Annotated in this window: 85 protein-coding genes, 2 rRNA genes and 4 pseudogenes (2 of these 91 only partly in view); 18 read left to right on the top strand and 73 right to left on the bottom strand. The window is 52.2% G+C overall.

The window, feature by feature from the left end; translation table 11 throughout:
• From yqeH to L1F29_RS09500, 21 genes are all read right to left on the bottom strand, one after another.
• On the bottom strand, positions 1-774 hold the 5' portion of the coding sequence (gene yqeH / locus L1F29_RS09600; RefSeq protein ID WP_258388097.1) for a ribosome biogenesis GTPase YqeH. It extends 369 nt beyond the left edge of the window; the window shows 774 of its 1,143 coding nt (coding positions 1-774); its start codon is at positions 772-774; the stop codon falls past the left edge of the window.
• Positions 750-1,274, bottom strand: coding sequence for a YqeG family HAD IIIA-type phosphatase (locus tag L1F29_RS09595; RefSeq protein WP_258388096.1), 525 nt, complete (start codon positions 1,272-1,274; stop codon positions 750-752). The genes yqeH and L1F29_RS09595 overlap by 25 nt, the downstream gene beginning before the upstream one ends.
• 197 nt (positions 1,275-1,471) lie before the next feature.
• Entirely contained in the window at positions 1,472-3,697 is a 2,226-nt protein-coding gene (locus tag L1F29_RS09590; protein WP_258388095.1) for a transglutaminase domain-containing protein, read from the bottom strand.
• The gene (locus L1F29_RS09585) at positions 3,694-4,947 is read right to left on the bottom strand and encodes a DUF58 domain-containing protein (protein ID WP_258388094.1); all 1,254 of its coding nucleotides are present in this window, start codon (positions 4,945-4,947) and stop codon (positions 3,694-3,696) included. Before L1F29_RS09585 ends, L1F29_RS09590 begins: the two co-directional genes overlap by 4 nt.
• A 4-nt stretch (positions 4,948-4,951) precedes the next feature.
• Positions 4,952-5,908 (bottom strand): AAA family ATPase, encoded by a 957-nt coding sequence (locus tag L1F29_RS09580; RefSeq protein WP_258388093.1) that lies wholly within the window; start codon positions 5,906-5,908, stop codon positions 4,952-4,954.
• Positions 5,909-6,071: 163 nt separating this feature from the next.
• Complete coding sequence (spoVAE, locus tag L1F29_RS09575) at positions 6,072-6,422, bottom strand: stage V sporulation protein AE (RefSeq protein WP_258388092.1); 351 nt, start codon at positions 6,420-6,422, stop codon at positions 6,072-6,074.
• A 23-nt stretch (positions 6,423-6,445) separates the two neighbouring features.
• The gene (spoVAD, locus tag L1F29_RS09570; RefSeq protein ID WP_258388091.1) at positions 6,446-7,456 is read right to left on the bottom strand and encodes a stage V sporulation protein AD; all 1,011 of its coding nucleotides are present in this window, start codon (positions 7,454-7,456) and stop codon (positions 6,446-6,448) included.
• Between the two features lie 2 nt (positions 7,457-7,458).
• The gene (gene spoVAC, locus L1F29_RS09565; protein ID WP_258388090.1) at positions 7,459-7,944 is read right to left on the bottom strand and encodes a stage V sporulation protein AC; all 486 of its coding nucleotides are present in this window, start codon (positions 7,942-7,944) and stop codon (positions 7,459-7,461) included.
• 392 nt (positions 7,945-8,336) lie between these two features.
• A complete protein-coding gene (locus tag L1F29_RS09560) occupies positions 8,337-8,906 on the bottom strand; it encodes a nitroreductase family protein (protein ID WP_258388089.1) in 570 nt (189 codons plus the stop codon).
• A gap of 170 nt (positions 8,907-9,076) precedes the next feature.
• Positions 9,077-10,966, bottom strand: coding sequence for an ABC transporter ATP-binding protein (locus L1F29_RS09555; RefSeq protein WP_258388088.1), 1,890 nt, complete (start codon positions 10,964-10,966; stop codon positions 9,077-9,079).
• A 352-nt stretch (positions 10,967-11,318) separates the two neighbouring features.
• Positions 11,319-12,428 carry a DUF4179 domain-containing protein gene (locus L1F29_RS09550; protein ID WP_258388087.1) on the bottom strand — a complete coding sequence of 370 codons (1,110 nt, stop codon included), beginning with the start codon at positions 12,426-12,428 and terminating at the stop codon, positions 11,319-11,321.
• Positions 12,425-12,943, bottom strand: a complete 519-nt coding sequence (locus tag L1F29_RS09545) for an RNA polymerase sigma factor (RefSeq protein WP_258389650.1) — start codon at positions 12,941-12,943, stop codon at positions 12,425-12,427. Before L1F29_RS09545 ends, L1F29_RS09550 begins: the two co-directional genes overlap by 4 nt.
• 626 nt (positions 12,944-13,569) lie before the next feature.
• Positions 13,570-14,454 carry a carbohydrate ABC transporter permease gene (locus L1F29_RS09540; protein WP_258388086.1) on the bottom strand — a complete coding sequence of 295 codons (885 nt, stop codon included), beginning with the start codon at positions 14,452-14,454 and terminating at the stop codon, positions 13,570-13,572.
• A gap of 22 nt (positions 14,455-14,476) precedes the next feature.
• Positions 14,477-15,379: an ABC transporter permease gene (locus tag L1F29_RS09535; protein ID WP_258388085.1), complete on the bottom strand. Its 903-nt coding sequence runs from the start codon at positions 15,377-15,379 to the stop codon at positions 14,477-14,479.
• Positions 15,380-15,579: 200 nt separating this feature from the next.
• Positions 15,580-17,307, bottom strand: coding sequence for an extracellular solute-binding protein (locus L1F29_RS09530; protein ID WP_258388084.1), 1,728 nt, complete (start codon positions 17,305-17,307; stop codon positions 15,580-15,582).
• Positions 17,308-17,718: 411 nt separating this feature from the next.
• The gene (locus L1F29_RS09525; RefSeq protein ID WP_258388083.1) at positions 17,719-19,371 is read right to left on the bottom strand and encodes a response regulator; all 1,653 of its coding nucleotides are present in this window, start codon (positions 19,369-19,371) and stop codon (positions 17,719-17,721) included.
• A complete protein-coding gene (locus tag L1F29_RS09520; protein WP_258388082.1) occupies positions 19,340-21,157 on the bottom strand; it encodes a sensor histidine kinase in 1,818 nt (605 codons plus the stop codon). Before L1F29_RS09520 ends, L1F29_RS09525 begins: the two co-directional genes overlap by 32 nt.
• Positions 21,158-21,253: 96 nt before the next feature.
• Positions 21,254-22,087: a sugar phosphate isomerase/epimerase family protein gene (locus tag L1F29_RS09515; protein WP_258388081.1), complete on the bottom strand. Its 834-nt coding sequence runs from the start codon at positions 22,085-22,087 to the stop codon at positions 21,254-21,256.
• 560 nt (positions 22,088-22,647) lie between these two features.
• The gene (locus L1F29_RS09510) at positions 22,648-23,445 is read right to left on the bottom strand and encodes a creatininase family protein (protein WP_258388080.1); all 798 of its coding nucleotides are present in this window, start codon (positions 23,443-23,445) and stop codon (positions 22,648-22,650) included.
• Between the two features lie 6 nt (positions 23,446-23,451).
• Positions 23,452-24,453, bottom strand: a complete 1,002-nt coding sequence (locus L1F29_RS09505; RefSeq protein WP_258388079.1) for an aldo/keto reductase — start codon at positions 24,451-24,453, stop codon at positions 23,452-23,454.
• A gap of 18 nt (positions 24,454-24,471) precedes the next feature.
• A complete protein-coding gene (locus tag L1F29_RS09500; RefSeq protein ID WP_258388078.1) occupies positions 24,472-25,254 on the bottom strand; it encodes a phytanoyl-CoA dioxygenase family protein in 783 nt (260 codons plus the stop codon).
• Positions 25,255-25,526: 272 nt separating this feature from the next.
• Here L1F29_RS09500 and L1F29_RS09495 point away from each other — a divergent pair, with 272 nt between their 5' ends.
• From L1F29_RS09495 to L1F29_RS09485, 3 genes are all read left to right on the top strand, one after another.
• Positions 25,527-26,159, top strand: a complete 633-nt coding sequence (locus tag L1F29_RS09495) for a DedA family protein (protein ID WP_258388077.1) — start codon at positions 25,527-25,529, stop codon at positions 26,157-26,159.
• 100 nt (positions 26,160-26,259) lie between these two features.
• Positions 26,260-26,913 carry a DedA family protein gene (locus L1F29_RS09490; RefSeq protein ID WP_258388076.1) on the top strand — a complete coding sequence of 218 codons (654 nt, stop codon included), beginning with the start codon at positions 26,260-26,262 and terminating at the stop codon, positions 26,911-26,913.
• A 477-nt stretch (positions 26,914-27,390) separates the two neighbouring features.
• Positions 27,391-27,615, top strand: coding sequence for a hypothetical protein (locus L1F29_RS09485; protein ID WP_258388075.1), 225 nt, complete (start codon positions 27,391-27,393; stop codon positions 27,613-27,615).
• Positions 27,616-27,813: 198 nt separating this feature from the next.
• Here the strand turns inward: L1F29_RS09485 and L1F29_RS09480 are convergent, their stop codons facing one another.
• Positions 27,814-31,824 carry a DUF5722 domain-containing protein gene (locus tag L1F29_RS09480; protein ID WP_258388074.1) on the bottom strand — a complete coding sequence of 1,337 codons (4,011 nt, stop codon included), beginning with the start codon at positions 31,822-31,824 and terminating at the stop codon, positions 27,814-27,816.
• Between the two features lie 399 nt (positions 31,825-32,223).
• On the bottom strand, positions 32,224-33,072 hold the full coding sequence (locus L1F29_RS09475; RefSeq protein WP_258388073.1) for a cation diffusion facilitator family transporter: 849 nt from the start codon (positions 33,070-33,072) through the stop codon (positions 32,224-32,226).
• 27 nt (positions 33,073-33,099) lie between these two features.
• On the opposite strand from L1F29_RS09475, the gene L1F29_RS09470 reads away from it, so the two are divergent.
• Positions 33,100-33,474: a hypothetical protein gene (locus L1F29_RS09470; protein ID WP_258388072.1), complete on the top strand. Its 375-nt coding sequence runs from the start codon at positions 33,100-33,102 to the stop codon at positions 33,472-33,474.
• Between the two features lie 149 nt (positions 33,475-33,623).
• Here the strand turns inward: L1F29_RS09470 and L1F29_RS09465 are convergent, their stop codons facing one another.
• Together L1F29_RS09465 and L1F29_RS09460 are read right to left on the bottom strand one after the other, a co-directional pair.
• Complete coding sequence (locus L1F29_RS09465; protein ID WP_258388071.1) at positions 33,624-34,928, bottom strand: ATP-binding protein; 1,305 nt, start codon at positions 34,926-34,928, stop codon at positions 33,624-33,626.
• A 162-nt stretch (positions 34,929-35,090) separates the two neighbouring features.
• Positions 35,091-35,975 carry an AraC family transcriptional regulator gene (locus tag L1F29_RS09460; protein WP_258388070.1) on the bottom strand — a complete coding sequence of 295 codons (885 nt, stop codon included), beginning with the start codon at positions 35,973-35,975 and terminating at the stop codon, positions 35,091-35,093.
• Between the two features lie 178 nt (positions 35,976-36,153).
• Here L1F29_RS09460 and L1F29_RS09455 point away from each other — a divergent pair, with 178 nt between their 5' ends.
• Both L1F29_RS09455 and L1F29_RS09450 read left to right on the top strand, forming a co-directional pair.
• Positions 36,154-36,912 (top strand): phytanoyl-CoA dioxygenase family protein, encoded by a 759-nt coding sequence (locus tag L1F29_RS09455; RefSeq protein ID WP_258388069.1) that lies wholly within the window; start codon positions 36,154-36,156, stop codon positions 36,910-36,912.
• Positions 36,913-36,937: 25 nt separating this feature from the next.
• Positions 36,938-37,924 (top strand): glycoside hydrolase family protein, encoded by a 987-nt coding sequence (locus L1F29_RS09450; RefSeq protein ID WP_258388068.1) that lies wholly within the window; start codon positions 36,938-36,940, stop codon positions 37,922-37,924.
• A 70-nt stretch (positions 37,925-37,994) separates the two neighbouring features.
• On the opposite strand, the gene L1F29_RS09445 is transcribed toward L1F29_RS09450, so the two are convergent.
• Positions 37,995-38,336, bottom strand: a complete 342-nt coding sequence (locus L1F29_RS09445; RefSeq protein ID WP_258388067.1) for a hypothetical protein — start codon at positions 38,334-38,336, stop codon at positions 37,995-37,997.
• 118 nt (positions 38,337-38,454) lie between these two features.
• On the opposite strand from L1F29_RS09445, the gene L1F29_RS09440 reads away from it, so the two are divergent.
• A complete protein-coding gene (locus tag L1F29_RS09440) occupies positions 38,455-39,351 on the top strand; it encodes an AraC family transcriptional regulator (protein ID WP_258388066.1) in 897 nt (298 codons plus the stop codon).
• A 115-nt stretch (positions 39,352-39,466) separates the two neighbouring features.
• On the opposite strand, the pseudogene L1F29_RS34630 reads toward L1F29_RS09440, so the two are convergent.
• The 3 genes and pseudogenes from L1F29_RS34630 to L1F29_RS09430 all read right to left on the bottom strand — a co-directional run.
• Positions 39,467-39,991 (bottom strand): annotated as a pseudogene (locus L1F29_RS34630) (hypothetical protein); the annotation flags it as partial.
• A gap of 9 nt (positions 39,992-40,000) precedes the next feature.
• Positions 40,001-40,714 (bottom strand): annotated as a pseudogene (locus tag L1F29_RS34355) (Gfo/Idh/MocA family protein); the annotation flags it as partial.
• Positions 40,711-41,943: a Gfo/Idh/MocA family protein gene (locus L1F29_RS09430; protein ID WP_258389649.1), complete on the bottom strand. Its 1,233-nt coding sequence runs from the start codon at positions 41,941-41,943 to the stop codon at positions 40,711-40,713. The pseudogene L1F29_RS34355 and the gene L1F29_RS09430, both read right to left, overlap by 4 nt.
• A gap of 287 nt (positions 41,944-42,230) precedes the next feature.
• Between L1F29_RS09430 and L1F29_RS09425 the strand changes: the two genes are divergently transcribed.
• Entirely contained in the window at positions 42,231-42,968 is a 738-nt protein-coding gene (locus L1F29_RS09425; RefSeq protein WP_258388064.1) for a hypothetical protein, read from the top strand.
• A gap of 187 nt (positions 42,969-43,155) precedes the next feature.
• Here L1F29_RS09425 and L1F29_RS09420 read toward each other — a convergent pair whose 3' ends face one another.
• From L1F29_RS09420 to L1F29_RS09365, 12 genes and pseudogenes are all read right to left on the bottom strand, one after another.
• Entirely contained in the window at positions 43,156-43,263 is a 108-nt protein-coding gene (locus L1F29_RS09420; RefSeq protein ID WP_258388063.1) for a putative holin-like toxin, read from the bottom strand.
• Positions 43,264-43,443: 180 nt separating this feature from the next.
• Positions 43,444-44,175 carry a phytanoyl-CoA dioxygenase family protein gene (locus L1F29_RS09415; protein ID WP_258388062.1) on the bottom strand — a complete coding sequence of 244 codons (732 nt, stop codon included), beginning with the start codon at positions 44,173-44,175 and terminating at the stop codon, positions 43,444-43,446.
• Positions 44,176-44,393: 218 nt separating this feature from the next.
• Positions 44,394-45,632 (bottom strand): Gfo/Idh/MocA family protein, encoded by a 1,239-nt coding sequence (locus L1F29_RS09410; protein ID WP_258388061.1) that lies wholly within the window; start codon positions 45,630-45,632, stop codon positions 44,394-44,396.
• A 476-nt stretch (positions 45,633-46,108) separates the two neighbouring features.
• A complete protein-coding gene (locus L1F29_RS09405; RefSeq protein ID WP_258388060.1) occupies positions 46,109-49,876 on the bottom strand; it encodes a discoidin domain-containing protein in 3,768 nt (1,255 codons plus the stop codon).
• Positions 49,877-50,176: 300 nt separating this feature from the next.
• Positions 50,177-51,946, bottom strand: a complete 1,770-nt coding sequence (locus tag L1F29_RS09400; RefSeq protein ID WP_258388059.1) for a hypothetical protein — start codon at positions 51,944-51,946, stop codon at positions 50,177-50,179.
• Positions 51,947-51,961: 15 nt separating this feature from the next.
• Complete coding sequence (gene bglB / locus L1F29_RS09395; RefSeq protein WP_258388058.1) at positions 51,962-53,035, bottom strand: beta-galactosidase BglB; 1,074 nt, start codon at positions 53,033-53,035, stop codon at positions 51,962-51,964.
• Positions 53,036-53,207: 172 nt separating this feature from the next.
• Positions 53,208-54,842 carry an extracellular solute-binding protein gene (locus tag L1F29_RS09390; RefSeq protein WP_258388057.1) on the bottom strand — a complete coding sequence of 545 codons (1,635 nt, stop codon included), beginning with the start codon at positions 54,840-54,842 and terminating at the stop codon, positions 53,208-53,210.
• 67 nt (positions 54,843-54,909) lie between these two features.
• Positions 54,910-55,785 (bottom strand): carbohydrate ABC transporter permease, encoded by an 876-nt coding sequence (locus tag L1F29_RS09385; RefSeq protein ID WP_258388056.1) that lies wholly within the window; start codon positions 55,783-55,785, stop codon positions 54,910-54,912.
• Positions 55,786-55,799: 14 nt separating this feature from the next.
• Entirely contained in the window at positions 55,800-56,750 is a 951-nt protein-coding gene (locus tag L1F29_RS09380) for an ABC transporter permease (protein WP_258388055.1), read from the bottom strand.
• Positions 56,751-57,013: 263 nt separating this feature from the next.
• The gene (locus L1F29_RS09375) at positions 57,014-59,287 is read right to left on the bottom strand and encodes a helix-turn-helix domain-containing protein (RefSeq protein ID WP_258388054.1); all 2,274 of its coding nucleotides are present in this window, start codon (positions 59,285-59,287) and stop codon (positions 57,014-57,016) included.
• 155 nt (positions 59,288-59,442) lie between these two features.
• Positions 59,443-59,622, bottom strand: coding sequence for a hypothetical protein (locus L1F29_RS09370; protein WP_309252411.1), 180 nt, complete (start codon positions 59,620-59,622; stop codon positions 59,443-59,445).
• A 346-nt stretch (positions 59,623-59,968) separates the two neighbouring features.
• Positions 59,969-60,379, bottom strand: a pseudogene (locus tag L1F29_RS09365) (sigma-70 family RNA polymerase sigma factor); the annotation flags it as partial.
• A gap of 165 nt (positions 60,380-60,544) precedes the next feature.
• Here L1F29_RS09365 and L1F29_RS09360 point away from each other — a divergent pair.
• Positions 60,545-60,640 (top strand): annotated as a pseudogene (locus L1F29_RS09360) (IS3 family transposase); the annotation flags it as partial.
• A 64-nt stretch (positions 60,641-60,704) separates the two neighbouring features.
• Here L1F29_RS09360 and sigK read toward each other — a convergent pair.
• The 16 genes from sigK to L1F29_RS09280 form a co-directional block, all read right to left on the bottom strand.
• Entirely contained in the window at positions 60,705-61,406 is a 702-nt protein-coding gene (sigK, locus tag L1F29_RS09355) for an RNA polymerase sporulation sigma factor SigK (protein ID WP_258388053.1), read from the bottom strand.
• Between the two features lie 148 nt (positions 61,407-61,554).
• Positions 61,555-62,421: a sugar phosphate isomerase/epimerase family protein gene (locus L1F29_RS09350; RefSeq protein WP_258388052.1), complete on the bottom strand. Its 867-nt coding sequence runs from the start codon at positions 62,419-62,421 to the stop codon at positions 61,555-61,557.
• A gap of 48 nt (positions 62,422-62,469) precedes the next feature.
• Positions 62,470-63,762: a neutral/alkaline non-lysosomal ceramidase N-terminal domain-containing protein gene (locus L1F29_RS09345; protein ID WP_258388051.1), complete on the bottom strand. Its 1,293-nt coding sequence runs from the start codon at positions 63,760-63,762 to the stop codon at positions 62,470-62,472.
• A complete protein-coding gene (locus tag L1F29_RS09340) occupies positions 63,762-65,024 on the bottom strand; it encodes a DegT/DnrJ/EryC1/StrS family aminotransferase (RefSeq protein ID WP_258388050.1) in 1,263 nt (420 codons plus the stop codon). Before L1F29_RS09340 ends, L1F29_RS09345 begins: the two co-directional genes overlap by 1 nt.
• Before the next feature lie 189 nt (positions 65,025-65,213).
• On the bottom strand, positions 65,214-66,320 hold the full coding sequence (locus L1F29_RS09335) for a cellulase family glycosylhydrolase (RefSeq protein WP_258388049.1): 1,107 nt from the start codon (positions 66,318-66,320) through the stop codon (positions 65,214-65,216).
• 377 nt (positions 66,321-66,697) lie between these two features.
• Positions 66,698-67,741: a LacI family DNA-binding transcriptional regulator gene (locus L1F29_RS09330; protein ID WP_258388048.1), complete on the bottom strand. Its 1,044-nt coding sequence runs from the start codon at positions 67,739-67,741 to the stop codon at positions 66,698-66,700.
• 114 nt (positions 67,742-67,855) lie between these two features.
• Positions 67,856-68,887: a cellulase family glycosylhydrolase gene (locus tag L1F29_RS09325; protein ID WP_258388047.1), complete on the bottom strand. Its 1,032-nt coding sequence runs from the start codon at positions 68,885-68,887 to the stop codon at positions 67,856-67,858.
• 83 nt (positions 68,888-68,970) lie between these two features.
• On the bottom strand, positions 68,971-69,918 hold the full coding sequence (locus L1F29_RS09320) for a carbohydrate ABC transporter permease (protein WP_373876534.1): 948 nt from the start codon (positions 69,916-69,918) through the stop codon (positions 68,971-68,973).
• 89 nt (positions 69,919-70,007) lie between these two features.
• The gene (locus L1F29_RS09315) at positions 70,008-70,919 is read right to left on the bottom strand and encodes a carbohydrate ABC transporter permease (protein ID WP_258388045.1); all 912 of its coding nucleotides are present in this window, start codon (positions 70,917-70,919) and stop codon (positions 70,008-70,010) included.
• A 3-nt stretch (positions 70,920-70,922) separates the two neighbouring features.
• Positions 70,923-73,511, bottom strand: a complete 2,589-nt coding sequence (locus L1F29_RS09310) for a DUF5696 domain-containing protein (protein WP_258388044.1) — start codon at positions 73,509-73,511, stop codon at positions 70,923-70,925.
• Positions 73,512-73,524: 13 nt separating this feature from the next.
• Complete coding sequence (locus L1F29_RS09305) at positions 73,525-74,145, bottom strand: Yip1 family protein (RefSeq protein ID WP_258388043.1); 621 nt, start codon at positions 74,143-74,145, stop codon at positions 73,525-73,527.
• On the bottom strand, positions 74,135-75,595 hold the full coding sequence (locus L1F29_RS09300) for an NHL repeat-containing protein (protein WP_258388042.1): 1,461 nt from the start codon (positions 75,593-75,595) through the stop codon (positions 74,135-74,137). The genes L1F29_RS09305 and L1F29_RS09300 overlap by 11 nt, the downstream gene beginning before the upstream one ends.
• Positions 75,596-75,606: 11 nt before the next feature.
• Positions 75,607-76,476, bottom strand: a complete 870-nt coding sequence (locus L1F29_RS09295) for a carbohydrate ABC transporter permease (RefSeq protein WP_258388041.1) — start codon at positions 76,474-76,476, stop codon at positions 75,607-75,609.
• Positions 76,477-76,480: 4 nt separating this feature from the next.
• Entirely contained in the window at positions 76,481-77,374 is an 894-nt protein-coding gene (locus tag L1F29_RS09290; protein ID WP_258389648.1) for a carbohydrate ABC transporter permease, read from the bottom strand.
• Between the two features lie 102 nt (positions 77,375-77,476).
• A complete protein-coding gene (locus L1F29_RS09285; protein WP_258388040.1) occupies positions 77,477-80,461 on the bottom strand; it encodes an extracellular solute-binding protein in 2,985 nt (994 codons plus the stop codon).
• Positions 80,462-80,613: 152 nt separating this feature from the next.
• Positions 80,614-81,987 (bottom strand): ABC transporter substrate-binding protein, encoded by a 1,374-nt coding sequence (locus L1F29_RS09280; RefSeq protein ID WP_258388039.1) that lies wholly within the window; start codon positions 81,985-81,987, stop codon positions 80,614-80,616.
• Positions 81,988-82,473: 486 nt separating this feature from the next.
• On the opposite strand from L1F29_RS09280, the gene L1F29_RS09275 reads away from it, so the two are divergent.
• Positions 82,474-83,505: a glycosyl hydrolase gene (locus tag L1F29_RS09275; protein ID WP_258388038.1), complete on the top strand. Its 1,032-nt coding sequence runs from the start codon at positions 82,474-82,476 to the stop codon at positions 83,503-83,505.
• Between the two features lie 85 nt (positions 83,506-83,590).
• Here the strand turns inward: L1F29_RS09275 and L1F29_RS09270 are convergent, their stop codons facing one another.
• From L1F29_RS09270 to L1F29_RS09255, 4 genes are all read right to left on the bottom strand, one after another.
• The gene (locus tag L1F29_RS09270) at positions 83,591-84,715 is read right to left on the bottom strand and encodes a glycoside hydrolase family 172 protein (protein WP_258388037.1); all 1,125 of its coding nucleotides are present in this window, start codon (positions 84,713-84,715) and stop codon (positions 83,591-83,593) included.
• 5 nt (positions 84,716-84,720) lie between these two features.
• Complete coding sequence (locus L1F29_RS09265) at positions 84,721-86,082, bottom strand: hypothetical protein (RefSeq protein WP_258388036.1); 1,362 nt, start codon at positions 86,080-86,082, stop codon at positions 84,721-84,723.
• An 84-nt stretch (positions 86,083-86,166) separates the two neighbouring features.
• Complete coding sequence (locus tag L1F29_RS09260; RefSeq protein WP_258388035.1) at positions 86,167-87,258, bottom strand: alpha/beta hydrolase family protein; 1,092 nt, start codon at positions 87,256-87,258, stop codon at positions 86,167-86,169.
• Positions 87,259-87,275: 17 nt separating this feature from the next.
• Positions 87,276-88,106: a phytanoyl-CoA dioxygenase family protein gene (locus tag L1F29_RS09255; protein ID WP_258388034.1), complete on the bottom strand. Its 831-nt coding sequence runs from the start codon at positions 88,104-88,106 to the stop codon at positions 87,276-87,278.
• A 225-nt stretch (positions 88,107-88,331) separates the two neighbouring features.
• On the opposite strand from L1F29_RS09255, the gene L1F29_RS09250 reads away from it, so the two are divergent.
• Positions 88,332-89,165, top strand: a complete 834-nt coding sequence (locus L1F29_RS09250) for an AraC family transcriptional regulator (protein ID WP_258388033.1) — start codon at positions 88,332-88,334, stop codon at positions 89,163-89,165.
• A gap of 133 nt (positions 89,166-89,298) precedes the next feature.
• On the opposite strand, the gene L1F29_RS09245 is transcribed toward L1F29_RS09250, so the two are convergent.
• The gene (locus L1F29_RS09245; RefSeq protein ID WP_258388032.1) at positions 89,299-90,042 is read right to left on the bottom strand and encodes a phytanoyl-CoA dioxygenase family protein; all 744 of its coding nucleotides are present in this window, start codon (positions 90,040-90,042) and stop codon (positions 89,299-89,301) included.
• 139 nt (positions 90,043-90,181) lie between these two features.
• Between L1F29_RS09245 and L1F29_RS09240 the strand changes: the two genes are divergently transcribed.
• Positions 90,182-90,997 (top strand): AraC family transcriptional regulator, encoded by an 816-nt coding sequence (locus L1F29_RS09240; RefSeq protein WP_258388031.1) that lies wholly within the window; start codon positions 90,182-90,184, stop codon positions 90,995-90,997.
• 212 nt (positions 90,998-91,209) lie between these two features.
• On the opposite strand, the gene L1F29_RS09235 is transcribed toward L1F29_RS09240, so the two are convergent.
• From L1F29_RS09235 to L1F29_RS09225, 3 genes are all read right to left on the bottom strand, one after another.
• Positions 91,210-92,112 (bottom strand): dihydrodipicolinate synthase family protein, encoded by a 903-nt coding sequence (locus L1F29_RS09235; RefSeq protein ID WP_258388030.1) that lies wholly within the window; start codon positions 92,110-92,112, stop codon positions 91,210-91,212.
• A gap of 254 nt (positions 92,113-92,366) precedes the next feature.
• Complete coding sequence (locus tag L1F29_RS09230) at positions 92,367-93,092, bottom strand: NAD-dependent protein deacylase (RefSeq protein ID WP_258388029.1); 726 nt, start codon at positions 93,090-93,092, stop codon at positions 92,367-92,369.
• A 223-nt stretch (positions 93,093-93,315) separates the two neighbouring features.
• Entirely contained in the window at positions 93,316-94,551 is a 1,236-nt protein-coding gene (locus tag L1F29_RS09225) for a sugar phosphate nucleotidyltransferase (RefSeq protein WP_258388028.1), read from the bottom strand.
• A gap of 506 nt (positions 94,552-95,057) precedes the next feature.
• Here L1F29_RS09225 and L1F29_RS09220 point away from each other — a divergent pair.
• On the top strand, positions 95,058-96,203 hold the full coding sequence (locus L1F29_RS09220; protein WP_258388027.1) for a GntR family transcriptional regulator: 1,146 nt from the start codon (positions 95,058-95,060) through the stop codon (positions 96,201-96,203).
• Between the two features lie 202 nt (positions 96,204-96,405).
• Here the strand turns inward: L1F29_RS09220 and L1F29_RS09215 are convergent, their stop codons facing one another.
• The 6 genes from L1F29_RS09215 to L1F29_RS09190 all read right to left on the bottom strand — a co-directional run bounded on the left by L1F29_RS09215 (position 96,406) and on the right by L1F29_RS09190 (position 105,941).
• Positions 96,406-96,798, bottom strand: a complete 393-nt coding sequence (locus L1F29_RS09215; protein WP_258388026.1) for a hypothetical protein — start codon at positions 96,796-96,798, stop codon at positions 96,406-96,408.
• Entirely contained in the window at positions 96,776-97,384 is a 609-nt protein-coding gene (locus tag L1F29_RS09210) for an HNH endonuclease signature motif containing protein (protein WP_258388025.1), read from the bottom strand. The genes L1F29_RS09215 and L1F29_RS09210 overlap by 23 nt, the downstream gene beginning before the upstream one ends.
• Positions 97,381-100,521 carry an ATP-binding protein gene (locus L1F29_RS09205; RefSeq protein ID WP_258388024.1) on the bottom strand — a complete coding sequence of 1,047 codons (3,141 nt, stop codon included), beginning with the start codon at positions 100,519-100,521 and terminating at the stop codon, positions 97,381-97,383. Before L1F29_RS09205 ends, L1F29_RS09210 begins: the two co-directional genes overlap by 4 nt.
• 81 nt (positions 100,522-100,602) lie before the next feature.
• Complete coding sequence (locus L1F29_RS09200; protein ID WP_258388023.1) at positions 100,603-101,223, bottom strand: hypothetical protein; 621 nt, start codon at positions 101,221-101,223, stop codon at positions 100,603-100,605.
• Between the two features lie 13 nt (positions 101,224-101,236).
• Positions 101,237-103,498, bottom strand: coding sequence for a dynamin family protein (locus L1F29_RS09195; protein WP_258388022.1), 2,262 nt, complete (start codon positions 103,496-103,498; stop codon positions 101,237-101,239).
• A complete protein-coding gene (locus L1F29_RS09190) occupies positions 103,491-105,941 on the bottom strand; it encodes a dynamin family protein (protein ID WP_258388021.1) in 2,451 nt (816 codons plus the stop codon). Before L1F29_RS09190 ends, L1F29_RS09195 begins: the two co-directional genes overlap by 8 nt.
• Before the next feature lie 643 nt (positions 105,942-106,584).
• On the opposite strand from L1F29_RS09190, the gene L1F29_RS09185 reads away from it, so the two are divergent.
• From L1F29_RS09185 to L1F29_RS09165, 5 genes are all read left to right on the top strand, one after another.
• Entirely contained in the window at positions 106,585-108,399 is a 1,815-nt protein-coding gene (locus tag L1F29_RS09185; RefSeq protein ID WP_258388020.1) for a sensor histidine kinase, read from the top strand.
• Entirely contained in the window at positions 108,396-109,979 is a 1,584-nt protein-coding gene (locus tag L1F29_RS09180) for a response regulator transcription factor (protein ID WP_258388019.1), read from the top strand. Before L1F29_RS09185 ends, L1F29_RS09180 begins: the two co-directional genes overlap by 4 nt.
• A 125-nt stretch (positions 109,980-110,104) precedes the next feature.
• Complete coding sequence (locus tag L1F29_RS09175) at positions 110,105-111,451, top strand: ABC transporter substrate-binding protein (RefSeq protein ID WP_258388018.1); 1,347 nt, start codon at positions 110,105-110,107, stop codon at positions 111,449-111,451.
• A gap of 121 nt (positions 111,452-111,572) precedes the next feature.
• A complete protein-coding gene (locus L1F29_RS09170) occupies positions 111,573-112,454 on the top strand; it encodes a carbohydrate ABC transporter permease (RefSeq protein ID WP_258388017.1) in 882 nt (293 codons plus the stop codon).
• Between the two features lie 25 nt (positions 112,455-112,479).
• Positions 112,480-113,310, top strand: a complete 831-nt coding sequence (locus L1F29_RS09165; RefSeq protein ID WP_258388016.1) for a carbohydrate ABC transporter permease — start codon at positions 112,480-112,482, stop codon at positions 113,308-113,310.
• A gap of 1,051 nt (positions 113,311-114,361) precedes the next feature.
• Here L1F29_RS09165 and rrf read toward each other — a convergent pair.
• Both rrf and L1F29_RS09155 read right to left on the bottom strand, forming a co-directional pair.
• Positions 114,362-114,478 (bottom strand): 5S ribosomal RNA (rrf, locus tag L1F29_RS09160).
• 105 nt (positions 114,479-114,583) lie between these two features.
• Positions 114,584-115,343 (bottom strand): 23S ribosomal RNA (locus L1F29_RS09155); it runs 2,170 nt beyond the window's last position.

Below are 115,343 nucleotides of genomic sequence, written 5' to 3'. Positions count from 1 at the left end.
GAGCGGTTTGATCTCTTTCTCCGGCAATAGAGCCTGAAGAACGCCGCGGGGAACGATTTCGGTCATCCGGTGCGGATAGACGATCCCCGGCGTATCGATAATCGCATTCCCGTCATCGAGCGGGATATGAACCGCATCCAGCGTCGTTCCCGGATATCGCGAGGTAGTCAGCTCCCGCTCCAAATCGCTGTAATCGCGGATTAACCGGTTAATTAACGTCGATTTGCCCACATTCGTTGCGCCTACGACGTATACGTCCCGATTGCCTCTGTGTACTTCGATCGCTTCAATGACGCGATCGAAGCCGATGTTCTTCTTCGCGCTGCACAGCACGACGTCAACGGTACGCAGCCCTTGCGATTTGGCCTGCTTCTGCACCCAATTGCGCAGTCTGTTCTGGTTCGCGCCTTTAGGCAGCAAGTCGACCTTGTTGACGACAAGCAGCACCGGATTGTTGCCGACAAACCGCTGCAAGCCGGAGATGAGGCTGCCTTCGAAATCGAATAAATCGACGATATGCACAACAAGGCTGTCCGTAGCGGCAATACCGCCGAGCAGCCTCAAGAAATCGTCATGATCGATTGCGACCGAAGCCGCTTCATTATAGTTCTTAATGCGGAAGCAGCGCTGGCATATTGCGGGTTCCTTATTGATCGCGGCCGCCGGGATAAAACCCGGCTTATCCGTCGATTCCGACTGCAGCCGAATGCCGCAGCCGGCGCATGCGCCTTGCTCTTGTTGCTGTTTCGTCACTTGCGATCCTCCTCGGGCCATAGCCCTTTTTTGCGAAGGCGGGATAGGGCGATTTTTTCCAGTCTGCGGTTGAAACGGGTCATGATGCCTTCATCGCCTGGCGAGATCGGACTGACCAGAATCGTATGAAGCCCCATTCTCCGTCCGCCCAACACATCCGTCATCATCTGATCTCCGATGACAGCCGTCTGTTCAGCCGGCAAATCGAGTACGGCAATCGCTCCCTTGAACGCTTTGTTAGCCGGCTTGCGGGCCGCGTGAATATAAGGAATGTTGAGCGGCTCCGCAAACGCGGACACGCGCGTCCGGTTATTGTTCGAGACAATGACGACCTTGAATCCCAAATCCCTGACAACATTAAGCCATTCGACAAGCTCCGGCGTGGCAAGCTTTACCTTGGCGCCGACGAGCGTATTATCCAGATCCGTAATGATGCCTCTCATGCCGCGTTCTTTGAGGGCATTCAAATCAATATCGTATATGGTATTGACGCGCATATGCGGCAACAGCCGTTCAAACATGGTTTCGACTCCCCTGCTATCGCTATCATCGAAACTATACCATACAAAGGGAATTCCATGCAAAGGCTAGTCTCGCCGCACCAATTCGTATCCAAGCCGGATGTTATGCTGCGCCGCGCCTTGCATCAAAACTTCATTCCCGACTCGTAAAAAAAGAAACCGGAAGGGCGTTATTACCCCCTTCCAGGTTTCTTGCGCTAAGTCAGCTTCTCGCGAACCGAGCGGACATGAGCTTCGAATGCGGCAATTTCATCCTCCGTGATGATCTGGCTGCTGTACATCGCCTTCTCGAACGTCTGCTGGATCGCGCGAAAATCAGTCTGAAGAAACGTTAATCTGCCTGACCAGCGGGACATCGTTTCGCGAACGGTTTCATGCTCGTCGCGGTCAAGCCCTTTACGCCGGCAGTGTCTGATCAGCCGCTCCGTGTCTTTCACGACACGCTCGTTGGCCGTTCTCGCGCGGTCCCGGTATTGTTTCCAGGCAGCACGTATGGAACGGTAGCGCAGCGCTGCGATTGCGCCGAGCAGGAGAACGATGGCGGCAGCGATCGACCAGCCCGGTACCTTGAAGCCTTCCTCCTCGACTTTCGTCTGCGCAGGAGCCGTTTCGGTATCGACTTCCGGGAGATCGGCCGGCTCGTTGCTTGGCAAAGCATAAGGGAAGGTAAATCCTGCGGTAGGCTCGAAAGGCAGCCATCCGTAGCCTTCAAAATACACCTCTACCCAGGAATGCGCATCCGCATTGCGGACGGTATACGTCCCGGAACCGTCAGGGTTCATGTTCATCATGCCGTCCGGTCCTTGCGGGCGCGCAAATTCGGAATCCATCGGCAGCGATCCCGGCGCATACCCTTTCACCCACCGGGACGGAATGCCGATCGAGCGCGTGAGAACGGCCATCGCGGTCGAGTAGTAATCGCAATACCCTTCCTGCATTTCGAAAAGAAAAGCATCCACGAAATCGGTGCTCGCCCGGACGGATAGATCCGGCTTATTATTGTACGTGAAATTCGTCTGCAGATAGCGTTCGATCGCCCTAACCTTATCGTACGGCGTGCTTGCCTCCGACGTAATATCTGCGGCAAGCTCGCGCACGCGTTCCGGCAGTTCGTCCGGAAGCTGCAAGTAAATCGAATCCAGGCTATCGCCGAGACCGGCAATCGGAATCTTGCGGAGCGCCTCTTCATCTAGAACCGCTGTATCCGATACGATGGAATAGGTCTCCGGATAGCCGGCCGATTCGCTCTTGGGCAGCCGCAGCTCCCAGGATTGCGGCAGCCATCTCATCGGCGGGAACGGCTTGTCGATCTCTCCCATGTAGACGATCGATGAAATGGGTCCTGCACCGAATAGAACCGGATAACGGTCTTTGCGCAGCATCGTGAAGGTCTGTTCCACCTTCACGGTCCCGGCAGCGGACCGGTCCGCGCCGTGAGGCAGCGCTTGCCCAGGGGAAATGGACGTAACCGCCTGTTCCCGCAGCTCGGCTCTGCTATCTTCCCAGCCGGCACCGTTATACAGCGCCTTCGTCTCTCCCCGCCAGTAGCTTCGCCTGTTCGTCGTCACCGTCATGACCGGCGAGTAATCGAAGGTGAAGCCATTGCCCAGCGTCTCGTCGTTGCGGCTGTAACCGGAGCGGCTGTCGCCCGCATTCTTCGGGGCAACGGTTTCGGTGCCGATCTTGCTGCCGATATACGAAGGAACCGTCTCTCCGCGCGATTCCTTCCATACGGTATAAGGATCCTTCAGAATCGGATCGATGGACGGTACGAACAAGCCCGCCCCCATAACAAGAGCTATGATGAGCAGCACAGGAAGGAATAAGCTGAGCGGATATTCAAGCAGATGACGCCAGCTCTCCGGATGCTTCTGCTTGAAGCCGGCGAAGTGGCTGGCCACCAGCCAGCCCAGTCCTACAAATACGATACCCGCGATTTCTTCCCACAAATAGATCGGCGTCAGCAGCGAGTCCGCCACCGCAAGGGACAGCAGCGCCGCGGAGACGAACATAATAATAGCCGCTCTTTTGCTGCGAAGAAGGACTGCCGCCTGAATGACTAGCCATACGCCCAAGCTGATCCAGATATATGGAGTCAGCTGTTCCATCTGGATGCTGCCCCACTCCCGCCATTCTTCGAATGTATTCCGGTCGGTAACGGGGGGGACCCAGCTAAAGTCCGTATAGATAATATTAATTGTAATAAGAGCGATAAGCTGCAGTGCAGCGGAAATCTTCTTCCAAGGCATGGCGACCATCAGCAATGTGGTCGAGATCAGAACGGCATGAACGATAGTAAACGTCGATTCCCACCAGTAATCGTACAAACAACGAATCCAGATCAAGATAAGGAGTGATGCGAATACGGCCGATATTTTGTGGTACCAGTCGCCAAGTAAGCCCAAGCGGGAACCTTCCATCATGAGCCCCCTCCTTCCAGCGCCGCAGGAAGCTCCTGCAAGCTTCCGATCGAGTATACCGTGAACCCTCCGCGGCGCAGCAGCCTTAGCCACTCTGATCCGGAGCGGTCCGTGCCGAACATCAGATCCCCGGATCCCTTCATATGAATAAGAAGCGGAACAACGCCTCTGCGGGACAGCCATTCCATCGAGCGTACGGCTTCTTCGCCTCCTTGCGGGCTGAGAATCACAACGAACGAACCATAGGGAAGCATCGCCTCCGACTGTCTCAGCATGCGGTAAAGCGGCATGCTGCCATCAGACTGGACGCGAACCAGATGGTTCATCATCAGCTCCAGCTGGTCCTGTGCCGCCTGAGGCGCGAAGCCTTCCTTCTTGTCTCCGACCGACAAGAGTCCGATCGAGGTGGACCGCCGGAAGGCAAACTGCGCCAGCGATGCTGCGGAAGAGACGGCCAGCTCGAACTGCTCCTGACGCTCATAGGCGCCGCTGTAGCGGTCCAGCACGAAGATCGTTCGCGGCAGCGATTCCCGTTCGAATTCCTTGGATTTCCATTGACCGGTTCTCGCTGTGGCATTCCAATGAATGCGGGACAGCCGGTCGCCGTAAATATATTCTCTTACGCCATTGATTTGGGTCGTTTCCTTCGCCGCCCGCTGCGTGGCGGAGGTCGAATAAGGGCCCTTGACGCCCAGCCTCAGCTGGCTCCACTGCCGGATCGGAATCGTCTGCGGATAGACGCTGAATGGCTCCTGATGCTCGAACGTGCCCGAATGCTCAAACAGCCCGAAGATATCGCGAGTCGAGCAGGATGTCGGCGCGAACCGATATACGCCCCGCTCCAGCGGCGGTGTCGTATATGAGATTTCGCCGTTTCTCCGGTAGCTCGGAACGAACGAGGCCTCGAACGGAAGCTCGCTGCCGTTCTGACGAATAATGCGGTCGCGGACAAGAACATAGGGAATCGGCCACATTCCCGGTATATGAACCGCTACCTTCACGTCGAGCCGCGCTCCCGCCGTAAGCGATTTCTCCAATGAAGCCGGTCCCGCTCCGTAGGACAACCGCCTTGTTCCTTCCACTCTGCCGATACCGCTCCACCGGCCGAGGACAAGATAGATCAGCAGCACATTAAATATGCAGAAGAGCATCAAGGACGTCTTCCCGCCTTGAAACAACAGGAACAGCAGGGAAATGGCATACACCATGCCGATGACCCTCCAGCGCATCATCGTTCTGTCTGCCGTAAACATCGCGCTAACGCTCCAACCGGACTGGAACGTTCGTCTGCCGGACGATCGTATCGATAACATCCTCTGCCGTCGAGCCGTTCATCCGCGCTTCGGTATGCAGCACCATCCGATGCGACAAGACCGCTTGGATCAATCCCTTGATATCGTCCGGGATGACATAATCCCGTTCATGGAGAAAGGCATTCGCTTTGGCGGCGGCCATGAGCGATATAGCCGCGCGCGGGCTTGCGCCCAGCAGAACGCTGCTGTGTTCCCGTGTTGCGCGGACTAGCCGGATTAAATAATCGCCGACCGCCTCGTCGACATGCACGCTTCGAACCGCCTGCATCAGCTTCGCCACCTGTTCAATATCGGCAACCGGCAGCAGCTTGTCTGCCGGCGAGGAGGAATCCGGCGCAAGAACCATCTGGCGCTCTGTCGCGGCATCGGGATAGCCGAGCGTGAGCTTCATCATAAACCGGTCGAGCTGCGCTTCCGGAAGCGTATACGTTCCCTCGAACTCTATCGGATTCTGGGTGGCGATTAATATAAAAGGCTGCGGAAGCTCATAGGAGTCTCCATCCACCGTAACATGCCGTTCCTCCATCGCTTCGAGCAGCGCGGATTGCGTCTTGGTCGTGGCGCGGTTGATCTCGTCGACGAGAAGCAGATTGGTCATAACCGGACCCGGGCGATAGACGAACGTCTCATCCTTCGGATGATAGATTGCGACACCCGTTATATCCGTCGGCAGCAGATCCGGGTTGCACTGTACCCGGCGGAACTGTCCGCCGATTGTTCTGGCCAGCGCCTTCACGAGCTGCGTTTTGCCCGTGCCGGGCACATCTTCGAGCAGGACATGTCCACCCGCCAGAAGGGCGGTTAACAAACGTTCTATTTCGATCCTTTTTCCGAGGATACATCGTTCCAAATTGCTGCGAATTGCGCTGCATAGCGTATAATCGACATTACGATTTTCCATGGTACAACCTCCCGGAAGATAGATATATGACAGCATACTAGTATTTTACAGAAAATACTCCCTACCGTATAGCAGACAACAGAATAAAAAAAATTGGAAAATCCTACAGTGGATTTCCCAATTTTGTTCATTTCGATCGATTCCATTCCTGATCAGGCCTCCGCTACCCTTTTGGCCTGACCACGAGAGCGGCCAGAAACGAGAATATGATCGCTGCCGAGATGCCCGCGCTCGTCAGATCGAAGATGCCCGTAATGACACCGATCCACCCGTCGCGATAATATTCGGTGAGCGCCCCGTGCACCAGTGCGTTCCCGAAGCTTGTAATTGGCACCGTCGCCCCCGCGCCGGCAAAATCGACGAGCGGCTCATACAATCCGACGCCGTCCACGATCGCCCCCGTCACGACTAGAGCCGCCATCGTATGAGCAGGCGTCAGCTTCACGACGTCAAACATGAGTTGGCCGATCACACATATGGCCCCTCCGATAATAAAAGCCCAAACAAAATGCATACGGCGCGCCCTCCTTCTTCCATTTAATGTTGGCTCTCAATCGACACGGCATGCGCGATGCAGGGAATGCTCTCGCCCTGCTGATAAGAGAGCGGAGAGAGCAGCGCGCCGGTGGCGACGACAAGAATCCGTTTAAGCTCACCCTGCCTCAGCCGTTTGAGCAGATGACCGTATGTAACGACCGCAGAGCAGCCGCAGCCGCTGCCTCCCGCCTGCACCTTCTGACGGTCGACATCGTAAACCATTAAGCCGCAATCGTTGAATACGGTATGCTCCATCGGTACGCCGTCACGCGTGAGCAGATCCTTGGCAATATCGTGTCCGACGCTCGCGAGGTCGCCCGTTACGATGAGATCGTAATCCTTCGGCTCCCGGCCCGTATCGTTGAAATGGGCTTGGATGGTGTCCACAGCAGCCGGGGCCATCGCAGCTCCCATATTGAACGGATCCTTGATGCCAAGATCGACGATCTTGCCGATCGTAGCGCTGGTTACGACGGGACCGACGCCTTCGGCTGCCACGACTGCGGCTCCCGCCCCCGTAACGGTATACTGCGCTGTCGGAGGCTTCTGCGAACCGTATTCCGTCGGGTAGCGAAACTGCTTCTCCGCCGTGCAGTTATGGCTGCACGTACCGGCCAGCACATACTGCCCGGAGCCGGAATTGACGATGAGCGAAGCGATTGCGAGCGATTCCATGGACGTGGAGCATGCCCCGAATACGCCGAGATAGGGCGCTCCGATCGTTCTGGCGGCGAAGGTATTGCTAATGATCTGGTTCATGAGGTCCCCGCCGACATAGAATTGAAGCTGCTGCTTGCTAACTTTCGCATGCTTCAGCGCGAAATCGGACGCTTGTTCCAGCAGCAGGCGCTCCGCCTTCTCCCAGCTCTTCTGCTGGATATCCAGCTCGGGATGTACGAGATCGAAATCCGCAGCAAGCGGGCCCTCCCCTTCATCCGGCCCGACGACCGTCGCCGATCCGATGATGACCGGCCTCCTATCAAACCACCATGTTTGATTACCCCGCAGCATCGTTAATGTCCCTCCAGGCCCAGCGCCATGTAGACAATGCCGACGAAGAATGCCGCCACGGCGCCGAATACGATAACGGAGCCGGCCAGCTTGAACATGTTCCCGCCTACACCGAGCACAAGCCCTTCGCTGCGGTGCTCCAGGGCTGCGGAGCACATCGAATTGGCGAAGCCCGTAACGGGAACGGCTGTCCCTGCCCCGGCCCATTGGGCGATTTTGTCATACACTCCCAAGCAAGTAAGCACGATCGAAATAAGAATCAGGACCGCGACCGTCGGATTTCCTGCCTCCGTCTTGCTCATATGGAAGGCATAGACAAAAAAATCGGTGATGACTTGTCCTAACAAGCAAATGATGCCGCCTACCAAGAAAGCGCGGACACAGTTTCTAAAGATCGAACGGGACGGTTCCCGGTTTTTGGCGTACGTTTGATATTCTTTCGGAGACATGGTCATTTTTTTGTACTTGTCGCCTGATTTCGTTGCCACGGGCTGTTCATCTCCTGTCTTGTAGGTTTGAAAAGTGTGGAGCTTCTTCAAAGTATTCGTCAAATAGGGAATCCTTATGCTGCAATTAACGGCCGCTCTCTCCTAACGGATGACAAGCGTTCCTTCTATAATAAGGCTTCACAAAAAAAACACCCTCCCGATCGGAATGAACGGTGAGGGTGTCAGTGATTCTAAAAGAGAATGTTACAGCATGGCGGCAAGCAGCAGAACGACCAGCAGCACATAGATGACGAGTACCAGCAGAAGTAAAGTTCGCCGCGTCAAACCAAGCAGCTCCTCTCGCATGGAATAGGCTTATGTTCCATCCTATGCGGGCGGAAGCGGATTCGGAGCTTGCCCCTTTATATTATGTAACGACCAGCGTCTCGCAGCTAGTCGATCCATACCGTCTTGGAAGCAGCGCTTTCCCTGCGTCCCGCTGGCGCCGGACCTTCCGGATTGCCCAAATAGATAAGCCCCAATACGCGGTCCTGCAGCCTTAAGCCGAAGGCCTCGTTCATGATCGGATGATAGCACGGCTCGCCCGTACGCCAAATCGCGCCGAGCCCAAGAGCATGGCTTGCAAGCAGCATGTTCTGGACGGCCGCGTATACAGCCCCGTATTCTTCGATCTCGATGACCATTTTACGGTCGCTTGGGACAGCCGCCACGGCTATAATAACGGGAGCGCGCAGCGCCTTCTTCTTGGCCGCTTCCGCAGCGGCCACGCTCTCTTCCGAGCCAGGAGAGGCAGCGCCCTCCATCGCGATCCTGTAATAGGCATCGCCCAGCTTGCCGCGTCCTTCCCCTGACATGACGAAGAAGCGCCACGGCTCGGTCAGCCGATGGTTGGGAGCCCAAGTGCCGGCCTCCAATATTTGTTCGATCGTTTCTTTTGGGATGCTGTCTTCCTTGACTTTACCGACTGATCTTCTTGTCGCAATCGCTTCGAATAATTCCATGATCGACTCCTGACTCTCGTGAAAGTTTTGGTCTTTACTCTATACTACCATAACGGCAGCACAGCTAGTAGAGTCATATGCTGCCGGTCATGCGGAAGCTGCCCATGCCAGGCATATGCCATAGCAAAGGGCAGCTTATTCCACGCTATTCGCTTAGCGGCAGAGGCGGATCATGTACCGTATTTCAGCTCCGCCATTTCCTCCGGCTTCATCGCCTTCAGCTGCTGCTCATACAGCTTCCGGTACATCCCGTCCTCCCGGAGCAGCTGCTTATGGGTTCCCCGCTGGACGATGCGTCCGTTGTCGATGACGAGAATCTGATCGGCGCGCACTACCGTTGCAAGCCTATGGGCAATGACAAAGGTTGTGCGGCCTTCCATTAACCGCTCCAACGCTTCGGTTACAAGCGCTTCGGATTCCGAATCGAGTGCCGAGGTCGCTTCGTCCAGAATGAGAATTTGCGGGTCCTTCAGTAGCGCCCTTGCAATCGCGAGCCGCTGCTTCTGGCCTCCCGAAAGCCTCATTCCCCGCTCTCCGATGATGGATTCGTAGCCGTCCTTGAAGCTTTCGATGAACTCGTGAGCGTTAGCGGAACGGGAGGCCGCGACGATCTCGGCCATTGTGGCATCGGGACGCCCGTAGACGAGATTATCGCGAATCGAGCCGGAGAACAGAATGTTGTCCTGCAGGACGATCGCGATATGCCTCCGCAGATCCTCCAGCTTGTAGTCCCGGACATCCATGCCGTCAATGAATACCCGGCCCTTATCGGCATCGTAGAACCGCGGAATAAAGTTGATCAGCGTCGATTTGCCGGCTCCGCTCGGCCCTACCAGAGCAATGACCTGACCGGGCTTAGCCTCGAAGGAGATGTCGTGCATCGCCTCTCGCTCCTCCAATTCGATGACGGGCTTAGGCGGACTCACATTGGCCGGCAGCCAGAAGAATCGCTTGGGCGTCGGCTCCTTCTCGACCAGATCGGGATCCTTCGAATTGTTCATATGCTGCGGCACCGGCGTTCGTATCACATATTTGAACGAAACATCCTGAAAGCGGATCTGCCCCCTGCACACCGGCATCGGTCGTGCATCCGGAGAATCCTTCACGTCGGGATGCTCGTCGAACAGCTCGAAAATCCGTTCAATGTTCGTGATTGAATTTTGAATCGTGACGTTGACGTCGGCGAAGCGTTGAATCGGACCATAGAGATTGCCCAGCAGCATCTGAAATGCGATAATTTCGCCTGCGGTCATTTTTCCATTCAAGGCAAGCGTGCCTCCGACGAGCCAGATCACGATGCCGCCGGCATTAGCCAATGTTTCGCTCATTCGCCCGAGAAGATTGGAAACCAGATGAGCAGACATCGTATGCTTGAAGTGCTGATGCGTTTGTTTGTTGAACCGCTTCTTCTCGATCTTCTCCCCGTTAAACGCCTGGACGACGCGAATCCCCGACATCCGTTCCACTAGCGTGCCCGAGATGCGCTCCATCTGCCGATGTACCGAACGCCAGGCAAGCCGGATCCGGACATTCATGTTCGTGAACGACAGATAGTAAAGCGGTAGAATGGCCAGTGCAATGAACGCCAGCATTGTGTTCATCTTAAACAGCATCGCCCCGGCAAACAGAACAAGAAACAAATCCATGACCAAGTTGATGACGCCGCCGCCAATCAGGTTCTGCGCGCCCCCGATGTCATGCAATATCCGCGATGACAGACCTCCGACATGCCGCTGTTCGTAAAACCCGACCGACATCCGCTGCAGATGATCATACAGCTGATCCCGTAAATCCCGCATCATCCGGTTGCCAAGGCCTGCCGTCAAATAACCGCGGATGAAATTAATCGCGATCCCGCAGACGGTAATCACTGCCATCACCATGACGACTTCGTGCAACCCCCAGCTGCCTTTTCCCTGCAGGACTTCGTCGACGATGATTTTCGTCAGCCACGGGTTAGCAAGCGGCTGCACGAACTGAATGACGCCCAGCGTAATGATGACGCCGATCATTGGCCAGTATGGCCTTGCCCAAAGCAAATAGCGTTGTACCGGACTCATCGGATCCTTTTCCCTCCCCCTTATTAACAGAAAATCCATTTGGAAACAAAATGAATATAACCGTTTCCAGAAGCGCTGTCATATGGGGATCAGACCGCTATACCCGGGTATCGGGGCATTACCGGCGCCTCATGCCAGCCTCGCTCCCCTCTTCTTATAAATCCACCATTTTTCTCCATAAATCATCCATCGCACAGCAAAAAAGGCACCAAAAACGGCGCCTTGAAGCTCTTCCCATATCTTACATGACATGTAATAGTTATTTAAAAATCCGCTCTCCCCCGCTGCCCGCACACTGCGTTCCTTCCCTGAAGAAGCCGGAGCTCCAAGTCCCGCTTGCTTGCTTCTTCGCTTATGAAAGGGGAATCTTCACCGCCAATTGCTGCAGCGGCTTCTCCGAATATTCCCCCGCCTTGTCCGTCTTCGGATAGACCATTAGGACAGGGACGACCGTTACCGCTTTGACCCCTTCGGGTACCGGCTCCGTGAACAAGCGGATATCCCGGATTTCGGTCCACTTCTCCTCGGGCAGGCTTCGACCCTCGACCTTGCTTGCGCTCGATGAGGTTATTGTGCCCAGCATCAGACCGTCGCCGTAAGTAACTTCGTATTTCATTCCATAGTTGAAATCCGGGTCTTCCCTATACAGATTCCTCGGCAGTTCCATATGAAGGCTCCATATGACCGCGCTAGCTGCCATTCTCGACTTGACCACTCCGAATTGGACGTCATCCTTCTTGACTGTATATGAACCGTCATACGTTCTCTCCGTTACGTCACCGGACTTGTCCTCCTTGATCTCGAAGCTCCAATTGCCAGTTACCATCTGCTTCACAACGGCGTCGGATCCGCTGACTGCAATCTGGGGTACGTTAATTTTGAGCGGGAACGGGTCCGGTACATCGCGGTCAAAAAAATAATTGACGATCCCGATCTTGTTCTCGCCCCACAACGCCCCCGAATCGGAGTTCAGTACCCCGGGCGCGATCTTCTTCACGGAGCTGTCAAGCTGAAATACAGGCTTCACGTAATCCTGCTGCGGTATTCCGTCTTTATGAGCAAGCGAGTAGCTGAAGGAAAGGCGCATCCCGTCATATTGAACCTCATGAATCTGTAACGTGTACCCCTTGTCTTCCTTGCTGAGCAGTACAGGCAGCTCCTTCTGATTCGGCCGGTCGGATACGCCCTTGTCTCCCATCGAGGCGAAGATCGATTGCAGGAACGGCTTGACCGTATCTGCGAAGGTGTTCCCGTTCACAGCCAGCACCGATCCCGCCACGAGTACGATTCCGGCCACCCATGCCCATTTGTACGAGGAGGAGCGTGAACGCTTCCTGCGCCTCTTTCCGTGAGGCAGCCCTTCCAGTGTCTGGTCAATTCGGGCTTTCACTTCGCCCGGCACCACGCTTCCATGGACGTGCAGCCTCTCTTTAATGCGGATATCCAGCAATGAACGTTTCATTGCAGTCCCACCTCCGGTTCCGTCTCTTTAAGCAGCACAGCCAGCCTCATTCTCGCCCGGTACAGCCGCGATTTGACAGTGCCTTCCGAAATGTCGAGCAGCTGCGCAATCTCCTTGACCGACATATCCTCCATATAGTAGAGGACGACAACCTCCTTATGCTCCAGGTCCAGCTCGCCGAGCAGCTCGTCGAATTCAACCGTCGATTCAAAGCCATGCGCGTCTTCCCGCTCGACGAGGCCGATCATCGGAATGAACTTGCTGTTGTGTCTGGCGATTTGCCTGCATTCATTAATGAGAATTCGAATAAGCCACGTGCGAAAATAAGCCGGCTCCCGCAGTCCGCCGATTCCGTTATACGCCTTGAGAATCGCCTCCTGGATGGCATCTGCCGCATCCGAATCCGACTTCAATATGCCGCGGGCAACCGCGTACATGGATTGCTCGTTTGCGCGTATTAATTGTATGAAAGCTTCCCGCGTTCCTTTGATCGCTTCCTGTACCGTTGTCGACACGTCCAAAATCGTGCAGCTCCTTTCCCTTTGCCTATTAGATGGACGAGTAAGGCGTTTGGTTCCCGCTCTATGAATTTTTTTTGCGCATTTCTCCAACCAGCTGCTGTTGCCGGATTGCCTTGTTTTTTCTATCATTCGATCGATGCCGATCTATGCGATGTTGTTATTGTTGTATAACGTACAACATTATTCCATCATTAAGCCCCCAATGGCCGAATTGTTGTACTTTATACAGGAATGTGGTTATGAAATCATGGATTAGCCGCTATTTAAGGGAAATTCTTGTAGAATATGCAACAATATCCGCATCGTCAGAGCTATTGCCTGTCCATTGTTGTATTAAATACATGATTACAATGTTATAACCATATCCATTTCTATTTCCAAAGCGATACTCATAGCCCTATCCAATCAGGGGAGCGCCCGCTAGCACTTCTCCTGAACTGTTCTTCCGGCTCTGCTCGCTCTTATATGTATATCGGTTGAATGAAAGATTGGATCCATCGCCGCTTCACAGATCGAATTTCCCTTAAGATCAATGAAAAACAGCCACACAGGTCGGATACCTGTATGGCTGTATGATAGAAACAGCTGTTTATTTAATAGCTATCCAAACCGGAAACCATCTATTCCTTAACGCTGCCAAGCACGATGCCCTTCATGAAGAATCGCTGCAGGAACGGATACACGAGCAGAATCGGCAGCGCGCCCATAAAGATTTGTGCCGCTTTCGCCGTTCTGTCGTTCACCTCCGCCAATGATTTCATGTCCGTCGAAGAGACGAGGCTGAGATCCCGGTTGATGACAACGGTCTGCAGATAGCTCTGAAGCGGATAATGGTCGGGGGAGTCCATGAAGATCAGACCGTCAAACCAGGCATTCCAATGCCCGACGGCCGCAAACAGCGTTATCGTCGCCAAGGCGGGGGCAGACAGCGGAACCATAATGCGCCACAGCGTCGTCCAGTGTCCCGCGCCGTCGATGAAAGCGGCTTCCTCCAGCTCTTTGGGCAGCCCCCGGAAAAAGTTAAGCAGGAGGACGACGTTGAACACCGGCACGGCTCCCGGCAGGACAAGCGCCCAAATCGTATCCATGATCCCTGTGTAATTAACGGTCATATACAGCGGAATCAAGCCGCCTTGAAACAGCATCGTGATGACGAAAAACCATACGTAGATGGATCGGAATTTAAATTTGCGGACTTCCTTCGATAACGGGTAAGCGACTAGGATCGTCAGCACCATATTGATCGTCAAGCCGAGGGCGACCCTCTGGAGCGTGACGCCGATCGACGTCAGGAAAGCCGGCTTGGCCAGCACGAATTCATAGGAGCTGGTGGTAAACTCTACGGGCCACAGCTTGACGAGTCCCGCCGTTGCCGCCCCGCTCGAGCTGAACGAAACGGCCAGTACATGAATCAAGGGTACCAGACAAAGAATGGATAGCAAGGCCAACACGAAATAGTTCGCGCTAACAAACAATCTTCTTCCCAAGGTGAGCTGCTCGACCAAGCTTCTCCCTCCTTCAACGTTACTAGAAAATGCGATAATTAGCGAAGCGGTATGCCAAGTAATAGGAAACGGAAATAAAGGTGAAGGAGACGATCGACTTGAACAAGCCAACGGCCGTCGCTACGCCGTACTGCGCATCAACGAGTCCGATCCGGTAGACGAACGTATCAATGATATCTCCGGATTCATACACCTGCGGGCTGTATAAATTAAAGACTTGATCGAAACCGGCGTTCAGAACGTTGCCCATCGCCAGCGTCATCGTCAGGACGATAATGGGCATCATGCCGGGCAGCGTAATATGCAGCGTCTGTTTCCAGCGCCCAGCTCCGTCGACGATTGCAGCCTCATACAGAGCCGGATTAATGCCGGTCAAGGCAGCCAAATATACGATCGTGTTAAAACCGAACTCTTTCCATACATCCGTTATAACAAGCACCGGCCGGAACCAGGAATTGTCCCCTAGAAAATAAATCGGTTCGAAACCAAACAAGCTTAAGAATTGATTCACAATACCGCTGGAGGGCGACAGCACATCGATCAGAATGCCCCCGAGAATAATCCAGGAAAGGAAATGCGGCAAATAAATGAGCGTTTGAATGCCGCGTTTGAAAAACTCTTTGCGAACCTCATTCAATAAAAGCGATACGATAATGGGTACAACAAAGCCTACGATTATTTTGAATACGGCGATAATAACCGTGTTTTTGAGAATCCTCATGGAGTCCGGCATATCCAGCACATATCGGAAATTGTCCAGTCCGATCCAAGGCGAATCAAACAAGCCGCCCCTGGCCGGCATGAATTTCTGGAATGCGATCACGATGCCAAGCATGGGCCCGTAGCTGTAGATAAGTACCAGAATAACGCCCGGCAGCAGCATGAGATGCAGCGGCCAATTCGGCGATTTCAGTTTTTGAAGCATCCTGCCGCCTCCCTCGCGATTCATTGTCGATTGATCATTCATGAAATGAAGAAACGGCTTTCGCCGTCCTCTTCGTTGAAACAAGCTTCTTCCCCCTAAAGCAAGATCAGCGAACTGCCAGCGTTATTCCTGGCCTTTCGCGATCCTGCAAGAGAGGGAAGATTCCGCTTGCCGCTTCCCTCTTGCTTGCCTGCAGCCAATTACTTATTGGCGTACCATTCGTTGACTTCCTCGGTAATCTTATCGCCGCCGAGCTTCTTCCAGTCGGCCACGAACTTGTCGAAATTATCGATCGAGTCGCCCATGATGATCTTCGAGAATACTTCCAGCTCCATCTTCTGCAGCGTAGCATCCTTCTCTACCATCGTTTCGGTCGGTGCGCCGTAGAACTCACTGGCCAAAATACTGTTGCTCGAAACGTACTGGTTGATCACTTTGAACGATCCGTCAACGCCGAAGATCCGCTCATAGCCCCAGCCAAGCTCAGTACCCTCTTTGCCCGACAGATAAGCTTCAATTTGGGAGAGATTATCGGTCTCCTCCGGATTCAGCTTCGACTTGTCTCCGGACTTGATCGCTTCGCTTACATGCAGGTGAATGTCCAGATTTTTGCGGGCCGGCCAAGCTTGGAACGGGCTGTATTTAAACCGTTCGATGCCGCCCTTCGTGAAGTGCTCGGCGTAGTTTTCCGGCGTCGTCGTCTCGCCCCAGCCTGTCTCGACGAACAGGTTAATGACTTTGAGGAGCGCTTCCGGATTCTCCGTGTCCTTCAATACGGCATAGTACTGGCCGACCGCAAGACCGGTCCGAGGTTGTGCCGGTTTATCGTCTACCGATACGATCGGATACGATTGCCATTCCGCATTCTTGTCGTTCTTCTTGTTGTCTACGAGCGGCCAGAGCGGATTGGACATAGATCCAAAGTGAAGCCCGACTCTTCCTGCTGCAGCGAATTCCGCCGCTTTTCCGCCGTCTTTAACACCGAACTCGCGATCGATCTCGCCTTTCTTGTAAAGCTCCTGCAGCTTGGCCAGCGCCTGTTTCATTTCCGGTTGAATACTTCCGAACACAAGCTTGCCGGAACTATCTTTGATCCATTGCCGCGGATAAGCATGGTAGCCGTTCAAGAAGCCGTCAAGAGCGGCATATCCGCCATACAGATCCTTGTTCAAGGAAATGCCGATCGTGTCCGGCTTGCCGTTGCCGTCCGGATCCTGGGTCGTGAACGCTTCGGAGATCTTAAATACGTCCTCCATCGTCTTCGGCTCAGGCAGATTCAGCTTCTTCAGCCAGTCGGTGCGGACCCAGATCATCGCTGCCCCGTCCATCGAAGATCCCGTATTCGGTATCGCCATCAGCTTGCCGTCGAAGGTAGCCGACGCCAAGGCGTTCGGGCCATCCTGATTCATGATTTCTTTCGTGAACGGCGAAGCCCATTTCTCATAGACGTCGGTCAGATCCATCAGAAGATCAGCTTCAACCAACTGCTTCAGCTGCTTGGAATTGACCGGAATGAAATCCGGCAGTTCGCCGGAAGCAATGGAGACGTTCATCTTCTGCTCGCCTTGTCCACCAGGCCCGTCTCCGCTTACGACCCATTTGTTCTTCACGGTAATGCCCAGCTTGTCTTGGAGCGTACGAGTCCATACGTTGTTGTCAATACTGTCGCCATCCGCGTACTTGAACGTATCGTTCACGATCCGGACAGTTGTGATTTCAATCGGCGGGTCATATTTGCCCAGCGGGTCGGCTGGCCCCGTATCCGTCTTCCCTTCACTGCCTGCGCCGCCGGAATTATTCGCTGCTGCTTGGCTATTCCCGGACTTGTCGCCGCCCTCTTCCTTCTTCGGGCTCGAGCATGCACTTACAACAATCAACATCATAATAAGCAATAACGCGACCCATGTTCTGCCTCTCGTCTTTTTCATGGAGACCCTCCTAAAAGTTTTGTGAAGCATGACTACCTTGAGACTCTTCGCAACAAAACTTGCTTCGTAAGCGTAAGCCTCGCGTTGTGAAGCATGACTTCCCTGAGTCCTTCGCAACAAACTTGCTCGTTAGCGCAAGACTGTCTTGTGGAGCTCTGTTACTGCCGAATCTTTAAGCACAGACCTCGCGTGGAACGCGGCTGCGATCCACTTCGCCAAGAGCGCAGCTTCATTTTCTAGGATGTAACCGTTACCATGTTTGCCAGAAAGCATTCTTAGGCAGGTCAACTTGCTTGGTTTTAGTATAGTTGGAGTCATTCGAGCATGATATGGAACATCTTTTAGATTCATTCTCTTTTGTTTGGTTATGTCGAATTTTGGGTTTAAAAGGCGTTCGCCTGCCCTGCTGGCCTATAGACTAGCTTGTTCCCGGTATTCCTGGGGGCCGATACCGGCATGCTTCCGGAAGAAGCGGGTGAAGTAGCCCGGGTTATCGAAGCCGACCGCTGCCGCCACTTCATGGATCTTGCAGGGTGAGCGCTGCAGCAGGTCTTTGGCTTTCTCCAGCCGGGTGGCGACGATAAACTCGGATATATTTTGACCAGTCGTCTGCTTATACAGAACCGAGAGGTAGGCCGGGTTAAGATAGACGACTTCCGCCAGAACGGTCAGCGACAAATCGCCTCCGATTTGTTCGCGGATGTAGCGGTTTATTTTCTCGACGATCCGCTCGGTCCGTTCATCCTTGACTCCCTGCTTATAGGAGATCAGACGATTGGCCGCGAAGCGAAGATAATCGACTGCCTGCTCGCGCGAGGAATGCCCCTGCACGTTCATCAGCTGCTCCAGGCGAATTTCGCCATCCCGCTCAAGCTGTTCCGCCCATCCCCACCGGTTGATCAGTCCGATCAATTGGTTGGCCACCGTATAATAAGCCTCCAAATAACGGGCGTATTCGCTTGTATTGGCGAAGCAAGCGTCAATGGCGCTGCTTGCCTCTTCGGATCTTCCGCTCTCCAAAGCCACATCGAGCTGTTCCCGCAGACGGGATGGCATCGCAGCCGCCCCGCCGCCGCCCTGCTTCTCGGATATGCATCCCGTTTTGGCGAGAAGCATCATATTCTCCCCTTGACCGACGCCGAGCACTAGCTTCTTGCGCATTCGGAAGTACGTATCGGCGATCTGCTCCCACGGAACAAAGGCTCTGCCGCATATAATCGACACCGGCAGCTGAAGCAGCTGCGTACACGTAGACTGTACCGTCTCCAGCATTCCCTGCACGAACCGGACTGCGCCCGCCCGATCTCCATCACCGGCGATTCGTTCATCCGATATCGGCTGCTTGGTTTGGATCATGAGCATCAGATAGTAGTCGTCAATAATGACGGACTGGACGTTCATCTCGGCTAAAGTCTCCACGGCAATGTTCTCAATCGCAAAGAGGAGCAGCGGACGATCCGTGTCCGATATGCGTTCCGGCCACCGGTCCACCCTTGCCAGAACGGGCAGCAGCGGAGAATCCGAATCGAGGGGACTCTCCATCTCGGCAAGCCTGGCTTGGGACAGCCTTGCTTGGCCGATGCCGTACTGCAGCAGCTGCATGAACCAGCCGTTGCGCAGCCCCGGGAGCGCCTGTTGTATGCGTAATTTGGCATGCTGCAAATAACGGTCATTCTTCAATTCCTCCTCCAAGGCTTCGATTGTGCCCCGGACGCTCCGTAGAATAGGTTCGTCGCCTTCCGTCTTCAGAATATAATCCACACTGCCGTCCCGAAGCGCTTGTTGAATATATTTCATCTCGTTCATGCCTGTTAGAAAAATAACTTTGCAGCGAGGCCACGTTGCCTTGATATGCCGGTGCAGCTGAAGTCCATCCATACCCGGCATACGGATATCGCTAAGCACAATGTCGATCTTAACCCGATTGAGCCACTCGATCGCTTCGTTCGCCGAGTAAGCCTTGTATAGATCGAGCTCCGCCCAATCCATTTCCTGCAGCATTTCATATAAGCCATCTACCGTATACGGCTCGTCATCCACGATCAACAACCGGTACATTTGCATCTCCATTCTCCTCCCGATGGAGCAGCAGCCGAAGCTCTGCTCGTAGTCCGCCGCTCTCTCCCGCCAATAGGGTTAGACCGCATCCTTGCCCATACTTGATTTGAACCCGCCGGTGAACGTTGAACAGCCCTGTGCTTTCTGCTGATTCTTCCGCTGCCAGCAGCCGCATGCGAAGGGAATAGAGCGTGCTCTCATCCAATTCGTCGCCATTATCTTCCACGGCAATCACCAGCGTGTCGCCCTGAAGCTCGAACGAAACGCGGATCCAGCCATCCTTCAGCTTGTTCTCGAGCCCATGGTTGTACGCATTTTCAATTAACGGCTGCAAGATCAAACGCGGTACATGAAGCTGCTCCGTTCCTTTTGGCAGCTCGCCAAACTCCGTGTGAATCCGGCTACCAAAGCGGAATGCCTGAATGTCCGTATAGGTTCGCGCATACTTCACCTCCATCTCCAGCGCCATCTCTTCCATGCCGTCTCGTGTAATGAACTGAAAGTACTCTCCTAAGTATTTCGTGAATCGGATAATGTTCTCGTTATCGTGAAGCTTTGCCATCCGGTGCAAGATAAAGAAGCTGTTATATAGAAAATGCGGATTGATCTGCGACTGCAGCTGTCTTAGTTCCGCCAGCCGAACGCGATACTTATGCTCATACACCTCGTGAACGAGCACGTTAAGCTCTCTGACCATAGCGTTGAAGCGATCGAACAGAAACCCGAACTCATCCTTGAGCGGATACTGCACGACCAGATTCAGATTGCCCTGCTCCACCTTGTTGAAGGAACGAACCAGCGTGCGCATGGGCCGCTGGATAATGCGGTATATGCTTAATGCGAAGAAGACGATAATGACGACCGACGACAAGGTCAGCATAAGCATCAGCCACCTGTAACGGTTGATCGGTCCGAATATTTTGTCCTCGGGCATAAAGATGGATAACGTCGAATCCAGCATGCTGGAAGACTTGGCGATCACAAGATGCTGTTCTCCGTTCATCGTGACCGATTTCTGTATTTGCCGGTCAGATGCGGCATTTTGTCCACCCGGATCAGATGAATCCGACGATTCCATCAGCTTGGACACCGCCAGTTCCGCCTCCTCCGATCCGTTATTGCTCGTAATGAAATATCGCGGGCGGTTGCCCGAGAGAACAGCCGTCTCCCCATTATTCGTAAACTGGCGCATCGCGCTGCGAAGAGCGGGCTTCGAGATCTCAACCGTCAGCAGGAACACGGGCTTGCGCCCTCCGTACGCAGAAGGGTCGGGATAAGGGACGCTGATGAATAAACGGTCGTGCCACATTATGAAAGGCGACTCGTACCGGTTCGTTATGACGGACAGCGCATTGAATTGCTCCTCGTCGAAATAATTGATGGCGTCGTCGTTGGAGGTGACGGTCCGGTCCAGTTCGGGAATAAATGCGATGACATTATGCACAAAGCTGCTGGATGTTTTAACCAAATTCAATTTATTCTTCAATGCCAATATCGCGTCCGTTCTTTCAATATCCGACATAATGGCCGACGCGGTGCTTAATTTCATCAGGTCCTCATCATTCACGTAGGGGACGATGAGCTTAATGACCCTTTGAATATCGGATTCGATCAAGTTGACATACAGCTCGACCTTGGTGTTCATGGATTGAACAATTTCTTCGCGGACCGTATTTTGCCCATATTCATTCATGTACAGATTGAGCGCATACAGCGGTGCAAGCACACCCAGAAAAGTTAGAACGATTTTCATAAAGATGGAACTGAAGGGCGACTTCCTAAAAAACTTCATCCTAAATTCCCCTCTCGTGCAAAAGGACTCTTCCGCCCATGGGGCAAAAGAGTCCTCTTGTTCATATCTTCTCTCGCGCATCTCATGGTGTGTATTCTACAAGCCTGCTGCGCTAAATACTTGGTTAAAGCCTGTTCTGGAACGCTGCAATAGAGCATCGGGCGATTCCGAAGGCGGTTCAGCGGTTAAGATTTCCTGGGCCACGGCTCCCTTGTAGCCAATCTTGTGAAGGGCTCTTAAGAAACCGGCCAGATCGATAACGCCTTCACCCGGATAGATTCGGCCGTTATCCTTTGCTTCCTCTACCGGAACATCCGGCGCGTCGTTGATGTGCACGTGAACGATTTGTTCCGGGCGGAGACGCTCGATATCCGCAGTCGTCAGCTCATTCGTGTACCAATGATACGCGTCGAGCAGCAGTCCTACGTTGTTCTCCCCGATGGCGTCAATCCAATCCAGCGTTTCCTCCATCGTCCAGATGAACGGATACTTCCAGTGAGTCCGAAGATGATGCGGACCAACGAACTCGAGGCCAAGCCGGATGCCGTAAGCGCCAAGGATTTGGGCGCACATGCGCAATCTCTTCGTCGCCAAGGCCATGAAATGCGCCGGCTTCATGTCCGTGGATGGCAGAATATAGGTGCAGCAGCTCGTACAGCCCAGCGCAGCCGCTGCGGCAGCCGATTTGGCCAGCTTCTCCAACCCTTGAAGGAACGCTTCTTCCGTCGTCCGCCATTCAACAGGGAGACCGATCGTACCGATCACGATCCCATGCTTGCGGAGCAGCTCGCGCGCCGGCTCCAGGCCAAGACGCTCCACCAGTGAAAGCGCATCCAAATCAACCGCTTGAAATCCATGTTCCGCAGCGGCCGCTATAAAACGCTCATCGCCATTCATTCCAATTCCAGCTTGCGTTAAACCTCTAAGCATAACTTTACCTCCATTTAAACGTATAGTGACATGATTACAGAACATATATGTATGCAGCCTGTATGCATGGACACGTTGCGCATTGGCAGACCCGACTGCCTCAGCTTGTTCAACGCGCACGCTACCTTGAATATACATTCCACTCTCGATACCGTCAAGGAAAGATGATGTAAAGTTAGCCCTCCGATTCGGAGCACGCTGTTCAAGTCCCGCAGGCGATAGAAGCTAGCCGGCGGCTGACGTAAATAGCGGCGAAGCGGTTGGCGGCTTCGCGCAGTGATGCCCGCCGGGAGGCGGATTGATGGCTTGCTTCAATCCGCTCGTAGCTGGCGCTGTAAGACCCTAAAAGGGACTTACAGACTCTCTCTCCGGCTGGCCCGATGCTGTAACGCCGTTTTTCGGTCTTGCGGCTGCATTCTTGCGCCCGCGCTTCCCCGCCCCTTGCTTTGAGGCGTGATGGCCATTACGTCACGCGCATAAGCGCAGCAAGGGCTCCTCTTCGAAGCTTAGCAGCAAGTGCAGCACGCAGCCTGAAGGAGCCCCAATCGCTGCCGCTTCTATTATGGAACCAGCTGCTGCAGCCTTACCCGCAGGTCTTCGACCATTAGCTGCAGCGCCGTTTCCCCGTATTCGCGGTTAGCATGGGTGCGCGGATCGGGGCCCAGAGCTACCCCCGCCAGCGGCTTCGTCAGATCGGGGTCCAGCCTGCCGAGATCTACGGTCTCCGGCTGGATGGCCATGAGCAGCGAGGTCTCGTAGGCAGCGGCATGATCGCCTTTCCCGTCACGGGCATACCGCTCATCGTTCAGCGTCAATATGCCGCACCGGCCACCGTCTTGCTTATACTTCTCTATGGCCCGGGCTAACGGATCCATGAGGGGGTAATGCCCGGGAATAGCGACGATCGTAGTCAAGCCGTAGCTCTCGATTTGGAAGAAGGCATGGACCGCCAATTCTTCCCACAGTCTCCAACCGCCGTTGCGGACCGATCTGGCCGCATTACGCTCATACGAGTCACGCGGGACCTCCAACGCGCCGCACATCGTATCGCCCGGATTCCAGAGCGTTCCATCCTGCTCCGATACCGGCATCAGTCCGTCCAGATGCCGCTCGCAAATTTCTCCGCGATGGTCTCCCCAGTACATCGGCGGCATCGCCAGCCCGCCCAGCTCCTCGGCCAGCCTCATCGCTATTCCGTGCGCCTTCAGCCCGTCAAGGCCATAAGGATTATGCAGCCCGTGCCACTCCAAGATACCGAATGCCAAATAGGCAACCGGCCGCTCCCGCTTTCGTTCTGCGATCTGCTCTGGCCGCAGCTCGTGAAAAGCCACGCCAGGACGGATATTCCCTTGTTTCACAAAGGCTCATTCCTCTCCGGCAGTATGATAATTTCTCGGCCATTGATAGGCCCGGAACGCTTCTAACAAATCCGCTGGCAGCGGCTCGCCGTCCGATACCGCCACATTCAGATCAACCTCCGCCGGCGATTTCATCCCGGGGATGACGACACTGACTGCAGGATCGGACAAGCAGAACCTGAGCGCAGCTTCCGCCAGCGTGGAATACCGGTCGCCTGCCGTCTGACGCAGCGTTTCCTTCAGCTGTTCGACCTTGCGGAACGTCTTCATGAACCGCTCGCCGCGGAAATACCGCTTACGCACGTCTCCCTCTTCCCACTCGTCATATGTCCCAGGCGTCCAATTGCCGATCAGGGCGCCTTCGTCGAAAGGCACGCGCGCAATAACGGCTGCGCCGTTCTCCCGGCAAGCGGGAAGCAAGCGCTCCGCAGGGCGCTGTTCGAATATATTGAACACCACCTGCTGCGAGGCGACCCATCCGGTCTCGGCAAGCTCGATTCCGTCTTCCGGACGATAGTCGCGGATCGAAACGCCAATCTCGCGGATCTTCCCTTCCTGCTGCAGCTGAAGCAGCGTATCATACCACTCCGTATGCTGGATCCCGCTTGGAAACCATCCATGCAGCTGGTACAAATCGATGGCTTCCACGCCAAGGCGAAGCAAGCTGGCTTCACATTGCTCGCGCAGATGAGCTGCGGGATATCGCCCCTCCATGGCCGGCGTTCCGTCCGACGCATCCGGCCAAGCGATCGGCTGCACTTTAGTCGCGATATAGACCGGACCGCTTCCCTTCCATTCCCGCAGCGCCTTGCCGATGACTTCCTCCGACCGGCCCCGGCCGTACATCTGCGCGGTATCGACAAAATTAATCCCGCGATCCCATGCATGATGAAGCGTTCGGATAGATTCGTTCTCATCCACCTTTCCGAAATCGCCGCCCAGCTGCCAGCCGCCAAAACCGATTTCGGATACGCTCCAACCGGTTTTGCCGAATGTTCTGTACTTCATCGGGTTATCCTCCCCTTCTTAGGCCAGCTTAGGGAACATCCCGCCGCGAAGCACATCGTTCTTCTCAAAGTTCAGGCCGTCCGTACACGCATGGCCAGCGCCGCTGAAGGTCGTCCCGTCCGCCATATAGATGATGGCCAGCGCCCGGCGGGGGTTATCGGTCTGATTCGCATGCGCGTAGTGGAAGGTGAGCCCGTCATGGAAGGTGCAGCTGCCAGCCTTCATCCGGACAATGGCGGCTTTATTGCGATCAAGCCCGGAAGCGCCTTCCTCCGAGAAAATATCATGCGGCTCAACGAGATCGACATGCTTCAAATTTTTAATTTTTTGCGATTTCGGCACAAACATCATGCAGCCGTTATTCTCGTCCACATCGTCCAATGCGATCCAGATGGAAAGCGCGCCGGTCTCGTTCATCGGCCAGTAAGGCCAATCCTGATGCCAAGGCGTCGGCTTCGAATCCTGAGGCATCTTGAATAGAGCGTGGTCGTGGAACAGGCGGATCCCTTGAGCGCCGGACAATTGCTTCGCCGCATCGGCAAACCGGTTAGACAAGACGAACCGGGCCATGCCGCCGTGATCGCGCCATGTATTCACCCGTTGATTCAAGACGTTGAAATATGCATTCCCTTTCTGGGACGTCTGTACGGAACGGCCGCCTTGCGCGCCCATTACTTCGCCCAGATGCTCGCGAAGCTCCTCCAGTTCCTCGGGAGACAATATATTATCGACTTGTACGAAACCGTTCTCACGGTAATATTGAATTTGCTCTTCCGTCAATTGAATGGTTGAATCGATCATGCTGCACACTCCTTAAATGATATAACGTTCTACATTTAATGTAATCGATTTCGGCATTCAATTCTTGGGGGATTCCATCGAAAACTAAGGTGATTTTCCACCTCTGTCACTCGAGTCCAGCTTGCATCTTAGACCAAGGTCTTGGTCGATACCCATCGCGGGTTCATTACGAAGATAACCGGGATTCGCTATCCTAAAAAAGAATGTAACCGGGGCGATAGGATCCCAAGCTGCAGCAAGTCTGAATGAATCGAAGGAAGAAGAGGATCAAGATGCCCCCTATTGAACATTGGTTTGAACAATTTGGCTACTTCGTATTGTTTGTTGGATTGATCGTCGATTTCATCCTTCCGTTTCCTGCTGAGCCTGTCATGGCTTACGCGGGCTATTTATCTTACACGGGCAGCATGCACTTACTCTCCTCCGTGTTCGTATCCTTTCTCGGAACCTCAGTCGCGATAACGATTTCTTACGGAATCGGGTATTGGGCGGGAATGCCGTTTATCGAGCGGTATGGCAAATGGCTGATGCTTAATCCCGGTAGGATAGGCAAGCTGCGGCGCTGGTTTGACAGCTATGGATACAAGCTGCTGCTGGTCAGCTTCTTCATCCCGGCGGGCCGTCAATTCTCCGGTTATTTGGCCGGAATCGTCCGCATCCCCTTCCGGTCATTCGCGATATACTCGTATTCCGGCGCGCTAATGTGGGTCTTCGTCTATGTTGGAGTCGGACATCTGGTCGGCCCGCACTGGCAGAATGTTCTGCACACGGTAAAAAGCTATGCGGGATTAATTGTGCTTGGAATCTGCCTTCTAGTCGCAGCGATCATCCTTATTAGAAGAATCGGGCGGCTTCATAAATCCGGTAACAGCCCTTCCTCCAAGAAGACCATGGATTCCGAGTAAAACGGCACGACCGGCTCTGCCTGCAGCCTGGCGACCTGCCGTGCAGTTTTGCTGCATTAGGGCACTGCTGCGGGACCCGGCTCGAATAAGGAGCATAATGATGAAGCTGTTACTTTATATTGAACAACTGTTTGCGGACTATGGTTATTACGTGCTGCTCATAGGCCTGCCATTGGATGCCATCGCGCTGCCGATCCCGCCGGGAAACATGACATTGGCCTATACCGGCTATCTGTCCAGTAAGGGCGTGCTTCGCTGGCTCCCTGCCATGGCGGCTGCAAGCGCGGGCTCCATGCTGGGGATAACCGCCACGTATTGGATAGGTTATTCGCTGGGGATGCCGCTGATCGAGCGATGGGGCAAATGGTTGTTAATAAAGCCCGCTCACTTGGAGAAAGCAAGAAGCAGCTATGAGAAGCATGGCAATAAATTGCTTCTGTTCAGTTATTTCGTTCCCGGCGTCAGACAATTTATTGGCTATTTCGTTGGCATGATCCGGGTGCCGTTCCCTGTATTCGCCCTTTACGCCTATACCGGGTCGCTGCTATGGGTGAATGCATTCGTCGGGATCGGTTATTTGTTCGGGGATCAATGGCCCCTCGTCCTGATGGCGGTCGAAAGGTGCTTGAAGTTCATCGTCATCGGATTATCCATTCTGCTCGGCGCGCTGCTTCTGCTGAAATGGCGGCGCAGGCGCGGGAATAAGGCATTGCCCCCTCATGAAGCCAAGCCTCATGGGATGCCGGATGAATAAACGCTGGTGCCGCTTCTTCGTATTGTATGGCAATTCACACAGCCTGAGCGTGCTTCGGACGTCATCAATCGCCTACCAAGCAGCAGCCTGGGCCCGCTATGGACATGGGATGCGTTATTCGGTGCAATTCGGCCTATTGGCGACGGTTGGATGCCTGCGCGGGTTCACGACTCAACAACCGGCTGATTCTATGGAATGTTTCAACTACGAAAAGGAATTCATATTTTATTCAAAGCGTTATTTGGGTTCAATTAGCTGCGAGCTCTCGTGAAACGTCAGAGAGGATTATTCATATGATATATGAAAGAACGTACGGGAATGCCTTACAGGAGGGCTTTACTTTGGTTATATGCGGCATACGGCTCTAAGTTTGGCATACATCGGCAGATGGAGGCGATGTTTTAATAATCTCCTAATAGGTGAAGGAGATAGAAGCATATCTTTAACTAGTATCCTACAGGAATGGAGATGAAAGGCATGACAATGGGGAAATGGATGCGCTATATTACCGCCGGCATGCTGCTCGGCATCTTGGTGATCGGATTGTTGCCGTTCCTGCTCGTCTACAGCATGGCTGATCTCTTAGGCACTATTGATCTAGACTCTTCTCCCTTATCGCTGCTCTTCACCAAATTAATCGGCATTGCCCGGAAGACGGAATCAGACGATTCGAAGCAGCAAGATGCCGATACGGCGGAATAGCAGTCAGTCAAGCATATGGCAAGCCGGCCATAACAGTCCGTTCTCCGCCATCGGATAACGCTGAGCCTGTAAATCAGCCGTGCATTGCCACAACGCGCGCGGGGAGCGGCTTGCGGCACCCTGTTCCAAACGTGTATACCCGCAAAAAAGCAAACACCGCCCGTGCCTAAGCACGGGCGGTGTTTCCCACGTGTGCGGCTAGCTTCCCGCCTTGATATAGCCCATATAATCCAGCTGGAACTCCGGATTCCACGCCATGTTATTGCCTACGGCCCGGAAGGAAACCTCAATGCGCGTCACCTGATTGCGCAAAGCCCAGTCGCCTACCTGAATGCCGGCCCGGTTCCATTGATCCGGCGTCATCGATGAAGTCGACGTGATGCTCTCCGTTCCGCTGAATAACGTCACCTTCGTCTCATAAGTCGCCCCCGGCACGCCGCCATACGAATCGATATGGTAGAACAGCTCGGACGCATCGGTCAAATCGATCGGAGACTCTGGCGTTACCGCAAGCGTCTTCCAAGCATCGGCAGCGACGGCTTCCGCTCTTGCCGACAGCGTATACGAGCCTAAAGCCGGTTTGGTCGGCCCATTGAGAAATTGTTCGACCGTATTCACACTCGCTACATTTTCTTTGCCCGTCCACCCTTGATTGGAGCCCTCAAAGTTGAAGAGGAGCTTCTCGTTCGCCGGAATTATCCCTTCGCCCGTATTCTTGATGGTGTCCACCACTTGGCTGAAAGAACGGTCACCATAGACAAGCTCGATGCTGACCGACCCTTCCGCCGGCGGCGTGTAAGCGGACACGGTAAGGCGATACGTCTTGCTCTCACCGGTCTTGATTCCGTTAACCTTTAACTCGGAACGGTCAAATTGAATTAAGCCGCCGGCTTGAATCGCTATTTTCCCATTCAGCTTCTTGTCGCCATGATTCGTTACTTTCACTTCGATTTGCGCGCCGGTCTCCAATTGCGGGGACAGCAGCGCCGCTTCGATGTCGATATTCGCAAAGTCGCGGATTGGCGAAACGTTCTTTCGGAACCCGACGTCATCAAGCAGGAAGGATCCGGTCCACGACTGGGAGCCCGGCGAGCTGACCCATACTTTAACCCGGTCAACGGCCTTCAGACCGCTCCATCCTTTCAGATTCAAGGCTGCATGGTTCCAGCCTTGGCTCGGATCGAGGACGACCGTCCCTTCCGCGATATCCTTGCCGCTGTATACTTTCACTTTGGCATAATAAGCTTTGTCAGCTGCGGCATCGGGAATTTTCAGAGCGAAGGTTACGTTCGGCGCTTTGGAAGCGTCAATCGGCTGCGCGAATCGTACATCCGCCCCTTTCCAATTCAGAGCCGCATAATCGCTGAAATTTACTTTGAGCGACTTCGTGCCCGTATAGGCATCGCCGTCCATCAGCGTAGCGGAAGCCGCATTGTCCGCAGCCTGCCATCCGCCGAGTCCATTCTCGAAGCTCTCCAGCGGAAGCGATTTTTCGTCCTTGGCCTTCTTATCCTTCTTCACGAAGGTAACGCCCTTAACTGCCGGCTCTTCCCGATCGGCCAGCTTGGCGGCGTCAAATCCGGGGATGACATCCTGCCAATCATTAATGCCGATGACCGACTTTGCAAAATCCGTTACCGCAAGCGACTGATCGGTATCGATATATTTGAACACGTCATAGATTGTTTTGTGCTCAAATGGAGTGGAAATCGAGTTTTTGGCATATGTCCACAGACCGAGATTCAATCCGCCTTCCTGCGCATGATCGACATGGCGGTGCAGGATGAAGGAGTCGATCCCGTCCAGAAACTTGATTTTATAATAGGCATACGCATAAGCTGCCGCCTGCACTAACTGATCGTTCTCCGAGTTGCTTAAGCTATTGAGCCCCTGCTCGGATAGAATAATCCGGCGCATATTCCCTTCGTACAAGAAGTTCTGCTGCTGCAAGTATTGTACAAGCACCTGCAGGTTCTTGAACGTGATCCGGACAGTGTTGAAGTCATCCGTCGGGGTAGCGTCGTTCCAGAATTTCGGATCGAATAAATTTTCCGGATAGGGATGGAAGGCCACATTCCAGGAGAAATCGCCTTCCATATGCGCCAAGTCGTTCAGCATATCGACGATTGCTTTATTGTCGTACTTCCAGATCGCCTCGGCTGGAAGCTCTTCATTCCAGAAGTGGTCTAGTGAAATATAGGTGCGCGCATTCGCATAATGGCTCTTCACAATCGTATCGACCAGCCGCAGCGTTTGCGCGTATTCTCTCACATACTCGCCGACAGGCTTGGGTCCCATGTTGTTCCACACCTGATTCTGCCCGACCTCGTTGCCGACGATGAAATTGACCGCTTTCCCGTGAGCTTCGTCAGGCTGCGAATAGCGATCCGCCAAGAACGTCGTGATAGCCTTGACATATATGACGCCAAGCTCATTCTTCGTGTTCAAGGCGTACACGATCCCGCCAGGCTGGGAATCCGGATGAATCAGATGCTCGTTCGGCGTCCCCGGCGTCATGACGTTGTACATTAACAGAATTAAGCTGACAATCGTATCGTTGTCGGACAAGCTTTTGATTTGCGAATCCAGATGGCTGACGTAGCTCTTCTGAAAGTAGAACGTTTCGCCGTCAACCTCGTACGGAATCGTATTGTCCGGATTGCTGTTCGTCGAATAGAGCATCTCATTATACGAGACATTGATCGCTGCATGGCTGATACCCAGTTCTTCGGCATCATCCGTCATTTGCACCTGAAGCCCCTTAATGCTCTTCGCTTCCGGGAAAGGCTGCTTGTTCGAAGCCAGCTTACCGGCATTCGTAATGTAATGCGGCGCATCCGCTAACGTCAATTCGCCCGCCGCGTTCCGGAAGGCTACGACGAATTTGGAGTACAGACGGTTATGTACGCCGTCCTTCAAGCTGATATCGAAGGTGAATTGCTCCGCGATACTCTGCTCGGCAAGCGGAGTAAGACCTGCCAGTACATTCTGGTCGCCATATGTCGGCAGCTCGAAGAGTACGAGCTCTTCATCCGCATGCTGCTCCAGATAGGCTGCCGTCACGGTACCCGCGATTGTGATCCCGCCGTTATCGTTGATGGCAGACGTCGTGATCTTGCCGTCATACGGCTTCTGGATCGGCGGGAAATTTTTGAACCGGATGTCGTCGATAGCAAGCGTGCCTTCTCCTGTTGGAACAGAGATGCGAAACTGCTTGATCGTCCCCGTCCACCCGGCCTGATCCGACATGTTGGCGTTCAACGTCTGACCTGCAGCGCTTGGCGTGATGTCGAACTCCTTGGACTTCGCATCGTCCCATGTCGTATCGGCTTCGGTAATCCAGGCTACTTTCACCTTGGCGGCAGCGGTCTGATTATCCAGCCCCACCGACAGCCCGTTCCTTGCACCCGCATCGATCTGCACCTGCGGAGATTGAATATAAGCGTCTACACCTTCAATGCCGAGCGCCGCTTTCCCTCCGGAGACATGCAGCGAGCTTAGATGAGCCGTGAATCCTTCCGCATCCCCTTCACGGTTGAACAGCATATCAATGGTGTTCGTTGCCATAATATAGTCAAGCTGAAAACGGCCGTCCCAGAAATCATAGCCTGGAGCCCCCGGGCTGATCCCTTCCAGATCGAAATTTTGCATGAAGGACAATTCCATCCTCGTGATCGCATTGCGCTTATCCCATGCCGACATATCGATAAAGACACGGTTCCATCTGTCGTTGGAAATTTTCGCAATGGATTCGAATACGTCATCTCCGCTATAGAGGCGGACTTTCATGAAATATCCGACAGGCTGCCAGCCCCATGAGTTCGCCGCAAAAGCAAGATAGCGCTCGCCGGACAGGTCGAGCGGGGAGGGGAAATCGCGATAGATCTTTCTCCATTCGTATACCTTGACCTTCTCGGGCGTTTGCTCCAAAGCTCCCTCGCCTTCCAATGGACCGCCCGGCCCGTTCAGAAGACTCGTGACATGATTGATTTCTTTCGTATTGGCCCCCTTCTGCCAGGTTGCCACATCTTCAGGCGTATTGAATGCATTAATCACTTTGCCGGGGTAAAATTCTTGTCCGCTGAATACATGGGCGGACTGCTGCAGCCCGGGCTCGTAAGCCCCCGCGAAAGCGGTTACAGAACTGAGCAAAAGTTGAATCAGAAGGACGAAAGCCAGAGCTCCCGATGTGACTGAGACACGTTTCATTCTTTAATAACCTCCGTTAATTTGCATATGTGCATTCCATGCATAATACTTTCAAAACCGGAACAAACCAAAGAATTCTTTACTTTAATACAGATTGCTTTTTGAACTAATTTAAGAATAATCACCTCGTTTATATATAAAATTCATAATTACGTATACATAATATTATTATTAGTATACGAATACAATGTGTAAATCATCCTGGTGCAATTTTACTAGTGATCGGTTTAACCCATGATTTGAACGCAAAAAAAACGCACAGCCATATCAGATGGCTGCGCGTTCTAAGCAGAGGGCTCTTGCAGGCAACGAAGTGAAGGTCTGGAGGCTGAGAGGCTGAGAGGCTGGTGTCCAAGCCGGACTAGATGAGATTCGCATAGATCAAGCTCTGCCGCTATCTCAAAATTTACTTTTGGGATGATTGAAATCCGGTTTCTCCACCTGTATCGTCGTGTGCTGAATGCGGTATTTCTGTTCGATCTGCTGAATCGCCTGCTGCAAAATAAATTGGCTGTCCCCGTCATGATCAATCATGATATGGCAGGTAAGCGAATCGAGGCCGGACGATACGGTCCAGATGTGTAAATCATGCACCTCCTGGACGCCATCGATTGCTAGCAGCGTCTTCTTCACCTGGTCGGAATCAATGGTAGGCGGCGTCCCTTCCATCAGGATGTGGACGGCAGTCTTCATGACGCCCCACGCGCTCTTCAAAATCAGAAGCGAGACCACCACGCTTATGATCGGGTCGGCGATGTACCATTCGAATACGAGCATGAACAGACCGGCGACGATCGCCCCTACCGAACCGAGCGCATCTCCAATGACATGGAGGTACGCGCTGCGGACATTCACGTTATCCTTCACATCGCCCTTCCGCATGAGGAACCATGCGCTTGCAAGATTGGCGAGCAGTCCGATGAACGCGATGATCATCATCGATCCGCTTGCAACTGTAGGCGGATTAATAAAGCGCTCATACGCTTCCCGAATAATGAATGCCGCGATGATGAACAATGTAACTCCGTTGAACAGAGCGGCCAATATTTCAAAACGATAATAGCCGTACGACTTGCGAGGCGACGGCGGACGGGATGCGAGCGCCATGGCGACCAGGCTCAGCGCGAGAGCGCCGACATCGCTTAACATATGGCCGGAATCCGACAGCAAGGCCAGACTGTTCGTAATCAATCCTCCGATGAACTCCAGCAGCATAATGACCGATGTTATGGCCAGCGCTATGGACAACCCCGCTTTATTGTTCGGAACATGGGAATGACTGTGTCCGTGATGTCCGTGCCCGTGCCCGTGACCTTGTCCGTTCGTATGACCATGTTCGTGATCGTGATCATGTTCCTGACCATGTTCCTGATCATGTTCGTGATCGTGGTCGTGACCATGTTCGTGCCCGTGATCGTGATCGTGATCGTGATCATGATCATGATCATGTTCGCGGCCACGTCCCTGATGCTCATCGCCGTGGCGATGTTTAGCTTTCTGTTGGTTGCCCATACAAACACCTCGCTTCTTCAGCTTCCCGACAATGTTACCAGCATTACCATATCGCTTGGCTCCAATAAATCAATATATGAGTATGTGTTCATATGTATTATAAAATATCGATCGCAATCTGGCAAGCCTGACCATTGAACAAATTGTTATACCGGATCAACCGGATAAAGATACCGATGTCGATGTCTTCAAGGGCGAAGAAAGTTTCTTCACTTTTTAAACAGACAGCTAGGATTAGCGTAAAACGAACTGGCATAAAAAAAGAGACACCCTATAGATGTCTCTTGCTAAGATTGCTGATCAGCCGCCGGCAGCATAGCGCCCGCAGGGTTCTTCGTGAAAATGATCGTACACGCAGTACCCTTCCCCAGCTCGCTCGTCGTCTCGATTTCGCCGGCCATCGTCCGAAGAATCGAGAACGCCACCATCGTACCGAGTCCGGTCCCCTTCTCCTTCGTAGAGTAAAAAGGGGTTCCCAGCCGGTTTAATTGTTCCTTCGTCATGCCGATCCCGGTATCCTTAATCGAGATGACCGGATTTATTTTATACAGCCCCGTTGCTAATGTTAAGGTTCCGCCTTCCGGCATCGCTTCGATGCTATTCTTGCACAGATTAATTAAGGCCTGCCTGAATTTCGATTGATCGCCCACAATCTGAATATCCTGCACGCACCGTTCCATGTCGATCTCGATCCGGACGTTCTGCATATTCGCATACGAGGACAACACATTCGCTACATACTGGATCTCGGCGAGAATATGGATCGGCTCGATCCTCTCCGGATCCGGCTTGGCCAGCGTCAGATAGTCCGATATAATTTGCTGCGCCCGGTCCAGCTCTTCCAGACAGATCTGTTGATAATAGATTCGGTTGCGCTGGCTTAGCCCTTCTTTCCCCAGCAATTGAATAAACCCGCGTACCGTCGTTAACGGATTGCGGACTTCATGGGCAACCGAGGCTGCGATGCCGGTGACCAGCTTCAATTTCTCCGCCTTTCTGATCTCTTCCTGAAACCGTAGAAGCCTTTCCATAAATTCCAGAAGGTAGGCAAAAGCGCCTGTAAGCAAGCTTTGGAGGACGATTAACGCGAGCGTCCAGGGAAAGTGGGGATTCAAGAAAAACTCGATATCGTCGGTGAGGAACAGATAGGAAGCCAAGGTGAGCATTCGAATGGTGAAGTAAGCCGCAATGGCTGCCAATACTTTCTGACCGATGGACAATACAGCGTACTTGGTAATAATCCATGACACGATCATCATCGTCGGGAGAATGGAGATGATATATTCCAGCTGGTTCACGTTTCCCATGATATGCCGGTAAATGATTAAAATTAAATATAACACAATCGATACTGGCACCCCGCCATAGAGAGAACCGAGGGTCAGCGGAATTGCACGAAAATCGTAGATGAGTCCATTGATGGAAACGGGGACGGACATGCTCGAGACGAGCGAGACCGCAAATACGGCACATATCGAGAGCTGGTAGAGCCGCTTTCTGTCTCTGAATTGGCGAATAAGCACGAAGAACACGGCAGGGATGAAAAAAATATAAAAAAAGTTCAATGTAAAGTCCTTATATATGGCGACCATAGCGACCTCGCTTTACATAATGCTTATTCATCAAAACCGGTTTGCCGCTAATAGAACCATATCCATTAACCTTCTATTCATTTCGTGTTCGAACGGTAATTTCCTCCAGTTAGTTTCAGATTTTAGAAAATAAAATCGCCGGCCGCCGCAGCGGCTGACGATTCATTTTCCCCGGTACAGCTCCCGGTACTTCCCCGGCGGCATTCCAAAGCAATCTTTAAAGACCCGGTTGAAGTAGCTTAAATCCTCATACCCGACCTCAAGCGCGATCGCTACCGTCTTCTCGTCCGTCTTGGTCAGCCATTCCTTGGCAACCTCGATGCGGATTTCATTCCGGTATTCGATGAACGTCTTGCCTGAATACTGCTTGAATTTGGACGTGAACGAGGACTGGCTCATACCGCATAGCCCGCTCATTTGCTTAAGCGTAAGCGGCTGCGCATAATGCGCCGCGATAAACTCCCGCACGTGGCGGAACATCGTCTCCTCCTCCGCAGCAGCGAAAGACACTTTATGAAGCATCCGTTCATAACAGCGGCTCAAGTGTATGAACAACTGAATCATCGTTGTCTTAATAAAGAACTGATATCCCATCTCCCGCTTCCGGTCTTCGTCGATCAGGCGCTCGATCATCTGCTTCAGCTCCAGCCGCTCGCGCCCCTTCAAATTCAGGTGCGGCTTATAGCTGGCCGTGCTTCTTAGAAACGGCTCGATATAGAAGAAATCGATAAACGAGTTGAATCGCGACATGACCTCGAGCTCCTCGGCAAAGACCGATGGCTGAAAGATGACGTTGTACACGAGAAGCGGACTGTCCGTTTGAAGCCGGTAGCCATGCGTCGTCTGCGGCGAAATCATATAGACGTCCCCTTCCGCAATCGGGGAGAAATGATGATTATACTCGTGCTCGCCTTTCCCTTCGACGACAAATACTAGCTCGACGAATTCATGGGAATGGCTCTCGATGCTTTCGGACACCGGAGCGGGGAAAGCGCGGAACGGGAACGAATCATCGTCCATAAACTCTTCGTTCGTATACCTTCTCAATTGCAGTTCTCCCTCCTTTGCCCAACAACAACATATTCTCCCGCAGCCCTCCGGTCTCCTTCCTCTTATGTCGGCGGATTATCCAATCGGCTTGGCATATTCCCCAATCATCCAAGACGTCAATCTGCTACCTTATAGGAAAGTATTCGATGTCTAATCACAAGGAGTGGCGAAGCCGATGCGGCCGATACAAGAGCATTTGGATGAATTCAACAAGCAAGGATTCACCGTAATAAGAGGCGCCTTACAGACGGAGGAGGCGGATGCGCTGAAGGAAGGCGTACTCGAAGCCTTCCAGGGCCCGGAAGACGGCTACGGACCGACGATCCGGACGCTTATGTTCGAGAAGGGAGAACGGTTCCAGCGCCTGATCATGCAGCCCGGCGTCGTTGATTTTGCGGAGGCGCTGCTGGGCCGGGGCTGCCATATGTTCGCGATGAACGCCCTGCGCACGCCGCGAAATGAAGGAATCGACCAATGGCATGTGGACGAGGAGCTGTTCTTTCCGCTTCCGGAGGGAGTCGAATTCGATCCGCGCATTCAGCTGCCTACCTTTCTGGTTACCTGCATCTATTACCTGGTCGATGTGACGGAGTCGATGGGACCGACACAGCTCATCCCCGGCAGTCACCGCAGCGGCCGGGAGCCCGATCCGACGCACAACCCGCCGCTTTACAAGGGACAAGGTCCGGTAACTATCGTAGCCAAGAAGGGCGATTGCCTGATCTTCTCGGGCCAGACCTGGCACCGCGGCGCACGCAACGAAAGCGACGAGAACCGGATCGTGCAGCAGGTTATGTATGGGAAACGATGGATTTCGCAGCGATTCTATCCGTTTATCAATTATAAGATGCCGCAGGAGATCGTCGATCGATGGAAGGATCATCCCCGAATGAGCCGGTTACTGGGCATGCACCGCAGAGGGCCCTACGGGTAACAGCATGAAGGAGGAAATGCAAGCCATGTATATCGACAACAGACCGGTCGCAGCTCTCCGCATGGAGGCGCGCGATCAAGGAATGATCCTCAAGCACGGCGAGGGTCCGGGGCAGTGCGACCGCAATGGCATGCGGGAAGCCATACTTTTCGAGGAGAACGGAGTCTATCATCTGTTCTACGACGGATGCGGACCGGACGGGTGGCTCGCCTGCCTTGCGGTAAGTACGGATCTGATCCATTGGGAGAGGCTCGGTCCGGTGCTGGATTTCGGCGGTTCCGGAGACTTGGACGAAGGCACGGCCACTTCGCCGTGGTTCTACCGGGACGGCGACGTCTGGCATATGTATTATGTCGGATCAAGAGAAGCGACGCCGCTTCCGGACCGGATTCCAATGATGCCTTACTATACCATGAAAGCGATCGCTCCTACCTTAAGCGGACCTTGGGTGAAGCAGCCGGAGATCATCCCCTTCCGTACCGTGCCGGGTACGTATTATTCCGACACTGCCAGTCCCGGCCATATCATTGCCCATGGCGGCGAATACATGCAATTTTTCAGCGCGGCGAAATCGGACGAGGGGTTGGTGACGCGGACGATCGGCGTTGCCCGAACAGAGGATTTGAATGGTTCCTGGACAGTCGATCCGGAGCCGATTGTCCCTCTTACGGAACAAATCGAGAATAGCTCGGTCTACTATGAGAAAGAGAACGACACCTGGTTTCTGTTCACGAACCACATCGGAATCGACGAAGCCGGCGGCGAATATACGGATGCGATATGGGTCTACTGGTCGCGCGATCCGAAACGCTGGACCTCCGAGAACAAAGCCGTTGTTCTCGACGGGCGCAACTGCGGATGGTCCAAGCAGTGCATCGGACTGCCGACGGTCGTCCCGGTCGGCGATCGGCTAGCCATGGTGTACGACGCGCCAGGCGGAGACAGCAAGAGCCACATGCGCCGAAATATCGGCCTTGCCTGGCTGGACCTGCCGCTTACGCCGCCGAAATAACGACAAGGGGCCGTCCCGACCGTCATCGAAGGTGACAGAGGGATGGCCCCTTGTTTATGCTCCGTTGTCCTCAAATCGTATTGAACAGCCGTTCCAGCTCATTGGCGACGGTGAACAGATTGGCCCGATGCTCGAATTCGGATCTGGATTCCGGCAGCGGCAGACGCTTGTGATAATCCCGGATCACGCGCAGACGGCCGTATAGTGAGACATGCGCTTCCGCAGTCTGCTGGCGTGCGTCTCTCATGTATTCGGCCAGCTCTTCGATAAAATCCGCGAGCCGGATCCCCTGATCAATTCTTACATTCATCTGAGAGACGGACGGCAGCATTCGCTCGAGCAAATCATACTGCTTCCGCTTCGCTTCGAAGAACGTCCGATAGCCCGCCGCCGCGCTGCGGTGCTGCTCCAAACATTTGCTATATGCCGCGGTATACTAGAATGACAATTAACAGGGGATAGGCAACCTTTTCTACATCTGCTATAGTGAAAGCGTGTATGAAATATTGGAATGAAGAGGGTTGATTCCGGTGAACAAGGAGCTGCTGGAAGAGAAGAAGATGCATGGCGACGCTTCCTTCCCGCTTCAGGTTTATTTAGCCGAGCGCCGTGCGGGAGAATTGTTCGAACCCCATTGGCATGAGAGCCTGGAAATCATTTATATCTTGAGCGGGTCGGCAACCTTTACAGTCGATGATGACAAATACTTTCTTGAAGCGGACGACTACCTGTTCGTAAACAGCGATAAGATTCATGGCGCCACCTTCGCCGAAACCTGCCGTTTCCAAGCCATCGTATTTGATCTGAAGATGTGCCTCGGCACCGGTCTGGACATATGCAATCATAAATACTTTAACCGTATGCTGGAGCGCCAGCTGCTGCTGCCCGATGTGATTGACAAGGATAGTGCCATATACCCGGACATCCAGCAATGGATCCGGCAGCTGTACGGCAAATACGAGATGAAGGGCAACGGTTACGAGCTGTACGCGAAGGGGCTCTTGACCCTGATCGTGGCCAGCCTGATCGAGCATGACCAGATGATCGCGCCGGATAAGAACCGGCTCAATAAGACGAACCAGATGAACAGGCTTAAGCTGGCTCTCAACTACATGGCAAGCCATTATCAGGAAAGCATTCCCGTCAAGAACCTGGCCGATTTGTCCAATATGAGCTTGTATTATTTTTGCCGCTATTTCAAGTCGGTGACAGGCTGCACCCCGGTGGAATACCTCAACCGGCTGCGCATCGCCAAGGCGGAAACCCTGCTCGCTACCACGGATAAACGGGTGATCGATATCGCGTTTGAATCCGGCTTCAACAGCTTGAATTATTTCTCCGAGATGTACCGGCGAATGAAGGGAATTAACCCTTCGGAAGCAAGAGAGCGCGCACGTCTCTCCGCGCTGAACCGGATCGGCGTCTGAGGAGCCGCCTCTCCGAGCTCAACTAGCCTATGAACAAAGAATGGCAGCACACCGTAGGATATCATTCGGTATGCTGCCTGTTTTCGTTGGCATTCGGGGCCGTTCCCGCTAGCCGCTAAAGCACATCGCTCCGTCCTATCTCCGCCCACACGCGGCGGGCGTAAGCAATCGCTTCTTCTGTGAGGGTCACAGGGCCCTTCGTAGCCGGGAGCGGCTGTCCTGGACCGCGATCTTCGTAGAACGGCGACCAGTGGTCGTTCTCATATTGTACCCGTACGGCTTCATCTCGCATATCCGGCACTTCGAACGGGGCTCCGTTCGCAAGCGCGGAACGGTATGCCTGAATGCCTGTAATTGTCATATCAATTGCGCGGTATACGTCCAGAAACGGCTGCTCATTAGTGCGGATCGCTTCGGCAAAATGATAATTCGTAAAGAAATCGCCGCCGCCATGGCCGGCTTGCTGAGCCAATTCGGGGCTAATCGGGAACTCCGGCAAATAGATCGTCTCCGCTTCCTCTCCTTCAAGCAGGTCGTACGGTTCATGGCGCAGCCGCACACGATTAGCGTCGCCCGTACGCATATTCTCCATCTGCCCGCGCGTGCCGTGAATCCGGTACCAATTGCCGTGTCCGCGCAGTACGACGCCGTTCAACGTAACGACCGCCTCATTGTCCATGCGGCACATAATGGTGGAAGCCTGATCCGTTACACGGGCGTGCAGCCGCTCTTTATCCGCGGGCGACTGCGGAATACATAAAGCATTCACGCTTACTGGGCGGCGATCCGTAATAAACATGATCGGCGCTAGAGCATGCGTGCAATAATAGGTCGCGGGGATATGGTTCCGCCAATGATCCAGTCCCGGGCTAATTGAGTTTTGTTCCTGCGATGAGAACGGGTGAATATATTCCCCTTCGCCGAACTGCAGCTCGCCGACGGCACCCTCCCGATACAGGCGGCGCATCTCTTGATTATATACAAAATAAGGATAATTCTCGGCGATCATATAGATCTTGCCGCTCTTCTCGACCGCACGAGCCAAAGCGACCGCTTCGCCAAGCGTCTTGCAGGCGCTGACCTCGGTCATGACATGCTTGCCGGCTTCAAGTGCGCGAATGGCGAACGGGGCATGCTGATGAAAATAGTTCGCCAGAATGACGGCATCCATATCATGCTCCAGGAAGCGGCCGTAATCCGTATAAGTCGCGACCCCCAGCTCGCCGCCGAGCTGCAGGAGCCGTTCCTCCCATACGTCGCATATGGCGACAAGCTCCATTCCTGCCGCTTTAGCCCCTCCGTAAAAAGATGCGCCACGGCCCACGCCGACAACGCCTACACGAATTTGCTTATTTCCGCTCATTTGAGCACATCCTCTCTGCCGATTCTTTTCCATACCGATCGCGCATAAGCGACCGCTTCTTCCGAAGGCTTCTTCTCGCCTTGGTAGCTCGGGAACGGCTGTCCCGGCCTGCGATCCTCGAAGAACGGCGACCAGTCGTCGTTCTCATACTTCATGCGCACCGATTCGTCGCGAAAATCCGGAATTTCGAACGGAGCGCCGTTCGCCAGCGCCGAACGGTAAGCTTGAATACCGACAATCGTCATATCCAGCGCGCGATACACATCCAGGTACGGCTGCTCGTTCTTGCGAATCGCTTCGGCAAAATAATAGTTCGTAAAGAAGTCGCCGCCGCCATGGCCGGCTTGCTGCGCCAAATCGGGATGAACGGGAAATTCCGGCAGGTAGATTTTCTCAAGCTCTTCCCCTTCCACCAGATCATAAGGCTCGTGCCGCAGACGGACACGATTCGGATCGCCCGTGCGCATGTTTTCCATCTGGCCGCGCGTACCGTGAATGCGGTACCAATTGCCGTGTCCTCGAAGCGTGACGCCGTTCAACGTGACGACCGCTTCATTGTCCATGCGCAGCATAATCGTCGCCGCCGAATCATTATGGCGAACGAGCAATTTCTGCGTATCGCTTTCCATGAATGGAATACAGAGTGCATTCACGCTTGTCGGACGCCGATCGGTAATAAACATAATAGGTGCAAGAGCATGCGTGCAGTAATACGTCGCCGCCCGGTGATTGCGCCAATGAGCAAGGCCCGGACCGAGCACGGCCATCTCTTCGGCCGAGCACGGATGAATATATTCGCCCTCGCCGAACTGCAGCTCCCCTACATGCCCTTCCTGATACAAGCGGCGCATTTCCTGGTTGTACACAAAGTACGGATAATTCTCGGCCATCATGTAAATCTTTCCGCTCTTCTCGACGGCGCGGGCCAGCGCAACGCCTTCTTTTAACGTTTTGCAGGCGCTGGTTTCACTCATCACGTGCTTGCCGGCTTCCAGTGCGCGGATCGCGAACGGCGCATGCTCATGGAAGAAGTTCGCCAGAATGACCGCATCCATATCATGCCGAAGGAATTGATCATAGTCCGCATAGGTGGTTACGCCGAACTCTTGACCCAGCTGCTGAAGCCTCTCTTCCCAGACATCGCAGATCGCGACAAGCTCCATGCCAACGGCTTGCGCTCCCCCGTAGAATGATGATCCGCGGCCTACGCCGACAACGCCTACTCGAATTTTGCGTTCCTGTATCGTGTCTGAGATACTCGATCACCCTTTCGCTAATCGTTCATAATCCACTTTCTGACTTTATTGTACAAAGGATGGCCGCTTTCTTCTCCTTCATTCTTGCTGTCTAGTTAAACAAATTTGCGCTCAGGGCTGTTCAGGAGCATAAACGCTGATGCTTTCCACTGCTGCAATCACAATGATTGGAGCGGTTTTTATTTGAGCTTCACGAACAAGGGCATGATTTAGCAGCTATTGTCATATTCATTGAAAGTATGATTACGGGAGGGATGAACATGTCTGTATTGAGGATTGATGGTGCATCGCTCGAATGTGTCGAAAAAGTTATACGACATTTAGAAGACATCGGCAATATTGAACGGTTTTCCGTATTTTCCGAAAATATTCCCGAACCATATAAAGATGTTTCAAATTGTTATATCAGCCATGGGCAGAGAAATGAAATAAAAACAGCTTATTCACTTATATTGGAATGCCTTGATTCCGATCAAGAAGTTTGGATCGAAGGCGCAGCATGCGGATACAGCGGGACTGGTCCAAATTGTACGATTGAAATTCTGCAGATTTTAGGCGTTAGAATGGACTTCAAACGGATTATTTCTGAAAAATGGATTCAAAACGAGGAAGTTGTCCTTGAACACGACCTGAATTTAATTATTCGTCAGCGAAATAAGGATCAAGAGGATGCCGACTTAAACAATGAAAAATTAATAAAGGTCATGATGAAATTTAAAAATCCCTTTGATAAATGGAAATCGAAAGAAATGCTAAAAATGATCGGCTGCATTCAACCACTCCGTCTTTTCGGAGGTAACGAGGCAGAGTCATACTACTTCCGTGTTCCCTATCATACCGTACAGGAAATGTCCAAGCACACAACAAGCAATGTCCTTACCTTGCATGAACGGCTGGAAAATATAGATGTTGAACACTTAAATAATCTGATTCAACAAATTGGTTATGAGCATAATGCCGAAATGACGTCTAGAATATATGAAAGAGCCCCCCAATAATAAATATATTCCCCTCATTCGCATGCGCAGGCTTCCGCATTGCACGTCTAAAACGGGTATGTTATGCTTAAGCTAATAAAGGGCCGCAGATGCTGGAACATCTACGACCCGGGTACATGCCGCTTTTAAGGGCGGCGGCTTTTGAAACAAGGCATTGGATAGACCGCTACCTTAGTCGGAGGGCGGTCTATTTCTTTTTGGTGGAAAGTACGAGAATGGTCACGATCAACGAAATCAGCGCGATCAGCATCGTGCCGAAGTCGATCATGAGCGTCATGACGTCCTTAACCTCCATGGCATCACCTCCCTTCCGGGAGATTAGCCGACCGCCCTTGCAAGCCGTGTATGTACTTGTCCATATTATACCATGCCCCCGGCAAAGGGGGTTATTTAATATTCAATACATCTCACTGCTGACATCAATCACTTATCTTACTTGCCTATCGGCAACGACAAAGTGATTCTGAGCGACAGGTTACGCTTCATCGTAAATCGACGATTGACGCAGATACGGATGGTAGGTCGGATCCAATATCTCTTTTTGTTCCGGTGTCATAAGTGCGAGCAATTCGGGAGTTCGGGTGTATTTGGCCCAAGCGATCATGAGAGGCGAATATTTGTAGAGCAAGGACCGGCGTTCATGCGCCCCCTGCCACGCGAAGGTACCGTGCGTCAACGCCTCCGTAAATATCAAAAGATCCCCCGGTTTCTGCGCAATATGTACCGTCGGACCAATCTCCTCATAGTGTTTAAAAGCTTCCGGAACCCGAAAATTCGCTTTGTGGCTGCCGGGAATGCAGCAAAATCCACCGTCATTCTGACCGATTTCAGACAGGGCAAAAGAGTAAACCGTCAAACCGCTGAATAGGGTACCGTTCTGAACATGGTAATATTGTCCGGGATCGTACGGGGTATTGCCCCCATGCAGATGAAGCGGTTTATCCCCTTTCCTGTGAATAATCGCATATTCATGATCCAAGCGGTAATGGTTCCCCAGCATAATCGACAGATAAGGCTTGGCCTTCGGATGATTGATCAGCGCTCTGAAAACCGGCTCCTCCCACATCAAAAAATTCTGAATCGGCTGGCCGGCTTCCTGCCTCTTGTCAATGGCCTCGTTCAGATGCTTCAGTTCTTCTTGGCTGAGTACGTCTTCTACCAGGAGATAGCCTTGAACATCAAATAAATAACGTTCCGTTGCATTCATGCTAATAACCTCCCCATTCACGGATTTCCAACATGTCGAACTCCAGGTACCGATCCCCTGTGTCAATGGATTCGATTTACACAACTTGGTAAATAATTAATAAACTTACTATTCGCGAGCAAACATGAGGATTCCTTTTTGTGATTTGAACTTATTTTCAGACTGTTCCAGCTTCCATTGCGTCAGGGTATCGCCCTGCAGCCCATTGGCGAGCAAACCTAGTCTCTCACTTTCGCCTCGTACCCGGATGGCAGCTGGAACCGACAATAGTCTTCCATTCGCACAGGCTTTGTTGGCGATGCCCACGGCAAGGGAAACTCCGAGTAAAGAAGCCCTTTCCCCGCGATCTCCCTCATCCGCTCCGATAACCCCGGCAGCAGGCATACGGAAGTTTGCCCCTCTTCGCGCTCTTCCACGAACTCTCTTGGGATCCGGCGGACCGTCAAGGACGATTCGTAAGCGCCGTTGGCTGCCAGGACGAAGCTCCGGCTGGCCTCGATCGGCGACAAGAGAGGCACTGCCGTATCTTCAATCGCCTGCAGCAGATTCAGGTACATGCCGCGCATCATATTTTCGCTGCCATAGGAATAGACCTCTTCCTCGCTGCCGCTGCGAATCGTAAGCTTATTATCGTAGGACCAAATCATTTCGCCTTCCATTCCGCGAACCGCAATAGAAGGAATTTCATCGTCCTCATGACACAGCATGGCATAAAATAAGACGGTAACCCCGCCATCCGTACGGATGCGCATACAGGAAACATCGTCCCCTTCGATCTCATTCACATGGTACAGCTCCGCCTGCACCCATTCGGGCAGCATGCGCGACTGGCCGCGGGAGGCTCCCGCGGCGAGCAGGCAGTTGTTCAATAGATGGGCCAGCGGGTTATTAAGCGTTCCGTCCAATACATATTGTTCGCGATAAGTCAGCCTGCCGGCCCACGGGGTTCGCCCGTAATAGGCTTTGGACCGCTTCCACATGCCTATTCCGGTCACCTGCGAGACATCTCCGATCTCGCCTGCATTTAGACGTGCCAGCAGCTCCTTGAATGCCGAACCGGCCGTGTTCTGGAAATTCACCTGGCACAATCGGCCGCTGGCCTGCCGGGCCGCAATCATTTCATCCAGATCCTGTATCGTAACCGCAGGCGGCTTCTCCACCAGCACGTGAAAACCCATCTCCAGCACGCGGATGCACATCGACTTGTGCGAGGCGATCGGCGTCGCGATTACGACAAAGTCGATTTCCGGATGCTCCTCCAGCATCTGCTCGTAATCCGTATAGTGGATCGCGCCGATTGCCGTTAATTTATCGACATTCTCCTGATAAGCGGAAGCGTTCAATTCTGCAAACGCGGTAACCTCCAGTCGTCCTTCATGGACCAAATCCATAAGTACGTTGACATGCGCTGCCCCAAAGCCCCCGATACCGATGATGGCGGCACGATAAGTTCTCATAGCCGGCTCCCTTCGTCCTCTTTCCGTCTCAGATTCGACAACGATTCGCCAATTCCTTTCCAATTTCAGACGATTCATCTGCCGGACATATCGGAGGCTGCCTGATTCTCTATTTATTGCATCACGCCATTGCTTTCTGCTGGACTTCCCCGTCTGCCGGCTATTCGAGCCAGCTCCCACCTTTACACTTCCTCTTACACCATACGTGATGGCCTTGTGAGCGTTCCGAATACGCCGGGCTTCGGACTTGCTCTCGACGATGCCTTCTTCCGGCAAAAGGTTCGTGAAGAAGGATGGGTTGCAAAGTAGTCTCGGAAGAGAACGCAGTACCCTGGCTAAACGGGGGGTGCAGTGCCAGCGGAAAAAAGTTCGTTACATATATCACGCGCTTTTTCCGCAAAGCAAATCACCTGCTCGCGTTTGCTGCCACGAACAGGTGATTTGTTTGTTTCTATAGTCCGCACACTTGAATTGCTCTACTTTTGCGACAAAACATATTGAGCGTCCCGCAGCAAATAGTTTGCCGCTTCGCTTGAGATATGCTTCCCGATTTGAGCCTTCACATCATTCATAAAGCCTTTCAGATCGTTGTTTGCCAATTTTTCCAGCAGATTAGAGGCAATATCGGCCTTATCGATCTCTTTGTTAGCAGCAAAGCGTGTCACCAATGCCTTTAAAGAATCGATGCTGGCCACCGTCGTAAACTGAACGGTCTTGCTTGCCTGGTTGCCGGCCAAGTCGCTGGAGGATACAACAAGCGTATGCTGCCCAAGCGGCAGCGCATAGAGCGGGATCACCGTTCCGATTAGGTAAGATTGCGAATCGAGCGTCACCGTCGTCTTGCTGCTGTCCACACCCGACAAGTTATCCGTCAATGCAATCTGAGGCGTCAAATCCCCGGAATCTTCATGGATGCTGTTGTCCCCCGGTACGGTCACAGCGATCTCCGGCATTGTCTTGTCGATGCTAAAGGTAACGGTATGCGCCTGTTCCACGTTGCCTGCTTTGTCTACGCTCCAATAGACAAGCTTATGAACGCCTTCTTCCGACAATACGACGGATGTTCCCGTTTGCTCGGCGCCATCGTTTACCTTGTAGTAGGTAGTGGCTACACCCGATTCGTTATCGCTCGCGCTTAATGTTACCGTGGTGTCTTGATTGACCCAGCCGCTTGGCGCATTGTCCGTTGTCGTTGGCGGTTGTTGATCCGGAACATTATACACCTCGATTTCCGACAAACCAACATTCGGCCCGCTTCCGCCGGTTACTTGGAATTTGACCCAATTCACTGTTTTAACAGGGAAGGCTACAGAATAACCTCTTCCGTAGTTCGGTATGCCTGAAACCGGCAAAGTGCTTCCGTCGCTGAACGTAAGCGTCCCGCCGATCGCCCAGTCCGCTAAATTGAACCGATCATAGAAGGTAATCTGGCTGATCTTGTGATTCTCCATCCAATTCAGTTGAATCCATGGATTCTGTTCGCCTTTGGAAGCCCATTCGCTGGTGCTGCTAATGATTCCATCCACTGCTTTTGACGAGGTAAAATTACTATTGTATTCCGATGAAGCCGTCATAGAAGCTCTTGATGCAATGTTGTCAATACCTGGTTCATAAACATTAATCTCGGCAGCCGATGCATACCCATTGACACCCGCCGTTGCTTCGAGCTTGACATAGGATGCCTTTGTCGGTGTAAAAGTTGCGTTTTTCTGGCTGATGTCGTTTGCCCAATGTCCGGTTGCAACCTTGGTAAAGGTCACTCCATCCGTACTTGCATATACATTATAGCCAGTAATAGTTCCGTCAGAGCCTGATTGCCTTGGTAAATACGTGACCTTATTGATATTATAGGTTCCTCCAAGGTTTAAGGTAATCGATTGAGGGAGAACGTCGGATTTATCCCACTTTGTCTGCCAAATCGTCTGCGGGTTTCCGTCAATCGCCATGGATGCTGCATGATTTCCGCCGATCGTTTCCTGACTTGTCGCCGCGGCCGTCATTTGTGATTGAGGGATTTTATTCACACTTACGCTAATGCTTGTTGTCAATGGAATGTTGTCGGGATTCTTGATTTCATTAGATAGAGTTACTTCTCCTGTTACCGTGAAGGTCTGCGCCGTCGTGACAGCTGGATCGTAGCTTGCACGATTTAAATCCCAAGTCACGCTGGCATCCACATCTCCCACATCGGTAACCAGTGCTGCTTTTTCGGGCAATCCAAGAGCTGCCGCTGTCTTTGCCGTTCCGATGGCCGCTGTTATCGGAGCAGGCGCTGTGATACTGAATAATTTTATCGGCGGAATGATATCCTGATATCCGGCTTCAATTCCTGCCCCATCCATGATCGCTAGAGCAGCGGGCGGCCAATTCCCGTTTGAGACGACAGTGGTGTTGGTAACTTTGGTATTGGTTCCATCATTCCTATAGTTAGAAGTTGTTGTATACGTGTTATTTACATTAATATCATGTATCGTATTTTTCCAAATGAGAAGATACCTGGATGAGTTGTTAACAACATTGTCTGTTATATCATACCAACTGCTTCCTTCATCAGGATACAAGGCTCCGTTTGTGTTCCACTCATTCTGAATATAGTTGTTTGAGATAATTCCCTTGTTTGTCGAACTGCCATTGGTTGGGCCATTGGAATAAATCGCTCCACCATCTGCTAATACCATCATATCATCGTGTATATAGTTGTACTGGATGTTCGTTCTTTGATGGACAGTTGTGGGGAACAGATCCCATCCCCAACCCACATGGATACCTGAATAAGGAACATTGCTTATTTCATTATGCGCGATATCCATATCCTGAGGTAAGCTGGCTGCTATGGCTGTTGAAGCGAAATATTCAACGCCAATTTTGTGAAAATAGCTATTATTCACATCATTATTGATAAGAATTACTCGGGTATCGGTGCTCTGAGCGTAATTTTCCGTACCAGCTGTATACAGTCCTGTATAATCCCCCACCTGTATACCATTGCCTGAAATATCTGTAAATACCGATCCTACTACTAAATTGTCCTGAGATCCGGTATACATGTTCAATCCGGTACCGCCCAGGTGCTCGAATATGTCTCGTTCAAATTTAATGGAATGAGCGTATTTCAAATTGACTGCAGCATTGATGATGGTTTCTCTAGCTACATCGTTTCCATTTGCATCCTTTACGGTGTCCCTTAAGACATTGTTCTGCGCATCTGGGAGTCCGCCGTCCCCATTTACTCTTAAATAGGTTGAATAGGAGAAGGTAATGCCTTTGAACTCAACATTGTGTGCTTTTTGATCCAGGTTCGCTCCCTCAACCCTTACCAGTTCTTCCAAAACAGGCGCCACAACGGCAGCTGTTAACATATTCTCTCCTGCTCTTGGTTTATAATAGAAATTGTCCGTGGCTCTGTCCAGATACCATTCCCCTTCTGAATCAAGCAGCTCGTAGGCATTCTCAATGTACCAAGGCAGTCCGTTTGAATTGAAGCTTCCGCCAACTGAAGTTCCCCCTTTATTGGTTACGAATCTCCAACCGGGCTGCTTCATCGTGAATATGGTTGTGGTTCCGTCATTCGTAATCGTACTAACACCAATTCTTGGCGCAGTCCATTGATTTTTATATACAAACTCGATGTCGCTCTTGTTTCCCCAGTTATGCATGGGAATCGTGCTATTGGCCATTACATTGCCCGCAGCCGTATAGCCCGATGCTCTAACGAAGGTCAGTGGTGAAGGCGCTCCCGTGCTCCGTGCTCTTTTTGCCCGATTTCCATTGACGAATAGTTGCCTCGTTTCAAGATCTCCCCCGGCAGAAGCTCTGTAAATATTTTTGCTGGCATCGTATAAGGTCCATCCCGTAATCTTTTTGCCTCCGCTAATTACCGGTTTTTCGCCGTTATAGGCCGAATAAATGATATTGAAGCCGTTCGTTCCCGAGTCCACATCGGTGAATATTATTGTTGATGAAGGCGAGTAAGTACCTCCTCTAAGATACACATAGATATCGCCTGTCATATTCGTATTGACGGTACGAACTGCATCGCGTGCTTTTTCGATCGTTCGGAATGCCGTTGCTGTGGATGTCCCATCATTCGTATCCAACCCATTTACAGGGTCGACGTAATATGTAGCTTGTGCAGCAGCTTGCACAATTGGAGTTGGAATAAAGAGTCCAGAAGAAATGGTTAGGATAAGTGCCAGGAACAGCCCTACAATCTTTCTTGCACCATTAAGATTACCAATCAACATTTTCCCCTCCAGTTTAAAATAATTTTACGAAGCATAAAAAACGCTACAGTTCAGAACGTTTTAAACTTTTTTATGAAATAACATAATTGAACCTCCTGTAAAATTTGTAATAATCGGTGATGAAGAATTTTACTACAAAGATTATCACCCCCATTTCATCGTATCTATGATTACTCATTGATACATTCAATTTAAAGTTATATGAAGATAACATACAGGCTCATATCAAGCTCGCATGGAAACGCTGTTCCTTTCAATTTCCCTTCCCATTCGACTGAAAGCGAATACATATTTTCCGTTTTAGTCAAGATGAGGGTCTACCACAAGCTCTGCCAACTTCATATCCCCGTCTAATAATGAAACGCTCCTGATTTCCGTGTACTCCGTTCGAGGCACCTCTCCGTCCTTGTACGATGTTTCTTCCAGACGCAAGCGGGCTGCTAGCTCTGTTGCTTGACTTAAACTATCGACCCCGTCCGCATAGTAGATCGCCCAGCCGGACTCCAGTCTCGGCTGCTGCAACAGCTTCGTTTCTCCTGCATAAAGCACCTGTCTCAAGCGAAGCATATCACCGTTCATAACCGATTGAAGAGCAGGTACTCGGCGAACGTTCTCTCCGAAGCCTATACCGATAAGCGGGGCGATCAACACAGCCGACCGCGGATACTGCAGAATCGTCCACTCCCTCCCGTCAGCACCTAGAGCCGTCTGCTGTTCTCCCGCCCAGCGATTTACGATCCACTCGTCAGCAATCTCGCTCGCTTCATTGTGTAAACGGCTCATGCTGCGCACAACCAAAACCGCATTATCTCGCTGAACCGAACGCAGTTGTATGTCCGGAAACCAATCCTCTCGGAACAACGCCGGTCTTAAATATGCGTCCTTGTACGCTGCCGGATGTGTTCGGACGTGTTCCCCCTCATGTACATGCCAGCAAAGGAACGAGACTTGATGCCCGTTCACAGCAAGCGATACCGGGTAGGATTGCCAGCCTAAACCCCAAGACGGAAATTGATAGGATCCGTTGATAGCCGGGAACCGGTTCACGCTTCCGATCCGCCCAGTCGCGCCCACCCAGGTATGCGCGTGGCATGAATCCATGATCCGTTCAATCCGGGTCCGCGGGATTGGCAGCTCGCAGATCGATTCTTCCTTCTGCAGATTATCCTCGAACAATAGATACGTGATGCAGGACTCCAGATTGCCTAACGGCAGCTCTTCGGACGATTGCTTGCTTTCAATGCCGGCGATCCTCCACAGCAGGCTGACAGGGTGTAGTTCACCGTGAAAGTTGTAGCTGCGGATCGACGGCACGAACTCATAACCGCCATGAAAACGGACGTAATCGGTTACTTCGTCCATGACCGAATGAAGCCTCTCCCACAACTTGCAACGATCACCCTCCAAGGAGATATTGGCAATTTGCAGCGCATTCATGATAACCCCGATATAGATAAGGCTAATATTTTCTCCCCAGCCCCAGCCTCGTCGCGAAGTATAAGCCAGCCACCGTTCGAAAAATTCCGTTCCTGCTTGGCGGCACTTCTCCAATCCGCATATTCGGGAAATGCCGAGCAGCAGCGCGCCGTCGCTTACAATTTTGTTCGAATAATAGAGTATCGGCTCTTTCAGCTCATGCTCAAACCAAACTGCACCTCTAATCAGCATTTGATCCAGAAGCTTCCGATGTGTAGCAGGAATTAGCTCGTTCAGACAAAGCCGCATAACGACCAGCGGCATGAGAATAAAAAAAGCTGCATTCGAGTCATTGATCCGATTCTCTTCCCGATACCAGCGAAAAGCCCCGAAATATTTACTCGATTCATCCGTTATTTGCAGCTCCGACAGTGCCTCCAGGATCCGCAGCCCTTCCTCCTCATCCAGGACACCGAGCGCCATCGCGACAACATAATAGGAGGCGGTAGAACGCCCTTCGTGAGCCTCTTGAACCTTCGAAGCCTCAATTGTATGGCCCGGCCTGCCTAGATTTACAAGCCCTTCTTCCACTATCAATTGGCTTCCGAACTTCTCCCAAAGCATTTGCCAAATTTGTGCCGTTTGCTTGTTCATGTTAGAATCTCCTTTTCAATGCTCCAATCCTTCGATAAGCATCAGCAGTGCCATCGATTGGCCGTACGGCATCGGACAGACCGGAATATCGCGATACGCTTGAAGCGTACGCCCCATCCCTGTACCATACGATACGCCTTGAACGACACCTTCGGAATCGATCCTCGATACCACAGCGGCATATGCTTTTGCGCCGATATTTCGATATGCTTCAGGCAAGAATCCTTTGCGCACCGCTTTCAAAATCCCGTAGGCAAAAGCTGCGGTTGCCGACGTCTCCGTATAGGAAGAAGGGTCATCCAGCAGCGTATGCCACATGCCGTCAGACGCCTGCAGCTCCGCAAGCTTCGCCGCTTGCTGCTCCAATGCGGACAGAAGCAGCCGTTCCACAGGCTTGGGAAGCTGAACAAGCTCCAAATAATCGACGATTCCCGCGGTATACCAGGAATTGCCGCGAGCCCAAAGCGCTTCGGCGAAGTGGTGGCGGCCGTTAAACGTCCAGCCGTGGAACAGCAGTCCCGTACGGCGGTCGGTCAAATATTTGAGATGCAGCAAAAACTGGTAGATCCCCTCATCAATATAACGCTGTTCCTGCAGCAAGAGACCCATCCGGCTTACAAACAGTACGGTCATATAGAGCGTGTCGTCCCATAGCTCGCCTTCATTTAAATGACCCGAGACAACATGCTGAATTCCCCCTTCCTCCGTACGAGGCATCTCGGCGGCGGCGTACTCTGCCCATTCCCGGCACAGAGACATGAAATCCTCGCGCCCTGTTTCTTCCGCAAGGAAGCTCAGCGTCAGCATCGGGCACATCGTGTTAACGTTCTTATAGGGAAGGCCCTCGGCTATTCTTCGGTCAAACCAATCGATTAAGTACTGCTTTATTTCGGTTCTTTGTGTCTTTCGGTAGTATAAGTAGAGGGAGAATAGCCCTACGCCCTGCGGCCACTCCCAATTTTCCATGGATATGATACCGATCGGGCATTTTTCCTCTACAGCGCCGCCCTGCAAATGCTTAAGCTGCCCAATCACACGTTCGATGATTTCCTGAGCCTCTTTCTTGCCATGTTTGATTATGCTCGTCATTGTTCATCAGCTCCACTCTACCAACTTTGGGTATAGTCTTAAGCTCTTAGGAATGACCAAGGGTATGGTCGAAGCCTGCATACTCGCGTTCATACCCTATGGCTCATCCAGATAAGCTGCTCAAGCAGATATAGAAACGTATACAGACGCTATTACTTGCAAAAAACAACTACTACTGAATGATCGGCATTTTGTACATGTCTTCCTTCAGGAACGCTTTGCCTTTGTTCTCGGCATACCACTTGGCATACCAGTCGTCGACCTGCTTGCCCCCGGACTTCTCCCACGTCGACTTGGCATCGGCAATCGCCTGCTCAGACGTGTAGGAAGCTCCGCTGACAATCGCTTTGTTGATCGTGTCGCTTATCGTCTTGTTGGCGTTGGTGACGATCAGCCCCAGATCCTGCGGGAGCCCCGGCATATGCTCGCCGTGCGTTATCTCTGCAATTGGACGTGCCGGATCGAGATAAGCTTTCTTTGCCATATCGATGATGTCGAGGTATTCTTTCTCGAGCGGCTTAGACGGATCAAGGGTGCTGGCATATGTCGCGCACTTGCCGAACGTAGTCGAGGAGTTCAGCATGGCAAAGTCGCCCAAATAACCTAGCTCTTTCGTCTGTCTGTCCTTGTCGACGATGACCTCCGGACATTCGTTGGCGACATTTCTCCAATAGGTGCCTTCGGTACCGTTGCGGAGTGTCTTCTGCGTAATCTCGGAGACGAGGAAGTCGATATGTTTCATGACGGCAACCGGGTCTTTGGCGGATGCGTTGATGACCGCCGTCATCTGAACCGGATTTCCAATGACCGGGCTAAATTGACCGAATTGACTTTCGGGCAGCTCGATCGGGATCATTTGGGAATTCGAATCGTTCTTGCGCAGCGCCTCCAGCAACGGGAGCCCGCCACCGCCGTTTGCGCCGTAGAAGCCGAGCTTGCCGTTAATAAAATCCTGCTTCGCCTTCTCCCCGTTCTTATCGGCGAGATAATCCTTATCGATCAAGCCGTCGTCGTACAGCTTTTTCTTGAAAACCGTCGCCGCCTTCAAACGATCCCAATCGTGGATCAGATTGCCGTTCTCGACCACCCAAGTGACGTTCTGGAACATGGAATCGGTTATCATTCCCGTTACGAAGCTCAAGCTGTAGCCGAATGTATCCTTCTTCCCATTGCCGTCCGGATCTTGCTCGGTGAACGCCTTGATGACCTTGTACAAATCGTCCGTCGTCTTAGGAACGTCAAGGTTTAGCTTCTTCAGCCAATCCGCGCGAACATATAGCACATGGTTGGTCGCAAGTCCGTTGATGCGGCCGAACTCATACAGCTTGCCGTCCGGCTTCGTGCCGATCTTTCTCAGAACGGGATTCTGCTCGAGCAGCTCCTTGTATTCGGTGCTGTTATTGGCAATCAGATCATCGAGCGGCAAGAGCTGCTTCTGGTTGTACAGCTGATTGCGGTAGTTTGTATCGTATTCGAAAATCAGATCCGGCGCGCTGCCCGAAGCGAACAGCGTATTGAATTTGGCCGCCGATTCCCAGCGTGGTATGGCGGTAAATTTGACTGTGGCCGGGCCGTTCTCGTTGATCCAGTCGGTCCAGCGGTTTTTCTCGATCGTCCCTTCCTCCGGAGGAACCGATCCCCGGTCGTAAATCGATTGGGATATGACCGGTTTTTTCGCCGACTCCTTGCTACCGCCACCCTCCCCTTGCTTGCTGCTGTTGCCACCGTTCGAGGAGCAGCCCACCGCTGCAAGAACCATGAATACGACTGCCGCTGCAACGGACACTGCTTTTACATTGTTGTTCATGGATCATTCATCCCCCAATAATCCTAAAGTTGGTTTAACTTCATCCCTGCAAAACCCGTGCATGGCGTCAGCCTTTGACCGCGCCGATCATCACCCCCTTGACGAAATATTTTTGCAAGAAAGGATAGACGATCATCATCGGGACAATCATGACCAAAATGCCCGCCGTTTTGACGCCCTCCGGCGTCATCTGCTTGATATCCTCCTGCTGGATGCCGTTGATTTCCTGCAGCAGCGACTGGCTCTGCACCATCTGCTGCACGAGCACCGCCATGTTGTGCTTCTCGGGGCTGTTGATATAAATGAGCACGCTCATGAACGCATTCCAGTAGCCTACCGCATAAAATAACGTCAGCGCGGCGAGAACCGGCATCGACAGCGGCAGAACGATCTGTGCGATCAGCCTCCATTCACTGCAGCCGTCCATGCGGGCCGCTTCTTCCATCTCGACGGGCAATCCTTCGAAATAGGTTTTCAGTACGAGCATATTGAAGGCGCTCACAAGTCCTGGCAGCCAGAGCGCGCCGTAGGAATCGATCAAGCCGAGCGACTTGATGATCAAATAAGTCGGAATAAGGCCACCGCCGAATAGCATCGTAAAGACGATCGCCAGCGTAAACCTCCTCCTCCAATAAAAGTAAGAACGCGACAGCGGATAAGCCGCCATAATCGTCGCGATCATGCTGAGGACGACGCCGACGAGCGTAATAACGACATTGTTCTTGAACGCCCTGACGATGTTCGTGCCCTCAATGAGCGTCGCGTACGATTCGACCGACCAGCCGACCGGCCAAAGCGCAACGGACCCGGACATGACGGCATGAGGTTCGCTGAGTGAAACGGACGCCACATGGACGATCGGCAGCAAGCAGGCGAGCCCCGCCAAAGCCAAGAGGACGTAGTTGAAACGGTAAAATATTTTCTCTCCCCAAGTATCTTTCATCGATTATTCCCTCCCTACCACAAGCTCTGCCCGAACCTGCGGGCGATTCGATTGGCTGTCAACACCAGAATAAGGCCGATAACCGATTCGAACAGCCCCATCGCCGTCGTCAGGCTGAATTGCGCTCCCTGCAGGCCGACCCGGTAGATGTACGTGCTGATGACTTCCGATACGCCGGAGACGACGGAGTTCTGCAGCATGAATACCTGATCGAAGCCGACCTCCATCACATTGCCCAGGTTCAGAATGAACATGACGACGATCGTCGAGCTGATCCCCGGCAGTGTGACATGCCAGATTTGCCTCCATTTGCCTGCACCGTCCATGCTGGCCGCCTCATACAGATGCTGGTCTATCGAGGTCAGCGCCGCCAAATAGATGATCGCCCCCCAGCCGGCCCCTTTCCAGATGCCTGAGCCGACGAAAATCGCGATCCAGGACCCGTCCTTGTACAGAAACGGATAGGGCTCCCCCGTCCACATTTTGACGAGATGATTCACGAATCCCGTCTCCTGGGCGAAGATCGTGACGACCAGACCCCCGACAATGACCCACGACAAGAAATGAGGCAAGTAAACCAGAGTCTGGACAATCCGCTTGAACCATTGTTTGCGCGCCTCGTTCAGCATGATCGCCAAGGCGATCGGGAACGGGAAACCGACCACAATATTCAAACAGCTCAGGAACAACGTATTTCGAATAATGGTAATCGACTGCGGATTGGTGAAGAGCTGCCTGAAGTTTTTGAGCCCGACCCAGTCGCTTCCCCATATTCCTTCCGAAAAGGTATAGTTCTTGAAGGCGATGACTAGGCCCGCCATCGGAGCGTATTTGAAAATAATGAAAAATGCAACAATCGGTGCGAACAGGATTAGCAGCGGGATATTCTGCTTCCATCGTTTGCGGCGCCGGTTGGCGTTCCCATGGGTTAGAGCGGCCGCGTCTTGTGCATAAGCCGAATGCATGTCGTTCCTCCTTATGATTACTTTCGCTTCGTGACCAAAGCGTAAACGTCTCAGGTGCAGCGGTCAATGAACATGATTCGGGCGATGCTCAACATTCCGGCAAGGTTAAACGGCTTCGCCGTCCTTCTAGAACAAGCCGCGTTTACCGAGAAATCGAACAATTAACGGAGGGTATGCTTTCTGACATTTCAAAAGAAAAGAGAGCCGCATCGCTGCGGCTCTCCCGGTATCAAGCGGAAGCCCAATCCACCATTTTCGGCGGATCATCCATATTCCTTGCGGTAATCTCCGGGCGTCAGGCCGACGGCCTTCTTGAACAGTCGGATGAACGAGAACGAATGCATATACCCGACGCTCGACGCGATATCTTGGACCGGATCCTCCGATTCAAGAAGCCGTTTCTTGGCATGCTCGATCCGCAACTGCGCGAGATAGTCGACGAATTTGACGCCGAACTCGTCTTTGAACAATTGGCTGACATATTTCGGATTCATGTTGAACGCTTCGCTTAAGTGATTAAGAGAAAGATCCGGATTGGCAAAATGACGCTCGATATAAGCGCGTACCTCGCGAATCATCGAATGATGCGACCGGCTCTCGCGCAGCCGTTTCATCGTCGCGGCCGTTTCAAGCAGAATCCGGCGGAATTCCCGATCCAGCTCCTGTATTGTATCGAATTGCTTCAGCGCAGCGTGAAGCGAATCGAAGGCACCGTTGTTCCATATGTCCTGGTATTCCGGTGGCAGCTCCATCATCTCGCGCTGCAGATGATAGACGAGATAGTTGATGAGGCTGAGCAGGTCGTCGCGGGAAAACAGCAAGTCGCGAATGCTGCGGAACAACGTCTCGTATTGGTCCAGCCATTGGTCGTCGCCGAGCCGGTACGCCTGCGATAACGAACGGATCAGCTGTAGATGGGCATACGTTTCCCCAAGCGGCGTTCCCTCGATTTCGTCATGCGCAATGACGCGGCTCGAGCCGAGCACCGACTTATATTTGACGGCTTCGAGCGCCCCCGCATACGAATCGGCCGCTTCTTCGATTTGCCTTACCTGCGGGCCGATCCCAATCGTAACCGTGAATTTGAGGTTCTCGATCACCCAGGCCTGCAGCTTTTCGCCGTAACGGTACGCTTCGTCGCGATCGTCCGGCTTGTTCGTTTCATCGGCTCCCAGCCATTGATACAAGACGGTTAAGCGATGATTGTCGAGCCACTCGGTCCATATATGCGCCTGCTCCTGCGGCACAATTTCGCGAATGACGCTGCCGATTATGAATTTCAATAAATATTGATCCCGGTAGGAATATTCGCGGCAGAATTGTTCGTATTTGTCCAGCTCGATGACCGCTGCCTGAAGCCGTTCGAACGAATCCTTGAGACCGAGACGACGCATTTCGCCGTGCCACTCGCTCTCGGCAATCGTCCGGTTCCCCTCCATCCATTCTTCAAAAAAGTACTGCCGGCGAAAAAAGAGATCTTCCTTCTGCCGCTCGCGGAACTGATGGGATTGCTCCAGCATATCGTCCAGCGCGGCTTCGATGAATTTGAACTCGTCGCGGCCGGCCGCCGGCATCAATTCATTCGCCTTCTCGAGCGAAATGCTCCTCAGCCGCGTCAGGACTGATTCGATCGGCCTGTAGTTCCGCCGCGTAATGACGATAATCGCGACGATTCCGAGCACGATGGCAAGCGCTCCGATACCAAGCAGCAGCTGCGAGAAGCCGGTGATGAAGTTGAACAGCGAGGTATGGGTAAGACCGCTCCGGATTTCCCAGCCTGTGTAATCCGAACGGATAACGGCGGCATGGGGATCTTCCTCTTCCAGCTTGTCCAGATTGGCCATTGCCCCTTGCATCTGCGCAGTCATCAGCGATGCGCCCTTCCGGTCGCGCAGCACGGCATAGCTGTAGCTTGAATTCATGATCGATTCGATCATATGCGAGATGTCGCCGGTCCGGACATTCACCACGACGAAGCCTTGTCCGCCCGCAATCGGCGGAACTTTGCGAACGAGAGACACGACCGATGCGCTCGCTTCCTGGTCAATGAATTCTTTATAGCTGCGCTCGCTCGTCCAAATATCGGCCGGCGCTTGAGACCTCAATTTGTCGATAAACGCTTTGTCTCCGAATAAATCGAGAGGCAAAATCGTATTCGCCGTCAGCACCACGCCGTCCGATATGCGATACAGGTAGATTGAATCGATCCGGATGCTCTGCACCCCGGTAATTATGTTGCGGAGCAGTGAAGAAGGCTCATAGACGGAGTAGAATGGATTCCCTCCCGGCGGCGGGTAGAAGAACTGCCCGAGCACCGCGTTCGTCTGAATCTCCTTGAGAATCGCGTCGTCGACCGCCTTCAGGGTATTGTCCAGCAAGGCCATCGCGTGCCGGGCCGAAGCCGTGTTTGCCTCCTCCGTCGCCTTTTGCGACAGCTTGCTTGCCGTGAGAATCGCAATCAGAAGCAGGAGAGACGTGATGACGAAAAATATCGGCAAATACGAGAGCAAGAGGCGCTTAAACCATTGCTTGTTCACAATCATCCCTCCGTACGGCGGTTTGCGCTATCAAAATGTACCGTAATCTCCAATAAGCACGCGGAATAAGCCGGTGATAAGTGCAATGCAATGCTGATCGACTCCCGTATTGCAAATTGTCACGAACGGCTGATCCGTACCAGCATAAAGCCCGACTACTTATAAAATTTATCGATATTGGTTTCCAGGATCATACAAAAGGAATTGTACCATGACACTCCCTTCGTACGGAAGCGTTTTCCGGAAGTGATGATGATCTCCATCATGCCCCCATGATCCGAAGTAAACAGAATGATGGTTTTGTTTAAAACGCCTTGTTCGAAAAGCGCATTGATTAGACGTCCAATCTGGAAGGGTGCCGCCCTCTGCCTTTGCCACTCACGTACGAAGCAAATCCGATTGGAAGCCTACGGCTTGAGCCAGTAATGACCAGTAGGCTCCATACAGATCCGTTCCGTCAGCAAGACCGACCTCCACCCTCTAGATAGGTGTAACGAAGGAATGTAAGGGCTTTGTGACCCGTTGAGACAGGGGAGTATAAATCACTAGGACGGCGAAATCCTGCGAACACTTGAGCTTGCGTGAGTAAATTAAATCATTAAGAGGGAGTTCATCAAACCTTATGATCATGTCCGCCATTCTACGGTATTTAGCTCTTAAAAATTAATAGCCCCTATTATTTCACCGCTTCACTTTATAAAACTCATGATACAGCTTCATAAGCGCCCGCTTCTCAATGCGTGAGACGTAGGAGCGGCTGATGCCGAGCTCCTTCGCGATCTCCCGCTGCGTCCGTTCTTCTCCGCCGTGCTCCAGCCCGAATCGTCCGACAACGACTTCCTTCTCGCGGTCATCCAGTATGTCCAGGTTTTTATAAATTTTCGATTTCTCGATTTTCAGCTGCACCTTGTCGACGACGTTGTCCGTTTCCGTTCCAAGGATATCTATCAAAGTGATTTCATTTCCTTCTTTGTCAGTCCCGATCGGATCGTGCAGCGATACGTCCTTCCTGCTCTTCTTCAAAGACCTGAGGTGCATAAGTATTTCATTCTCAATACAACGCGCGGCGAAGGTGGCGAGCTTCGTCCCTTTGCAACAGGAAACGGTTCGGATAGTATTCCATCAGATAGGCCGACAAAATAACGACGATTGTGCTGGCCAAAAGCCTAACCGACAGGATCAGACCGAGCGGGCTTGCGTTTGAGCCCAGAAACAGCAGGTATCCGGTTAAATACGGACCGACGATCAAAATGACCAATCGGAAATTACATTCCGTTTTATAACGAAGATCGCGCACAATCAAAGCTAAACAAGCTGACGCCGATTGAGTATCGGAGCCAGCTTGCAGCTTAGCGTTTATTCAAATATCTGCTAGTAGGTGTTTTTTCATATATTTACGGCTCTTTTACTCCCGTTCTTAACGTTTCACTTTATAAAACTCATGATACAGCTTCATAAGCGCCCGCTTCTCGATGCGCGAGACATAAGAACGGCTGATGCCGAGCTCCTTCGCGATTTCCCGCTGCGTCCGTTCTTCTCCGCCGTGCTCAAGCCCGAATCGTCCAACGACAACTTCCTTCTCGCGGTCATCCAATATGTCCAGGTTTTTATAAATCTTCGATTTCTCGATTTTCAGCTGCACCTTGTCAACGACGTCGTCTGCTTCCGTTCCCAAGATATCGATAAGGGTAATTTCATTCCCTTCTTTGTCAGTCCCGATCGGATCGTGCAGAGATACGTCCTTCCTGCTTTTCTTCAGTGACCTGAGATGCATAAGTATTTCATTCTCAATACAACGCGCGGCGAAGGTGGCGAGCTTCGTCCCTTTGCCGGTCTGAAAGCTCTCGATCGCTTTGATCAGGCCTATCGTGCCGATCGAGATCAGATCCTCCAGGTCTTCGCCGGTATTGTCGAATTTTTTCACTATGTGGGCGACCAGTCTAAGATTATGCTCGATAAGCAAATTTCGGGAGTGCTGATTGCCTTCAGCCATCAGTTTCAGGTGCTTAAGCTCCTCTTCTTCTTGCAGTGGCTGCGGGAACGCGTTGTTTTTGACATAGGACACGAGCAAGGAAAGTTGTTTAATGAACAGAGCGATTGCCGCGAATAATCCAGGCATTGTAATTGCCACCTCCATGCTGATTTGGCGCGAGGCTCGCAGGGATGTCCCGCGCTGCCGTTGAAGACTGTGTTCTAAAGTGTATGTGGGCGGTGGCCTATCCGTGCCTGTACGGCAATAAGTTACTTTTTATTTTCATGTGCGTGCTTTAAGGAAGCTCCGACCATATTCGTCTGACATTGTCCATTCCAATGCGCGAGCCTAGCAGGCAATCTTCCATGCCTTCAAACTCGATGGAGATGAACCCGTCGTATCCCGACTGCTTGATCGTACGGAGCACCCCGCGGATATCGATATCGCCTTGACCTACGATCGCCCCTCTCAAGTAGCTGCCGCCAAAGGACCGGAACCATCCCTCTCCGGGATCTTGATTGGAAGGGCGGATATAGAAATCTTTTGCATGGATCATAGATGCGTTCGAAATATTTTTTTGTACGGCTGCCGCACTATCCTCATCGGTACATAAATAATTCCCGATATCCATCGTAAGCTTGAAGTTCGGACGATCCACGGCATCGATCAGCCGCTGAACCCGATCGCTTCCTTGGATATAATACCCGTGATTCTCGACGCTGGTTACGATGCCGAGCGGTGCGGCGTAATCCGCAACCGTCCTGCATGCATAAACGAGCTTTTCCATATCGGCCTCAAGCTGCGTTAACGTACAATCCTTCCAATCCCGGAACGCTACGTCATGCCGCATCAATTTCACGCCCAGACGGCCGGCGATATCGACATCGCGTATAAGCCTCTCCAATTCCTTGTCGTAGTCTTCCTGGCGAACGGTTATAAAGTTCCCGCCGACCGCATAATTGGAGATTTCAATGCCGGTTTGCTCCGCTTTCTCCCGAATCGACTCCGCCAGGCCGTCTTCTCCGTGCAAGTCGAAACCGAACGGAGTGATTTCCACATGCTCTCCCCCCTGATCCGCAATCCATTGAATCGCATCCAAGATATCCATTCCCTTGGATTGGATCAATCGGGATAAGCTATAACTGCTAAGACCTACTTTCACTGAACCTCTCCCCCTATTTCTTAATCAACCTGCCCTTCCGGCCTTCGATTAGCGGCGTATATGGAGCAAGGCATCAATCAATTCTGTCACACGGGCTTCAGCGCTAACGTCCAATGGAGCCGGCATGGCAAAATAGAAGGTGGAATCATAAGGCTCATATCCGCCTTGCGACAGCTGCTCCGCGGTCGTCACATATCCGATCATCCCGTTGCTGTAAGCGACCGGAAGCACCTTGCCTCCGCTTTGCCGTTTGATATATAGGCCATATTCGATGACCATCTCGGCATTCATCGCGAGCAAGGATATGCCGTCTGCGATCGTAATGAGGGTGCCTTCCAGCGTCAACGACGGCTTGAGATATTCGGGATGCGCCAGCAGCAGCCGGCTCCATTCCCCGAAGACGTCCGTCTCGCCCGTTCGCTCAGCAAGCTCCCGCTCTTCCGGCAGCGGCTGCAGCGGCAGCTCCGCGGTTCCTATTGCGCTGCTCCATTCCGCCGGCTGAGCCAGGCTCATCTTGTGCCTAAGCACCTGCATGACTTCGCCGGACAGCGCGGATGCCATCCGATGCATATCGGTATCGGCAATCGGGCCTACGTCGCCGCAGAACCCTTGCAAATAAAGCGACACAGCATCCCCGCCCAACTCCCGCTCCACCTCTTCCATTGCAATTCCGGGAAATTCGGAGGAGACCGCATTGTCCGCGGTCGTGGTAGGGTGGCACGTGTAGTGGACCATGACCGCTTTCGCGCTTCCGCCTGGCCGGCTGAATCGAATAACGGTTACCGCCGGATCTGCAGGCCCCTCCTCATTCGGAGTCATCCGCACCTGCCCCTCGACGATTGACCTGCGGTTCACCCCAATTCCGCAGCTTCCTTCACCGCGTTCGGCAATGACCGCTTCGACATTGGCAGCTGCCTGCGCGACGCCTTCTAAAATCCGATTTTCCAGCATCTCCATATACTTCGCATCCATTTCACCGAGTGACGGAACGAATAAACCGCTTGTCTGCGGTCCGCAGTGGGTATGCGTTCCATGGAACAAGACCGCGCTTGGCTCTATACCCCACTCGTTCAGCAGCCGGGCCTTGACAGCCGGCATACGATCCGACCCCCACCATACCAAATCCGCCGACACGATAACGGCGGTACGTTCGCTGCCATCCTCGTCCCTGCTGCATAAGAACAGAATTCTAGCATATAAGCGCTGCCGGACTTCCTTGAAATACCCGTCATGCTTGCGGCTCGCGAATCCGCAGAGCGGAATGGGCTCTTCCGGTGTGATATCGATTTTGGCGCTGCCCAGCTTAAGCCCGGTCGCCTTCCCCTTCTCCGCGCCGTTCATCAGGAATTTCCTCTGCTCTTCAGTTCATGGGCATGATTTCGAATGCGAATGATGCTCTCTGCCAATGTCTCCATATCTTCTCTAGTTCCAAGGAGCGTGGATTGGTAGAATCCCATTCCCGTCTTCGACACTTTCTCCACATTCGGGCAATAGGCCGACTGGTAGTCCACCGTCTTCCCTTCGATATAACCGTTAACGCCGAAATTTTTCTCGGTGAACAACGGATTTTTATACAACGGCCCATAGCCTCCGAACAGCGGTACCCCTTCTGCATAAAGCGCTTCCAATAATAAGTCCCTGTTGATTCCGAAGCGCTCTTCATCGATATTGAATAAATATAAATGATAGCCGTTGTTCGTTATCCGGTCGTCCTGACGCGGCAAGCGTATACCTTCGATTCCGGAAAGCAGCTCATACAGATAACGCCCGTTCTCTTGACGAATCGCGTTCTGCTCTTCCGCCCTGGACATCTGGCTAAGAAGGATAGCGGCTTGAATTTCCGTTAAGCGGTAATTCCAGCTTGCATAATGATGCGTATAGAACCGGTCGCCTTTCTTCCTGCCGATGTGGTGCAGCGAATAGCTCATATCGGCGATCTCTTCGGAGTTGGTCGTTACGGCCCCGCCTTCGCCGGACGAAATGTTTTTGGAATTTTGGAAGCTGAACGTGCCGGCATCTCCGATGGAGCCTACCTTTTGGCCTCTCCATTCCGCCAGGTTCGCCTGCGCGCAGTCCTCGATGACAATAAGCCGATGCTTCCGGGCAATTTCCATGATTCGATCCATATTCGCCGGTCTCCCGCCCATATGAACGACAACGATGCCCCGGGTATTCGGGTTAATTAGCTGCTCCACACTATCCGGATCAATGCAGAATGTATCCTCCTCGATGTCCGCGAAGACCGGCAAGCCGCCGATTTGCAGCACCGCGCTTGCGGATGCGATGAAGGTAAACGCCGGTACGATGACCTCGTCACCCGGCTTGATCCCTGCCGCCCGAAGCGCGATTTCAAGCGCTGCCGTACCGTTGGAACAAGAAACCGCGTATCGGGCATCCTGCATCCGGGCGAACGACCTTTCAAACTGGACGATCTTGGATTCGTCCGAATCTTCTCCGTAACAGATCCTGCACCAATTTCCCGATTTCAGCACTTGAACCAGCTCTTCGATATCCCCGTCCGTCATATACGGCCAATTGGGCCATGGTTCAGCTTTCAAACGTTCTCCTCCAAGAATGGCCGGTTTTGAAGTGGATTTCATCATTGTTAATCCTCCCATTTATTCAAATTGGTATAGGTTGAACAAACCGCTGCGCAGACAGAATATTCTTCCTGCTCCGCTCTTTATGCCTATTTCGTTCAATCTATTCAGCATTGAAGCCGATTCGAACCCGGGCCGCTATTCGTGAGTCATTCGTGCTGAGTATGTTCGGTGCGATGGCGGCTGCTTTCGTCACATTCCCTGCTTCTCGTACCAGTTAAAATTTCGAAGCACTTCGGCCACCGCTCTGTGGGAACCGTCCGGGCCTAGCATCGTATGTATTTCTTTGCTCCCCGGGTGGCCATAGTTCCAGATCAACGCCCCTGCATAGCCTTTGCTTCGCGCATTCGCAAGAAAGCGGGCTGCCGCATTCTTCTGGATCTCATCGTCCCATGCATCCGTCGATTGCCCGTATTCTCCCAGCAAAACCGGCTTATCAACCCCCAGTGAAGCGGCATCGGGCAATTCGCCGTCATCTCTATAATCATGAAAATCATAGAAATCAAGCCCCAGGCCGCTAAACTTACCTGCCGCGATATTGCGCCAATTATGCCAGCCGGATGTGCTGGTGACGAGCCGGGCGGCGTCCTCCTCATGGACCGCATCGGCATTATCCTTGATGAAGCTGCGAACCACCTCCCAATCCGTCCCCTTATCCGACCAATTCCCCGTATCGCCCCGAACTTCGGAATCGGCCTCATTCATAATATCGAAGGCAAAGATTCGATCATTGCCTTTATATCGGCTGACGATTGTCCGGACGGCCAAGTCGATATAGGCCTTTCTTGCCGGGGCATCGGTAACGATATTAAATTTCTCCGTATGCACCAGACTGCCCGACAGCGTTAAATATAAATAAATATCGTGCTCTTCCGCCAAACGAACGATATCGTCCAGATTTGATATAAAAGTAGGATCGACACCCGCCACGTAACCGTTCTCATCAAAGACTAAGCCTTCCAAATTTTCGAAGAGCCAGATGCGTACGACATTCAGATTCAATCCGCTCATATCGGAGAGATAAGACGACATGTTATCGGATCGATAGGCAACACCCCAGCTCGGATGGAGAGTATTCGGCCCGATATCATGGTCGAATTGTCCGTCCAGCCAAGCCAGATTCGCTCCGTGGACGTACCTGTATTCGTCTCCGATTTTTAGCAATCCGCCGGATGCCGCAACCACTTCCATCGGTTCGATCACAACGGATTCATTCCATTGATTGACCATCTGCCAGCTATAGAATCCGATTACTGCAACCATAAGGAGTCCGAAAGACGCGTATAGGCCTATCTTCATCGTTCCCTCCGCTTCCATTAATGGATACCGACATGTCGGCAACAAGTCGATTATTCAATCATTCATTTCTATTTATGTAATATTTTTCTATAAAATTTAAGGAGAAGCATATAATCGTTAGCGTTAACTGTCAACGATTATTTATAAAATATTTCTTTGTGGATTTCCTTGAGGATACAGCAAAATGGGCAGGGAAAAAGAATGTCATTCATCGTTGCTATGCCGTATTGATGAATCAATCAAGCAGTAAATAAAGCTAACAGCCAGTGCAGGAAGAAAATTGACCGACTGTTAGCTTTAATTTCCCGAAGCTTCGGCACATACTTTGTAGGAAACGACGTGGTGAAGGAGGCAGGATGACCGTATGACGACGCGGGTTATCTGGATGAAGCCGCAGTAGAAGCTCGAATCATAAGGTCGCCGGAGAGCAATATTTTCTCAATCGGAAAATCCGGATTATCCAGTCTCCACAATAAGGTTTGCACGGCGCGCAGACCGAGTATTTCTTTCGTCACATTGATCGTCGTGAGACCGGACTCCAACGTATTCTCATTGTTATCGAATCCGGTGACGGAACAGTCCTGCGGAACCCTTAGATTCATGTGCTTCAAAACGTCCATAACCATTAAGGCTATGGCGTCGTTCGCGCATACAAGAGCCGTCGGCATGTCGCCTTCATTGAATTTTCTGGTCAACACATCCAGAATGACATCGAATGCTTCTCCATTCAGCTTGAGCAATTCCTCCGACTGCTGCACCGGCACTTCGCTTTCCTCCAAGGCCGTCCGATACCCGATCCAACGGTCGGAGAAGCTTCGCGAAAATTGAATGTTTCCGATGAACTGCATCTTGCGGTGGCCCAGCCCTAATAAGTAGTGCGTCATCTTCTTCATACAATCGAAATTATTAATAAACAGCGTGTCCGAATCGATTACCGCATCCTCATGATCGACGAGCACGAACGGAGTATCGGTTCCTCTAACCTCCAGCAGCAGCGACGTAGAAGCCCAACCGATCCCTATTATGCCTAGCAGGTCCTTCGGATCGATAATTTTCGCGAAATTATCGATCGTATGCTCCGTAATGGTAATCATTCCGAACCTGTGATCCTGAAGCCCTCTTACGACCCCATCCAATACTTTGCCCCAGTACAGCGACTCTTTGATTTGATAACGGACGTTGGGAAACAGTACGGCGACAAACCGTTTATCGTCACGGCCTTCGCTTGCTGATTCCGCCCTTCTGTCCCTCACTTCCGACTGTATTTTTTGCGACTTATAGCCCATCTGGTGGGCGGTTTGAATAATCTTCTCTCTCAGCGCTTGGCTAACTCCGCTTTTTCCGGACAGCGCCTTGGACACAGCGAATTTCGAGACACCGACTGCATCAGCGATCTGTTGAATGGTGATTTTCTTGGACATGTATAATTCCACTCCATCTGTTAGTGTTGTTAGTTAGTTGCGATAACAATTATAACACTCTATGTCTCCTGTTGTTAATGGAATGGTTGTTAACGCCGCCGCCCTCGTCCCCCTTCAGCTTTTTGAAGGGTGACGCGGCAGCGGTGAGTTATTTAGAACCGTTTGCCAAGTGAGAGGAGTGCCTGGGTTTACATCGTAGCTATGATCGACAATTTCAGGGCCGAAATTCCATAAGGCAACTCCTGCAAGCTCATACTGACGGGAAGTATCGTACACCGTTTGAAAATAGTCGGCGCGAGCCGCATCGCCCATGGACTGCTGTTTACCGAACTCTTCGTTCAATAACGGCTTATTATGGTCTTTCGCCCATTGCGCCACAGTTGGCACCGTAATGTTTAAATCTCCTTCCGAATACACATGCACCGCTGCAATATCAATGTTTGGCGCGCTAAAAATGGCTTCCCAATCCACGCCGGAGTTCCAATCCAAATAAGAAAGCCCTCCGGATGATATGAGTTGTTTCGGCGCTGATTGATGCAACCTATCGCTTGCTTGGGTAAAGAAATCGGTTAATTGCTGGGTTGTAGGACGCAGCGGTTCACTTCCGTTAGGCGCATCAGGCTCTCCTGCCAATGCATAGTAGGCAATGGCCTTTTCTTTCGCATATCTCTGACCGACAAAGTCCAGGAACGCATTCCAATCGTTCATGTCATAGGGGAATTTCCCTTGATTCTTTAACAAATTTCTGTATGTGGCAAGATCCAGAATGACTCGCAATCCTTTGGCTTCCGCCTGTTGGATCACATAATCGACATTATCCCACACGATCGAATCGTAAGGATCCTGCGTATCCAAATGCAGAAAGTCCAGAACTCGTACCGTATTCAATTTTGCATCGACAGCCACTTGCAGCTGTTCATCGATATAATTCCGGAACTGGCTGTTCTTCCAGCCTATGCCCCCGCTCTGATAAATCGATGCCCCGTAGAGATACCATTCTTTTCCTTGTTGATACAGCTTGGTGCCCTTTGCTGTAATAAAGCCGGGGGCCGAAGAAGCGGACGAACAATATAGCGGAGCAGATACCGTAAGAACCATGACCAGAATAACCAGGAATAACGACTTGCTCTTGAGATTACGTTTCATTATGATCTAACCTCTTTCTATTTTTAATATCTGGCGGAAAATCATTTAATGCCAGCCTGCATCCTTCCACATCGGCGGAACGTCTAACCCACTACCCCTGTACGCTCCACGCTTTCCACGAAAAACCGCTGAACGAACAAATAAAGAATAATAAGCGGAGCGATCGCAAGCAGGATGCCGCTATCGACTATCATGGACAAATAGCGGGGATCGATCTTCGCGTTCGGATCGCCCCCCAGCAATGCCGCTAGCGTCTTCTCCGTATTGCTGCCAAGCATCGTAATTTCCATGGACATGACATGCGATTGATTCATAAAGGTTGCGGTCATGAACGTGTCGTTCCACTGCCACACGAAAGCGAACAGCATGACGGTGACGAGAGCGGGCACGGCATTCGGCAGCATGACGCGGAAGAAGGTCCGGAAGACGCCGCAGCCGTCGATCAAAGCGGCTTCCTCGATTTCCTTGGGCATCCCTTTGAAAAACTGCCTGAAAATATAGATATACAATCCTGATTTCAGCCCATTCGCCGTCATGGACATCACGAGCGCCGGCCAGTACGTATTAATCAAGTTGATTCCGCTCTTCCCCGTGAACAGCTGAACAAGTCCGAGCACGTCAAATTCCTTGAAATGCAAGTACAGGGGCACCATCAAGGTTTGCGGAGGGATCAGGATCGTCATAATCACGAGAATAAACAAAAAGCTGCTGCCCCTGAACGACAATCTCGCGAATCCATAGCCGGCTAGCGCCGCCGCAACGGTCTGCAGAATCATCGTCGATGAAGACAACAGGAACGTATGCAGAAGCGTGACCGGATAGTTCATAATGTCAAAGGCATATTTCAAATTGGTCAGCGTGACATGATGAGGAAGCCAGATGATGTTCGGGACATAGATATCTTCCTGGCTCTTAAAGGCGACCGATAATTTAAGGAGGATCGGATACAAAATGGCATAGCAGATCCCGATAATCAATAATGTCCGAAAGATTACCCAGACCCACGTCTTCTGCTTCTCGAACTGAATCATAAGAAAATCTTGTTTATTGAATTTATAATTGATTCGATAGCCGCTCTCTTTGCCCTGGCTTTGCATAGCATCTCTTCCTTTCGCCGCGTTCAGTCGTTATAGAACACTTTTCTCGATACCAAGTAACCGATGATTGCAAGGATGATTCCCACGACAATGGAATACATCCAAACCATCGCAGAGCTGAGTCCGAAATTAAGAGACTTGAAGGCCGACTCATAGATGATGCGCGTCATCTGGTTATCCGAGAAGGAATCGATGATCGTATAGATGACGTTGGTTAGGATTAAAGGGCTGACTAACGGAAACGTAATTTTCCAGAACATCTGATAGCCGGTAGCGCCTTCGATTTTGGCCACTTCGTACAAAGAACCCGAAATCGACTGCAGGCCAGCCAGGAAGATGAGAATCTGGACCCCGGAATTGCTAATGATTTGATAAATTTGATCGACGGCGTTCAGCAGGTAATTGACGAACGTGGGGCTTATGCCCGACTCTACCAGGAAATCGCCCAGCTCCCGGCTCGACATCAGCTGGCCTGTCGACGCTCCGATATCGCTTGCGCCCCCCGAAGTAACGCTTATCATCAGCTGATTCATCAGGCTTCCCGCTTCCGCTGCGGCAACGGCCCCGGAAGCCAATATAACCGGGAGGAAGAAGATGGCGCGGACGAGCCCTCTCCCCCAGTATTTCTGATTCACCAATGTTGCCGAGAATAAGCTGAAGAACAGAATAAGCGGAACGTTCACGATCATCCCAATAACGGAATCCGTCAAGATGCGGTTAAAGTCGGCATTAACCCATAACGCTTCTTTATAATTATGGAAGCCGACAAATTCCATCGTATAGCCGAGCGGGTTTACCTTCAGCTGGCTGAAGCTGAATTGCAGCGATTGAAACAACGGCACAGCAAACAGGAACAGGAATCCCAGCAGCCAGGGCATTATGAACAGGACGCCCGATAAGCTTTTCTTCTGACGTATGGTCAGCTTTCTGTTCATGCGTTACCCTCCTACCGCGTAATTATGCGCGTCTACCGATATACCGTCCACCGTTACCGGCCGATCGGTGTAGTTTACGATAACGGCCTTGTTATTCTCATAAGTGGTGACATATACGCCTTCCTTAACCTTGCGGTGTCCGGTCATCCGCTCGTACTGAACGCCCTTCAAGGCGTCGTTCACTTTGCCGTAGACGGTCTTGGCCTCCTCCAGCCAAGTCTTGTAATGCGCGGAATACAGCGTATTGAACCTCGTATCCTTCACCGCCGAGGGCTCGTCGAACATCCACGAGAACCGGACGTTAGCGCCATATTCAATCGCTTTGAGCATATTAAGCTTCATATCCTGATCATCGGCCAGATTGAACGGCTTGCCGGCATAAGATACGAAACCGTGGACAACCATCTGATAGAATGGAACGGCTTCATCCGTTATGTTGAATCGCGAGTCCGTAAGCGGCGCATCGACGACATTGCGAATATACGGAAGCGCATAGGCGTTCCCGCCGGCAACCAGCAGATCGGGAACCTGCGGGCTAATCTTCTTCAATTGGTCCGCATTTATAATGGCCGACTGCTGCCTGTCGATCACCTCTTCATCTCTGTAATCCGGATTTAGCTCGGCCCCCATATCCCGCAAGGACAAGCCTTCAATTCCAAGGCGATTGTAATGCTTCAGGAATTGATCCACGTATGCAGGCAGCCTGGATGGAGACAGCAAGTAATAGCTGCCCAGGGCCGGATTAAGCCGAAGCGAAGACAGATCGTACGGATAGCTCTGAATGACGTTTCGGGTAATATACCTGGATGCGTCCTTGGAAGGCGAGAACCCTCTCGTATCATGATAGACTCTTAGGAAAGCCGCATCAGGGTAGAAATCCATTTCGTTTTCTTCCATATATGTCGCCAGCTCGCGGAGCCCCGATTGCCCGCCAAGCTCCCGGTCCACTTTAACGGTTGTCGGCAAGGTATGGTTCACGCCGTCATTGAACCAACCCGCATAACGCAGCTTGATGTTCCCGATGCCGCCTTCCTTCATCTCCTGCAGAATTTGCCTGGCTTGCCGGAAGGTCGTCAGCGGTTTGTCGACTTCATACGGAATGCCCAGGAATGACTGCCGCTTCGGTATCGTACCGGTCAAGTCCAGAAAGAACGGAATATTCCCCTGGCCTTCCAATTGCTTCATATCATAGGTCCGAACCAAATAATTCTGATACGCTCTTGCCATTCCGTCGTAGCCGGCATCCATCCCGCTGAGAAAACCGTACCGGACGGATAATTGGCCATGAATCCGTCTTGACTGCATGATCGTCACATAATCGAAGGATTGCCCGTTGCTGAGCGGAAGCTCGTCAAAATTGCGGATATTGAAGCTGCCGTAGACATAATTATAGGAATTCGTTCGCCCGCTTACTTCGGCGTTGACGTTGGCGGCGGCCGCCCCGTTTTCAATGATGCCGTACATGCCGTAATCGCCGGCTTTCAACCCGAATACGGGCAGACGCGCGACTTCGCTGTTCTGCTCTTTGAACCGTTTGCGGATCGCTTCATCCGAACCGTAAACCGGCTGGGAATAGATATCGTCATTGAATTTGCCGTTATTCAGATGAATAAGGCTGCCTGAGCCGTCCGGCACCAGCATATAGCCGCGTTCGCTTACGCCTGCCGCCCCGAAGTATTTGAGCAGCGCGATCTCGGTAATCACATTGTTGCCGGGCTCCATCATCTGTTCCGAATCGATTGCGACAACCAAGTGCCCGCCGTCCAGCCGGTATTCGACCGGCACGGTAAACACCGGCTTATCGCCCTCTCCGCTGCCTTCAATTCCGTTCTCCTTGTTGTCGGCGGCCAAATCGTCCGGCGTGTATCCCGCTTGCTCGAACGCATCGACCACCCGCTTCAGTACAATTTCACTGTTGATCGATTGATCGAACCGTTCGTATACGCTGCCGTTGTCCTGGAGCTCGTATTTCCGGTACACATATTTCGCCTTCGCCTCATCCGCTTTGGCCATGAATTGATCCAGCCGTTCCTTGGAGATCAGCTTGGGCAGCACATCGATTCCTTTGGACGTATCGCCCAACGTGTAGACGATCCGGATTCCTTCCGGTGCATCCTCGATCTGGAACTGATTGTTCTTCACGCTGTCGTTAAAGCTTAACAGCGTCTTCTTGTTGCCGATACTGTTCATATACGTCAATGTAAACTGGGATCCAAGACTCTCTTTCTCGAAAGGGGATGCCTTGGAATCAAGCTCCGTATCCTGCGGATTCGAATACCAAAAATGCTTGGATCGTTTATCGTATACGGCGATCTCCGCGCTGCTCCTGTTCAGATACAGAGCAAGCTGCCCGTTCTCATCCGCCAGCTCCATCCTTTGAGGGGGGATCACACCCAGTTCCGATACGGATTGCATAGCCTCTTCATCGGGGCGTTCGGCAGACGCTGAAGCAGCCGCTTCGGTGCGGACCGGCTTCCATTCGGCCTCAGCTTCAATGGTCCGATCCGAGACAGGAGCAAGCAGGCTGACGGCCGCAATGACCGCCAAGCAGGCGGAAGCCGCCGAAAGCATTCGTTTTAGACCGATGCGCATGCCCTCTCCCCCTTTACGACCAGAATATAATTTCCCGATAGATCGTCTGAAAGAAAAAAATCACTTGTTGGATTAAACTGAAAAACAGCAAGCCAAGAAATAGGATAATCCCGATGACGACTACGGTCAGCAGCATCGTGACAATCGTCTTGCCGGGAGTGTACTGGTGTATGGTCATCATGCCGACGAACGCGAGCCATAGAAACCATCCCATTGCAATCAGATTAAAGAAATAATAGAAGGCCACTTCCTGCCCGTTCATAAAATTGCTGACCAGCGTATTCGGCAAATAGACGAGAACGAGCGGCATAACGGCGTAGCCGGTCGCCATCATGATTTCCGTAAATTTGCCTTCCCCATCCATCAGCGCCGTCAGCGACCAATTGGACACGCACCATAGGAAAAACGGGAACACGATGAATTTCAATTCATCGATGCTGTTCAAAAACCGGGGATCCTCATAATTGACCAGGAACCCGGCGTACTGCCTGCGCAATATTTCGGCGATGACCAGTATAAACAAAATACCGTATGCGATTTTCAGGCGCCCTTTATTCTCGTACTTGAGCTCCCAGAAGCAGTGAAAGGGCCGGAAGATCAGACGGAAGGGAAAGGCTAGAAGCTCAAGCTTCATGGGATATCGACCTCCTGCTCTTGAATCTTCTATATGCGTACCATGCAGCGAACGCAGCGCCCAGCAGGGCCACCGCCGTAAAAGCAGCCCCCAAATTCTCCTGCAGCATCTGCTTGCGGTATCTTGAATACGCGACGGCATAATATTTGCGGTTCATGCCCAGCTCGAAGTTTCGCATCGCTTCTTTATAGTCGTGCTCCCGCAGCGAAGCCTTCCCAAGACCGATGTAAGCTAAGTCGTAATTGGCGTTCAGTGCAAGCACCTTCCTCCACTCCTCCGCCGCTTCCTGCTCCCTGCCCTCATAATGAAGCTGCGTCGCCCGATTGACGAGACCGCCAAACCGCGTCGGCGAGAAAACGGAGATGCGGTTATGGCCGGCATCGAGCACAAGATATTGATCGCGGATTTTCTCCAAAGCCGTCGGCGTTTTGAACGTTCCCCGGACGCTGCCGATTTGTCCGAATATATAGAGCAGATTTCCCTCTTCGTCATAGGTGAAGATCCGTCCGCGAAGCGAGTCCAACGCACTGTAGGTTCCGTCGCTTCCAGCCTTGATATCCGAAAATTGAGAGGGACCCGATTGAAGACCGGACAGCGGAAACAGCAAGTCGCCGCTAACGCCGAAATATCCGTACCGTTTAAGCACATCGCTTCCCGAAGGGTTCAGACGTTTGATTGGATTATTCACATTCTTATCGATGTTGGTCGTGAAGACGAAATCCTTCGCATCCATATCCATATTCGTGAATTCCGTCGGTACGAACAATGCCATCTGGGCCCTCTGCGCTTTCGTTGACACCATCTTCCAGAAGTAATCCGTTACGTTGGCCGTAACCGTGTTCGTCCCCAGGTACCCGATGAACGCACCGCTCGAATCGATTTGCATGATTCCTTCGAATACCCCTTTGGCCACGATATAGACGCGGTCCGCACGGTCAACGGCAACCTTCAGCGGGTTGAAGGCAAAATCCTTCGGAAGCACATCGGATACGGGCCGATCGATCTGCTTGATGTATTCTCCCTCCGATGTCAGCATAACGACCCGTTTATTATCGGAATCCGCGACATAGAGCGTGCCGTCCGGCTTGACGAAGATCCCGGTCGGTTTATTGAATCCATCCCTTTTGCCGCTGCGTTCAAATTCCGAAATCGTTCGGATTAGCTTCCAGTCGGCGTCGAGGACGACGATCCGGTTATTCCCCGTATCGGCGATATAGATCAGCCGGTCTTCCGAAACGAACATATCCTGCGGAGAATTTAAGCCGCCGATATCCAGATCTTCGCCCGAGATGACCTTGGAAGGCAGATAAGGAGCCGGTGCCGGAACGGCTTCCTCCCAGTAGGAATAGTTGTAGCTGTCATAAGGGGCCGCTAATATCGAGGGGCTGCCCGTTCCGGTCAGCAAGACCGCTATCGCCAGAAGCAGAACCATTCTTATCGTCTTCATCATAGCCGCCCCCCTTAATCCTTCATGCCCGATGTCGCCATCGTTTGGATAATACGGCTTTGCGAGAAAACGAACAGCGTGATCGGGACCGACATCAGCATTAAAGCAACGGCTGCGCCTGCCCCGGCCCTCGCGATGCCGCCTTGAATAATTTGCCCCAGCGCATAATGAAGCGGCTTGAGCTGCTCGGCATAGATGAAGCCGCCTCCGTCCGTCCCCCACAGCAATTGAAACAGCAGAATGACCAGCGTTAACCATGCGGGCTTCACGTTCGGCATGACGATGCTCCAGAAGATCCGATACTCGCTTGCACCGTCGATCTTGGCGGCTTCCAGCAGCGCATCGGGGATTTGCTCCATGAACTGCTTCATCAAATACAGACCTAGCGGATAGGCGAAGGCAGGGATAATAACCGCCCAATAAGTATCCACCCAGTCAATCCACGACATGATCATGTAGTTGGGAATAGCCGTAACCTGGGACGAAAACATGAGTGCCAGCACAACGATGCTAAACGCCAATCCCTTCCCGGGAAATCGATGCTTAGCCAGCGGATATGCCGCCGCCGATGCCAGCAGCACATGACCTACGGTACCTGCGCCTGTAATAAATAACGTATTGTAGATGTATCTGGAGAAGGGCACCCACGAATCCGTCATGAGATGGAACAAGTCGCTAAAATTCGACAGTGTCGGATGGATGACGAAGAACCTGGGCGGAAACAGGAACAGCTCGTCTAATGGCTTGAAAGCGTTATTGATTGTATATATCAAGGGCAGCGCCATAAACGCTCCGATTACGGCAAGCAGGAAGAACAACGACAAATCCCCGAACAGCGAGCGGTTGACCCTCTTGGAACGAAGCTTCCATGCAGCTGTCTTCATGGGTCTACTCACCCACTTTTCTCAGTAATTTTTGAACAATCAGGTTGGAAGCGACCATGATGACGAACAGCACGGTAGCGATCGCCGAAGCATATCCCATCTCGAACCGGATCGTACCGAAGTCGATCAAATGGGTCACGATCGTCTCTGCGGCATAATTGACGCTTGGAAATCCGGCCATGTTCATCGCCACGTCCGCCACGGCGAATGAAGTCGTAATTTGGATAACCGCTCCGAACATCAGCTGCGGCCGCATCGACGGAAGCGTAATATACCACAGCTCCTGCCACCGGTTCTTGACGCCGTCTACGGCTCCGGCCTCCAATAATGTGCGATCGATCGTCTGAAGCCCCGCAATAAAGGCGAGAAACCCGGTGCCTAAGCTCAGCCATAGCTGGACGAGCATGATGATCGGCAAAATATATTGGGGGTCCTTCAACCATTGAATCGGCTCAAGCACAAGGCCCAGCTTCATTAATATTCCATTCACATAGCCGTACCGGTCGCCCGAGAATATCGTTTGCCAGATGAAATAGATGTTGCCGGAAATCGACGGCGCGTAGAAGATGAGCGTCATAACCGCTCTTACCTTCGGCCTGAGCTCGTTAATGAGCCAGGCAAAGAAGAAGCAGGCGATATAGCTGAGCGGACCGGTGACCGCCGCGAACAGTATCGTATTTTTCAATGCGATAATGAACACTTCATCGTCCGTAACGAGGCGGATATAATTTTGCCAGCCGACCCAAACCGGAAATTCCAGCATATTGAAGTAAGTAAAGCTGATCAGAAGCGATATCATGACCGGTACGACCGTAAACAGGATGAACAACAGAAAGTAGGGACCCATCAAGATATAGGAATGCCGGTGTTTGGAAATTGCACTGAAGATGCTTTCCATCCGGGTCGGCCTGCTTGCTGAAGGCCGGGTAATCGGTACTTCCGCCGTTTCTGCGGCATTCGTCGGCAACGCAATTCCCCCTTTGCTGATAGAGAACCAGGATTATTCGGGCAATTTAAATTCTCTGCGCTTCTGTCTGATTTCGTCATTGATATACTGCACGTAATCCTCAAGCGCCTCGCGCGGGCCGGCGTGATCGTCGATCGTCACCCAAAGACCGCCCCATGTCCGGCCGCCGCCTCCGCCGTTTATGACCTTCCAGAAAGCATTATCCAGATGCCGTCCGGTAAAGTATCCGCCGGGAACCTGAGGTATTCCCCGGACCCATTGGAATTGCTCGGTCAGGTTCCGGAAGTCCTGAGCAGGCCATGGCAGCTTCTCCAGCGCTTCGATATTGGCCGTCGGATAGCGGGCCGCTGCGCCCATTAACCCTTCCATCTCCCGTCCGAACCGGGTCTGCGTCGCTTCGTCCGTCCACCATTTCATAAACTCCCAGGAGCTCTCTTTATCAATTGCCTGCTTCATCATGACGATACCGGATCCGCTGCCCGACACTTCTCTGCGTATGTCCCCGCCCTCTTGCTTCCGTCCCGGAACGGGCGCAAAATTCCAAAGACCTCTAATTTCCGGAGCAAACACCGTCAATTGGTTGTAGGTCGTATAATCCGCAATCCCGATCGGCATCTCGCCCGTACGGAAACGGTTGGCGAAATCATAGGCCGTCGGAAGACCGTAATCGGTATAAAATTCCGTCCATTCCTTGAATGCCTTCACGCCGATTTCGGAATCGATATCGCTGGCCTTGCCTTCATTCTTATAGAACGATCCGCCAAGCTGATATAACAGCATGGCCATCGTCGGATTCGGATCCGGGTTTTGCCCGGCTTGCAGCTGCACCATCTGCGGCAATCCGAAATCCATATGATTCTTATCGAGCACCGGCAGCATATCATAGACGTCTTCCCATGTATCCGGAATTGCCAGATTCAGCTGCTCTAGTATATCCTTCCGATAGAATAAGACATTAAACGTCTGCGTCTCCGGCAGCGCATATACGCCCTCCCCGTAGCGGTAAGGAACGATCGCGCTGTCTCTGAACCGCTCGGCCACCTTCGGATAATCGGGAAACCGGGTCAAATCTTCCACCGCATTGCGCATCGCATAGTTGACCGGAACATCGCTCCCGACCTGAAGCGTTACATCCGGACCTTGATTGGCCAATGTCGCCGGCAGGAGCAAATTTAACGGAACCAGCTTCACATTCACGCCGATTCCGGTTGCGGGCGTAAAGCTGGTATCAATCATCGACTTGATGACCTGTGCCTGGTCGCGTCCGCTTCCTACCCATACGTTAATGGTCTTGTCCGTTACCGTATCGGATATGCTGCCGATTTCATTGTAATCAATGAAGAAGGAGTTCATGAACGAACGCAGCTCATGCCATACCTTCGCCGGAGAAGCCCCTTCCGATCTCGGCAATTTGGCCGTTGGCGCCGCAATGGTTATGGAATCGATCTGCAGCGGTTGCTCCCTTGCCTTCAATACCCAGGTACCGAGCGCGCCGACGTTAGCCGTGTAGCTTGCAAGCCGCTTTGGAACGGTTTCGGGATCGTCCGCCATTTCCTGGAGCTGATCCGCCATCGTTCGCAGCACGGCGACCTGTTCGCTCCGCTGGCCGGTTATTTCCTCAAGCCGCCCGGCTACTTCATTCAAGCTGTCTCTCTCTTTCTTGAACGTATCGACCATATCCGGAATCTTCTGTTCGATCTGATAATCGCGGAACGAATCGGGAGTGGACCCCGTAATCATCAATATTTTCCGGTACATCCGGTTAAGCTGCAGAATATCGGTTTCGACCTGACGGATGAGAGGCGCCAGATCCCCGAGCACGACCTCCAGCTTCAGCTGGTGCGTGCCTTCCTCCAGATAGAACAGATAAGGCTCCCCGTCTCCGAGCTCGGTCATTTGCCATCCGCTCTTATAATAGAAAGGGATGCGCTCCATCTCCTTGAACGGCACCTGTCCGTCTATCGTCAGCTTTCTCGAGGAATACATGCCCCGCAGCAAATTCTGCTTCGCTCTAATGCCGATCTTATATAAACCGCTCTTCGGCACGGTAATATTCCAGACTATCCATTGCCCCGGTATTCGCCAATTGTTGCCGCCGATCGTGTTGATCCGGATTTTGGATGCGCTGTACGGCTCGACCGCCGGCGTGGAGCGGTCCGCTATGGGGTATAAGGTAGGCGAAGATTTATAGGCGGCCTCTTCACCCTGAACGACAATGGGTTTATCCGTAAATGCCTCATAGCCTCTCTCGCCATAGAGCGCTTTCATATCCGCATAAGCGGGAGGCTGATTATTCTGAAAAAGCTTGAGCTCTCCGATCACGAGAGGCTCGCGCTCTGATTTTAACGTTATCCGGTGTTTGCCTTTCGTAAAGTAATAGGCGAACGGTTCCTCATAATAGCCTTCGCCGTCCTGGAACATGGCTTCCTGCCAATCCGGCTTCTCCGCCTGCTCCGGTCGCAAATCATTGCCCAGCGTATCCCTTGCCATGGACGATTGGGCATTGCCCCATACCCGCGAGAACTTCAGATTCGCCGATTCAATGAACGGCGTTTTTCCGTCGATTTCAACCCCGCGTTCGATCGACGCGCTTTTCCCTTCTATGGGGAAATAAGTGATTCCGATGTTAAATAATCCTTCGCGTGGCACTTCAATATCCCAACTGATCGTACCTTGTTCATCCGTTTTCACCGCATTGCCGGCGAATCCCTCATAATCTTTCAAGATCTCGGGGTTCATGCCCTCGCTATGGGTAAACGAGTCGGCCGGTATCATAATCGGTTCATCCGGTCGCGGCGATGACGAATGAACGGATATATACTCATCGTAGCTGCCTTTCTTGTAACTTTTATTCGTATCCTGCAGCCTTGCCGATGCTTCCCGCTTCTCATTCGCGCCGGATTGCTGCGGGTTGGCCGTTGATTTAACTGCCGATATGGATGAGAACAGCACGCCGGTACAAATGAGCAAAAGCATGATCGATTTAAATTTCTTGTTGTTGTTGGGTATACCGTTCAACTTTATAGCCCCCTCTTCATGGCTAGAGACGAATGGCTGTCAGGCAGAAGAAGGAAATCTCCACTTTCACGAATAACGGCGAACAATGGAGATTTCCCCGAATGGCATCATGCAAGTTTTCACTCAAGAGCTGATGAGCTGCTAACGGCTTGTCATTTGCTATTAGCCTTTAGGACCTTATCGATCGCTGCTTGAGCCTCCTGCTTCACTTTCTCTGCAGCCGTTGCCGCAGGGACCTGATTTTTCACAACATCGCTTACCATCTTGCCGAATGGATAATCGGGATAAGCGCCGTAATTCATGAATTTCTCCTTGCCGGACATGCTCAAGATCATTTCGATATCCTTCTCGGTGCTGTAGTACTGCTCCAGGAGGTCTTGACCGATGTAGTCCTCCTTGCTTGGTATGTTCCGGAGTTCGGCATAAATTTTCGCAACCACGTCCGGATCCTTAACGCCTGTAGGAATAACCCAGGCATGGCCTCCGGATACCGGCGCGCTGTAATCCGTTCCTTGCGGCCCCATCGGGAACGGCACAAATCCGTAATCGATGTTCTTCTTCTTATAATCGCCGTTAATCCAAGTCCAGCTGTAGGTCATCGCAACATCGCCATCACCGAAGGTCACTCGCTCTTCCCAGTTGTCCACATCGCCTTTCGCGACCTTGACCACTTTATCGACATTGTACATTTTGTTCAGGAAGTCGAGCGCTTCAATCGTCTTGGAATCCGTAAGCATTTCTTTGCCTGCGTCATCGTCGGCAACCGTACCGCCGTTGGATACGATGAGGAATTGGGCCGTTTCCATATTCCAGCCCGACCAGCCCCATGTGTCCGGTTTGCCGTCATTGTTCGAATCCTGCGTCGCCTGCTTGGCCAGCTTGCTGAACTCCTCCCAATTCCATTTTCCTTGGTCCACCAGATCCTGCGGGTCCGTTAATCCGAGTCTTTTGAAGATCTCCCGATTGTAGACAATGCCGCCGTCACTGATTCCCCATTTTACTCCGAAGCTGTAATCTTCACCGAGGATCGGATAGCCTTTCTCCAGATGAGGATATTCGGCGATATCCATGTAATCGCTCAATTTCATGATCTGGCCTTTTGGTATTGACGTAAGCTGCCAATCATACTGCAATCTCACGATATCGGCGAAGGGCTGCCCGGCCATCGTTGTCGTCGTAAACTGCTGAAAGTAATCGCCGAACGGAACGTTGACATACTCGAATTTCACATTGTATTTCTGCTCAATGGCTTTCTGGTTCTCAATCAACGCTTTGCCCGTATCGTCAACAGGCTGCGGCGTTTCGTCCCACCATGCTGCGATCTTGATCGTTCTGCCTCCCAAATCTTGTGTCTGCACCGGCTCGTCTTCGCCTGTCTCTTCGGTTGATGGATTGTTAGCGGGCTTGCTCGTGTTTTCCGGTTCCGGCGGTTGATTCGATCCTGTTGTCTCCGTACCGCATGCCGCAATGACCACGGCCAGCGCCAAATAAAGCACCATCAATGTAAGCACTTTCATTTTTTTCATGCGATGACACCTCCACTTTGATTTAGATGGATTTCTTTTCATAACGATACATCGCTCTTGAAACTCTTGAACCACACAACATGATCACGCACAACTAACAGTTAGCGTAAAAACATTACCCGGTGATTCAACTCCCCCTTCATAGTGGCTAACAAATAAACCTTAACATGGTAAAATATACGAAATCACAAATCCATTTAATAACAAGAAGCTAATAATGTCAATATCATTTTGTTATGTTAATTAGCGTCATTTTAGCAAGAATCGCTTTTTTTTCGGGTTAAATCGCATGAAATCAAGGAAATTCGCAGAATTTCCCCTAAAATTTAGGTTGTAATTGAGATTTATACAATAACAGACCACTGTCTCGCACCCACAAAAGAACCTAAATCAATAAATGGTTCAAAAGTAATATATTAACTTTGTTATTAATATATAACTAAATTTGTGATAACATGGTTCTCAAACCGTAAAGGAGGCATTCAAATGAAAATTCAACGTAAGCGCAATGCTCATTATGAAGTGAAGCCCGCGTTAATCAATCCGCAGGCATCGGTCAACGCAAGAAGGCTGATGAAATATCTATGCGATATGTACGGCGAACGAATCCTGTCCGGCCAGCAGGCACCCGGCTTGAACCCGGCGGAAATCAAGATCGTTCATCAAGAAACCGGGAAATACCCGGCCGTATGCGGATTCGATTTCATGGACTATTCCCCTTCGCGAGTCGAATTCGGCACCTCTTCCGACGAGACCGAAGCTGCAATCGCTTGGTGGCAGGAAGGCGGAATCGTTACGTTCAGCTGGCATTGGAATGCGCCCAAGGATCTGCCGAACGAGCCGCCGGATGCCATGTGGTACAGCGGGTTCTATACCCGTGCCACTACGTTCGACATCGCCAAGGCCATGAACGACCGGACATCGGAAGATTACGCCTTGATTATCAGGGATATCGACGCCATTGCGGTACAGCTGAAGAAACTGCAGGATCATGACATTCCCGTATTATGGCGACCGCTGCACGAAGCATCCGGCGCTTGGTTCTGGTGGGGGGCCAAAGGTCCTGGGCCATGCATAATGCTGTGGCGACTTATGTATGAACGGCTGACACATCATCATGGGCTGCACAACTTAATCTGGGTTTGGAACGGCCAGGCCAAAGACTGGTATCCCGGCGATGAATATGTCGATATTATCGGAGAAGATGTCTACGACAAACCGGGACAGCATACCTCCTTGCATGAGCGTTTTGAGCAAGCGCTTTCATACACCAACGAGAGCAAGATCATTGCCCTCTCGGAGAATGGTCCTATTCCCGACCCCGATTTATTATTGAAGGACGATGTGCTCTGGTCCTGGTTCTGTACGTGGTGCGGCGGATTCGTATACGTCCAAGAAGACGACAAAACGACCTATTCGGAATCGCATACGAAGCTCGATAAGCTGAAAAAATTCTATTCGCATCCGCTCGTGATTACAAGGGAACAGCTGCCGGACTTGAAATCTTACCCGCTCTAATTCATCATCCGGGCCTAAGGACGTATATACAGAGGGCTGTCCTAAAGTCATCCGACGCTAGAATAGGACAGCCCTTCTCTCCCTCTTATTCCCGCTCGTGCCCCCACAGTGTCTTCCCGGAGCCCAGCGCCTTCCTCCACTCATGACGCCAGCGATGGACATCCGTATGATTGATTTCAGGCATATTGCCCCGGGATTCCTTGGCCGGCAATGGAGGGAATACTTTGTGAGGCTCCATCTGATACCAATACGAAACGGTGCAAATATCCAGCGTGAGCGCGTTGTCATGACCATGTTCGATGCTGGCGCGAAGCGACTTGTCAAAGTAGACGGGATCCTCCATCATAAACCGGCAACAATGCGTTCTCCCCATCCAGCCTAATTTATGCTGCGGAATTCGGGCATAGCCGAAATAAGGATGCAAATAGATCTCATTCGGACACCATGAGCTATTGAAGAAATCCTCCGTTCCCGTTCCGTGCAGGGATCCCGGCCACGGCTCGCCGTCAACGATCCACATGTCGTCGCCTTCGCCATACCACATCGGTCCCGGATTATCGACATAATAATTCACGCCGACAAAATGTCCCTTGCCTGCGATATCGGCAAGCAAATAATTGTTCGCATCGGAACGGTTGGAGCCTTGAGGACCGACGATTCCCCATTCCGTCTCCCCTTCCTCGGGATGCGACTCCGTCAATTCCTTGTTCCACCAAGCGTGAAAACGGCCCATCGTTTCCGGCATGGTGAGATGCTCCTCGTAATCGACATAGTAATAAAATCTCTCGATGGCATGCTCCGACTGGTTCTCCAGCGTAATTCTCGCCCCGTCGCCGAACGGCATCGGAAAATAGCAGTTCAGCGCCTTCCCGGCACTGGGTGCGGCCGCCAAGGGAAGCGAGACGAAGTTGTATTCTTCTCCCCACCCTTGACCGAAGAAATCCCCCAAGGGAGCTTCTACGCTCGGCGCCTGTTCCTGATCCCAATACATCCGGATGACGGCATTGCGCCTGATCATCGGATCCGGAGTCATGAGCGTAATCCAAATATGCTTAATGATACCGGCCCGTGGAATCAAGGCCAGCTCAGCCGTTTCTCCCGCTTTGATCTCAATCCAGTCCGCGTTCCCTCCGCTTCTGTCATAGCTGGAAACGCGTTTCGTTTTGATATTGCTGCGAATTTGGCAGATGCCTGCTAGCAAACTTGTCATCTTAATCATCCTCCGCTTCTGACGGCTTCCCGCCGCTCTCGAATTTCCGATATGAAGTCGTCCCACCACTTATCGTGATTGGACAGAGGAGCATTGCCGCCCGACCCGTCCCCCCATTTTTCCCACAGCGGCTTTGTTTGCGCGTGCATCTTCTCCAGACTGCCGTAGTCGAGCAGGAGCCACTTGCGGCCGATCTGCGCATGGAGCACTTCATCCGCCCAATCGTAATCCTGAAATAACGTTGCCAGCTCATGATCCGACTTTTGGGCGATTACCCATTCCCAATGCTTACCGGTCTTCTTGTTCATCAGTCCCTGCTCAATGGCCCACAGCACCAAGTGCGCTTCAATCGGCTCGAACCGGGTATTCAGGGAAACGGAAGAGCTGATATCGATCGGGTACTTATAGAACGGCACCCCGTGCGCATACAAGCCGACCTCGCCCATCATCGCATGGCGCGCTTCATCCCACAGCTGCCGGGATAAATCGGCGTAATAGTCCCAAGGCTTGTTCTTGGTCCGGTACAGGATTGGCCCCATCCATTCCGGCACGTCCATCTCCCGCAGCCGCTTATATAATAAGGCGTAGGTCCGCTCGTCATATTCCCTCGCCTCGTCTTTGTAATAGGCATCGATTTCTGCCGATCGGTTAAACATGTCGATGAATCGCGGATCCCGCTTCGGCATAACGTCCATTTCGTATTCACCGCCATCCGAACGCGGCGATGAGTGGCGCTTCTCCGGCAGCGCTTTCAAATCGCCGAAGATTCCGCCGGCCTCATGCATGAACGCTCGCAGATGCTCTTCCCACTTCCGGGAGCGGGTGACGTCGTCTTCCTGCAGCATCAAAGCGGCCAACGCTTGTTCGCCCCATGCCTGCATCTCCTCTTCTTCCCGCAGAATCGTCTTGAGAACCCTGCAGGTCGGATAATCGGTTAACGGATTCGTCTCTTCCAGGTGCTTGCGGATCGAACGAATCATCTCCGGCTTGATGACCCCGTAAATTCCCGTCAGCAGCTCCAGCGTATTCTCCGAGCGGATCACTTCATCCATCAGCTGCTCCAGCTTCGGATCGGGCGTCTGATCCAATTGGAGGGGCGGCTCGCGCATTTCGGACACCCGCTTACGCAGCAAGGCCGCATGCTCCGCATCCAACCACAAATGCAGACTGAACGCACATTTGACCTCCCATTCCGGCGTCCGGGCAAGATGGGCGGCAAAGATCGCATTCAGCCTCGATTTGATATAATTGAACCGCTTCAATAGCGTTACGTTAAATTCGACAGCGTAGCCCGTCTTGCAAGCTTCTTCATAGCTGCAAATGCCGGCAAGAGGGGGAATCCCTAAATTGTCCATTTGAACTCTCATTGAAGCACCTTCTTTCATAAGGTTTCATTTCACTTGCAGTCCGTCGAATGCTCCCGGCTGCGCGTATGAACCATTCCAGCCGCTTTAGCCCAACGCTTTGTTTACAAATGCATCCGTTTCCTGGCCATCCCACAGATGGGCTCCTTCAAATATATGATGATGCAGGCGATCCTCCTGTCCCCACAATGCGTAAGCCCGCTGAGTGACTGCCACTTGTTCCGTCACATTGACCATCCCGCGCTCCCCGTTCAAGCCGTCACGGGTCCCGGTTTCGATTAGAAGCGCTCTTGGAGCGATCAAGGCGCCGATGTCTCCCATATCGGCATAATTCCACAGATGGGGCACATAATTACAGCCGCAATTTTGCGACAGCTTCAGTAGAGAATCTTTGTATCCATAGAAATATCCGCTCACAACCGCACAGCGCACTCTTTCGTCCATCGCAGCCAGCCACAGCGTCTGAAGCCCTCCGCCAGACAATCCGGCACAGCCAATCCTTGACGCATCGCAATCGTCGCGTGACTGGATATAATCGATCAATCGCATGAGGTCCCATACCCACATTCCCGTGAGAGAACGGCCAAGACTGATCGCGACATGATTTAAAGCCACGCAGGTGCTATTCAAGAAAGCATGCTCCTCGTCTCCTTGCAGCATCCACTCTCTCCGTTCACCGAAGCCTCTCGCATCGGGGCAGAATACAATGTAGCCTTGCTTGACAAACCTTTCACCGTAACCGTAATTATAATTGGTTACCGCATCGGCGATTGAAGGGATATCGGTTCGGGCAGCAGGTGAATATTTCCCTCCGCTGGCATGACCGTGAGGGGTAATCATGCAGCGCAATTTACCGCCCCCGTCATTCCCGTCTTGCGGGATGAGGATATAGAAAGGCATTCTTACGCCCTGCTCCGTCTCGATCGTCCACTTCTCTCTCCGGTACCCGTCCATCTGCGTCGATTCGATAAGCTCAGGCTCGAGCGGGCATCGTTCCATTTGATTCAGGCCGGTAATTTCCCGCAGTTTGGCAACAAGGTTACTTCTCCATTCCTTGTATTCATCAATGGCAGGTTCGTCTGCCAATCCCATTCTGCGGGAATTGGTATCGTATACGCGCATGAGCTGCTCGGTCGACGTGTAATATCGATCCGTATGGATCGTTCGATTCTGTTGCATTCGCTCTTCCCTCCCGTTCAGCATTCCGCTGAAGTCATTTCATTCGTAAACATCCGTTTGTATTCGGCGTGCGTCAGCTTCTGAGCCGACTTGGGTACATAATGAAACTGCAGCGAGCGCCGGCGCTGGTCTGAGAAATTGTTAGGCGTCCCGTGATAAAGCAAACCGTGGAAAAACAAGGCTCCCCCAGGTTGAAGCGGAATAGCCGTATCTTTCTCTACCGGCACATTCGTATCGCAGATCTGCCAATCGCGAACGGAGTAATGCGGGACGCCGCCGTCCATATGAGAGCGCGGAATAACGTGCATGCAGCCGTTATCAAGCGCCGCTTCGTCCAATGCGATCCAGACGCCGACGACCGCTTTGTCATAGGCTACGTTGCCGTAAGCCATATCTTGATGCCACGGCTTCTCGGCGCCACCGTAAGGAGGCTTTAATAAGGCCTGATTTTGCGCAAGCTTCGCCTCTTCCCCCAGCAATCTTTCGACGAAGGATATGATATCGGGATGGTAAGCGATTGCATGCAGCTCTTCATGAAAGTCAACGAAATCAAAAACTTTGCGGACGGCCAATTCCCGCTCCTCATCGGTCTTCAGGTCGTCTTGCGGCTTGGTGAATTGTACGTTCACCTTCGTCTCCCGATCGAAGATCGTTTCCATTATCGCAGCGACGGAACCGTCGACTTGTTCCTTGTTCAACACTTGCCCGACGGCAACAAACCCTTGCTCCCGATATTGCTTGACATGCGCCTCCGTAATGGCATCCATCGATGGCACCGGCTGATGGACGTTGTCATAATGGTACATGAGGCGGTTAATCTCTTCGGCATTTTGCGGTATGTTTTGCATGGTTCACCCTCCCTAGTTAATCGAACCGATCGTGCTGCCCTTCACAACATCCCCCATCACCTTCCTATATCTAACTGCTTGTCGGGCACGTGTCGGCAATTTCAATACAAAGAGTTTGTGTTCAGCTTATCGCAAATTCTGAACAAATTCGCCGCAATAATTGACTTAATGTTCTAAACCCCGCATAATTTGCGATATATTATATCCGATAAGGAGTGCAGAAGGATGTCCGATCCATTGATATTCGAAACCCCCGGATCGCTTGTTTCGATGGAATACATCAAACGAACTGGCCCCTTCAAGATGCAGACCGGCCACTACCATAACTTTTATGAAATCTATTATTTGGTATCCGGTCAGCGGCGTTACTTTATTGAAGACCGCTCCTACAGTATTCAAGAAGGCGATCTCGTCTTCATTAATCCACAAGTGCTGCATCAGACTTCTGATGAGGGCGAATCGGCCCATGAAAGAATCGTCATCTATTTCACGGAATCGTTCTTGCGGAATTCGTATCATGCGGAAGCGGATTTGCTGCTGCGACCCTATATGCGGGACAATCCGGTGTATCGGCTGCAGGTTAAAGAGCGAATGCAGGTAGAAGCGCTGATGGAGAAGCTCATGCATGAAATGCGGACGAAGGAGACCGGCTATGAGCTGGCTATTCGTCTGGGGGTCATCGATCTTTTGTTATCGGCCGCACGTTATTCGGCACGCAGCAACGTGTCGCCGCTCGACACGCCTCTTTACCGCAAAATAACCGACATTGTCCGCTTCATCAATGAAAACTACGCCGAGCCGCTTACGTTGAATTCATTAGCCGGAAAATTTCACGTCAGCCCTTATTATTTGAGCCGCACCTTTAAGCAGGCGACCGGTCTCACCATTTTTGAATACATGAACATTACAAGAATCAAAGCAGCCGAGCAGCTGCTCAAGCAATCGGTCCTGAGCGTGACCGACGTATCGTCAGCCGTTGGCTACAATAACTTTTCCCACTTTGGAAAGATGTTCAAGAAACATACGAAAGCTACGCCTCGTGAATATCGGAAGTCCTGACCGCGTTAAGCTCCACCCGTAGTCCAGCTATCCGCCGGCCTGTTGAATTGGAGGGAATATGGGGCAAATAACAGCAAAGGTTCCAGCCATCGAGCCGGAACCTTTGCCGCGTCTATGAAGCCGTTCTCATAGCTTAATACAATGGATATTTCACGCGCAGATCTTCCCGATGCAGCACGCTCGAATCTTCTCGGATATAGTGGCACACGTACGAACGGCGCCAGCGGTCCTTGCTCCGGTTTTTGGTGGAGGAATGAATAAGGAGCTCGCTGAAGAGCAGAATATCCCCTTTCTCCATAATAACCGGAATTTCTTTGAGCTCATCGACCCCTTCGGTTTCATGCGTCCATTTCTCATGCTCCTCGAGATTTCGAACGGCGCCATGCGGCAGAAGCCCCAGCTTATGAGTTCCGGGCATAACCCATAGACAGCCATTCTCTTCGTCGACCGATTCCTCCATCGCAACCCATGCCGCAATCATCGTCATCGGGTCGTCCTTGATGTAATAATAGTCCTGATGCGCCGCTTGCCCCGGCGAGCCCGGCTCTTTATAGAAATACATGCTTTGCACGCATACGGCCTCTCTTCCCATCAGTTGAGCGAGCGCGCCCCGTATGAGGACATGCTTCATCATCTGTCTGGAGAAACTGTCTTGCTGATGCGGATTGAACAAGCGGACCGAATACCTCTTGTCATCATCGCACTTCGCCCATTCGGGCAGCGGAGTCTGGTTGCGGAGATCATAGATGTGTCCGTTAAAGGCATCTATTAGATCATCCGACATCCCTTTCTTAATCAGGATGTAGCCTTGCTCATTAAAAAAATCGATCTGCTCGGCAGAAAGCGGCGTAAGGGGAGGTGTAAATGTCGTATTCATGAATATCTCCTTTGCTAAAACATTTTTCGCTTTGCTATACTCACAGCATACGGCCTCGCCGCAAGGCAGAACAATGGCTGCAATTTGCCGAAATGTATCTACAATTGATAATTGACGCATTTTTACCGGAGGTGGGTTTATGCTGCTGAATCAAGTAACCATTCCATTCGAAACCGTGGCGTCCGCTGCTGCCGGTTCCATCGTATATCCGCCCGGCGGGAGGTTCGGACCTCGCATTCAACAGGACGTTCAGCTCGTCATGCTCTACACGGGCGAAATGATCGTCACAATTGACGGGCAGGAGCTTCGCGTCCAGCCCGGTCACGTCGTGCTTCTTAAGCCGGGGCACGAAGAATCGTTCATCTTCTCCAGAACGGAAGAAACCTGGCACCGCTGGATAGCCGTGCATGCTCCGGCGCTAGCCAGCAGCGTAATGGAGAGTCTGTATGCGCTGCCGCCATATTTGCCGCTTACTGAGGAAATGAACCGGCTGACGGATCTCATGCTTCATCTTCAGCGGCAAGCGATGCCGGCCGATCCCGTTCTTCGCAGCCTAGGGCTCACCGCCCTTCATCTGTATCCGACAGAATCGACCAAAGCTTTTCTCCAGAAAGAGAAGCATCCCGCCATCTATGCCGCTCTCGCTTGGATGCACGAACATTATGCCGAAGACGTGACACTCAAGGAGATCGCCGATCATGCATGCCTGTCCTCGGAACACTTGGTCCGGTTGTTCAAGCAGTTCGAACAGACGACTCCCATCCATTACTTGTGGCAATACCGCGTAGAAAGGTCTATAGAACTGCTGACGAATACGGGTCTTAACGTCACCGAAATCGCGCATCGCTGCGGCTTCAAGACATCCCATCATCTCGCAAGGCTAATCAAACAGTCGACAGGGCGGACAGCCTCGGAAATCCGCCAGCTGTCTTGGAGCGGTCTGCGGAAAGCGTGAGACGGCATAGTTTATCATCCTATTATGGAGTCCAACACGCCGGATCCCGGAACGTATCAAGGCAGAACGAACCCGCTGCGGCTCGTAACGAGCTACAGCGGGTTCGTTCATCTATTCGCTAGCTAACAGCTTACTGCCCTCCGGCAAATGCTGGACGAGCTGCTCGTCTACCGAATTATCCCTGCGGCGAATCCACGTATCGAAGCAGTGAATCAGGAACCGCAGAAGGCTTCGAACCACGCTTCTATGGCTTTGGCCGATGTCGGCTGTATAGCGCTTCCGCCCCGCGTTCTCGTACTCATAGGAACACCGCGCAAGGAAACTAAATATTTCGCCGTCGCCGTATATCCCATGCCGAGAAGCGAATCCAGGAAGATCAGCTGCCGGTGCGCTTCCTTCGCGATCGTTTGATCTTCATCCAATGCGTGCTTCCACAGCTTCAGCGCAACGTCGGCTACAGCCGTTGTCGTAATGGCCATGATTCCCCTCGCGCCCTGCTGCAGCGAAGCAAGCATCAATGGCGTATTGGCCTGCAGCACGATACCGTCTGGCGCCCCATTAATCTTGGCCAGGATCCCTTCCATGGTGCAGGTGGTGTCTTTAATGCCCACGACCCCGTGCCGGTTCACCAAATCGCTGTAAATATCCGCATCGATCAAGTGCGGCTTCCAGATCGGGCATTCGTACAATAATACCGGTACCGGGGATGCCTCGGCCAGTTGCGCCAAATATTGACCCAGCTTGCGCTGATCCTCCCCCATACCGGCCGGAGGGACGAGCACAATGCCCGAAACGCCCATTTCCGCGATCCGCTTAATCTCTTCCTTATTCTCCTCAACGCCCTGCTCCAAATTGGCTGTCGCCACTACAGGCGTATGGCCGGCCCGTTTGACCGCCAGCTCCGCCAGCACGATCCGTTCCTGCAAGGAAAGATGCGCCATCTCGCTGCTGCCGCATACGGCAAACAGTCCGTTAGGCTTATGGGAAAGCTGCCATTCGATATACGCCTCGTAAGTCTTCCAGTCGATTTCCCCCGATTCATCAAAAGGGGTAAGCATTAATGAATAAACGCCTTCAAACTCCCCGCGACTTCCTTTCGCCTTCTCGATTCCCATACGAACACTCCCCCATATCGATAGATTCGCTATTTCCGGGTACAGCCCTACAATGAGAATACATCCCATCCCTTTCGAGATGATGATTTTGAAGCGCTTTCATTTCCCCGTCGCCAGGCTTGGCCTCGGACATCTGCCTCCCGATATGATTACCGAAGGCGTCAGCCTGTAAGCCTGCATTGTATCGTAATAAAGGAGACCCCTGGGAAGCGCGCCTCCTTTATTCGAGCAATCATTCGATCCTTAAGAAAAGGTTATTCAACTAACGCATGGAGAACGCGGCCGATGCTGTCGGAGATGACATAGTCGGCAAGCCCGTCCATCGCAGTGGCGCTTTTGTTAATCAGAATGAACGCGTTCCCTTCATATAGCCGAAGCAGCCCTGCCGCCGGCTGTACCGTAAGCGAGGTACCGGCAACGATCAGCACTTCCGCCTTGTGAATATAGGATGCCGCACGCTCCAGCACATCCATATCCAAGTTTTCCTGATACAGCACGACATCCGGCTTCACGATCCCGCCGCATTGCCGGCATACCGGAACGCCGGGCGATTCCATCACATACGGTAACGGATATTTCGCATAGCACGCGATGCAGTGATTGCTCTGGACGGAACCGTGCAGTTCAAGGACATTTTTGCTTCCGGCCAGCTGATGCAGCCCGTCAATGTTCTGCGTAATTACCGCCTGCAGCTTGCCCTGCCGCTCCAGCTTCACCAGCGCTTCGTGCGCTTTGTTCGGCTTCGCCTCCGGATAAATCATTTTGGATTTATAGAAGGTATAGAACGCTTCGGTCCTTGCCTTGAAGAAGTCACGGCTCAATATTTCTTCCGGCGCGTATGTTTCATCCCCGCTGGCATTGTACAGCCCTTCGGCAGACCGGAAATCAGGAATTCCGCTCTCCGTCGAAGTTCCGGCGCCTCCGAAGAAGACAATGCGGCTGCTCTCGCTAACCCGATCCTTTAATTCCTTAAAATCCATAGCAGACTGCCTCCATCCTTCCTTACGAACAGGAACAGCACCCGCTTCACTCCTCTGCGGAGCAAAGCAGATGCCGTCCCATTCGCTTCTATTGCTCTAGATTATATCATAGGATAGGGATCAAATCTTCTATTTAAGACATCCCCTGATTTCGGGCACAACTGCTGCGCAGGCAGAATATGCTTCCGTTCGCTGCTTCTCTTGAATCCACCTTGTGACTTCGTTAAAAGTTGAAATCCGGGAACAATGGAAGCTCCCTCTTCTCCAGAAACCTTCTTCCCGCTTCACTCACGGATCCTTTAATTCGCTCCGCAATTCTGGCGTCATACCCGTGCCCTTCCACACGCTCACCGGCCCCAATTACGGTTACAGCTTCGTCCGGGGAACCGATGACCGACCCATCCTCGATTATGGCCCTTTCGCCTATTATGGCCCTTATAATGCGCACATTTCGGCCGATCTGAGCATCCGGCATGACGATGCTTTCTAGAATGTCGGTCCCTCTGCCGACAGCCACGCCTCCGAAGACGACCGAGCGCTCGACAGAGCCTTCAATATAACTGCCATGATGAATATAGGAATGTCGGACGACCGCATGCGGCGTCAGCAAGGAGGGATAGGTATGCTTCCGTTCCCGCGTCAGAACCGGCCAATGCCATTCCTCGTTAAGACCGCCGTCGAATATATCCATATGAGCCTCCCAAAGACTTTCGACCGTCCCGACATCCCGCCAATAGCCCTCAAACGGATAGGCCATGAGCATGTATCCCGTATCGAGCATACGCGGAATAATATCTTTGCCGAAATCCCTGCTGGAGTCCGGATGATCCCGGTCTTCCAGGAGTGCTCGCCGCAAATCCGCCCAGCGGAATATATATATCCCTAGCGAAGCCGTATTGCTTGCCGCCCGAATCGGCTTCTCGGCAAATGCAGCTATCCGTCCATGCTCATCCGTGCTTATAATACCGAACCGTCCCGTATCCTTCCAGGGCACCTGCTTCACCGCAATAGTGGCAGAAGCGCCGCTTCTCTTATGTGAAGCCAGCATTTCGCGGTAATCCATCCGATAAATATGATCACCTGCAAGTACAAGGACATGAGCTGGATCTAATCGGTCTATGTAATCCATATTTTGATATAAAGCGTCGGCTGTTCCGGCATACTTCTCCGCACTTACCCGGCTTGATGGCAGCAGCTCTATTGTTGAACATCCGTCTCTCTCCTCTCTTTGCCAGGCCGTTCCATCACCAATATGGTCATGAACCGACTCCGCCTTATACTGAGTCAATACCCCGATCGTTCTAATGCCAGAGTGGACGCAGTTGCTTAGGGTGTAGTCAATGATACGGCAGCGCCCTCCGAAGGGAACGACCGGTTTGGCCAGATCGTTCGTAAGCGGCGCCAGTCGCCGCCCTTCCCCTCCAGCAAGCAGCATCGCAATACAATCGCTCGTCTTCATCCTTGTACCTCCGACAAGTATTCGTGGCGGGCTCCACCGTTCGCCCGGGGTATGCACCGATCTGCCCCGACCCTGATAAAGCACACCCTACTAAGGGTTATGGCGCTCTGCGATTCCTTAGAACACTTGGCCCGAAGGAGATACCCGTTCGACAAACAAAATAGACCATTGGCCTATTCGGCATTCTCAGGTTTGACTGATTGATATACACAAACTACGCCGGCCGCCTATGGAATCAATTTGATTGCATAAATTGAGATATTACATAAGGTCATTTTATAAGTCAATTATAAGAAGCCATGAAGCAGTATAATGCCGGCTGTATCCGTATCATATGATTCATTAGCTGGATATAGTGTGTTTGCCATCGCTCCCCGCTTTACTTGACGGCTCATGTCGCTTAAGATAAAATGTTATAATACAATAGGTTCATTCTCGTTTCCGATGAGTCGAGCCGCAGAATATAGAATGGTCTTCAATATAGGTAGGATTGGAGAGAACGATTGATGCGAAATGCCAAAATCCCTTTATACGTCAAAATTAGAGAATATATAAAGAATCAAATCGATAGCGGCAGTCTTAAGCCAGGGGATCAGGTTCCGACGGAAGCGGAGCTTATGGATAAATTTCAGGTAAGCCGCGTCACGATCACGACCGCCATTAAGCATCTGGTCGAGGAAGGGCTTGTTTACCGTATAGCCGGCAAAGGAACGTTCGTGGAAGCCTATAACGCCGATGCCCCGCCTCGCGCGGTATCTCCTGCTCTGCCGCCCATTTCGTTCCAGATGAACGCCATCGGGTTTATTATGTATCCTGCTCGCGACCTGTTTATGTACAGGCTGCTGTTAGGCATTGAAGAAGCTTGCCGGGATCAAGGGTATGCGCTGATGGTTCGGTCGTCACTCTCCCAGCAAGATGAGATTCAAGCGATCAAAGAGATGGTCGCCGCCGGCGTTAAGGGATTAATTATTTACCCTCTGGACGGAGAGGCTTATAATGAGGCGATTCTTGAGCTCAAAGCCAATCAATTTCCATTCGTACTGGTCGACCGTTATTTACCGGGCATCAAGACAAACTCCGTCTATTCCGATAATTATGGCGGCGCCCTGCAGGCAACGAATCATCTGATCGAGCTTGGGCACCGGAACATCGGCGTCGTCTCGTCGCCCAAATCAAAAACGTCAAGCTCGGAAGAGCGGTTTCAAGGCTATCTGGAAGCCATACGCCTCGCCAAAATCCGTGTGCAGCCGCATCACTGGCTCACACGTATCGACGATGACTCCCCTTTCCATGACGAGATTACGGCAATCGAGCATATTGAAGAATGGTTATCGGAGAATCGCGATATTACGGCCATATTCGCCATTCAGTCGCCGGATGCCGTATACATCTCCAAAGTAGCCGCGAAGCTGGGCATACGGGTTCCGGAAGATCTGTCTGTTATGACCTTCGACAATCCCGGCATCAGCGTATTGAACAACTCCTACTTCACCCACATGGAGCAGAATCTTGAATTAATGGGCAACCGGTCCGTGGAGCTGCTCATTAGAGCGATACAGAATCCGCAGATCGCCGAGCAAATCAATATACCCGTTACATTGATTAACGGGCAGTCGACAATTGCCGTCAAGCGGGACGAATCCTCTGCATAGCAGGGTTCAATCGCGACATCCATAACGAAGAAGCCTCCGGACCATTGTTTATGGTCCCGGAGGCTTCTTCGTTATCATCATATAGAACGAATGATCGGATATAACCCGCTGCGCAGGCAGAATGTTCTTCCGATCGCTGTTGTTCCCGGTTTTCCATCCTTCCTGCTCCGCTCCCACTATATCTAGCTCTTATTTGTTCACTCTAGACGAAATAACCCAGCTTCTTTAGAACATCGATCACGGAGCCGCTTTGGCCGAACTGGCTGTAGTCGATAATATTGAATACGCAGAACTGACGGTCCTGTATCCGATAACAGATGAAATCATTCTCGTACAGATCGAACAACGGCAGCAACCCTCTGCCCGCAAAATCCACATGAAGATAAGCCTCCGCATGAATAATCTCGTCCAGCCCCAGAAACCGAAGGGGTGGCTTGGCTTGAAAAGCGGCCGTGCCGCCAAGCTCTAATATCGTTAACATGTCCCCCGCCGGTTGGAAGCCGTACCTTTCCCCGACAATTTTCAGCAGTGAAGCCGTCTTCTCCGGGGACATCGGTTCAGCTTGGAACTGCTTAAGAAGCTCGTTCAATGTCATAGCCCGCTCCTCCATTCCAGTCATTCAGCGCCTCGCCGATCCGGGCGAATACGCCGCCGGGAGCGTGAATGCCCTGTCTGTCATAATGATCCTCGGCATGCAGCGGCGTTATATTGTCTGACGTATTGCCGCCGCCGAATTCCAGCGGACGGATGTGATGGGCGTCATACAGATCGCCGGCGCTGCGGATTTTGATCCCGTTGCCCGAGTAGATGTCTTCGTCATAGGTCGGCCATTCGTTGCCGGTACGCTCTTCCCACTGCTGGATGAGGGTGTCCTTCACATTGCGGAACTCCATCCGGTTATCGGCCACTTCATCGGGCGACACCTTCTTCCACTCTGTAATATCGAGATCCTGGAGCGTTTCCGGATAGGGAGACAGATCGCGCAGCTCCTGCCCGTACTCCTTGGCAAGCTCGCTTAAATCCGACACTTCCGTCACCTTGCCAAGCAGCGGCTTATCCGCAAGATCGTAGCTCGTGACCGACTCGGCTTTCAACCCCTTGGCAAATTCCGGGACGGCCGAGCCTTGCCCTGACAATCCTTCCTTGGCCACTTCTTTCAGTGCCGCGAATGTCTCGATCATGCGATACCCCTCCCGTTTGCATCTTCCACCCATAAGAAGTAGAACTGCTTCGTTTCTTCATTCTCCAGCGACTGCTCTCTTAACAGGCACTGAACAACCGTTCTCTCCACGATTTCATCCTGAAACAGCTCGGAGGCGCTGCGCACGGACCGGGACGCCTGCTCGTTCCACTGCGTCAGGTCGCCTGCCGCTTGCGCCCGTTTCAGCAGCGTCTTCCCGTCGTACAAGGCATAGAGTACCGAGGAGAGACGTTCAAACTTCTCTTCCTGCCACAGCTCCATTCTGCCTTCCCGCTTCCACAGGTCCAGATCCGCCAGAAGGAGCGTCTTCACACCCGGAGCTATGCGCCAGCCGAGCAGCCACTGCTTGATCCGATCCCATTCGTCCGCAGCCGGATCGATAGCCGGCACACCGGCCGTCCTTACGGCGAGAAGAAGCTTGGTCAAGCCCCCCAGCATACGGCGGTTGTACTGCTTGTCCGTTACGGCTGCAGGTCGGTATTCATATTTCATCACGCCTTCGTAACGATCGACGGCGCACAGCACAGGCTGCAGCCAATTGTTCTGATAGATAGCCGATACGCCTACCTTAAGCTTGGCTAATTCGACGATCTGCTCGTCGTTCAGATTGGCCGATTTGCCGACCAATTGCCTATCGCCTTCGTCCGGCAGCCGGAGAATCAGCTTCGTATTCGTATTGCGGATGACCGACATGTCGAGCAGGCTCGGCGATTGATCCGCGATAATAAAGCCTTCGCCGTACGTCCTCATCTCCGCGATCGCGTTCGCCAGCATCTCAACCGCTTTTCCCTGCAGATTGCTGCCCTCCTGGGACTGCTCTTGCGAAGTACGGCGAAGCAGGTGATGCGCCTCTTCGATGACCGTAACATGCTTCAGCGCGCCGTTCATCTCGGTGCTCGAGACGGAGCGATGCTCTTGAAGCCTCATAACCAGCACCCCCATAAGCAGGGCTTTCGTTTCCGAAGAGCCTACCCGGCTCAAATCCACAATGCAGTTCTGATCGAACAGCACGGCGTTATCGGTCTCATCATTCGAGAAGATCTGCCCGTTAATGCCATTGGTCAGCGACTTGACCCGCGTAATTAAGGCGCCTGTATAGTTGCCCTTGACCTCTTGGGAGTATTCCGACTCCCGGATTATAGCCGGAAGAATGGCCATCAGACCGGCGAAGGAAGGAAATACGCCGCTGCCGCTGTAATTGATCGATTCCTCCAGATCCCAGCCGCAGTCCAGATAGGCCTGTTCGATGGCTTCCTTCAAGACGGCTGGCATTGCCGCGTACATCGGCCAGCAGGCATTGAATATTTCCACCAGCCGGTCGATATGCTCCAGCACATGGACGCCGTCCGGAAAGATGAACGGATTGATCTTCAGCAGCTCCGACACGGATGGATTGGTCCCGAACACCCGAACATCCTGCCGGCCGCCGAACACTTGCTTATACTCGCCCTTGGCCGGCTCGATAACAAGGAACTTCACCTGCTCCTTCCCCAGCTTATCCAGAAGCTGATAGAGCGTGTTCGACTTGCCCGATCCGGTCGAACCGGTTACGAACGCGTGCATCGCGAGGCTGTCCACATCGATGTCGACTTCCGTTTCTTCAGGGGCTCCCATATGAAAAATACGGCCCAAAGTAATTCGTCTTCCGCAGGGCTGCGCGTCATACGTGACAATGCTGCGGCCGAATTCCGCCGATTCGATGACCGGCAGTCCGGATACCGATTTGAGCGGCAGTCCCGCCTGAATGGCCAGCTCGTACCCGTTGACCAAAGAGCCTGGCGTAACCGGCGGGACTTCATCGCCGTTCGAGCTGCTTAACTCAAACAGCGGGTGGCGGAATTTTCGCACATAGTCGGTCACCCGGGCCAGATTGCGCTTGCTTCCGCTGTCCCATGTATTCACGCAGGCGCTCTCGACCGAGGAATTGTCTCCGCGCATGAGCGATTTATACGTATTGGCTGCAATTTTTGACGTTTGCGCATCCTCGGCAATGAAATAGGCGGCGCAATTCCACATTCCCAGATCCTCCGACTTCTTCAAGCGCTGCAGCTGCTCGTCGATCCGCTCCAGCAGCGTTTGAACGCTTTTGTTGGCGAACTTCAGTTGTAGGCTGCGGCTGCTCCCTTCCGTCACGGACTTCGAGGTGGATTCCTGCGAGGAGTCCATGCGGGAGGTCCCCGTCGTCAACCCCTCTGTCCGCGAGGAAGAATAGCCGGCCGTCGAGCTCGAGCTTTCGGAGGTGGAGCTCTTCCCGCCCGTTAACCGCACCAGGGCAGAGGTTAAAATATTCCGGCCGTAATTCGTCGATTGATTGTCCGTCGTGGTCACATTCTCGGTAGTGGCTTGCGTCTTGGACAGGCTTTCGTTAATGCTCTCCGAGAAACCCTGCGTCAGCCCTTCCGTTACGGCGGTGCTGTCATTCGCGCTGAACTGCAAATCGCTCGCCGCGAATGGCGAGAGCTGCGTATATAAATTTTCATAACCCCGCCGAATCTCGTTCAATGCCCGGTGCGGGATCGGATCCGCAACGAACAGGATGGAGAACTTATCGCCTCTCATCGCATCGATCAGCTTCTCGATGCCCTGCACGAAATCCGCTTTGTCCTCTGTTCGCAGAGAAGCTACGCCGGACACGGCAGAGACCGCGAGCGGGCTGGATTCCAATTCCGATGCGAAGACGCGTTCCATCAGCTCTTCCACCTCGTTATTGCGAAGCCGTTCCAGCTCGCTCCCCGGGAAATTGCCCTTGAACGCCTTCTCCAGCGTCTTCTGGGAAGATGAGACGCTTCCGGCCGCAGCATCGGACTTGGAGCCGATGTAGAATTCCGTCTTCGTACCGTCGCTGGTAACCAGAACGATCAGCGCCCCTTTATTGCCGGCCAGCGCATTGTAGACGCTCGATAATTTATCCAACGCGTTCTCGCTTTTGTCATAGACGACTTTGTTCATCCGCATCAGCCGGGTAGTCTCGCTGACGGGGAGCTGCTTCTGGCTTTCCGGCATCGGAATAACATCGAATTGGGCTAGATCGGGCAAATAGTTCTTGGTTACGATATGATCCGCTTGTTCGAATGCTTGCGTAAGCTGCTGCTGCTGACGGATATCAAGCTTGTCCACGTTCTTCCCCTCCATGTCGTTTCTATTGTTTTTGTATGTGAAGGTCCATGACCGATTCGTATGCTTCACGATTCTTTTGCGCTACCTGGATTTGCGCAGCAAGTAAATCGTCCCGCCGATCAATGCGGCCGCACCGCCGACCAGCAATCCTTTCTTGAAGCCGAGTGCCGCTGCCCCCGCTACGGCCAGACCCGCGATAATCGCAACGGCGCCAAGCTTTTTTGCGTTATTGTCCCCGCTTCGGCGAACCTTGCCGGCCGGCCGGCCGAATGACGGACGACCGGACGAGGCATTCATGTACGGACGCGGTGAGGGACGCGGTGAGGGGCGCGATACAGGACGCGGTACTCCCCCCGCTTCCATACGCGGCGCTGCCGTATGCGCCGCCTGGGGTTTGCCAAACAGCTGGCGGCCCACCTCCTTCATATGCTCCAGACGCAGTATGGAGAAATTATCCATCAGATCGGAGATGACAAGCGCCCAGTACTCCTTGTCCCACTGCTCCCGCTCCGCGAAAGGTCTCCCGTCATGCTCGTGAATAAGCGCAGGGACTCCCTGTCCTTGTATATAATGGATCGCCTGCGTCAGCTCATAGGTCGCGAAGGTCGGATCCTTATGAATAATGCTGCAAAGCTCATTGTAAATTTGTATATAATTGCGCGTTTTTACGGCATTCTGCAAATAGTCGCTCGGAGTCCACATCCGATAACCCTCCTTATATTTCCAATATGGCATCCAATTTCATCTGGAAGGCATGCAACCAGTCCATCTTCTGACGATCGTTCCGGATGCGTTCTTCGAGTTGATTGTTATTGCCGGCCAGTTCCTTGAGCTCCTTCACCTTCTGCCTGATGACGGACTCCAGCTTGTCCAATTCCTTCAGGAAGAAAGCCTTCAGACGCTCCGACTCCACCTGCATATGATCATTCGCTTTTTGAATATTTTCATAGAAGCTGCCGCGAACCGGCTTCAGGAACTCTTCGAATACTTTCGATCCGTCCACATACTCCCGGTCTTCGAAGATTTCCCGGTAATAGCCTTTTTTCTGCGGCCAGGTCCATGGCTTATACCATCTTTTCCCCTCATTCTCGACCCATTTCTCGCCGACCTTCTCCTGCTCCGTCCTCTTATGCCTTTCGATCAGCTCGGAGGCGTCCGGCATCTCGCCGAGCAGGAACATCTCGCTTCCGACTTCCAGCTTGCCCAGCTTCACAGCCTTGTCCTGCATCAAGCCCTGAATGTAGCCCGAATACTCTACCAGAAGCTGCTCGGCTTCTGACCGCAGCCCTTCGTTCACCAGCTTCTCCAGTTCCGTGATCACATCGCTCTGCAGGTTGTCGATCTTCCTGATCAGCTTGGACATGTCCTGCTCCATCTCCACAATCGTCATCTTCTCGGAGGCTTTCCCCTGCAGCATCGAATCGATCCGGGATCTGATCTTGCGGATCCGGTCGCTCATGTCCTTGTTGTATGCAAGCTGCTGTATCTTCTGTTTGAATCGCTCGGTTGCTTTCCCTTCGTTCAGCTGCGCTTCCACCCGCTGCAGCCGCTCTGTAATCCGCATTCTCTCGCCTTTGTTGTGCTCGATTTCCTTCAGCAGCAGGTCCATCATCTGCTTTTCCTCGATTTTCTTCCTGAACGTGTCCACGGCGTTTTTTATTTTGGCGGTTACCGCGTATTTATCCAGATATTCGTTAATCGCTTCCTCGATCGCGGGGACGCCGGTGTGGATCAGCGCTTCGCCGTAAATATCGCCTTCATCCTTGGCGAGGCGGGCTTTCTCCGCCAATTCCACCTTGGCGGATTCAGGCAGCATTGCATATTTCGTCAGATGCATCTGGGGAACATCGGTAAAAAGATCGTATTCGGCCAATGTCTTCTCCTGCTTCCGGGTCAGCGGCTGGCCGCTGAGGTGAAGACGGATGACCTTGGCCATCTCGGCCGAGATCGGGAAGACGTTCGGATTCTCGATTCCATATTGGGCCAAGTAGTGGCGGATATTCCCGAGTGCCTCGTCAATGCTGTCCGCCCGCTCCGTATCGTACTCATCGATCTTGTTCACGGCGAACAGGAACCGGTCCTTCGACTGCTTCCCGCCGACCTTCATCGCCTCGGCGACGCTGCCGAGCAGAATGCTGTCATCGTTCGTCGCCAGCTGCGTGGCATTCAACACGTACAAGACCATCGGCTTGGACGCATTCTTAATGATCCGGTACGTATGATCGCGGTGATCCGAGTTTCTGGAGTTGTTCGGTCCCGGCGTATCGACAAGTATCAGGTTCGCATTACGGGTCTGAATGAACGGGATATCCCCGTTCACCTCGATATAGGATATGCGTTCGTCCTCGTTAAACCGTTTCATATCCCCCAGCTCTACCGCTTGTTCCTCGTAGACGACGTCCCCGTTCTGATCCAGACATTTCGCCGTATAGCCGTCCATGCCGTCTTGATCCCGAATGCGTGCGATCGTGGCTGTGCACGCTTCGTTCTTGGCAGGGACGAATTCCCGCCCCAGCATCGCGTTGATCAGCGTCGACTTCCCGGAGCTCATCGTAGCGATGACGCTCACCTCGAATTCGGAACCGAGCGCTTTCTTAAAATTTTCCGTAATATGCGCATCCTTCAAATCTTCGAACGGACCGGCCTGCATCTCATCGAACAACAGCACCAGCTCGCGGAATTTATCGTCCGTTTCCTTGGCCGGAATGTGTTCCAAGGTGTAGGTGACGACCGAATGCTTGATTTGCGAAAAGTAATCCTTCATATCCTCATAATCGAGAAATGTTCCGTGAAACGTGATATGTATCGCATCGTCGTTGCATTCATCCTCCAGAATCGGCCCGAGCTTCTCCACCCACACCTGCAATCTTTCATTCTTGTAAATATGAAGCTTGCTGTCCTCCGTAATTTCCCGGCCGTTAAGCGAGATGAACGATTCTACTTTATAAGGGTTGTACTTGATCGATACGTTAGCCATTGCTCCGATTGCCTCCTTGAATGTGAGCCAAATGATTGATATAGGCTTCTACAGCCGGCATCCCCGTACGTTGCAGAGCTTGAAGCATCTCGCTCCCCCGGTACTGATTCCCGCCGACGGTCAGCACGTCCGGACATGGGTGAACCGCCGAATATGAATGGGGATCGTCCGGTTGATTGATCCGGGGGATGCGTGCAAATTGCGTAAAATCCACGCCGTCCTCGATGAATAGCCGATATAAGGCCCCCATATCCTTCATTTCCTTCTTGCTAAGCTCCCTGCCGGCCAGCGCCATACGAAACAGCTTGGCACCGTATGAAGAGATCGGTATAACGTCAGGCTCTTCTACTCCGGCTTCTTTCAAATCATGAATGACGCTGCCGATGGAAGCGTCCAGATCGTCATCCCCCTCCAGATCGAATTCGTCGGCTTTATTTAGGAGAAAGAGGATATTCGGCGGACGCTCCGCCTTCTCCATTACCGCCGTCACCTTGTGTAGGAGCACGCGGTTATCATCCGTCGAAATTTGGGTCGCATTAATCAAATAGACGATCAGATTCATCGGCCGTTCTTCCAAAAATCGATAAGTAATTTCATTATGGCCGCTATCCATCGAATAGTTGGTTCCCGGCGTATCGTAGAAGGCAAAAGCGGACTCGGCACAGTAGGCTCCTGCCAATGAACCTTCCAAGTACACTTCATTGTCTTCCGGAATGCCGTTCCAACGAGCTGTCACGGCTGCATTGGCTGCGCCCGAATAAAGATATCCGCCTGCCGCCATTCTGGAATATCCAATGGTCTGACGGAATTGTGCGTTATGGACCAGAGCGGTTATCTTCGCTGTGCACGCCTGGTTCTTGGAAGGAAGCAGGTCCTTCGCGGCCAGAGCATTCATGAAGGTCGATTTGCCGGCGCTCATCGTGGCAACTACTGCCGTCCCGAATCGGCTCCGATCGTCCATGGCCCGATTCCCGGCTTCTCTCTCATACAGGAATGAAAGACCTTCTCTCCATTTGCCTGGCATCTGGGAGTGGAGCAGCAGCTGTGCGGCTTTCAGCTTGCCTTCCAGCAAGAATGCGCAGTATTCCATCGTCAGTTTGCGTTCATCCGCGGAAATCCCGAGAGACTGGCCGTACAACCGGGTGATCTCTTCCTCCGCCTTCTCTCCGGTCAGCCGCTGCCGTGTATACAGAAACTCTCCGAACGCCGCGTACTTATACGAATAACGGCTGTACAGCCAGCCTTTCCGTTTGCGCCACCGGATTTTTTTCACAGCCTGGAACGCACTTCTCAATTCGGGAGAGGATCTCGTAGGAATGGACCGGATCGGCTCCGCATCCTCCTGTCTAATGCCAAGCATCACCGCATACTGGCTCAACAGCTCGTCCGCAATGCTGTGCTTCCGCTTCAAATCCTCGATGGCGTAGAAGAGAACCGTCATGTAGTGAAGACGGTCTTCATATGTCGTTTCTGCGATCGGATGCTTGCTGAAGTTTTGCCTCAGGATACGAAACGATTGATCTATTCCCGGTCCGGATGCCGTTCCATGAGTTTCACTGGCGTCATGACATGATTCGGGAACCGATAAGGGTTCCTCGTCTGCAGCGCGGGCATCCAAGCGGTTCAATGGCGATGAGCCCTTATTTAGGACGGATCGATCCGTATCTGCCGATGAATGATCCGTTCCTGCGGCAGCGGACAGACTTGCTTGAGCGCCGGGTTCCGGGCTTTCCGGACTCCTGTCCGTACCACTACCGCGCCGCACCGGTTCATCATTAGCCATGCGGCTTCCCTTCTTGATCAGAAATCGCTTGCCGCCGTCTACCAGTCGCATTATTTTTTGACGGGATACTAATCTTTCAGCCAATGCATCCACGTAACCGAGCGCTTCTTCGCGACGCTTGGGATCGGTAATCCGAACGATCGATTTCAGCGACGCTTCATCAATGCAGGCTTGCTTCTTCAACCGTCCTTTCAATTGTTTATAGGGACCAAATATCGCGGACAGGCTGCTTAGCAGCAATAAGAACGACAAGGCGGTACAGACCAGCGTGATGACGGCCGCATTCGGACTCAGGTCCAGCTTATTCTCAACCCAGTGATAGGGGAAGGAGCGCTGCAGTGCGGCATAAAGCGCATAGATGGCATACAAGGACGCCCACACGTTGTCCAGCTGCTCTTCGGCGTATACGATTTTTCGGGCTATTGCTTTCATGTATAACGATCGGATGACTGTCCAGGCCGACAGGATCACGATGCCCAGGAGCAATAACGAATACCACTCTCGCGTCATGTACGTCATGTTCAATAACAGAACAAGTGCAGCAATAGGTGACAGAAAGCGCAGCCGAATCCATTTGAGAATTCCGTTCAACATAAAACCGGCAAGCATTGTAACGATAAACATGATCATAATTCCGGCGATCGTGATGATAATATTCATAAGGCTCAGCTCATTTCTGCATATCGGGTGGATTAGAAGGTATGAATGTATGATACAGCATCACAATGACAATTCGTTGTCAGCAAACAAACGTTCTAGGTCGAAAGAACCAATGAAATCGGACACGGGGAAGGAATAAAGTTCCACCTGTTCGCTGGTGTTCCGGATTTTCTTGAATGCTATTGAAAAATTCGGAACAAGGGCGCAACGCTGACGCTTCATCAGCATCAATATTCCCGCTCCGTTCGTTACAGCTATTTATTTCATTCATTTTATCTATCATCAAAAAGATTATTTATGTAATTTAATGGAATATATTATATTATTTTCTTTGGACATCTCAACCATATTATAACATGCTCACTCCGATCTTTTTGTCGATTAGTGTCGATTAGGAATGAAATTACACCTATTTTAGGCCTTAAGATTGATGTAAGTTTATAACATAAAGCAATGGGTCCCGACATTCAGCGGTAACAGCCTAATCATCGCTGGATAATGGATTGTCATCGATTACAATTAGACAAACAACGAAATCAGATATAACCTATAAAGGAATAATAATAGACCGCCCTTCCTGGTGAAGAGCGGTCATCTTCTATATTATGCTTCCATTCCCAGCCCATCCGCGGAGGTATTGCCTGTGTCGATCAAACCGTTGTTGAAACGCTTCTACCACTGGGCCTACTCCCAGTCCATACACAAGCGGATCATCTTGTTTTTCACGGTGGCTCTGTCGCTCATCATTATTGCGCTGGCCGTTACCAATTACCGGATTTCCTCCTCGATCCTCATCAAGAAGGCGATTCACAGCACATCGGAAAATTTAGTGCTCGTTACCGACAAACTCGATCTTATTCTGGATAACGCCGAGAGCTATGCGAAGATCGCCATTCAGAACCGGATCATTCAGGAGACACTTATCGGAGCAGTGGAGCCGAATGCCGATCCCAACGTCTCCTTCTCCTACTACCAGCGCTACAGAACGGTGCAAAATGCGCTCAGCAGCATTGCTGACGGCAAGTCATTCGTGCATGCGATCATTATGTACGACAAGTATCATAATATTTACGACTCCGGCGGCTTGCAGAACATCCGCGATGTCAGCGGCAATTATTTCGAACGCTTCAAGGGATCGTCATTCGGTCTGGAATGGGTAAGCACGGCTCCGAGCAATTATTTCAAGGATTCCAAAACGAATCATATCGTCTCCTTGTTCCAACGCTTCAACTCCATGGAGACGGCGGCTTCGCTGGGCATCCTCCAATTATCAATTGACGAGCGCTACATTCATGATCAATATGCCAATATTCAATTGGGGCATACAGGCGAGATCTTCGTCATTAACGAGGCAGGGAATATCGTATCCACGCCCAAGAAGGACCGGCTGTACGGCTCGATCCGGAGCATGCCCTACTTCCCCGCTGTACTGAAGCAGCAAGGAGGCCAGACGTTCAGGTTGAACGGAGAGGATTATCTTGTCATCTCCAGGGACTATAAACGCTTGAATTGGACCATTGTCGGCATTGTTCCCATTAACGAAATCACCGAGGATAACCGGATCCTCACGAACCAGCTGTTCAAACTTGGAATCGGATTCATCGCGCTGGCGATCCTCCTTACCTTCCTGATTACGAAATCGATCACGAAGCCGCTCAGCCGCATTAAGCAAACGGTCAAACGGGTCAAGGACGGCGATTTAAACGTCTCGCTCGACCTCGAATCCCGCGACGAAATCGGCGAGCTTGCCGTGGAGTTCAACCGGATGGTCAGTCGTACGAAAGCGCTTATGGAGAGCCATGTCGAAGAGGAGAAGAAGCGCAAGGAATATGAGCTCGCGGCTATTCAGGCGCAGATCAATCCGCACTTTTTGTACAATACGCTCGAAAGCATCTGCGGCCTTGCCGAGCTCAAACGCAACGACGATATTATCAGTCTTGTCAATCAGATGGCCCGGTTCTACCGCGGCGTCCTCAGTCAGGGCAGTCCGATCATCTCCATCGATGCCGAAATCTCGATAACCCGGCACTATTTGGACATTCTAAAGGTGCGCTATGGCGATAAACTGGACTATACGATACATGTCGACCCCTCCGTTCAAGCATGCGCTACGGTGAAATTGCTTCTTCAGCCGCTCGTTGAGAACTCGATCTATCATGGGCTGAAGCATAAGCGGGGGAAGGGGCTCATCGAAATCAATGCTTTTCCGCATTCCGGCCGTCTCATCCTTGAAGTCATCGATAACGGGATTGGCATGGAGCCGGAGACGATTCGCCGTCTGCTTGGTTTCAACAGCGATGAATCGGCCCCGCGCAGCTTCGGCGTCAAGAGCGCCAATGAACGGGTCAAGCTTTATTTTGGGCTTGAGTACGGGCTGCACATCGAAAGTTCGCCTGGAACGGGCACGAAGGTAACCATTACGCTGCCGATACAGGAATACAGGGGGAATAGGGTATGATAAACGTCATGATCGTAGATGATGAATATTTGGTAAGAGAACGTCTGAAGCATGGCCTTGACTGGGATGCGCTCGGCTGCACGGTTGCGGCCGAAGCCGATAACGGCGAGGACGCCCTCCATCTGCTGGCCGAACACGAAATTCATCTGGCCATCGTCGATATTAACATGCCGATTCTGGACGGGCTGGCTTTCGCCGGAATGGCACGCAGCGCTTACCCTTTATTGAAAATCATTATTCTGACCGGATACGGAACCTTCGAGTATGCCCAATCGGCGTTAAAAGCAGGCGCAAACGATTATATGCTGAAGCCTGTCGATACGGATGAGCTCCGCGCAGCGGTCGCAGCCCTTTCGGACGATATTCGCAGAGAAGCGGACAGGCAGCAGGTTAACGCCTCTATGCGTAAGAAGCTGCTCGAGAGCCACGATATCTTGCGGGGCAGATTCATGCGCAAGCTGCTCCTGGATGGCTCTATTACCCTTGAAGATGATCAAATGAGGCTCTATTGCCCGAATCTGGCATCGACGGCGAGCACCTTCGTCGTTCTGTCCGTTCGTTCCGACTTGAACAGCGGTTCATCTGATGAATCTCCAACGGATGCCTATACAATATTTGGCGAATGCTTCGCTTCCGTACCCGGAACGGAAACCTGGATCGATGAGGAAGGATTATTCGTCATCGCCGACATGGGTGCCTCGTTCTCCGAAGACCGGATGGACAAGCTGCTGCAGGATTGCCGGCTCGCAATGAACCGGATCCGGGCCTCGGGCTCCTCCACGATTACCGTCGGAGTCGGCCGTCCACATGCCGGCTTACCGGGACTGCAGGCCAGCGCAAGTGAAGCTATAACTTCCTGCTCCTACAAAACATTGCTTGGCACGAACCGTATCATCCGCTGCGAGGAGCTGCCTCCGGACAAGCCGCTGCCGCACTTGGCGAGTGTCCGGGAAAGCCTGCTTATTCAGCTTAGGCTTGGCAGCCTTGAGGGAATTCAGGCGACGCTGCGCGAGTTGTTCGCAAGTTTAAGAGAGGATGGGGTCACGCTTGAGTATTTGCATTTCCTGCTCAGTGAACTGGTCATCGTTCTAAAGCTGTATGCATCCGAGAAGCAGGCGGCCGCGGATTCGGGCAGCCTCCATTCCTTCGCGCCGGATACGCTTGTACGTCAGCTCGAAACACTGGATGCAATCGAGGCTTGGATGAAGGAGAAATATAGCATCGCAATCGGAACGAGTGAATCCGCCCGTCGTTCTACCCCGGCAATTCTTGTGGAAAAGGCAAAAAGCTTCATCGATGTTAATTATGCGGACTCTACGCTCGATCTCAACCGTATAGCAGCCAGCATTCATGTCAATCCGAGCTACTTGAGCCGGATCTTTACGAAAGAGACCGGCAGCTCGGTCGTCACCTACCTGACGAAGTACCGCATGATCAAAGCGAAGGAGCTGCTCGACGGCGGCAGTCAGAATATGACCTATATAGCCGAGCAAACCGGTTTTACGGATACACAGTATTTCAGCAAATGCTTTAAAAAACAGTTCGGGCTGCCGCCTTCCCGTTATATTGCGAAATTGTAAGAACGTAAAAATCATACCGGTAAGGTAAAGATATTCCCTTCTTATGACACAATCCGATTTATATAATGGCTGTATCAGAAGAAACATTCTTCCGAGGATCCAGTACATCATGGGAGGTTATGGAAATGGTTCAGAAAAAGAGAACATCTCTGCTCGTCCTGGCAATGCTGCTGCTAATTTCCGTATTTACGGTTGCATGCGGTTCCAAAACGAACGAACCGGCCGATTCGGCGAATACAGGCAGCGGGAACAGTGCGGATGCGGGCAAGGAAAAGGTCAGCATTACGATTCTATCCCGTGCGTCGGGTACAAGCCCTGCAGCGGTCGCGTTCCAGAATTTGCTCAAGAAGTTCATGGACGAGAATCCTAACATTACCGTTGTGGATGAGTCGCTCAATGATGAGAACGCATTCAACAATAAACTGAAGACAAGCCTTGCTACAGGCAACGTGCCGCATATCTGGACCAACTACGGCGGAGAAGCGTTCAAGGATTATGCCAAGAACATCGCTCTCGACCTGCAGCCATACCTCGACGAGGACAAAGAATGGTCCGGCGCCTTCCTTCCTCTGCTCGATACGTGGCAGTACAAGGATTTGAAGGGCACGTACGGCGTTCCATCCGAGTTCTACAGCATCGCGATCTACTATAACAAAGAGCTGTTCGAGAAAATAGGCATGGCTCCGCCGACAACGGTTGAAGAAATGGCCGCAGTCTCGGCTAAGTTCAAGGAAATCGGCATTACTCCAATGGCAATAGCCGACAAGGAAAACTTCCGCGGCGGACACATGCTGACCAATCTGTCGCTCAAAAAATTCGGACAAGCCAAGACGGAAGCGCTTGTATCCGGCGAAGCCAAATGGAATGATGCCGATATGCTGTCACTGTTCCAGCTGATGAAGGATTGGCAGGATGCCGGAATCTTAGGCAATAACATCGTAACGACCGACAACAATGCCATCACTGCAAACTTTATTGCAGGCAAGAGCGCTATGCTGTACGAAGGTTCATGGGGCATTAGCCAATTGGCCGAATCCGCAATCGCGGACAAAATCGGCGTCATCTCCTTCCCTGCATTCGCGGACGCTCCGGACACGAAGGATCTCTGGTTCGGCGGCGCAGGCGGCTACTCGGTATCCAAGGAAGCGAAAGGCGCCGAGCTGGATGCAGCCGTTAAGCTGGTCAAATACCTTACATCCGTCGAGTCCTTCCAATACTACCTGGAATTCACGAAGGGCGGCGTATACCCTGTCAAGATGACGGTTGATCCCGCTGCAGTCGATCCCGTGACGCAAGCGTTCATGGCAGCGCAAAATACGGCTTCGGGCTTCAAAGGCGAGCTGTATGCCTATGATCCAATCGCCCAGCTGCAGGATAAAGTGCGCAACGAAATTCAAGGCATGTTCGCAGGCAACTCGCCTCAGAAAACGGCCGACGCCATTCAAAGCTTTATTGAATCCAACCGTAAATAAGGACCTGCAAGGGAGTTAACGACCGTCCCGCATCATCCCGCTCATTCGCGGACGGGAGATGAGGGACGGCGTTTTTATTCACACCGGAATTATCGAATCCAAGCAGCAAGGAGGCCGTCTTATGTTCGGACGCAGGGTCTACCCGACCGTCATTCTATTTCTACTTCCCGTCTTCGTGCTCTACACCCTTATCTTTATCGTTCCCGTCATTCAGACCGCGTATATGTCATTCTTCAGCTGGAACGGCATTAAGAGTGTACCGCTTGAATTCGTCGGATGGAGCAACTACGCGGACATGTTTTCTAAGCCGGAATTTTACCGGTCGCTGAAGAATGTCGGCGTCTTCATTCTCGCATCCTTCGTGCTCATTCTGCCGATCGGCTTTACGCTTGCCTTGATCATTACAAGTAAGATGCGCGGCCGCCGCTTTTTTAAAGTCGCATACTTCATGCCGGCCATCCTTCCCCTCACATCCGTAGGCTTGATGTGGCAGTTTCTGCTGAAGGGCGATGGCGGCTTCGTCAATAAGATTCTGGAGCTGATGGGACTTGGCGTTCTGCAGCAGGATTGGCTCGGACAGCCCGCTATCGCGATCTATGTTGTCGTCGTCGTCAATGCGTGGATCTATGTCGGCTTGAACATGATTATTTTTGCCAGCGGCATCGTCTCGATATCCGATGAAATTTATGAAGCCGCTTCATTGGACGGCGCAGTCGGCTGGAGAAAGATTCTATATATTACGGTTCCGCTCATGAGAGAAACCTTCAAGATCTTCTCCGTCTTAGCCGTAACCCAGTCGCTCCGCGTCTTCGGACAGATCTTCGTCATGACCGGCGGCGGACCGAACGGAGCGACGGACGTTCCAACGACAATGCTCTACAATGAATCGTTCAAATACAACAACTTCGGCATGGGTAACAGTATCGGTACCTTCATTATTGTAACAGGCTTTATCTTGACGGTCCTGCTCAATAAGCTGATGAGCTCCAAAGAGAGCCGATAATTATGGAAGGCAGGTGAATGCAGTCATGATCAAGTCTCCTCTTCGCATCGCAATCTACGCCTTCGCGGTATTGTGCGCTGTCGTATTTCTTTATCCGCTGCTGTTCTCATTCCAGAACTCGCTGAAGGACAATACCGAAATTTACGGCGATGCGGTGTTCTCGTTTCCCTCGGATTGGTTATGGTCAAACTACAAGCAAGCCGTTGTTGACGGCAACATGCTCTGGGCGATTTTCAACTCCTTCTTCTATGCGGCCGCAGGCACATTGCTTGCTTTGCTGCTCGCGCTTATGGCTTCCTTCGTATTATCGCGGTTAAACTTTAAATTCCGTGAAGTCATTTATTTGTATTTCATTACCGGCTTGATGATCCCCGTGTTCTCACTTATGATCCCGATCTCCCGTTTGATCGGCACAGTGAACGGATTCAACAACTACTTCGTACTCATCATCCTGTATGCCGTTATCGAGCTTCCGTTCGCCATATTTCTGATCTCGGGCTTTATGCGCGGTATCAGTAAAGAAATTGACGAATCGGCCGTTATCGACGGCTGTAAGCCGCGTACGCTGCTGTTCCGGATCCTATTGCCATTAACGATGCCCGCCATATCAACGGCTGGAATCTTAGCTTTCTTCAGCATTTACAACGATTTGATTTGGAATGTCCTTCTTATTACCGATAAGAATATGTATAACATCTCGATGGCTCTCTTCTCTTTTGTTGGTCAATACGGAGCGGTTCAGATGGGACCGACATTCGCAAGCATCATGATTACCATTATCCCGACTGTCGTCGTTTACTTGCTCTTCCAGGAGAAGGTCGAGAATGGCCTCAGTGCAGGTGCAGTTAAAGAATAAGCTCGGTCAGGGGGCTGGACGCCCCCTGAACCTTGTCTGTTTGCAAGCAAGCTTTACCTTCCCCCTCGAATGCCGATCTCCTTAACAACCCTTTATTTATCGACAACCAACACCTCGGAGGACAAGGGTAATCCACCTCCAGCGATTGAAGAACTAATGGCCCGAGCCAACACACCGTTATCGACACTTTTGATGAATGCCAAACAACCCGTTCCGAAGCATCTGACAAGCGTCCTGAGCAAAAGCAGTATATGGAAGCGATGAGCAGCATTCAGATGATATTGTTTATGAAGCGCGGGACAGGAAACTGATTCTGCGGCTGCTTATACTTCTTTCGCAGCAAGTCATAAAACTTGTGCTTGAGCAAATCGCAAGCCATGCCCTAGGCTCGGCAATTTCATTGCCTCTTGATAAGAAGCTTAGTGCTGATACAAGCCTTTCTCCGGTCAGGTCCTCTGAGTCTTCTATCCGGCCGCATTTGTGCAGAGCGGCAGAGAGCAGAAAATCAATGGTTTTCAAGCTCATGACTCTGCATGTTCATTTCCTCTCTCGAGAGCGTTCATTATTATAGTCGCCGTTTCGACAGTTCGGTTCAACGGTATCCTTTTTTTTGCGCAAAACCCCAGCAGCTTATGCGTTGCATTAAAACGCACAATAAACGTAGAATATTACGAATAAAGAACGAACCATTTGAATTCATCTCATGATTGAAACATTCAAATGGACTCTCGCCCCGAACGCTGTATTGCTGACGGACATGAGTTCCGTTATGGAATCATTTATGGAATATATTACAGGTGCTGCGGGCATGAGATCCGTTATTTGAACAAAAAAAATCCCGAAATGGACCGAGTTCATGTACCTAACGGATCTGATGTCCGCAAACCATCGCAAATAGGCCAAACTACGGTGAATAGCGTCTCCTCTGTCCGCTACTAGCCTCAGCCGATGCTGCAAACGGCTTCGCGCAAAGAAGGCAAAATGAAGACGCATCGCCACGGAGATTATCATAATATAAAAAAACCGACCGCAAATGCGGTCGGTTCCTCGTGCTTGGCGACGTCCTACTCTTCCAGGACCCTGCGGTCCAAGTACCATCGGCGCTGAAGGGCTTAACGGTCGTGTTCGAGATGGGTACGCGTGGTTCCCCTTCGCCATTACCACCAAACGTTTCAGGTGTTTTGTTACACCTTCAAAACTGGATACGAGTTTGCGTAACTCTTACATCTTAAGCATATGCTTCCGAAGCAGTCTTTCACTCCGTGAAAGCTCGTAGGATAAGCCCTCGACCGATTAGTATTCGTCAGCTGCATGCATTACTGCACTTCCACCCCGAACCTATCAACCTGGTCGTCTTCCAGGGGTCTTACGAATTGGGAAATCTCATCTTGAGGGGGGCTTCGCGCTTAGATGCTTTCAGCGCTTATCCCGTCCGTACATAGCTACCCAGCGGTGCTCCTGGCGGAACAACTGGTACACCAGCGGTACGTCCATCCCGGTCCTCTCGTACTAAGGACAGCTCCTCTCAAATTTCCTACGCCCACGACAGATAGGGACCGAACTGTCTCACGACGTTCTGAACCCAGCTCGCGTACCGCTTTAATGGGCGAACAGCCCAACCCTTGGGACCTACTTCAGCCCCAGGATGCGATGAGCCGACATCGAGGTGCCAAACCTCCCCGTCGATGTGGACTCTTGGGGGAGATAAGCCTGTTATCCCCAGGGTAGCTTTTATCCGTTGAGCGATGGCCCTTCCATGCGGTACCACCGGATCACTAAGCCCGACTTTCGTCCCTGCTCGACTTGTAGGTCTCGCAGTCAAGCTCCCTTATGCCTTTGCACGCTACGAATGATTTCCAACCATTCTGAGGGAACCTTTGGGCGCCTCCGTTACTTTTTAGGAGGCGACCGCCCCAGTCAAACTGCCCGCCTGACACGGTCCCTCCACCCGATTCAGGGTGGCAGGTTAGAACTCCGATACGATCAGGGTGGTATCCCAACGGTGCCTCCACCGAAGCTGGCGCTCCGGCTTC

This window comes from Paenibacillus spongiae (assembly GCF_024734895.1).
Taxonomy (GTDB): Bacteria; Bacillota; Bacilli; order Paenibacillales; family Paenibacillaceae; genus Paenibacillus_Z; species Paenibacillus_Z spongiae.
The sequence above is the reverse complement of the archived record's forward strand: the minus strand, read 5'-3'. Positions and strand labels throughout refer to the sequence as shown.

What these genes read in the sequence shown, in the direction of transcription:
- L1F29_RS09595 (WP_258388096.1), bottom strand. Translation starts at nt 1,274, where the DNA reads ATGTTTGAACGGCTGTTGCCGCATATGCGCGTCAATACCATATACGAT.
- L1F29_RS09590 (WP_258388095.1), bottom strand. Translation starts at nt 3,697, where the DNA reads ATGATGGAAGGTTCCCGCTTGGGCTTACTTGGCGACTGGTACCACAAA.
- L1F29_RS09585 (WP_258388094.1), bottom strand. Translation starts at nt 4,947, where the DNA reads ATGTTTACGGCAGACAGAACGATGATGCGCTGGAGGGTCATCGGCATG.
- L1F29_RS09580 (WP_258388093.1), bottom strand. Translation starts at nt 5,908, where the DNA reads ATGGAAAATCGTAATGTCGATTATACGCTATGCAGCGCAATTCGCAGC.
- spoVAE (WP_258388092.1), bottom strand. Translation starts at nt 6,422, where the DNA reads ATGCATTTTGTTTGGGCTTTTATTATCGGAGGGGCCATATGTGTGATC.
- spoVAD (WP_258388091.1), bottom strand. Translation starts at nt 7,456, where the DNA reads ATGCTGCGGGGTAATCAAACATGGTGGTTTGATAGGAGGCCGGTCATC.
- L1F29_RS09560 (WP_258388089.1), bottom strand. Translation starts at nt 8,906, where the DNA reads ATGGAATTATTCGAAGCGATTGCGACAAGAAGATCAGTCGGTAAAGTC.
- L1F29_RS09555 (WP_258388088.1), bottom strand. Translation starts at nt 10,966, where the DNA reads ATGAGTCCGGTACAACGCTATTTGCTTTGGGCAAGGCCATACTGGCCA.
- L1F29_RS09550 (WP_258388087.1), bottom strand. Translation starts at nt 12,428, where the DNA reads ATGAAACGTTCATTGCTGGATATCCGCATTAAAGAGAGGCTGCACGTC.
- L1F29_RS09535 (WP_258388085.1), bottom strand. Translation starts at nt 15,379, where the DNA reads ATGCTTCAAAAACTGAAATCGCCGAATTGGCCGCTGCATCTCATGCTG.
- L1F29_RS09530 (WP_258388084.1), bottom strand. Translation starts at nt 17,307, where the DNA reads ATGAAAAAGACGAGAGGCAGAACATGGGTCGCGTTATTGCTTATTATG.
- L1F29_RS09525 (WP_258388083.1), bottom strand. Translation starts at nt 19,371, where the DNA reads ATGCAAATGTACCGGTTGTTGATCGTGGATGACGAGCCGTATACGGTA.
- L1F29_RS09520 (WP_258388082.1), bottom strand. Translation starts at nt 21,157, where the DNA reads ATGAAGTTTTTTAGGAAGTCGCCCTTCAGTTCCATCTTTATGAAAATC.
- L1F29_RS09515 (WP_258388081.1), bottom strand. Translation starts at nt 22,087, where the DNA reads ATGCTTAGAGGTTTAACGCAAGCTGGAATTGGAATGAATGGCGATGAG.
- L1F29_RS09505 (WP_258388079.1), bottom strand. Translation starts at nt 24,453, where the DNA reads ATGAAGTACAGAACATTCGGCAAAACCGGTTGGAGCGTATCCGAAATC.
- L1F29_RS09500 (WP_258388078.1), bottom strand. Translation starts at nt 25,254, where the DNA reads ATGATCGATTCAACCATTCAATTGACGGAAGAGCAAATTCAATATTAC.
- L1F29_RS09495 (WP_258388077.1), top strand. Translation starts at nt 25,527, where the DNA reads ATGCCCCCTATTGAACATTGGTTTGAACAATTTGGCTACTTCGTATTG.
- L1F29_RS09490 (WP_258388076.1), top strand. Translation starts at nt 26,260, where the DNA reads ATGAAGCTGTTACTTTATATTGAACAACTGTTTGCGGACTATGGTTAT.
- L1F29_RS09485 (WP_258388075.1), top strand. Translation starts at nt 27,391, where the DNA reads ATGACAATGGGGAAATGGATGCGCTATATTACCGCCGGCATGCTGCTC.
- L1F29_RS09480 (WP_258388074.1), bottom strand. Translation starts at nt 31,824, where the DNA reads ATGAAACGTGTCTCAGTCACATCGGGAGCTCTGGCTTTCGTCCTTCTG.
- L1F29_RS09470 (WP_258388072.1), top strand. Translation starts at nt 33,100, where the DNA reads ATGACTGTGTCCGTGATGTCCGTGCCCGTGCCCGTGACCTTGTCCGTT.
- L1F29_RS09465 (WP_258388071.1), bottom strand. Translation starts at nt 34,928, where the DNA reads ATGGTCGCCATATATAAGGACTTTACATTGAACTTTTTTTATATTTTT.
- L1F29_RS09455 (WP_258388069.1), top strand. Translation starts at nt 36,154, where the DNA reads ATGCGGCCGATACAAGAGCATTTGGATGAATTCAACAAGCAAGGATTC.
- L1F29_RS09450 (WP_258388068.1), top strand. Translation starts at nt 36,938, where the DNA reads ATGTATATCGACAACAGACCGGTCGCAGCTCTCCGCATGGAGGCGCGC.
- L1F29_RS09425 (WP_258388064.1), top strand. Translation starts at nt 42,231, where the DNA reads ATGTCTGTATTGAGGATTGATGGTGCATCGCTCGAATGTGTCGAAAAA.
- L1F29_RS09420 (WP_258388063.1), bottom strand. Translation starts at nt 43,263, where the DNA reads ATGGAGGTTAAGGACGTCATGACGCTCATGATCGACTTCGGCACGATG.
- L1F29_RS09415 (WP_258388062.1), bottom strand. Translation starts at nt 44,175, where the DNA reads ATGAATGCAACGGAACGTTATTTATTTGATGTTCAAGGCTATCTCCTG.
- L1F29_RS09410 (WP_258388061.1), bottom strand. Translation starts at nt 45,632, where the DNA reads ATGAGAACTTATCGTGCCGCCATCATCGGTATCGGGGGCTTTGGGGCA.
- L1F29_RS09405 (WP_258388060.1), bottom strand. Translation starts at nt 49,876, where the DNA reads ATGTTGATTGGTAATCTTAATGGTGCAAGAAAGATTGTAGGGCTGTTC.
- L1F29_RS09400 (WP_258388059.1), bottom strand. Translation starts at nt 51,946, where the DNA reads ATGAACAAGCAAACGGCACAAATTTGGCAAATGCTTTGGGAGAAGTTC.
- bglB (WP_258388058.1), bottom strand. Translation starts at nt 53,035, where the DNA reads ATGACGAGCATAATCAAACATGGCAAGAAAGAGGCTCAGGAAATCATC.
- L1F29_RS09390 (WP_258388057.1), bottom strand. Translation starts at nt 54,842, where the DNA reads ATGAACAACAATGTAAAAGCAGTGTCCGTTGCAGCGGCAGTCGTATTC.
- L1F29_RS09385 (WP_258388056.1), bottom strand. Translation starts at nt 55,785, where the DNA reads ATGAAAGATACTTGGGGAGAGAAAATATTTTACCGTTTCAACTACGTC.
- L1F29_RS09380 (WP_258388055.1), bottom strand. Translation starts at nt 56,750, where the DNA reads ATGCATTCGGCTTATGCACAAGACGCGGCCGCTCTAACCCATGGGAAC.
- sigK (WP_258388053.1), bottom strand. Translation starts at nt 61,406, where the DNA reads ATGCCTGGATTATTCGCGGCAATCGCTCTGTTCATTAAACAACTTTCC.
- L1F29_RS09345 (WP_258388051.1), bottom strand. Translation starts at nt 63,762, where the DNA reads ATGAACGGCGCGGAGAAGGGGAAGGCGACCGGGCTTAAGCTGGGCAGC.
- L1F29_RS09340 (WP_258388050.1), bottom strand. Translation starts at nt 65,024, where the DNA reads ATGATGAAATCCACTTCAAAACCGGCCATTCTTGGAGGAGAACGTTTG.
- L1F29_RS09335 (WP_258388049.1), bottom strand. Translation starts at nt 66,320, where the DNA reads ATGAAGATAGGCCTATACGCGTCTTTCGGACTCCTTATGGTTGCAGTA.
- L1F29_RS09330 (WP_258388048.1), bottom strand. Translation starts at nt 67,741, where the DNA reads ATGTCCAAGAAAATCACCATTCAACAGATCGCTGATGCAGTCGGTGTC.
- L1F29_RS09325 (WP_258388047.1), bottom strand. Translation starts at nt 68,887, where the DNA reads ATGAAACGTAATCTCAAGAGCAAGTCGTTATTCCTGGTTATTCTGGTC.
- L1F29_RS09320 (WP_373876534.1), bottom strand. Translation starts at nt 69,918, where the DNA reads ATGATTCAGTTCGAGAAGCAGAAGACGTGGGTCTGGGTAATCTTTCGG.
- L1F29_RS09315 (WP_258388045.1), bottom strand. Translation starts at nt 70,919, where the DNA reads ATGAACAGAAAGCTGACCATACGTCAGAAGAAAAGCTTATCGGGCGTC.
- L1F29_RS09310 (WP_258388044.1), bottom strand. Translation starts at nt 73,511, where the DNA reads ATGCGCATCGGTCTAAAACGAATGCTTTCGGCGGCTTCCGCCTGCTTG.
- L1F29_RS09305 (WP_258388043.1), bottom strand. Translation starts at nt 74,145, where the DNA reads ATGAAGCTTGAGCTTCTAGCCTTTCCCTTCCGTCTGATCTTCCGGCCC.
- L1F29_RS09300 (WP_258388042.1), bottom strand. Translation starts at nt 75,595, where the DNA reads ATGATGAAGACGATAAGAATGGTTCTGCTTCTGGCGATAGCGGTCTTG.
- L1F29_RS09295 (WP_258388041.1), bottom strand. Translation starts at nt 76,476, where the DNA reads ATGAAGACAGCTGCATGGAAGCTTCGTTCCAAGAGGGTCAACCGCTCG.
- L1F29_RS09290 (WP_258389648.1), bottom strand. Translation starts at nt 77,374, where the DNA reads ATGGAAAGCATCTTCAGTGCAATTTCCAAACACCGGCATTCCTATATC.
- L1F29_RS09280 (WP_258388039.1), bottom strand. Translation starts at nt 81,987, where the DNA reads ATGAAAAAAATGAAAGTGCTTACATTGATGGTGCTTTATTTGGCGCTG.
- L1F29_RS09275 (WP_258388038.1), top strand. Translation starts at nt 82,474, where the DNA reads ATGAAAATTCAACGTAAGCGCAATGCTCATTATGAAGTGAAGCCCGCG.
- L1F29_RS09270 (WP_258388037.1), bottom strand. Translation starts at nt 84,715, where the DNA reads ATGACAAGTTTGCTAGCAGGCATCTGCCAAATTCGCAGCAATATCAAA.
- L1F29_RS09265 (WP_258388036.1), bottom strand. Translation starts at nt 86,082, where the DNA reads ATGAGAGTTCAAATGGACAATTTAGGGATTCCCCCTCTTGCCGGCATT.
- L1F29_RS09260 (WP_258388035.1), bottom strand. Translation starts at nt 87,258, where the DNA reads ATGCAACAGAATCGAACGATCCATACGGATCGATATTACACGTCGACC.
- L1F29_RS09255 (WP_258388034.1), bottom strand. Translation starts at nt 88,106, where the DNA reads ATGCAAAACATACCGCAAAATGCCGAAGAGATTAACCGCCTCATGTAC.
- L1F29_RS09250 (WP_258388033.1), top strand. Translation starts at nt 88,332, where the DNA reads ATGTCCGATCCATTGATATTCGAAACCCCCGGATCGCTTGTTTCGATG.
- L1F29_RS09245 (WP_258388032.1), bottom strand. Translation starts at nt 90,042, where the DNA reads ATGAATACGACATTTACACCTCCCCTTACGCCGCTTTCTGCCGAGCAG.
- L1F29_RS09240 (WP_258388031.1), top strand. Translation starts at nt 90,182, where the DNA reads ATGCTGCTGAATCAAGTAACCATTCCATTCGAAACCGTGGCGTCCGCT.
- L1F29_RS09235 (WP_258388030.1), bottom strand. Translation starts at nt 92,112, where the DNA reads ATGGGAATCGAGAAGGCGAAAGGAAGTCGCGGGGAGTTTGAAGGCGTT.
- L1F29_RS09230 (WP_258388029.1), bottom strand. Translation starts at nt 93,092, where the DNA reads ATGGATTTTAAGGAATTAAAGGATCGGGTTAGCGAGAGCAGCCGCATT.
- L1F29_RS09225 (WP_258388028.1), bottom strand. Translation starts at nt 94,551, where the DNA reads ATGAAGACGAGCGATTGTATTGCGATGCTGCTTGCTGGAGGGGAAGGG.
- L1F29_RS09220 (WP_258388027.1), top strand. Translation starts at nt 95,058, where the DNA reads ATGCGAAATGCCAAAATCCCTTTATACGTCAAAATTAGAGAATATATA.
- L1F29_RS09215 (WP_258388026.1), bottom strand. Translation starts at nt 96,798, where the DNA reads ATGACATTGAACGAGCTTCTTAAGCAGTTCCAAGCTGAACCGATGTCC.
- L1F29_RS09210 (WP_258388025.1), bottom strand. Translation starts at nt 97,384, where the DNA reads ATGATCGAGACATTCGCGGCACTGAAAGAAGTGGCCAAGGAAGGATTG.
- L1F29_RS09200 (WP_258388023.1), bottom strand. Translation starts at nt 101,223, where the DNA reads ATGTGGACTCCGAGCGACTATTTGCAGAATGCCGTAAAAACGCGCAAT.
- L1F29_RS09195 (WP_258388022.1), bottom strand. Translation starts at nt 103,498, where the DNA reads ATGGCTAACGTATCGATCAAGTACAACCCTTATAAAGTAGAATCGTTC.
- L1F29_RS09190 (WP_258388021.1), bottom strand. Translation starts at nt 105,941, where the DNA reads ATGAATATTATCATCACGATCGCCGGAATTATGATCATGTTTATCGTT.
- L1F29_RS09180 (WP_258388019.1), top strand. Translation starts at nt 108,396, where the DNA reads ATGATAAACGTCATGATCGTAGATGATGAATATTTGGTAAGAGAACGT.
- L1F29_RS09175 (WP_258388018.1), top strand. Translation starts at nt 110,105, where the DNA reads ATGGTTCAGAAAAAGAGAACATCTCTGCTCGTCCTGGCAATGCTGCTG.
- L1F29_RS09170 (WP_258388017.1), top strand. Translation starts at nt 111,573, where the DNA reads ATGTTCGGACGCAGGGTCTACCCGACCGTCATTCTATTTCTACTTCCC.
- L1F29_RS09165 (WP_258388016.1), top strand. Translation starts at nt 112,480, where the DNA reads ATGATCAAGTCTCCTCTTCGCATCGCAATCTACGCCTTCGCGGTATTG.